At 35.3% G+C, this 115,343-nt stretch carries 111 protein-coding genes and 1 riboswitch (2 of these 112 cut by a window edge); of the genes, 50 read left to right on the forward strand and 61 right to left on the reverse strand.

What is annotated here, in order from left to right; genetic code table 11:
• Nucleotides 1-307: the end of a dihydrolipoyl dehydrogenase gene (gene lpdA / locus DRF65_RS10120; RefSeq protein WP_115970638.1), read on the forward strand. Its footprint begins 1,082 nt before the window's first position; 307 of the gene's 1,389 nt are visible here — the last part of the coding sequence; its start codon lies off the left edge, out of view; it ends in the stop codon at nt 305-307.
• A gap of 261 nt (nt 308-568) precedes the next feature.
• Nucleotides 569-1,369, forward strand: a complete 801-nt coding sequence (locus DRF65_RS10125; RefSeq protein WP_115970639.1) for a patatin-like phospholipase family protein — start codon at nt 569-571, stop codon at nt 1,367-1,369.
• A 99-nt stretch (nt 1,370-1,468) separates the two neighbouring features.
• Here the strand turns inward: DRF65_RS10125 and DRF65_RS10130 are convergent, their stop codons facing one another.
• The 6 genes from DRF65_RS10130 to DRF65_RS10155 form a co-directional block, all read right to left on the reverse strand.
• Nucleotides 1,469-1,957 carry a hypothetical protein gene (locus DRF65_RS10130; RefSeq protein ID WP_165852202.1) on the reverse strand — a complete coding sequence of 163 codons (489 nt, stop codon included), beginning with the start codon at nt 1,955-1,957 and terminating at the stop codon, nt 1,469-1,471.
• A gap of 251 nt (nt 1,958-2,208) precedes the next feature.
• Nucleotides 2,209-2,913 carry an ABC transporter ATP-binding protein gene (locus DRF65_RS10135; protein ID WP_115970641.1) on the reverse strand — a complete coding sequence of 235 codons (705 nt, stop codon included), beginning with the start codon at nt 2,911-2,913 and terminating at the stop codon, nt 2,209-2,211.
• 80 nt (nt 2,914-2,993) lie between these two features.
• Nucleotides 2,994-3,554 carry a hypothetical protein gene (locus tag DRF65_RS10140; RefSeq protein ID WP_115970642.1) on the reverse strand — a complete coding sequence of 187 codons (561 nt, stop codon included), beginning with the start codon at nt 3,552-3,554 and terminating at the stop codon, nt 2,994-2,996.
• A 303-nt stretch (nt 3,555-3,857) separates the two neighbouring features.
• A complete protein-coding gene (locus DRF65_RS10145) occupies nt 3,858-4,340 on the reverse strand; it encodes a nuclear transport factor 2 family protein (protein WP_115970643.1) in 483 nt (160 codons plus the stop codon).
• 103 nt (nt 4,341-4,443) lie between these two features.
• Entirely contained in the window at nt 4,444-5,142 is a 699-nt protein-coding gene (locus DRF65_RS10150; RefSeq protein WP_115970644.1) for a LytR/AlgR family response regulator transcription factor, read from the reverse strand.
• Nucleotides 5,135-6,196 (reverse strand): sensor histidine kinase, encoded by a 1,062-nt coding sequence (locus DRF65_RS10155; RefSeq protein ID WP_115970645.1) that lies wholly within the window; start codon nt 6,194-6,196, stop codon nt 5,135-5,137. The genes DRF65_RS10150 and DRF65_RS10155 overlap by 8 nt, the downstream gene beginning before the upstream one ends.
• Before the next feature lie 185 nt (nt 6,197-6,381).
• On the opposite strand from DRF65_RS10155, the gene DRF65_RS10160 reads away from it, so the two are divergent.
• Nucleotides 6,382-7,500, forward strand: coding sequence for an acyltransferase family protein (locus tag DRF65_RS10160; RefSeq protein WP_115970646.1), 1,119 nt, complete (start codon nt 6,382-6,384; stop codon nt 7,498-7,500).
• A 10-nt stretch (nt 7,501-7,510) separates the two neighbouring features.
• Here DRF65_RS10160 and DRF65_RS10165 read toward each other — a convergent pair whose 3' ends face one another.
• A complete protein-coding gene (locus DRF65_RS10165) occupies nt 7,511-7,720 on the reverse strand; it encodes a hypothetical protein (protein ID WP_115970647.1) in 210 nt (69 codons plus the stop codon).
• Between the two features lie 104 nt (nt 7,721-7,824).
• Here DRF65_RS10165 and DRF65_RS10170 point away from each other — a divergent pair, with 104 nt between their 5' ends.
• Nucleotides 7,825-8,973, forward strand: coding sequence for a hypothetical protein (locus tag DRF65_RS10170; protein WP_115970648.1), 1,149 nt, complete (start codon nt 7,825-7,827; stop codon nt 8,971-8,973).
• A gap of 159 nt (nt 8,974-9,132) precedes the next feature.
• Here the strand turns inward: DRF65_RS10170 and DRF65_RS10175 are convergent, their stop codons facing one another.
• Together DRF65_RS10175 and bla are read right to left on the reverse strand one after the other, a co-directional pair.
• The gene (locus DRF65_RS10175; protein WP_228438612.1) at nt 9,133-10,251 is read right to left on the reverse strand and encodes a serine hydrolase domain-containing protein; all 1,119 of its coding nucleotides are present in this window, start codon (nt 10,249-10,251) and stop codon (nt 9,133-9,135) included.
• A complete protein-coding gene (gene bla, locus DRF65_RS10180) occupies nt 10,175-11,074 on the reverse strand; it encodes a class A beta-lactamase (protein ID WP_115970650.1) in 900 nt (299 codons plus the stop codon). The genes DRF65_RS10175 and bla overlap by 77 nt, the downstream gene beginning before the upstream one ends.
• Before the next feature lie 286 nt (nt 11,075-11,360).
• Between bla and DRF65_RS10185 the strand changes: the two genes are divergently transcribed.
• Together DRF65_RS10185 and DRF65_RS10190 are read left to right on the forward strand one after the other, a co-directional pair.
• Nucleotides 11,361-11,765 (forward strand): DUF305 domain-containing protein, encoded by a 405-nt coding sequence (locus tag DRF65_RS10185; protein WP_228438613.1) that lies wholly within the window; start codon nt 11,361-11,363, stop codon nt 11,763-11,765.
• 251 nt (nt 11,766-12,016) lie between these two features.
• Nucleotides 12,017-12,565: a hypothetical protein gene (locus DRF65_RS10190; RefSeq protein ID WP_123947313.1), complete on the forward strand. Its 549-nt coding sequence runs from the start codon at nt 12,017-12,019 to the stop codon at nt 12,563-12,565.
• A 229-nt stretch (nt 12,566-12,794) separates the two neighbouring features.
• Here the strand turns inward: DRF65_RS10190 and DRF65_RS10195 are convergent, their stop codons facing one another.
• Together DRF65_RS10195 and DRF65_RS10200 are read right to left on the reverse strand one after the other, a co-directional pair.
• Nucleotides 12,795-14,258: a RagB/SusD family nutrient uptake outer membrane protein gene (locus DRF65_RS10195; protein ID WP_115970652.1), complete on the reverse strand. Its 1,464-nt coding sequence runs from the start codon at nt 14,256-14,258 to the stop codon at nt 12,795-12,797.
• Nucleotides 14,259-14,602: 344 nt separating this feature from the next.
• The gene (locus tag DRF65_RS10200; protein ID WP_228438615.1) at nt 14,603-17,221 is read right to left on the reverse strand and encodes a SusC/RagA family TonB-linked outer membrane protein; all 2,619 of its coding nucleotides are present in this window, start codon (nt 17,219-17,221) and stop codon (nt 14,603-14,605) included.
• An 842-nt stretch (nt 17,222-18,063) separates the two neighbouring features.
• Here DRF65_RS10200 and DRF65_RS10205 point away from each other — a divergent pair.
• Nucleotides 18,064-19,569: an amidohydrolase family protein gene (locus DRF65_RS10205; protein WP_228438617.1), complete on the forward strand. Its 1,506-nt coding sequence runs from the start codon at nt 18,064-18,066 to the stop codon at nt 19,567-19,569.
• Nucleotides 19,570-19,755: 186 nt separating this feature from the next.
• Here DRF65_RS10205 and DRF65_RS10210 read toward each other — a convergent pair whose 3' ends face one another.
• A complete protein-coding gene (locus DRF65_RS10210) occupies nt 19,756-21,318 on the reverse strand; it encodes a serine hydrolase (protein ID WP_115970653.1) in 1,563 nt (520 codons plus the stop codon).
• Between the two features lie 231 nt (nt 21,319-21,549).
• On the opposite strand from DRF65_RS10210, the gene DRF65_RS10215 reads away from it, so the two are divergent.
• The 3 genes from DRF65_RS10215 (at nt 21,550) to DRF65_RS10225 (ending at nt 24,179) form a co-directional block, all read left to right on the forward strand.
• Complete coding sequence (locus DRF65_RS10215; protein ID WP_115970654.1) at nt 21,550-21,945, forward strand: YybH family protein; 396 nt, start codon at nt 21,550-21,552, stop codon at nt 21,943-21,945.
• Between the two features lie 227 nt (nt 21,946-22,172).
• Nucleotides 22,173-23,108 (forward strand): NAD-dependent epimerase/dehydratase family protein, encoded by a 936-nt coding sequence (locus DRF65_RS10220; protein ID WP_115970655.1) that lies wholly within the window; start codon nt 22,173-22,175, stop codon nt 23,106-23,108.
• A gap of 159 nt (nt 23,109-23,267) precedes the next feature.
• Nucleotides 23,268-24,179: a helix-turn-helix domain-containing protein gene (locus tag DRF65_RS10225; protein WP_115970656.1), complete on the forward strand. Its 912-nt coding sequence runs from the start codon at nt 23,268-23,270 to the stop codon at nt 24,177-24,179.
• A 202-nt stretch (nt 24,180-24,381) separates the two neighbouring features.
• Here the strand turns inward: DRF65_RS10225 and DRF65_RS10230 are convergent, their stop codons facing one another.
• The 9 genes from DRF65_RS10230 to DRF65_RS10270 form a co-directional block, all read right to left on the reverse strand.
• Nucleotides 24,382-25,164 (reverse strand): enoyl-CoA hydratase/isomerase family protein, encoded by a 783-nt coding sequence (locus tag DRF65_RS10230; protein WP_115970657.1) that lies wholly within the window; start codon nt 25,162-25,164, stop codon nt 24,382-24,384.
• 44 nt (nt 25,165-25,208) lie between these two features.
• Nucleotides 25,209-26,111 (reverse strand): 3-hydroxyisobutyrate dehydrogenase, encoded by a 903-nt coding sequence (mmsB, locus tag DRF65_RS10235; RefSeq protein WP_115970658.1) that lies wholly within the window; start codon nt 26,109-26,111, stop codon nt 25,209-25,211.
• Between the two features lie 47 nt (nt 26,112-26,158).
• Nucleotides 26,159-27,247, reverse strand: a complete 1,089-nt coding sequence (locus DRF65_RS10240; RefSeq protein ID WP_115970659.1) for an enoyl-CoA hydratase/isomerase family protein — start codon at nt 27,245-27,247, stop codon at nt 26,159-26,161.
• An 18-nt stretch (nt 27,248-27,265) separates the two neighbouring features.
• A complete protein-coding gene (locus tag DRF65_RS10245) occupies nt 27,266-28,426 on the reverse strand; it encodes an acyl-CoA dehydrogenase family protein (RefSeq protein ID WP_115970660.1) in 1,161 nt (386 codons plus the stop codon).
• Nucleotides 28,427-28,515: 89 nt separating this feature from the next.
• Nucleotides 28,516-30,012, reverse strand: coding sequence for a CoA-acylating methylmalonate-semialdehyde dehydrogenase (locus DRF65_RS10250; protein WP_115970661.1), 1,497 nt, complete (start codon nt 30,010-30,012; stop codon nt 28,516-28,518).
• A gap of 70 nt (nt 30,013-30,082) precedes the next feature.
• Nucleotides 30,083-31,534 carry a bifunctional 2-methylcitrate dehydratase/aconitate hydratase gene (locus DRF65_RS10255; RefSeq protein ID WP_115970662.1) on the reverse strand — a complete coding sequence of 484 codons (1,452 nt, stop codon included), beginning with the start codon at nt 31,532-31,534 and terminating at the stop codon, nt 30,083-30,085.
• Between the two features lie 36 nt (nt 31,535-31,570).
• The gene (prpC, locus tag DRF65_RS10260; protein ID WP_115970663.1) at nt 31,571-32,725 is read right to left on the reverse strand and encodes a bifunctional 2-methylcitrate synthase/citrate synthase; all 1,155 of its coding nucleotides are present in this window, start codon (nt 32,723-32,725) and stop codon (nt 31,571-31,573) included.
• On the reverse strand, nt 32,712-33,620 hold the full coding sequence (gene prpB, locus DRF65_RS10265; RefSeq protein ID WP_115970664.1) for a methylisocitrate lyase: 909 nt from the start codon (nt 33,618-33,620) through the stop codon (nt 32,712-32,714). Before prpB ends, prpC begins: the two co-directional genes overlap by 14 nt.
• A 435-nt stretch (nt 33,621-34,055) precedes the next feature.
• A riboswitch (cobalamin riboswitch) is annotated at nt 34,056-34,250 on the reverse strand.
• 335 nt (nt 34,251-34,585) lie between these two features.
• Nucleotides 34,586-35,584: a helix-turn-helix transcriptional regulator gene (locus tag DRF65_RS10270; protein ID WP_115970665.1), complete on the reverse strand. Its 999-nt coding sequence runs from the start codon at nt 35,582-35,584 to the stop codon at nt 34,586-34,588.
• Nucleotides 35,585-35,756: 172 nt separating this feature from the next.
• Between DRF65_RS10270 and DRF65_RS10275 the strand changes: the two genes are divergently transcribed.
• The 4 genes from DRF65_RS10275 (at nt 35,757) to DRF65_RS10290 (ending at nt 38,228) form a co-directional block, all read left to right on the forward strand.
• On the forward strand, nt 35,757-36,413 hold the full coding sequence (locus tag DRF65_RS10275; RefSeq protein ID WP_115970666.1) for a VOC family protein: 657 nt from the start codon (nt 35,757-35,759) through the stop codon (nt 36,411-36,413).
• 52 nt (nt 36,414-36,465) lie between these two features.
• Nucleotides 36,466-37,191 carry a DUF6796 family protein gene (locus DRF65_RS10280; RefSeq protein ID WP_115970667.1) on the forward strand — a complete coding sequence of 242 codons (726 nt, stop codon included), beginning with the start codon at nt 36,466-36,468 and terminating at the stop codon, nt 37,189-37,191.
• Nucleotides 37,192-37,363: 172 nt separating this feature from the next.
• Nucleotides 37,364-37,858: a hypothetical protein gene (locus tag DRF65_RS10285; protein ID WP_123947314.1), complete on the forward strand. Its 495-nt coding sequence runs from the start codon at nt 37,364-37,366 to the stop codon at nt 37,856-37,858.
• A gap of 100 nt (nt 37,859-37,958) precedes the next feature.
• Nucleotides 37,959-38,228: a hypothetical protein gene (locus DRF65_RS10290; protein WP_115970669.1), complete on the forward strand. Its 270-nt coding sequence runs from the start codon at nt 37,959-37,961 to the stop codon at nt 38,226-38,228.
• Nucleotides 38,229-38,372: 144 nt separating this feature from the next.
• Here DRF65_RS10290 and DRF65_RS10295 read toward each other — a convergent pair whose 3' ends face one another.
• On the reverse strand, nt 38,373-38,903 hold the full coding sequence (locus DRF65_RS10295) for a RidA family protein (RefSeq protein ID WP_228438619.1): 531 nt from the start codon (nt 38,901-38,903) through the stop codon (nt 38,373-38,375).
• 267 nt (nt 38,904-39,170) lie between these two features.
• Between DRF65_RS10295 and DRF65_RS10300 the strand changes: the two genes are divergently transcribed.
• From DRF65_RS10300 to DRF65_RS10365, 14 genes are all read left to right on the forward strand, one after another.
• Nucleotides 39,171-39,638: a hypothetical protein gene (locus DRF65_RS10300; RefSeq protein WP_115970670.1), complete on the forward strand. Its 468-nt coding sequence runs from the start codon at nt 39,171-39,173 to the stop codon at nt 39,636-39,638.
• Between the two features lie 173 nt (nt 39,639-39,811).
• The gene (locus DRF65_RS10305) at nt 39,812-40,105 is read left to right on the forward strand and encodes a hypothetical protein (protein ID WP_123947315.1); all 294 of its coding nucleotides are present in this window, start codon (nt 39,812-39,814) and stop codon (nt 40,103-40,105) included.
• A 302-nt stretch (nt 40,106-40,407) separates the two neighbouring features.
• Nucleotides 40,408-41,061: an ankyrin repeat domain-containing protein gene (locus DRF65_RS10310; protein ID WP_115970672.1), complete on the forward strand. Its 654-nt coding sequence runs from the start codon at nt 40,408-40,410 to the stop codon at nt 41,059-41,061.
• Between the two features lie 63 nt (nt 41,062-41,124).
• Entirely contained in the window at nt 41,125-41,943 is an 819-nt protein-coding gene (locus DRF65_RS10315) for a hypothetical protein (RefSeq protein WP_115970673.1), read from the forward strand.
• Between the two features lie 126 nt (nt 41,944-42,069).
• Nucleotides 42,070-42,930, forward strand: coding sequence for a DUF4240 domain-containing protein (locus tag DRF65_RS10320; protein ID WP_115970674.1), 861 nt, complete (start codon nt 42,070-42,072; stop codon nt 42,928-42,930).
• Nucleotides 42,931-43,571: 641 nt separating this feature from the next.
• On the forward strand, nt 43,572-44,753 hold the full coding sequence (locus tag DRF65_RS10325) for a right-handed parallel beta-helix repeat-containing protein (RefSeq protein ID WP_123947316.1): 1,182 nt from the start codon (nt 43,572-43,574) through the stop codon (nt 44,751-44,753).
• Nucleotides 44,754-44,774: 21 nt separating this feature from the next.
• Nucleotides 44,775-49,547: an RCC1 domain-containing protein gene (locus DRF65_RS10330; RefSeq protein ID WP_115970676.1), complete on the forward strand. Its 4,773-nt coding sequence runs from the start codon at nt 44,775-44,777 to the stop codon at nt 49,545-49,547.
• 346 nt (nt 49,548-49,893) lie between these two features.
• Nucleotides 49,894-50,400, forward strand: a complete 507-nt coding sequence (locus DRF65_RS10335; protein ID WP_115970677.1) for a hypothetical protein — start codon at nt 49,894-49,896, stop codon at nt 50,398-50,400.
• A gap of 522 nt (nt 50,401-50,922) precedes the next feature.
• The gene (locus DRF65_RS10340; RefSeq protein WP_115970678.1) at nt 50,923-51,567 is read left to right on the forward strand and encodes a hypothetical protein; all 645 of its coding nucleotides are present in this window, start codon (nt 50,923-50,925) and stop codon (nt 51,565-51,567) included.
• Nucleotides 51,568-51,613: 46 nt separating this feature from the next.
• Nucleotides 51,614-51,871, forward strand: a complete 258-nt coding sequence (locus DRF65_RS10345; RefSeq protein ID WP_115970679.1) for a hypothetical protein — start codon at nt 51,614-51,616, stop codon at nt 51,869-51,871.
• 71 nt (nt 51,872-51,942) lie between these two features.
• The gene (locus DRF65_RS10350) at nt 51,943-52,476 is read left to right on the forward strand and encodes a hypothetical protein (RefSeq protein WP_115970680.1); all 534 of its coding nucleotides are present in this window, start codon (nt 51,943-51,945) and stop codon (nt 52,474-52,476) included.
• Nucleotides 52,477-52,542: 66 nt separating this feature from the next.
• On the forward strand, nt 52,543-52,890 hold the full coding sequence (locus DRF65_RS10355; protein WP_115970681.1) for a leucine-rich repeat domain-containing protein: 348 nt from the start codon (nt 52,543-52,545) through the stop codon (nt 52,888-52,890).
• A 191-nt stretch (nt 52,891-53,081) separates the two neighbouring features.
• A complete protein-coding gene (locus tag DRF65_RS10360) occupies nt 53,082-53,639 on the forward strand; it encodes a hypothetical protein (RefSeq protein ID WP_115970682.1) in 558 nt (185 codons plus the stop codon).
• Nucleotides 53,640-53,713: 74 nt separating this feature from the next.
• Nucleotides 53,714-54,271 (forward strand): hypothetical protein, encoded by a 558-nt coding sequence (locus tag DRF65_RS10365; protein WP_115970683.1) that lies wholly within the window; start codon nt 53,714-53,716, stop codon nt 54,269-54,271.
• 26 nt (nt 54,272-54,297) lie between these two features.
• Here the strand turns inward: DRF65_RS10365 and DRF65_RS10370 are convergent, their stop codons facing one another.
• From DRF65_RS10370 to DRF65_RS10425, 12 genes are all read right to left on the reverse strand, one after another.
• Nucleotides 54,298-54,585: a hypothetical protein gene (locus DRF65_RS10370; protein ID WP_115970684.1), complete on the reverse strand. Its 288-nt coding sequence runs from the start codon at nt 54,583-54,585 to the stop codon at nt 54,298-54,300.
• A gap of 104 nt (nt 54,586-54,689) precedes the next feature.
• Nucleotides 54,690-55,049, reverse strand: a complete 360-nt coding sequence (locus tag DRF65_RS10375) for a hypothetical protein (RefSeq protein WP_115970685.1) — start codon at nt 55,047-55,049, stop codon at nt 54,690-54,692.
• Between the two features lie 23 nt (nt 55,050-55,072).
• Nucleotides 55,073-55,606: a hypothetical protein gene (locus tag DRF65_RS10380; RefSeq protein WP_115970686.1), complete on the reverse strand. Its 534-nt coding sequence runs from the start codon at nt 55,604-55,606 to the stop codon at nt 55,073-55,075.
• 554 nt (nt 55,607-56,160) lie between these two features.
• The gene (locus DRF65_RS10385) at nt 56,161-56,598 is read right to left on the reverse strand and encodes a hypothetical protein (protein ID WP_123947317.1); all 438 of its coding nucleotides are present in this window, start codon (nt 56,596-56,598) and stop codon (nt 56,161-56,163) included.
• Between the two features lie 188 nt (nt 56,599-56,786).
• Nucleotides 56,787-57,428 (reverse strand): hypothetical protein, encoded by a 642-nt coding sequence (locus DRF65_RS10390; RefSeq protein ID WP_115970688.1) that lies wholly within the window; start codon nt 57,426-57,428, stop codon nt 56,787-56,789.
• Nucleotides 57,429-57,495: 67 nt separating this feature from the next.
• Nucleotides 57,496-57,972 carry a pentapeptide repeat-containing protein gene (locus DRF65_RS10395; RefSeq protein WP_115970689.1) on the reverse strand — a complete coding sequence of 159 codons (477 nt, stop codon included), beginning with the start codon at nt 57,970-57,972 and terminating at the stop codon, nt 57,496-57,498.
• 17 nt (nt 57,973-57,989) lie between these two features.
• Complete coding sequence (locus DRF65_RS10400; RefSeq protein ID WP_115970690.1) at nt 57,990-58,220, reverse strand: hypothetical protein; 231 nt, start codon at nt 58,218-58,220, stop codon at nt 57,990-57,992.
• Nucleotides 58,221-58,327: 107 nt separating this feature from the next.
• Entirely contained in the window at nt 58,328-58,888 is a 561-nt protein-coding gene (locus DRF65_RS10405; RefSeq protein ID WP_115970691.1) for a hypothetical protein, read from the reverse strand.
• Nucleotides 58,889-58,945: 57 nt separating this feature from the next.
• Entirely contained in the window at nt 58,946-59,356 is a 411-nt protein-coding gene (locus tag DRF65_RS10410) for an SMI1/KNR4 family protein (RefSeq protein ID WP_115970692.1), read from the reverse strand.
• Between the two features lie 27 nt (nt 59,357-59,383).
• Nucleotides 59,384-60,082: a hypothetical protein gene (locus DRF65_RS10415; protein WP_115970693.1), complete on the reverse strand. Its 699-nt coding sequence runs from the start codon at nt 60,080-60,082 to the stop codon at nt 59,384-59,386.
• A gap of 43 nt (nt 60,083-60,125) precedes the next feature.
• The gene (locus DRF65_RS10420) at nt 60,126-60,914 is read right to left on the reverse strand and encodes a hypothetical protein (RefSeq protein WP_115970694.1); all 789 of its coding nucleotides are present in this window, start codon (nt 60,912-60,914) and stop codon (nt 60,126-60,128) included.
• Between the two features lie 88 nt (nt 60,915-61,002).
• Nucleotides 61,003-61,239, reverse strand: a complete 237-nt coding sequence (locus tag DRF65_RS10425) for a hypothetical protein (protein ID WP_115970695.1) — start codon at nt 61,237-61,239, stop codon at nt 61,003-61,005.
• A 324-nt stretch (nt 61,240-61,563) separates the two neighbouring features.
• Between DRF65_RS10425 and DRF65_RS10430 the strand changes: the two genes are divergently transcribed.
• From DRF65_RS10430 to DRF65_RS10480, 12 genes are all read left to right on the forward strand, one after another.
• On the forward strand, nt 61,564-61,977 hold the full coding sequence (locus DRF65_RS10430) for a 5-fold beta-flower protein (RefSeq protein WP_115970696.1): 414 nt from the start codon (nt 61,564-61,566) through the stop codon (nt 61,975-61,977).
• Between the two features lie 81 nt (nt 61,978-62,058).
• Nucleotides 62,059-62,334, forward strand: a complete 276-nt coding sequence (locus DRF65_RS10435; protein WP_115970697.1) for a hypothetical protein — start codon at nt 62,059-62,061, stop codon at nt 62,332-62,334.
• Between the two features lie 68 nt (nt 62,335-62,402).
• A complete protein-coding gene (locus DRF65_RS10440) occupies nt 62,403-62,936 on the forward strand; it encodes a hypothetical protein (protein ID WP_115970698.1) in 534 nt (177 codons plus the stop codon).
• An 89-nt stretch (nt 62,937-63,025) separates the two neighbouring features.
• Complete coding sequence (locus DRF65_RS29105) at nt 63,026-63,160, forward strand: hypothetical protein (RefSeq protein ID WP_259080562.1); 135 nt, start codon at nt 63,026-63,028, stop codon at nt 63,158-63,160.
• A 121-nt stretch (nt 63,161-63,281) separates the two neighbouring features.
• Nucleotides 63,282-64,367, forward strand: a complete 1,086-nt coding sequence (locus DRF65_RS10445) for an alpha/beta fold hydrolase (protein WP_115970699.1) — start codon at nt 63,282-63,284, stop codon at nt 64,365-64,367.
• 289 nt (nt 64,368-64,656) lie between these two features.
• Entirely contained in the window at nt 64,657-65,412 is a 756-nt protein-coding gene (locus DRF65_RS10450; protein ID WP_115970700.1) for a LytR/AlgR family response regulator transcription factor, read from the forward strand.
• 2 nt (nt 65,413-65,414) lie between these two features.
• A complete protein-coding gene (locus DRF65_RS10455; protein WP_228438621.1) occupies nt 65,415-66,413 on the forward strand; it encodes a sensor histidine kinase in 999 nt (332 codons plus the stop codon).
• 197 nt (nt 66,414-66,610) lie between these two features.
• Nucleotides 66,611-67,225: a porin family protein gene (locus tag DRF65_RS10460; protein WP_115970701.1), complete on the forward strand. Its 615-nt coding sequence runs from the start codon at nt 66,611-66,613 to the stop codon at nt 67,223-67,225.
• Between the two features lie 108 nt (nt 67,226-67,333).
• The gene (locus DRF65_RS10465) at nt 67,334-68,443 is read left to right on the forward strand and encodes an alpha/beta hydrolase family protein (RefSeq protein ID WP_115970702.1); all 1,110 of its coding nucleotides are present in this window, start codon (nt 67,334-67,336) and stop codon (nt 68,441-68,443) included.
• Nucleotides 68,444-68,488: 45 nt separating this feature from the next.
• Nucleotides 68,489-69,475 (forward strand): D-cysteine desulfhydrase family protein, encoded by a 987-nt coding sequence (locus DRF65_RS10470; RefSeq protein WP_115970703.1) that lies wholly within the window; start codon nt 68,489-68,491, stop codon nt 69,473-69,475.
• 70 nt (nt 69,476-69,545) lie between these two features.
• Nucleotides 69,546-70,016, forward strand: coding sequence for a GNAT family N-acetyltransferase (locus tag DRF65_RS10475; protein ID WP_115970704.1), 471 nt, complete (start codon nt 69,546-69,548; stop codon nt 70,014-70,016).
• Between the two features lie 24 nt (nt 70,017-70,040).
• A complete protein-coding gene (locus DRF65_RS10480) occupies nt 70,041-70,685 on the forward strand; it encodes a hypothetical protein (protein WP_115970705.1) in 645 nt (214 codons plus the stop codon).
• Nucleotides 70,686-71,133: 448 nt separating this feature from the next.
• On the opposite strand, the gene DRF65_RS10485 is transcribed toward DRF65_RS10480, so the two are convergent.
• The 6 genes from DRF65_RS10485 to DRF65_RS10510 form a co-directional block, all read right to left on the reverse strand.
• Nucleotides 71,134-71,616, reverse strand: coding sequence for a hypothetical protein (locus tag DRF65_RS10485; protein WP_115970706.1), 483 nt, complete (start codon nt 71,614-71,616; stop codon nt 71,134-71,136).
• Between the two features lie 138 nt (nt 71,617-71,754).
• The gene (locus tag DRF65_RS10490) at nt 71,755-72,243 is read right to left on the reverse strand and encodes a GNAT family N-acetyltransferase (protein ID WP_115970707.1); all 489 of its coding nucleotides are present in this window, start codon (nt 72,241-72,243) and stop codon (nt 71,755-71,757) included.
• A 98-nt stretch (nt 72,244-72,341) separates the two neighbouring features.
• Complete coding sequence (locus tag DRF65_RS10495) at nt 72,342-72,794, reverse strand: GNAT family N-acetyltransferase (protein ID WP_115970708.1); 453 nt, start codon at nt 72,792-72,794, stop codon at nt 72,342-72,344.
• Between the two features lie 49 nt (nt 72,795-72,843).
• A complete protein-coding gene (locus DRF65_RS10500) occupies nt 72,844-73,908 on the reverse strand; it encodes a serine hydrolase domain-containing protein (protein ID WP_115970709.1) in 1,065 nt (354 codons plus the stop codon).
• A gap of 317 nt (nt 73,909-74,225) precedes the next feature.
• Complete coding sequence (locus DRF65_RS10505) at nt 74,226-74,924, reverse strand: LytR/AlgR family response regulator transcription factor (RefSeq protein WP_115970772.1); 699 nt, start codon at nt 74,922-74,924, stop codon at nt 74,226-74,228.
• Nucleotides 74,924-76,663 carry a histidine kinase gene (locus DRF65_RS10510; protein WP_228438623.1) on the reverse strand — a complete coding sequence of 580 codons (1,740 nt, stop codon included), beginning with the start codon at nt 76,661-76,663 and terminating at the stop codon, nt 74,924-74,926. Before DRF65_RS10510 ends, DRF65_RS10505 begins: the two co-directional genes overlap by 1 nt.
• A gap of 35 nt (nt 76,664-76,698) precedes the next feature.
• Between DRF65_RS10510 and DRF65_RS10515 the strand changes: the two genes are divergently transcribed.
• Entirely contained in the window at nt 76,699-79,074 is a 2,376-nt protein-coding gene (locus DRF65_RS10515; RefSeq protein WP_115970710.1) for an outer membrane beta-barrel family protein, read from the forward strand.
• 127 nt (nt 79,075-79,201) lie between these two features.
• Here DRF65_RS10515 and DRF65_RS10520 read toward each other — a convergent pair whose 3' ends face one another.
• The 11 genes from DRF65_RS10520 to DRF65_RS10570 form a co-directional block, all read right to left on the reverse strand.
• Complete coding sequence (locus tag DRF65_RS10520) at nt 79,202-80,188, reverse strand: hypothetical protein (protein WP_115970711.1); 987 nt, start codon at nt 80,186-80,188, stop codon at nt 79,202-79,204.
• Nucleotides 80,181-81,773: a hypothetical protein gene (locus DRF65_RS10525; RefSeq protein WP_115970712.1), complete on the reverse strand. Its 1,593-nt coding sequence runs from the start codon at nt 81,771-81,773 to the stop codon at nt 80,181-80,183. Before DRF65_RS10525 ends, DRF65_RS10520 begins: the two co-directional genes overlap by 8 nt.
• A gap of 1 nt (nt 81,774) precedes the next feature.
• On the reverse strand, nt 81,775-81,978 hold the full coding sequence (locus DRF65_RS10530; protein ID WP_115970713.1) for a hypothetical protein: 204 nt from the start codon (nt 81,976-81,978) through the stop codon (nt 81,775-81,777).
• Complete coding sequence (locus DRF65_RS10535) at nt 81,965-82,837, reverse strand: hypothetical protein (protein ID WP_115970714.1); 873 nt, start codon at nt 82,835-82,837, stop codon at nt 81,965-81,967. Before DRF65_RS10535 ends, DRF65_RS10530 begins: the two co-directional genes overlap by 14 nt.
• A 15-nt stretch (nt 82,838-82,852) precedes the next feature.
• Complete coding sequence (locus DRF65_RS10540; RefSeq protein WP_115970715.1) at nt 82,853-83,467, reverse strand: hypothetical protein; 615 nt, start codon at nt 83,465-83,467, stop codon at nt 82,853-82,855.
• Complete coding sequence (locus DRF65_RS10545) at nt 83,452-84,954, reverse strand: hypothetical protein (RefSeq protein WP_115970716.1); 1,503 nt, start codon at nt 84,952-84,954, stop codon at nt 83,452-83,454. The genes DRF65_RS10540 and DRF65_RS10545 overlap by 16 nt, the downstream gene beginning before the upstream one ends.
• 20 nt (nt 84,955-84,974) lie before the next feature.
• Entirely contained in the window at nt 84,975-85,550 is a 576-nt protein-coding gene (locus DRF65_RS10550; RefSeq protein ID WP_115970717.1) for a hypothetical protein, read from the reverse strand.
• Complete coding sequence (locus DRF65_RS10555) at nt 85,531-87,210, reverse strand: PAAR-like protein (RefSeq protein ID WP_115970718.1); 1,680 nt, start codon at nt 87,208-87,210, stop codon at nt 85,531-85,533. Before DRF65_RS10555 ends, DRF65_RS10550 begins: the two co-directional genes overlap by 20 nt.
• Nucleotides 87,211-87,302: 92 nt before the next feature.
• Nucleotides 87,303-89,186: a type VI secretion system Vgr family protein gene (locus tag DRF65_RS10560; RefSeq protein ID WP_115970719.1), complete on the reverse strand. Its 1,884-nt coding sequence runs from the start codon at nt 89,184-89,186 to the stop codon at nt 87,303-87,305.
• A 266-nt stretch (nt 89,187-89,452) separates the two neighbouring features.
• Entirely contained in the window at nt 89,453-90,319 is an 867-nt protein-coding gene (locus tag DRF65_RS10565) for a DUF4238 domain-containing protein (protein ID WP_115970720.1), read from the reverse strand.
• A 124-nt stretch (nt 90,320-90,443) separates the two neighbouring features.
• Nucleotides 90,444-91,559 carry a putative phage abortive infection protein gene (locus tag DRF65_RS10570; RefSeq protein WP_115970721.1) on the reverse strand — a complete coding sequence of 372 codons (1,116 nt, stop codon included), beginning with the start codon at nt 91,557-91,559 and terminating at the stop codon, nt 90,444-90,446.
• Between the two features lie 344 nt (nt 91,560-91,903).
• On the opposite strand from DRF65_RS10570, the gene DRF65_RS10575 reads away from it, so the two are divergent.
• Both DRF65_RS10575 and DRF65_RS10580 read left to right on the forward strand, forming a co-directional pair.
• The gene (locus DRF65_RS10575; RefSeq protein ID WP_317126184.1) at nt 91,904-92,320 is read left to right on the forward strand and encodes a transposase; all 417 of its coding nucleotides are present in this window, start codon (nt 91,904-91,906) and stop codon (nt 92,318-92,320) included.
• 487 nt (nt 92,321-92,807) lie between these two features.
• Complete coding sequence (locus DRF65_RS10580; RefSeq protein WP_115970722.1) at nt 92,808-93,959, forward strand: serine hydrolase domain-containing protein; 1,152 nt, start codon at nt 92,808-92,810, stop codon at nt 93,957-93,959.
• A gap of 211 nt (nt 93,960-94,170) precedes the next feature.
• Here the strand turns inward: DRF65_RS10580 and DRF65_RS10585 are convergent, their stop codons facing one another.
• The 7 genes from DRF65_RS10585 to DRF65_RS10620 all read right to left on the reverse strand — a co-directional run bounded on the left by DRF65_RS10585 (nt 94,171) and on the right by DRF65_RS10620 (nt 104,604).
• Nucleotides 94,171-94,650 (reverse strand): hypothetical protein, encoded by a 480-nt coding sequence (locus tag DRF65_RS10585; protein WP_115970723.1) that lies wholly within the window; start codon nt 94,648-94,650, stop codon nt 94,171-94,173.
• A 547-nt stretch (nt 94,651-95,197) separates the two neighbouring features.
• Nucleotides 95,198-97,594 (reverse strand): hypothetical protein, encoded by a 2,397-nt coding sequence (locus DRF65_RS10590; protein WP_123947318.1) that lies wholly within the window; start codon nt 97,592-97,594, stop codon nt 95,198-95,200.
• Nucleotides 97,595-97,729: 135 nt separating this feature from the next.
• Nucleotides 97,730-98,338: a hypothetical protein gene (locus DRF65_RS10595; protein WP_115970725.1), complete on the reverse strand. Its 609-nt coding sequence runs from the start codon at nt 98,336-98,338 to the stop codon at nt 97,730-97,732.
• 143 nt (nt 98,339-98,481) lie between these two features.
• Nucleotides 98,482-99,372, reverse strand: coding sequence for a hypothetical protein (locus DRF65_RS10600; protein WP_115970726.1), 891 nt, complete (start codon nt 99,370-99,372; stop codon nt 98,482-98,484).
• Nucleotides 99,373-99,556: 184 nt separating this feature from the next.
• Complete coding sequence (locus tag DRF65_RS10605; RefSeq protein WP_123947319.1) at nt 99,557-101,953, reverse strand: hypothetical protein; 2,397 nt, start codon at nt 101,951-101,953, stop codon at nt 99,557-99,559.
• 123 nt (nt 101,954-102,076) lie between these two features.
• A complete protein-coding gene (locus DRF65_RS10610; RefSeq protein ID WP_115970728.1) occupies nt 102,077-102,865 on the reverse strand; it encodes a PhzF family phenazine biosynthesis protein in 789 nt (262 codons plus the stop codon).
• A gap of 680 nt (nt 102,866-103,545) precedes the next feature.
• A complete protein-coding gene (locus DRF65_RS10620; RefSeq protein ID WP_115970730.1) occupies nt 103,546-104,604 on the reverse strand; it encodes a serine hydrolase domain-containing protein in 1,059 nt (352 codons plus the stop codon).
• 336 nt (nt 104,605-104,940) lie between these two features.
• Here DRF65_RS10620 and DRF65_RS10625 point away from each other — a divergent pair, with 336 nt between their 5' ends.
• The 7 genes from DRF65_RS10625 to DRF65_RS10655 all read left to right on the forward strand — a co-directional run bounded on the left by DRF65_RS10625 (nt 104,941) and on the right by DRF65_RS10655 (nt 112,719).
• A complete protein-coding gene (locus DRF65_RS10625) occupies nt 104,941-105,882 on the forward strand; it encodes an alpha/beta fold hydrolase (protein ID WP_115970731.1) in 942 nt (313 codons plus the stop codon).
• A 361-nt stretch (nt 105,883-106,243) separates the two neighbouring features.
• A complete protein-coding gene (locus DRF65_RS10630; RefSeq protein ID WP_115970732.1) occupies nt 106,244-107,398 on the forward strand; it encodes a helix-turn-helix domain-containing protein in 1,155 nt (384 codons plus the stop codon).
• Between the two features lie 138 nt (nt 107,399-107,536).
• Nucleotides 107,537-108,997, forward strand: a complete 1,461-nt coding sequence (locus DRF65_RS10635; protein WP_115970733.1) for a serine hydrolase domain-containing protein — start codon at nt 107,537-107,539, stop codon at nt 108,995-108,997.
• Between the two features lie 43 nt (nt 108,998-109,040).
• Nucleotides 109,041-109,739, forward strand: coding sequence for a hypothetical protein (locus DRF65_RS10640; protein WP_115970734.1), 699 nt, complete (start codon nt 109,041-109,043; stop codon nt 109,737-109,739).
• 6 nt (nt 109,740-109,745) lie between these two features.
• Nucleotides 109,746-110,459 carry a DUF1266 domain-containing protein gene (locus tag DRF65_RS10645; protein WP_115970735.1) on the forward strand — a complete coding sequence of 238 codons (714 nt, stop codon included), beginning with the start codon at nt 109,746-109,748 and terminating at the stop codon, nt 110,457-110,459.
• Nucleotides 110,460-110,519: 60 nt separating this feature from the next.
• Nucleotides 110,520-111,344, forward strand: coding sequence for a helix-turn-helix domain-containing protein (locus DRF65_RS10650; RefSeq protein ID WP_115970736.1), 825 nt, complete (start codon nt 110,520-110,522; stop codon nt 111,342-111,344).
• Nucleotides 111,345-111,420: 76 nt separating this feature from the next.
• A complete protein-coding gene (locus tag DRF65_RS10655; RefSeq protein WP_115970737.1) occupies nt 111,421-112,719 on the forward strand; it encodes a serine hydrolase in 1,299 nt (432 codons plus the stop codon).
• A gap of 414 nt (nt 112,720-113,133) precedes the next feature.
• Here DRF65_RS10655 and DRF65_RS10660 read toward each other — a convergent pair whose 3' ends face one another.
• The 3 genes from DRF65_RS10660 to DRF65_RS10670 form a co-directional block, all read right to left on the reverse strand.
• Complete coding sequence (locus tag DRF65_RS10660; RefSeq protein ID WP_115970738.1) at nt 113,134-114,552, reverse strand: serine hydrolase; 1,419 nt, start codon at nt 114,550-114,552, stop codon at nt 113,134-113,136.
• Nucleotides 114,549-114,836 carry a hypothetical protein gene (locus DRF65_RS10665; protein WP_115970739.1) on the reverse strand — a complete coding sequence of 96 codons (288 nt, stop codon included), beginning with the start codon at nt 114,834-114,836 and terminating at the stop codon, nt 114,549-114,551. Before DRF65_RS10665 ends, DRF65_RS10660 begins: the two co-directional genes overlap by 4 nt.
• Nucleotides 114,837-114,960: 124 nt before the next feature.
• A protein-coding gene (locus DRF65_RS10670) for a helix-turn-helix domain-containing protein (protein ID WP_115970740.1) crosses the window boundary here: on the reverse strand, nt 114,961-115,343 show its end. Its footprint extends 754 nt past the window's final position; the window shows 383 of its 1,137 coding nt (coding positions 755-1,137); its start codon lies beyond the right edge, outside the window; the stop codon is at nt 114,961-114,963.

A 115,343-nucleotide genomic window follows, 5' to 3' on the forward strand; every position in this document is an offset into this window, starting at 1 on the left:
GCAGGCTAAAGAAAAAGGATATGAAATCAAAGTAGGTAAATTCCCTCTTTCTGCAAGTGGTAAAGCTACTGCTAATGGAAATACAGACGGATTTATCAAAGTAATCTTTGATGCTAAATATGGTGAGTGGTTAGGATGTCATATGATTGGTGAAGGAGTAACTGATATGGTTGCTGAAGCTGTAGTAGCTAGAAAATTGGAAACTACAGGTCACGAGATCATCAAATCAATCCACCCGCACCCAACAGTTTCTGAAGCGATCATGGAAGCAGCAGCAGCAGCTTACGGAGAAGTGATCCACATTTAATTTGATATACAGAAATTTATATAAAGAAAGCTCAGAGTAATCTGAGCTTTTTTAATAATTAACGATGAAGAAAATAATTTTTATTAGCAATTTTTTGTTTTGCCTTCATTTTTTTTGTTAGGTTTTTAATTGCCTATATTTAGGAGTATCCAGATAATATCTTACTCACTATTTAATAGTTTTATGTTAAAATAATTTTAAAATAAGCATATTTATAAAAATTAACCTGATTATATCAACCTGTTTTCTTACATTTATTCAATGAATTTTGAGAAAGTAGGACTTGTTTTGTCAGGCGGCGGTACCAAAGGAATTGCGCATGCAGGAGTATTGAAATTCTTGAAAGAAAAAAATATAGAAACAGATATCCTTTCCTGCTGTAGTGCAGGGTCTATCGTAGGATGTCTTCATGCTATAGGAAAAACTCCGGAAGAAATTCTGGAATTTTTTAATTCCGTATATTTTTTCAACTGGAAACATTTTGCATTCAATCAGCCGGGATTGGTCTCCTCAGTTATTTTCAGAAATTATCTTAAACCCATTTTTCATGAGATGAAATTGGGTGATCTGGATATTGACGTGAAAATTGTGGCAACAGAACTGGTGGGCGGAACTCAGAAAATCTTTGATAAAGATTTTGAGATTGTAGATGCTATCATTGCTTCCTGTTCTATTCCTGGAATTACCACTCCATATATCATCGGGGATGAAATGTATTGTGATGGCGGAGTCCTGAACAATTTTCCGGCAGATATCATCAGAGACGATTGTGATAAACTGATCGGAGTTTTTGTTTCCCCACCCAATGAAGCTAAAATTAAAGACCTGAATTCAATCAAAGCCATTGTTTCCCGCTCTTATGATCTCCTTTCCTACAGGATCGAAAAGGTTAAATTTGATTACTGTGACTGGTTTATTTCTTCTCAGAAACTAGCAGCCTACGGAACTTTTGAACGTGGAAAAGATCGGTTAGAGCAGATTTTTGATATCGGATATCAAGCCGCTAAAGAAAGCTATGACGGCAGTCGTTTTCTGACAGAGCTGAAACAGGCCGGAACTTAGCATTACATAAAAAAAGGAAGCAGGAAGAAATAAACTTCAGACTTAAAAAACACCTGAATATCAGCCTTCTCCTTCCAGCTTCCTGTCCAAAAAATTATATTAATTCTTAACTATCTGTGCATCCTGACGTACGATTTCATTATCATTCGTATCATAGACTACCAGAGTATAAGGTGCTTTCTTGGCAGAATCGGTCAGGTAATTTCTCCAGACCTGATAACTGTGCCCTTGGTTATTAAAATTGAAATAATAATTGCCACCACTGCCATCAGGAATCAGTTCTCCGTCACTGATGATCATACTGGGTTTAGCTGTAATCTTTGCATTGGCGTTCCAGGATTGATACAGATAGTTACCATTAGGTTGCTTATCAATTCTGATCTTAAATTTTTTAGTCTTAATGATAACGGTTTTAGGCACCTGCTGAAAAGCAGTATGTGAAACTATTCTGTTTTTTGGAATATCCGGAGTTTCTTTAGCATAGACAAAAGAAAATTGAGCTAAAGAGAAAGCTCCTAATAAGAAGTACTTAATCATTTTGTAATGGTTATTGGTTAACTTCTCAAACACCATCAAATATAAAGCCATTGTTTTTTGATGAGGAGAGAATTTTTAAGTTGTTGACTGTACTTTTAGGAATTGTAAAACCACTTGTGTCCAAAATTTTATAACTCTTGAATCCACCTCTCCGGACCAGGTGAATATATCGTCTTTCTTATATTTTAGAATAATATAGTTTGGATTCCTATGGAATGACAAGTACAATATATACTTTATCATTCCGCAGAAATCTATATCTAATAAAAGTGTTTCTATGGTACTTTTCCGAATCGGTATCTTTATTTGGTAACAGCGGTATAGCTTGCGAAAGCCTCTTCCAGGCTGTCAAATTTCCCTTTAAACTCATCAATAGGACAATCCTGCAGAATATTCCCTTTATGGATAAGAATTACTCTGGAACAAAGCGCTTCTACCTCCTGCATGATATGTGTAGAGAGCAGAACGGTTTTCTGTTGCCCGATTTCCTTGATTACATTTCTTATTTCAAGAATCTGGTTAGGATCCAGTCCGTTGGTAGGTTCATCAAGAATTAATAGGTCAGGTTGGTGAATAATAGCCTGGGCTAATCCTACACGCTGTTTGTATCCTTTTGAAAGTTGGCTGATTCTTTTTGATTTTTCAGGAGTAATGCCTACCAGTTCGATGACTTCATCTACTTTAGATGCAGGAATTTTATGGATATTGGCAATAAACTGAAGGTATTCTTTTACATACATCTCCAGATAAAGCGGATTGTTTTCCGGGAGAAACCCTATTTTTTTCTTGCTTTCGATCTCATGTTCAGAAATGCTCAGTCCATTAAAAATAATCTGACCTTCATCAATCTTCAATGCGCCAACGATAGATTTCATCAGGGTTGATTTTCCGGCACCATTAGGCCCCAGAAGACCGATGATCTCGTTTTTATCAATAGATATGTTGATATTGTTTAAGGCAGTCTGTTCACCAAATTTTTTGGTTAAATTATTTATCTGAAGCGGCATAATTTTTAATGTCTTTCTGCAAAAATAAAATAAAAAAACTCATTCGATGGAATGAGTTTCGCAATATTTATAAATTATAATTATTTTTTTGCTTTTTTCTTTGCACCGGACGCCGGAGTTGTGCCGGAAGCTGTACTTGCTCCTCCTTTTTTCACCATATCCTGGTTAGTACCGGCAGGCTTATCATACATGGTATATTTACCGTTTGTTCTTCCGAATACTTTTTCAACCTGCTTCTGAGTTAAAAACTGTGATTTACCCACATACTTTCTGTTTTTGTTGATGTATTGGATAAACTGTACAGTGGGCTGGCCATAGTTTTTCTCATAATGAAGTTCGATGATATCGTTGGGAAGTTCCAATACGATATTTTCTTCAGGTGGAGAGATAAAGCCATCTAAAATCAGTTTATAAAGTCCTGAAACGTCTCCGTTCAGATTTTGGAATGAAAAAGCGCGGATTGTATTCAGGTTGCTGGTATTCAGATCCTGATAATTGACTGTAAACTTGTCTTCTTTTTTATATAAACCAACAGAGTTGTCTTTGCCGATTTCCACCAAACTTTCATTTTTCAACACTTTAATCTGAGAGAAAACTGAAATACCGAACATACATGTAATAAGTAGAATTATTTTTCTCATAGAATGAAATTTTAATGTTTTAGATATTGGTGCACATAAACTTACAAATAAAACGGCTAAAAAACAATTTTATTCGTTGAGACAAAAGTAATACTTTTTTTTAATATCCATACGGGATGATAGAAGAATGTTATGCATTTTGTGTTGATTTTATCCTGTTTTAATTTGTTGATTTTTAGTGTTTTAGATTGATTTTGAATGGGTGATCTATGAAACGTTAAAATTAATCAAGGAAGTCTTTTTTACTGTGGTAATTCATTGATATTTAGTGGGTAAATTAAGAGTGGGAAAAAAATAATCAATTTAATGCCCATAGCTTACAACTCTTGAAATTTTCCAGCCATCAGGAGTTTGCTTCCAGATATGAACGAATTTGAATGTTCCACAATTAATTAAGGACCCATTTTCCAAACGGCAGAACTGATGGGTTCCTGTTTGTATGGCTCCATAGTCTTTGATAGGATATACCTCCATAGATCCTGGAACTAAAACTCTTCGGGTATATGCATAGTTTTTGGCTACTCTATCGAAGTTATCAATAGTTTCCTCATAGTTTGCCAAACCGCCGACATCATGGAAAAACTCAAGATCTTTAGTGAAAAAAGTTTTTAGTTTTTCAATATTTCCTGAATTGGCTGCACTAAAAAGGATACTGTCTCTCTTCATTATGGTAGTATATAATTCCTGAGAGACCGGTGTGTAGCCCTTTGATTGTGAAAGAAAGCTTGTACATGGTAAACAGGATAATATGATTAAAAGTAACGGAACAAAGAATCTATGTTTCATATGGAGAGGTTTATAATTGAATATACTTCAAAAGCATATCATATCTATTTTCAGTTAAAGGTAATCAATTAATTCTTTGTGGGTTATGAAAAGATAGGTTTTTCTATTTATTAATGGAGCGTTTAGAAATAATTGTTATAAAAGTATCAAATTCAATTTTGTAACTTCTTCCTACAGGGACTTTATAGTCACCAAGATGCACTTCGTTATTGTTGAAAGCGGTAACGAATTCTGTATTGATAATGAAGGACCTGTGAATTCTTATAAACCCCTTGGATGCAAGAGTAGATTCCAGATCTGTGATCTTACTTTTTGAAATAAAATTTTCAGTTGTAGATAAAGTTACTTTGATATCATTTCCCTGGCTTTCAATATAAGCAATATCTGCAAGGGAAATTTTCCGATACATTCCTTCGGTTTTAAACAGGATGAAATCCTCTTTTGGAGGATTGACATGCCTCAGTACCCGTTCTACAGATCTGAAAAATCGCTCAAAAGTGATAGGTTTCAAAAGGTAATCTACGGCTTCCAGTTCAAATCCTTCAATTGCAAAATCTCTGTAAGCCGTTGTAAATACGGTTTTAGGCTTTTGAGAGAGTGATTTCAAAAAATCAATTCCATTGAAGTGAGGCATCTGAATATCCAGAAACATAAGGTCTACCGGCTGATTCTGAAGGAGTTTATAGGCTTCAAGAGCATTCCCTGCTTTTCCTGTCAGTTTCAGATGATCGATTTTGGAAATATGATTTTCCAGTAATGTGGCCGCCAATGGTTCGTCATCTACAATAATACAGTTAATCATAGTGTGATGGAGTGGTTATTTCAATGGTAAAAGTATTGTTTTCCTGTGAGATACGGAAGGTGAAATTTCCATGATAATAATGTTCCAGCTGTCTTTTAATGTTCTTAAGACCAATTCCTTTTTCATTAGGATCAGAAATCTTTCTAAAGGTATTTTCAACACTGAAAACAGAATGTTTTTCATTGGTTTCCAGATTTATCTTTATTTCTGTTTGATCTGAGCTTCCACTGGCTCCATGTTTAAAAGCATTTTCAACTAGGGTAAGGTATAACAATGGTGGAATAGCATTGGCAGAATTCAGTGTAATATTTCTGGTGATTTTTAATCTTTCATCATGATAACGAAGGCTCTCCAGGGCAATATAATCATCAATAATACTAAGTTCTTCTGCAACCGAAATCCATTTTTTCTGTCCTTTGTAAAGAATATAATCCAGGATATCAGAGAGCTGGCTGATAGATTGGGAGGTTTTTTCTGAATTACTGATAGAAAGCGAATAGATATTGTTCAGGGTGTTAAACAGAAAATGTGGATTAAGCTGAGATTTGAGTGATTTCAGTTCTAGTTCGGTCTTTTCTTTTTTCAGTTGAAGGGCATTTGCTTTTTCATCTTTATACCGCATAAAGAACATGATTGAAATAAAGATAAAAGCCCCACTGATAATCGGAAATGTATAATGGAACAAAAGATACCGGATATCGATAACAATGCTGATAAAACTGTCTTTAGCTTCGTTGGTAAAAAAGGGCTCTGCAAGGTAAACAATAAAGAGCCTGTTGATTACAGAAATAATATAAAGGCTTAGAATAAGGTACAAAGAAAATTCAACATATTTTTTCCGGTCATAAAAACGCCGGATCAGTCCATAATAAATAAAATTGGCTCCCAGTATCTGAAAGATCCAATGACAAAAATTATACATCACCAACTGCTTAAACATTTCACCGTTGTAATCGTCATAAGTTCTTGCTATTCCAAACAAAAACAAAGCGATCCAGAAAAATAGCTGGAAGTATATATTTTGCCGGTTGTAGCTGGTTGTTCCGATCCTCATGATCGTCAAAAATAAAAAAACTTAAGATACGTCTGGCAGAACTAATGTGAAATCTGATAAAATAAGGATAAACAATATCATTTAAAGGGCAGACAGCTTATTGTGTGATTGGTACCGGAATTCCGGGTTTCTGAATATACGGCTTAAACGTATTCCTGATTTTAACAAGATTTGCATTAAAAAATATGACAACAGAGCGTTCAGAAAGGCTTTACGGATTGGATCATCTGAGAGCATTGGCTATTGTACTGGTTTTACTCTTTCATTACCGGGCATTTAAGCATCCGGAATGGATTGACACTATTGGGAAATTTGGCTGGACCGGAGTTGATCTCTTCTTTGTATTAAGTGGTTTCCTGATCTCAGGACAACTGTTTAAAGAGATGGGAAATAAGGGGGTAATTTGTTTAAAAACATTTTATATGAAACGTTTTTTCAGGATTATTCCGGCTTATTTCTTTACTCTTTTTCTCTATTTTAGCATTCCTTTTTTCAGGGAGCGGGAGGCTTTGCCGCCTTTATGGAAGTTTGTGACGTTCACACAGAATTACGGACTGGATGTGATTGATCAGGGAACATTTTCCCATGCCTGGTCATTATGTATCGAAGAACAGTTTTACTTTATTCTTCCTCTGTTTCTTTTAATGATAATGCCTTCGAAGTTATTCAGATATTTTGCTGTTTTGATTGTATCTTTTATTATATTGTCTCTAATCCTCCGGCTTATCATCTGGAATGTTTCTATTGCCGGAATGGATCATAGTGCTCTGGAATTCTGGCGTTCATGGTATATGAAAATATATTATCCTACCTATACAAGATTGGATGGTCTCAGTATAGGCATACTTATCAGTTATCTAATGCAGTATTCATCCGGTTTTAAAAGAATGGTTCACCACAATGGAAACAAACTTTTTCTTGCAGGAGTACTGTTATTGGGTTTTACATTTTGGGTTTGTAATGAACAGGCTTCAGAAATTGCTTCTGTATTGGGGTTTACATTGGTAGCGATAAGCTATGGATTGATGGTTATGGCTGCTGTTTCAGAATCATCATTTCTTTCAGGATGGAGATCCGGTATCACTGCTGAACTGGCAGCTTTGTCGTATGCAGTCTATCTTTCCCATAAAGGAATTATTCATATGATTCAGGCTGTTTTTGAACGGTTCAACCTTGAAACTTCGGATACGGTATGCCTGATTGTTTGTTTGTCCGGATGTCTTATTGGAAGTTTGCTGTATAGGATTGTTATTGAAAAGCCTTTTGCTGATATTAAGCAAAGGATTTTAAAATCAGGAAAATAAAATGATGTATTTACTTTACAGGCTGCATAAGTCTTTCTGTTGCAGGTCTGGGATTTCTTCCTCTTTCAAACCCCTGAATAAAGAAACAGGCAATTAGAGAGAAGGTGATAATAAAGACCAGAACAGACCAGATTGTTTTTTGAAGCCTTGAAACATTTAATCTGGATATAAAGAAAATACCCAGCACAATGAATATAAAAACAAGTAATAATATTCCCATTTGTCCAGCTATATTTTGAAAAGATACAAAAAAGTAAATGAAAATATTTTTGCAGTTGAAATAAATTGATAGATTTAATACGCTAAAAGTTAACTTCTTACTCTATGAAAAAAATAATATCACTGCTGGGTATTCTGATGTTTATAATTTCCTGCAACGGGCAGGGAAAAGAATCCTATTGGAAAGGGCAGGAGGTCACGAAGGAAAGCAAAGAGCCGTTTCATGGAGTAACATTGGCGTATATGGAAATGATTGCAGAAATGCGGATTCATCTTTCTAAAAATAATGATTCTCTGGTTTTTACTTATCCTTATGAGAAAAAAATAAAGGTTTCTGAATTAAAATCTCTCACCGGATGCAGATTGAAAGACGATGGGAAATTATTAGACAGCGTATATGATGTAAGGGTAGAAGGAGATGAGCTGAAGATTAAATTTTATTATATCGGAACGGCTTCCAAAGATAACCGCTTCTCACTTAACCTTGTCAGAACGGATAAAGCAAGCTATATTAAAGAAACGGAAATCCTGAAGAATGAGAAAAAGAGGATGCTGGAGATGATAAAACCTGCTGATGTTTCCGGATTGGGAGTATCCATCAGTATTCCTGAATATTTCAAACCGGATATCAATATTAATCTGCTGAACCCTATTCAACTGGCGGAAGATTTGTGTCAGGTAAAAGGTATACAGACATTATCTTCTTCCGAATCATTTAAAGTAGGACAGGAAAAGTATAATTACCATCAATATGAATTAGTGAATGCGGATCAAGTGAGTCGAATAGCCGCTAGAATCGGGACGATTGATTTTCCGACGTTTAAATTAGTGACAAATCAGGATGGAAGCAGAACAGATGCCTGGATGGTTGGCAGAGAACGTTCAGATAAGAAAACAATTCAATCCATATTCAGATCTGTACAATCAAAATATCCTAATGCAGATATTATTGCGATAGGAGCTCCCGAAATAGCACAAACAAAAGATGATGTTGTAGGAATTGCCTCTACATTCGGAGTTACAATGACTAACAGTAACGAAATTATAAGAATTTTAATCAGTATTCCTGAAGAGCTTTATGGCATAAAACAGGAGGCCACAGGTTCAAAAGAGGTCGCAAAAGCATTTGAATATTATATAAGCCTGATCGGGACTGCAGAAATACAGGTTAAGGTGATTTCAAAAAAATTGAATGATTTATTAAATGCTAAAAATTTTTCAGGAGACAGGCCCTATTTTTTATCGGAAGAGTAAGTAAAGTTCTTAGAACTTCAACGGATAATTTCCTGTAGATTTTACAGATCTTTGAGCAACAGTAACTGCTCTGTTAGCTGGATCTGTGAGAGGAAAACAAAAAGCGGTTTTCATAAGAGAGACCGCTTTTTATAGATTCAGTATTATTGTGAAGCAGAACTATTTTGAAGTAATACTTTTCAGTACAGCATTCTTGATGGCAGCTTCCTGAAAACTCCAATGTTCACTGTTTCTGGGCATCTGATTTTCAAGAATGATCAGGCTCATATCTGTAGATGGGAAGTATACATTAAGACAGGTAAATCCATCTCCAAGGCCAGTCACAGCATAGTAATCGAGCCCGGCTTCCCTGATGAATCTGATATTATATCCAAATCCCATATTCTCTTTCCCAAAAACATTATGTTGAGATGATGTAGAAGGAGTCAGCATCAGCTTTTGAAATGTTGAGGAAAGCAGTTTTCCCTTGAACAATGCCTGATCCCATTTTGCAAGATCTTCTACGGTGGAAATAACTCCGGCCGCAGATACGATATCATCATTTAAAAAGGAATTTTCGACCTTTTCAAATTGGTTATTATCGCTTCTGTAGCCTGGAACCAATGCCTGGTTATTTTTACTGTTATATACAAATGTCTTCTTCATATTCAGCTTTTTGAAAAGAGAATCAGCCTGGTCTGTAAAGGTTTTACCAGTTGTGTTTTGAAGAATTTCACCCAAAAGAATATAAGAAAGGTTTCCGTATTTAAACTGTGAGCCCGCTTTAAAAGCTGTCGGTTTGTCAAGATCGGTAATCCCATGAGTATGATTCAGAAGATGATGAACTGTTATGGTATCTGCCCATGGCTGGGTAAGTGAAGGCAGATATTTTTTTATCGGAGTCTGAAGATCAAGTTTACCCTGTTCAGCAGCCTGTAAAATTAAAACAGCGGTAACCTGTTTTGAATTCGACATGATTTCAAACTGATCATCGGTTTTTAAAGCCACTTTTTTTTCAACATCTTTATATCCATTGGCTTTCAGATATTTTGTTTTTCCGTTTTGAGTAACCAAAACTGTTCCATTAAATGTAAGTGGAGTAGAAGCCGTTATGATACTGTCGATCTTTTTTGAATACGGAGTTACTTTTTGCGCTTTTACAGAAACAGGTTGTAATGTGAAGGCTGCAAAAATGAAAAGTAATTTCGTTTTGATCATAGGTTTATTTTTTGTTGTAGTGGTCATAAGCTGCTTTGGCAATAGCTGCAATAATGGCTTCTGAATTTTCAAATGTTTCATAAGTATCATGTACAAAAACAGTAATATAGATTCTTTTTTTATCTGAAAGTTCAATGATTCCAAAATCATTGATAGCCCCTGTCATCCCTGCTTTATTGGTAAATGAGGTTCCAGTGCGATGGGCTGTTTTAACCTCTTTTGGAAGATGGCCTTTAAGTCTTTTAGCCCCTGAAACATTACCCAGCATAGTGGTATACAGCCATTTTGTAAGTTCCTTATTCAATATTTTTCCGTTATAGAACTTGCCTAATAGCCTGATGGTCTCATTAGGAGTTGTTTTATTGATAAATTGAGAATCCCAATCTTTGTGCATGCCTTCTTCATCGTTTTTAATGATCACATCCTTACTATTAAGGAATCTTTCAACATACTCAGGCCCTCCAATCAGTCTGAGAAGGATATCTGTTAAATTATTATCACTTTGTGCAACCATCCATTTTATACACTCTTCTAAAGTAAGTTCCATGTTTCCCTCCGGATATTTTTCTTTAAAAGGACTATAGGTATCATCCAGAAGCTCTTCTTTCTTAATGTAAATTTTTTGCTGTAAGGAAAGGTCACCTTTTTCTACCTTATTAAGAATAGCTAAGGCAATATGAAACTTAAAGGTACTTAACATAGGGAACAGTTTGTTCCCGTTGATCTCGACGATCTCTTTTTTTGGAGAGTCTGTGGCTAAAACGGCCACTCCTACATCTGCCTTTTTATTGGTAATGATAGATTCAAGAGTTTTTTTTAATTGCAGATCGGATGTATTCTGTGAAAAAAGCGTTAGGCTTAAAAATACAAAGAATGGAGTAAGAATAATTTTCTTTGATTTCATTTATTCAAATGGTTATTAAATAGATTTTTGATCTCCAAATATATGAATTTCATTTATCCGTTTTTTGATCTGTGCAATATTTTTGATCAATAAGACTCATGATCTGTTTTCTTGGGCAAACAAACTATTTCTGTGTAATAAGAAATTGAACCAAAGGTATATTAAATATAAACTTTCATTCCTTCACACATAATTTTTAGGAATAATACCCGTTTAGCATTCATAAGCTTTATGATTGTAAGCATAAGATCAATTAAACAGATGTTTGTATTTTTATAATCAACATTTGAATGAATTACAGGATGTTCAGAAACACTCAATGTACGGGCGTTTTGTATTGATGGCTCTGGCCATGTTCATCACTATGTATCTGATGATGTTTGCGATGATAGACAACCTGCGGAACCTTATTCCAAATCTCAATAATGTATATATGACTTCATTATTGGTGTCTGTAATGCTGTTGATTGAGGTATGGATTATGAAAAAAATGTACACCAATTCCAAGCTCAACTGGTTTATTGTTATTATAGCACTTACAATTGGCTTTTTTTCGTGGATTTGGATCAGAAAACAGGTAAGTGTTGGAGCCGAGCAGTTTGTAAAAGGAATGATTCCCCACCATGCAGCCGTTCTGGGGAGCAAAGCTCACCAATCCGGAATTGATAAAGCTGCAAAAAAATATTCTTGAAACCCAGACAGAGGAAATAAGCTGATGAAACGTAAGCTTCAGGAACTGGAAAAAAGATAAATAAGAAGAAAAGATTAATTCTATTGGTCATCAAATTGTATGAATAGCATCATTTAAAATAAATGGTGCTATTTCTTTGATGAGAAGCTGTTGTAAATTTTGCAGCAGATTCATACTTTTTTTATAAATTGTCCATCACTGAAAAAGGAAAAATTAATGATCATTATAAACAGGCTGATAAACCATTTTCTATGAAACACAGAGTATTGCCAATTGCTTTTGGGCTGAATTCATTTTACCTGTCAGTTTTATATTTCCGGATGTTCTGGATTTCAGATAAAGTGAAAACAGAGTTGCTTTTGACTTATAAATATATGCTGTATTCAGTGTTTTTTGTTTTTCCTTTGTTCATTATTTCAACACTTATTCTTACAAAAGAGTTTAAAGCCGGGTTTTTTCTGAAACTTTTGGTTTGGCTGTTAGTGGCTGCTATGCCTGTTCTTTATTTTTGGTTCTTTGATTTAATGAAAGAGAAAGAACTGCTTTACGGATACCTGATTACGCTCGTGCAGTGTCTGGTTCAGTCCAAAACGGTAAAGGATGATGAGATGATCTCCAGGGTTGCCGGGGTTTTTTCTGCAAAGCTGATCCTTTGGTTTTTCATTTTACTGGTATCATTATCTTTTCATACGTTGTATTCCGATCTCCCGGCAAGTATGCTGGCAGGGGGAATCTATTATCTCTGTGTCGGAATTCTTGATATTCTGGTCGTCAGGTATAAATTTATTACAGAAAAGTAAATGAATAGTTTCTCTGTACAACGCATCAGCAGGTAATATCGTTTACAATTAAAAGCAACTATGAATTTCAATAAAAAGTTTGATAAAAAATGTTCTGCAAATCTGTCTTTTCTTTTGAGGAGATTTGATGATTCAAATAATTCTGAATATACAATAAAAAGGCACCGTCTAAAATAAACGATGCCTCACTTGAAATATATTAAAATTGTTTTTTGCTGTGTTCTGTCTGCTAGTTCTGTTTGATTTGTGGGTTATTATTAATCTCTTTATTCGGAATCTGGAATATGAATTTATCTGTTGTCAGGTTAAACCTTCCAAAGGTGTGGTTTGTTCCGGTGTATACTCTTTCCAACGGAGTATTTAATCTCTTCATATCAAACCATGCATATCCTTCGCCCCACAGTTCAATTTTTTTTTGCAGAATAATTTCATTGATCAATTCAGGTCCTGTTTTTGTGGAAAGGACATAGGCGTTATCTCTTTTGGATGCGATTTCGAACAAAACTTGTCTTGCTTCAGCTTCTCTGCCTTGTCTTGCCAGGGCTTCAGCTTCAATATAATACAATGAAGAAGCTCTGATGTAGATATAATCTCCTTCAAACATGCTAGGGTCTTTAAACTTCCAGCTTACATAGGCAGGATAATTTTTTGTTTTCCCGTTAAAGCTATATTTGGAAGGCTGGCTGCCGTTGAATACTTTTTTACGGTAATCTGTATCAGGAATCGCTTCATACAGACGCTTATCAATAAGCTTATAGATCTGAGCAGCTCCTGCATACCCTTCATTGGTATTATCAAACATAGAGAAGAAAGACGCATAATAGTTTCCGGTACTCATCGTAGAAATCGTATTATGGAATCCCCAGATTACCTCAGGATTACTGAGATTGGAAAATCCAGTCGTGGTATAATCGTTTTCTGTCATCAGGGCAATACCTTGCTTACTGTCTGCAGCATATTTTCCGGCTTTTGTATAATCTCCTGTTTGCAGGAATATATCAGCCGCGATGGCTTTAGCGGTTCTTTGATCGATCTGAGCTCTGGATGGGCGGGCAAAACTTTCCAAAAGAACAATAGATTCTTCAATGTCCTGACCAATCTGAGCATAGACTTCTGCTATCGTTGATCTTGAAAGTCCCTGGCTGGGATTATTAGTAGTAAGAACTAATGGAAGACCAAGGTCAGATGGATGGCTTTTAAAATCTTTAGCATAAAAGCGAATCAGATGAAAATAAGAATAAGCTCTTAGGGCAAGCAGCTGTCCTTTAATAGCTTTGTTCTTAGGGTTTGTATCATCTTTCAAGTCATTAAGAAGTTTATTGATAATGAATATTCTTGCATAAAAAGTGGTCCATACGATTTCTGAAGCCAAATTACTCGCATTGGTAGCTTCATAATTATAAAACATTCCCAAATGCTGATTTTTTGCCTGGATCACATCATTAGACATTAAATCGGCACCTGCCTTTATTCCCATAATACCGAAATCTGAATGAGACGAGATGTTTCCACCGGCACCATTACTGCGAAGATCAAGGTAAATTCCGCCAAGAATCTTTTCCGGCTTCGACTGATCATCATTCAGCTGCTCACCGGAAATATCACCCTCCGGTAATGTATTGAGATCATTAGCACAGCTGGTTGTGATAAGACCTACGGCTAAAGCTGATATAAAGTATTTTATTGCTTTCATAATTTCTTTTAAAATGTTAGTTTAAAACCAAGTGAAACACTGGATAGTAAAGAGTATTTATAGGCATCAGATACCCCTGTTAATGCAGCTCTCGGATCATATCCCTTTCTTTTGGACCATAAGTACAGGTTGTTTCCTGTAGCATAAATCTTTAATGCTGATAAACCAATCTGTTTTGTGAAAGTTTCAGATAGCTGATAGGATAAAGTCACATCCTGAAGACTGATATAATCGGATTTGATCAGATAAAGTGTAGAATTTTCATTCTGACTGGTCGAAGTAAGATCTACACGCGGTAAAGCAGCATTGGGATTTTCCGGAGTCCATGTCTTATCAAGATCCGTTTAATAATTGGAAGCATAAGCATCAGAGTGGAATAAACTTCTGTAGATGTTATCATACCCGTATCCGCCAAACTGATAAGCGAAATTAACAGAAAGATTGAGCCTTTTATAGGTAATATCTGTTCCAAATCCACCATATACTTTAGGGATAGCAGATTTTCCTGTGTTGTAATCACTGGCTTCCTTAAAATTATTGGTAACTGTTTTTACAACTTGCTGAGTGGCTGGGTCAATAGAATTTTTATACCATAATGCATCACCGTTTACAGGATTTACTCCTGCAAATTCTTTCAGGTAATAATTATATCGGTCGCCACCTTCAGTTAAGATAAACAATCCTGAAACCAGTCCTGTAGCTCTTTGTTCGGCAGGCAGTTTTGTAATCTTGTTTTTATAATGGGTAGCATTGGCATAGAAATTCCACTGAACGTCATCTGTACGGAGAATATCTACACTAATGTTAGCCTGAACTCCTTTGTTGTACATATCTCCGATATTTCCATATTTCACATAGGAACCAGAATTGGATATAGGCAGTGGAAGAGTATAGATCATATCCGATACCTTTCGTTCAAAATAATCCGCATTCAGATTCACTCTGTTACTGAACAAAGCAATTTCAAAACCGGCATTCAGGTTTTTGGATGTTTCCCATTTTAAGTCTCTGTTTCCTTGTTTCTTCAGAGAAAGTACAGGTTTTCCATCACCAAAATCATTGATTCCGTAGATGTCCTGATAAGCGTAGTAATCTCTTGTAGTGTTATTCAGAAGGATGTTGTCATTGCCCTGTTGTCCGTAAGAAGCTTTTAACTTCAAAGCATTAATGATGCTGTTGTCTTTAAGGAAATCTTCCTTGGCAACATTCCATGCAGCTCCTAATCCGTAAAATGTACCCCATCTGCTTTCCGGAGCGAAGACTGAAGAACCATCTCTACGAACATTCGCGTTAAAGAAATACTTATTGTCATAGTTGTACAGTAATCTTGAGAAATAACCTTCTACAGCATATTCATATCCGTTTCCTGACAGTTCTGTGATCTTTACGGCATTATCAAAAGACGATGAATCCGGTAATAAAAGCTGTTGTTTGGTTCCTGAAAATCCTTCGTTCTTCGTTTTATTCAGTTCATGACCAACAAGAATATTGAAGTTGTGTTTATCAAATTTCTTCTGGTAGGTAAGCAATTGCTGATGATTCAGCGTATAATTAAATATAGATTCATGAGAAATTGTTCCACCCACAGATGAAGACGTTCCCCCCAGTGTATTCCCGAACTGAAGGTTTTTTAAATTTTCAAGATAAGCCCCGAAATTGTAAGTGAAATCCAATCCTTTGATGATTTCATAATTTAACCCCAGATTGGCATTGGTGATATTACTGACCCTTTGAGATTTATCCTGTTGAAGATTTCCCACTGGATTCTCAAAAACAGCGTAGGATCTTGTAGAGCCATTAGGGCCCTGCCCGTCACCATAATCATATAAAGCATTTCCGTGGTTATCATAGAGCTGTTGGTAGTTATCGTTTCTAAGAAAAACCGGATAAAAAGGAGCTATATTTCTGGCAAACTGAAATGGATTGGAAAAACCTCCCGTTTCTCCGAAGTTCTGCTTGCTGTACGTATAAGAAAGCGCCGTTGTTAATTTCAACTTTGGAGTGATAGAGTAGTCCACATTGGATCTGACTCCGAATCTTTCAAAACCGGATGAAATAAGATATCCCTTATCATCCAGATAATTTAAAGAAGTATATGATTTTACCTGATCCCCACTGGCGTTAATCCCCACAGTAGCTTCTCTTCTGAGAGCAGGTTTAAAAAGTAGTTTTTTCCAATTATCCTGATAAAGTAGTTTAGCTTTAGAATTAAAAGAGCCGTCCTGTGCTATGAGTTCATTAAAGGGAACATTGTAAACATTATATCCCAGTCCGTTCAGAGCAGTGATTCCTGCTGCATGAGGAGTATTCCCGGAAGGAATAGCACCCGGTTGCAGTGATTTTGCAACTTCCCCGATTCTTCCTCTGTTATAGTAGGCAGTATAATATTCCTGTGGTGAAGTATATACTGAGTAATCCTCAATAGACCTGAAGTTAACCCCGGTTTTTACATCAATATCAACACTCAGTTTCTTGTTTTTTCCTCTTTTGGTATTCACTATGATGACTCCATTGGCTCCTCTTGAGCCATATAAAGCATTGGAAGAAGCATCTTCCAGAAAGGAAATACTCTCAATATCTGCTGAAGAAATACTGTTCAGGTCACCGCTGTAGGGAATCCCGTCCAATACAATTAAAGGATCACTGGATGCATTGATAGAACCAATTCCTCTCATTCTTATTGTAGGCTGGGAACCCGGCTGGCCTGAAGAAATTACCTGTACACCGGGAACTTTACCACCAATTCCCTGAAGAACGTTTCCGTTTTGAAGATTCCCCAGATCTTTTGCCTTTAATGACTGTACCGATCCTGTAATTTCTTCCTTTTTTTGCTTTCCGAAGGCAACTACCACCACCTCTTTGATGGAAGTCTCCTGCGAAAGACTGTCTTTTTTCTGTGCAAAGCCATATTCAGCGAATAAGAGTACGGCCAATACACCAAGTTTGCATTGTTTTTTTCTCATTATATTAATCTTAGGTTTAAAAAAATTGAATGTGTGTAGTACGCTTTATCTTCCGTTTAGGAAAAAAAGAGATCCCTGCCTCCCTTTTGTAAGGAGGTGTCAGAAAGAAAATGTTAAAATAGAGGAGGTGTACCCGGATTAAATCGGCTTTGAGCTTATCGGGCTTTAATTCCTACAATAATGTGCATATTTCTTCAGGAATTTATAGCATCATCATTTTACACATCATAGATTCAAAGCACATGCTCTTAGAAGTAATATTGTGCTGTGAAAGGCCTTTTCCTGTACAACCCTTATGTTGAACAGAAATTACAGCCATGATAGTGTATAGGTAAGAATTAAAGTCATTCTTATTCATGAGAATAGAGTTTTATTTTTTTTAACTGGGTCAAAATTATCTAATAATTCATAAAACTTTGTTAAAAGAAAGTATGAGAAAAATCATATTAGTCTACTAATTAAGTAGGGTAATTGAATAAATGATCTTGATTTGATCTTAATGTATTGAAAAACAGGTTGTTATTTTTATTTAAAAATATGAATGTCAAATCAAAAAAAAAATCATTTTAGCTGATGAATAATATTTAACACAAAAAGTCTATTGTTTTTGTAGACTTTTTGTGTATTTTACGCCCGATTTCTTTTCAGGGAGCTTTATCCCACTATCCACTCATACACCTCACGCCGGAGCAGAGAAGGATGATGAAGATGAAAAATATGTCGTTAAAAGATTGATCATTTGTTTTTTTTCAGATCGAAACTCTTTTACAAAAAAAAATAATTATATTTTTGAATACTGTATTGGCAAAGTCTTTTTTGTCATAATGCAGGTTACTATTATTATGAGAAAATACCTTACCTATATATTAATGTTGGGGTTTCCTCTGTTGGGAGCCCAAACTAAAGTGGCTGAAAAATCCACTTATCAGGAGAACTGGACATCGCTGGAGAGAGAAAATACAGCCATGGCCTTTGATGCCGATGTAAAATTATCTGATGCCGAGATTGCTTTAGACAAAAAATTATTCCAGATAAGAAAACAGTTTCTGAGTGAAACTGAAAAACAGCAGATTCCTTTATATAACCGTTCTTTTAATGAAATAAAGCCATTAATAGAATCCAGTAAGCTGTTTAAAATTATTCAGACAATGCCCAAAGGTGGCCTGCTGCATACACACAGTGGCGGTCTGGCTAATGCCGAATGGCTGATAGCAACGGCTAGAAAATATAAAGAATGCTATGTATATGATCAAAAAGACAGTGATAAATTTATTTTTGGGCAACTGGGCTTTTTTGAAAACGGAAAAGTTCCGGCAGGATTTGTCAGTCTTGATCAAAAGCTGAATTCAGATGCCGGTTTTGAAAAGAAACTGCATGAACTTCTCCTTTTGAAACGTGATAATCTTTGTTCCTATAACAATTATTGGATTGAATTTGAAAAGCGTTTCCAACGGATCAATCTGCTATTACCTTATCGCCCTTTCTTTAAGGAATATTATCTGAAAGGGTTTCAGGATTTGGCCAAAGATCATGTGCAGCATGTGGAGATCAGGTATGTTTTTGATGAACTTTATGATTTTGAGCATGGAAAATATCCATTGGAAAAATCTATTACAGATCTGCAGGATATTGTAAAGCAAATGCGTCAGTCAGATCCTCAGTTCAGTCTGAAACTGATTTATTCTAGCTTTAAGTTTTTAGATTCTGACAGCATAGAAAAACAGCTGGAAATTGCTTTTAAATTAAAGAAGCAATTCCCGGATATGATTTCCGGTTTTGATCTTGTGGCCGATGAAGCTGCCGGAAACAGCATCAATTCTTTCCAGAAAAACTGGACAAAAATAAATGAGATCACTAAAAAGTCAGGAGTGGAAATGCCATTGTTTCTTCATGCGGGGGAAAGCAATTCTGTTTTCAATAAAAATGTACTGGATATCACCTTGCTGAATAACCAAAGAATTGGTCATGGTCTGAACCTGATTTACTTTCCAAAATCAATGGATCTGATTAAAAAACAGAATAAACTGGTAGAAGTAAGCCCGATCAGTAACCAGGTCCTTGGATATGTGAGTGATATGAGAAATCACCCGGCAAGAGTTTTACTGAGCAATGGTGTACAATGTTCTATTAATAGCGATGATCCGGCTGTATATGGTTATGAAGGATTAAGCTATGATTTTTGGGTGGCCTATGTATATTGGGAATTGGATATGAAAGCTTTGAAGAAATTGGTTTTCAATTCAATTAATTATTCTTCTTTAAATAAAAATGAGAAAAAACAGGCAGTAGAATATCTGAATGCTCAATGGAATGATTTTGTTCAAAAAGCCAATGGAGAATTAAATTAATAGTCATTATGAGTGCAACTTATAGGGCTAAGCACTTTTATAATGAGGTGAATAGTACTGTTGTCAGTCTTTACAATAGATTTATATAAAAACTAAAGGTGAGTTTCTAAACTCACCTTATTTTGTACTGCAATGTTTTCGGATATTGCTTTTTAGAATGCAGATTTTCTTTATTATGAACTATAGTTAATTCTTAACCCTTTGTAAATTCAAATCCTGAAAGTCGAAACTAAAGTCTATATTAGGGGAGATTCCCTTCATTTTTATGCTTTGAGCTTTTCCTTCTTCATCTAAATTAAACATAGCAAAGGCATCACAGTTCATATCTTTATAATCCCATTTAATTGCAAAGGTATTTGCTTTATAAAAACTCATGGGCCCGTTTAGCTTTGGTGATCGATAAGATTTAAACCATAATTGATTTCCCTTTAAGAATATTTCTATTTTTCCAAACCATTTATCTTCATACAGTCCAATTAAATCCTCATTTTTTATTGTTGTATTTTTTGCTTTGCTTACTGTTTCCCAAACCTTTTTAGTGACCTCATCTCCAGATTCTTTTTGAGATTGAAAGTAGGCAGTATACTTATCTACCCATCCGTAATTGTTGAGGCCTAAATAGCTGTCAATAATGGTTTGACTCACTGAAGAGAAAACACCGGAGCCGCCATTTTCTGTATTGGTGAGAATAACAATACCCAAATTTAAGTCTGGAATCATGGTAACAATAGAAAGCATTCCGGGTAGCCCGCCGGTGTGAGAAACACTGAGGTTTCCTTTTATATCAGATAAATTCCAGCCTAAACCATATCCATTAAAATGTTGGTTATACCTTGGGTTAGGATTAATTTGATCAACAGTATGAATGGTCCACATTTCATTTTGCCTTTCCTTAGTGAAAAGCTGTTGGTCTAAACCAGAACCATACTTACCTTTGTTGAGCTGAACAAGCATCCATTTAGACATATCATCAACGTTGGAGATTATCCCTCCGGCAGCTCCATTAACCATCGCCCCATATAAAGATATTTTTTTTATAGCCCCGGATTCTGAGGAATGGGGAGAAGCCATTAAACTTATATCTTTTACCTGACTGATGGAACTGAAAGAATTTTGCATTTGCAGTGGTTCCATAATGCGCTTTTGAACAAAGGTTTCCCAATTCATCCCGCTTACTCTTGCAATAACTTCGCCTGCTATCAAATACAGTTGATTATCATAATTAAATTGGGTTCGGAAACCTGAAACAGGAGTAAAATACTGGAAAGACTTTATTACATCTTTAATAGTGAAGTCTGTACCATCAGGAAACATCATTAAGTCTCCGACTCCTAAACCAAGTCCACTACGGTGACACAATAAATCTTCTATAGTAAAATTTTCTGTCACATAGTCATTATACATCTTAAATTCAGGGATGTATTTTTTGACATTATCATCCCAGGAAAGTTTTCCCTCATCTACTAAAATAGATAATGCGGCAGTTGTAAAAGCCTTGCTATTGGAAGCAATTTCAAAGTTCGTATGTTCATCAATAGGTGATTTTGTATCTATTGATTTTACACCATAACCTTTTTTGTGAATTATCTTTCCATCCTTTACAATGGCTACAGCCGCTCCTGCAACATGGAACTTTTCCATTGCATTATCAACAAGAACATCTACTTCTTTGGAGGTTATTTGAGCGGATAAACTGCTGCTTGTAAATAGTATAGTAATGATGAATAGAGACAATTTTATTTTTGTCATAATTGATTATTTTATATCATGGTTTTATTGACCACTAAACCTCACGATTTGAGGCAGGTGAATATTAGCAGGACCAAATCTATTGATTAATAGGTTAATGGCAAAATATAAAACCAACTTTAAATTGTACATGTAAGCTAAATGAGAAAAGAGAGATAAAAGTGGATAGATGAAGTATTTCTTTTTCCAAATATTAAATATACTTTTGAAGAAAACTTATAATTATTGAAAATGGAAGATTTTAACAGAAAAACTCAAGCCGGAGCGGTTGCTTATTTTCGTCACTGTATAAAAAATGGAGATACAGCCGGTGCTTTGAGTTGCTTTCACTCTGAAGGAGTTTATATTGACCGTGATGGGAAAGAATTAAGAGGCCTTGAAGATATACAAGTGGCTATGGAAAATATATGCGGGCTAAAACTGAATATACAGGGAGAAACTCCACATATTACAGTGATTAATGACCTTGCGATGTGGCTCGATCGATGGGAGATGACAGGTCATACTCCTGATGGGCAACCCATAAAAATGACAGGTCATACTTCCTGTATTATGAAGAAGAGCGAAAAGGGTGATTGGCTTTGGCTCGTTGATAATCCCTTTGGTTCTGCAATTCTGAATTATTAGTTTTTTTGGCTTTGAAGATATTGAATCCGGCAGGCATCTACGATGCCTGCCGGATTTTACATTCTCCGGACTTGTATTATTTTTAAGTCAGAAATCTTATTCAAATTTCTGTAACAGAGATTCTGTTACAACTTCCCTTCATTGAGATACTCTGATCTTTTATGCTTTTCGGAACTTTGTCCTACCAAAACAACAGAATATAATATTAACCAGAAAAGTAAAACAATATGCAAACAATATTAGGAGCCAATGGACAGATTGGCGAAGAGCTGGCAAGAGAATTAAAAAGAAACTTTACTTCAGATATTCGGATTGTAAGCAGAAGCGCCCAAAAAGTAAATGATACTGATGAGGTGTTCTCTGCGGACTTATCTATCCGTGAGAAGGCTATTGAAGCGGTAAAAGGAAGTGAGATTGCTTATTTCACATTAGGTCTTCCAATAAGCTCAGACCTTTGGGAAAAACAATTTCCTTTAATTCTTCAAAATGTGATAGATGCCTGTAAGATCAACGGGACTAAGCTGGTATTCTTTGATAATACGTATATGTATCCGCAGGATGGTCGCGTTTTGAATGAAAATACAATATTTGCTCCGGTGGGAAGAAAAGGTAGAGTAAGACGGAAAATGGCAGAAATGATATTGAAAGAAATAGAATCCGGTGAGCTGGAAGCCGTCATCTGCCGTGCTCCGGAATTTTATGGCCCGGGAAAAACACAGAGTATTACGAATACATTGGTTTTTAATAATATCAAAGAAGGTAAAAAACTTAAAGTTCCATTGAGCACAAATAAGAAAAGGAGCCTTATCTGGACTCCGGATGCAAGCCGGGCAACTGCTTTAATTGGAAATACGCCTGATGCATTCGGGCAAACCTGGCATCTGCCGGTAGATAAAAGTCATCCAACCTATAAAGAATTTATACGGATTGCTTCCGGAATTTATGGTAAAGACCTGGAGTATTCAGCAATATCTAAATTCGTTTTTAAAATCGGGGCTTTATTCAATAAAAAAATAAAGGAATTATTGGAATTATTGCCAAGGTATGAACATGATAATATCTTTGATGATTCAAAGTTCAGAATACGATTTCCTCAATTTCAGGTAACCACTTATAAAGAAGGAATCAATCAGATTAAAAGTGGGCAGCTTTTAGGAAAATAATAAAATTGTAACTTAGTATGAGTTATCTTTTTAAACCACATAAGCGCATAGAAAATGCTGAAATATTAGTAGATCAAAAGTATTTTTATGAGATTTTTAGCGTCCTGTAAAGCCTAATATATCTATTTGGTTTAAAAAAATATAAATCAGAAATCAGTAATGAAAACACCCATAAAAGTTTCATCAATCAATGCCATGCATCAGGCTCTGGGATTGAAAAAGCCATCAAACCCACTGATCAGTGTATTCAGTTTTAATGATGTAAAGCTGAAGTCAGAGACTATTCTCAGTGCGGTAATAACTGATTTTTATGCTATAGCCCTTAAGAAAGACTGTGCAGGAGGAAAATTTAAATATGGCCAGCAGTATTATGACTTTGAAGAAGGGGTCATGTATTTTACCGCTCCACAGCAGGTGTTACAATTTGAAGATGTTCTTTTGAACGAAGTGGAGGGTTTTGTATTGGTGGTACATCCTGATTTTCTTCAAAGTTATTCTCTGGCATCAAAAATTAAAGACTATGGATTTTTTTCCTATACAGCCAATGAAGCCCTGTTTCTTTCTGAGAAAGAAGAAAAATCTATTATGGATATTATAGAGAATATGAGCCAGGAGATCGATGCCAATATGGATTCTTTCACACAGGATCTGCTGGTGTCAAACCTGGATCTACTTTTGAAATATTGTGACCGTTTTTATAACCGTCAATTTTTAACCCGTAAAAAGATAAATAATGACCTGCTTTCGAAGCTGGAAACGTTATTGGATGAGTATTTTAAGAATGATCAGCTGGTGGTAAATGGTATTCCCTCTGTTCATTTTGTGGCTGAAAAGCTAAATCTGAGCGCGAATTATCTGAGCGATATGCTTCGGGCACAGACAGGGCAGACTACCCAGCAGCATATTCAAAACCGATTGATCGAGAAGGCTAAAGAGCTGCTTTCTACAACAGAAATGTCTGTTTCGGAAATTGCTTACCAATTGGGATTTGAGCATCCGCAGTCCTTCCATCGCCTGTTTAAAAACCGAACTTCTTTTTCACCATTGGAGTTTAGGGCTTCTTTTAATTAAATTATTTGAACTGCAAAAGTTACAAAAGCTTTAATTTTAAACACTTTAGTTCATTTAAGAGAGTTATAGTAATGTCGCATAAAAGTACACTTTAGAAGAAAAAAGATGATTTTCAAAAGCTTAAGTGTACTTTATATAGGTGAAGATTTTAGTTTTAAATAATTTTAACATTTAACACTTTTGTGTCTTCTGTGGTTAATTATTACTTCCCTGTAAAATCAGGATTTCTTTTTTCTATAAATGCTCCGATTCCTTCATGATGATCCTGAGTGTCAAATAATTCACCAAATAAAACAGCTTCCTGCTTCAGACCATCTGTGATATGCAGCTCAAAACCTGTATTCAATGATTGTTTTGCTTTGGCTACTGCTACAGGACCTCTTAAGGCAATGGTTTCGGCTAATTTCTGAGCTTCATTCCATAATTCTTCCGGAGCAGTGACACGGTTTACAAAACCAAATTCTTTACAGGCTTCTGCAGAATAAAATTCTCCTGAAAATACCATTTCTCTGGCTTTGTATAACCCAATAGCTCTTGGAAGTCTTTGTGTTCCGCCAAAGCAAGGTAATAATCCCAATGTAACCTCCGGTAATCCGAGTTTTGCTTTCTCACTAGCCAGGATAATGTCACATGAAAGTGCCAGCTCACAACCACCACCTAATGCAAAACCATTCACAGCTGCTATCACAGCAAACGGTAATGTCTCAATAGCGTTAAATGCAGATTGTGCCATTCCTGAAAATTCTTCTGCTTCTCTTGGGGTCATTCCCTGCATGGCTTTAATATCTGCACCGGCTACAAAAGCCTTTTCACCGGAACCTGTGATGATTAAAACCCGGATGTCTTTATTCAATCTGATTTGATCTGCAAATGATTTCAGTTCCTGTAAGACTGTCGTGTTCAGGGAATTTAATGCTTTCGGACGGTTAACTGTCAGTGTTCCTATATGTCCATGTTGCTGGAATAATAATGTTTCGAAATTCATTGTATCTGGTTTTAGTTGATAGGAGAAATTTGCTTGAAGTGGAATTAGTTTCCATTCTCAGCTTTTAATTTCCCATTTAATAATTGGATAATGCTGGAAAAATCTATGGCTCCATTCCCGGATTCACTCCACATTCTGTATAAATTTAAAGCGGCGTTTCCCAGTGGAGTAGAGGTTTTTGTTTCCAATCCTGCTTCTGCTGCCAATCCTAAATCTTTGGTCATCAGATCTACAGCAAAACCTCCAGAATATTCTCTTGATGCCGGCGCATTTTCCAGGACTCCCGGATAAGGATTATATACTTCCAGTGACCAGTTTCTGCCGGAGCTTTTCTGCATGATTTCACTTAACGTTTTTGGGTCCAATCCATGGCGGGTTCCCAGATTAATAGCTTCAGAAGTTCCGATCATGTGAATGGCCAGCAACATATTATTACAGATCTTGGCAACCTGGCCGGCACCGGAATCCCCTGCATGGAATATGTTTTGGCCCATACATTTTAATATCGGTCTTGCCTTTTCATAATCTTCGGTTTTGCCGCCTACGATAAAGGTTAAAGTTCCGGCCTGGGCCCCGCTTGTTCCTCCGGAAACAGGTGCATCTATCATTTTACAGCCTTTTGAAGCCGCTAGCTGAGCCACGGCACGGGCGGTAACTGCATCAATGGTACTGCTGTCAATCAGTAATGTATTGGGTTTTAAATTACTGATAAACTCTTCAGAATATAATTCAGCAACATGCTTACCTGAAGGCAGCATTGAGATGACTACATCTGCATTTTTAGAAGCTTCTGAAGCGGAAACGGAAGTCTGCCCACCTGCGGAAACCAAAGCTCCCAAAGCTGTATCTGAAAGGTCAAATCCAGTAACGTTATGACCTTTTTTTATTAAATTGGCCGCCATAGGCCCGCCCATATTTCCTAATCCTATAAATGCTATATTTGGCATGATTGTTTTTTAAAAGGTTATAAAAATTGATTAATTGTAACTGGAGGTTAAAAATTTACTTTCCATTCTCCAATGATCCATTTAAAATAAGAGTCTATCCATTCTCCGGTAATATCATCAAGGGTTGCCGGATGCCACTTTGGAGAGTGATCCTTATCTACCAATAAAGCCCTTACTCCTTCAGCAAAATCAGGATGAACACAGCATTGGCAGGATAGATTAAGTTCAGACTGAAAAACTTCTTCCAGATTCAAATTTTTACCCTGCTGCAGCTGCCTGAAAATAATATGGGCAGAACTTGGTGAACCAACCTCAAAACTTTTAATTCCTGTATTGATCCAGTCATCTTTTTCAGGATAACTGATTAATATTTCCCTGAACTGTTCCAGAGTATCTGCTTTTTCAAATTGCTGTATAAATGTCTGATGAGTGGCTGCCTGAGATTCCGGAATGCACATGTCTTTAGATATACTTTCTAAAATGCGAGTAACGGTTTTATGAGGGTTTTCTTTCCAGTTAGCCTGTTCCAATGCATTCAGAATCATTTCTTTTGAAGAAGACGGTATATAATAATCTGCTAATCCCAGAAACTGACAGTCTGCTCCATCTAATCTTGCTCCGGTTAATCCCAGATAAATCCCATAGGCAGAAGGTGTTTTATTCAGAAACCAGGTTCCGCCTACATCAGGGTATAAACCAATGGTAATTTCAGGCATTGCCAGTTTGCTTTTTTCCGTAACGATACGGTGTGATGCTCCGGCCATAATACCAATACCACCACCCATCACAATGCCGTGTCCCCAAACGATAATAGGTTTAGGATAAGTATGAATGGTATAATCTACCTGATATTCCAAAGAAAAAAAATCAAAACAGTCCTGCGGGATTTGAGTAGGGTCTATTGCTTTTTGTGCAATAATAGCATCGTGTAATTGTCTCACATCACCCCCGGCACATAAGGCTTTTTCCCCTGCTCCCTGAAGAAATATACAGGCTATGTTTTCGGATGTTTTCCATTCTTCCAAAACAGCTGCTAATTCTCTGATCATAGGTAATGACAGAGCATTCAGTGTTTTCTCTGAATTCAGAGTAATAATTCCGGTTTTGTTTTTTATTTCTGTAAGTATTAAACTCATGATGTTGATTGTTTTGAATTAACGGATCTGTAAGGTAGCACCTTCTTCGAGAATTTTTCTTGAAATTACAAGTTTCATAATTTCATTGGTTCCTTCTACTACCTGATGTACTCTTGCGTCACGCATTAAACGTTCTACAGGAAAGTCCTGAGTGCAGCCATAGCCCCCCAGTATCTGTAACGCTTCATTACAGATATTGAAACACAAATCGGTGGCCAGTCGTTTAGCCATTGCACAGTAAGTGGTAGCATTCTGATCCTTGGAGTCCAGTTTGAAAGCGGCAAGATGTACCATTTGACGGGCTGCTACCAATTCTGTTGCCATATCTGCAATTTTAAACTGAAGAGACTGAAACTGTGCCAGTGATTTTCCAAACTGCTGTCTTTCGTGCATATAATGCTGAGCCTGATTGATAGATCCCTGTGCCGCTCCTACTGAGCAGGTTGCAATATTGATACGGCCGCCATCCAAACCTTTCAGAGCAATTTTAAATCCTTCTCCTAAGGTTCCTAAAAGGCATTTTTTATCTACTTCTACGTGATCCAGAAAGACAAAGCGGGTAGGCTGGGTATTCCAGCCCAGTTTTTTTTCCTTCTCCCCAAAGCTGATTCCCGGAGTTTGAGCCGGCACTACAAAAGCACTGATTCCTTTGGCTCCGGAGTTTTCTGTACGTGCCATTACAATAAGAATATCACTTTCACCAGCTCCTGAAATAAAAGCTTTTGTGCCATTAATAATATACTTATTTTCCTTCCTGACAGCGGTGGTCTTCAGCCCTGCAGCATCTGACCCGGAACCTGGCTCAGTAAGGCAATAGGATCCTAATAACATTCCTGATGCTAACTGAGGGCATAGTTCTTTTCTGATTTCATCGTTTCCAAATTCATCAATCATCCAGGAAACCATATTGTGTATGGTAATATAAGCAGTAGTGGAAGGGCAGGCTGCTGCCAGTTCTTCAAATATGATGGCAGCATCCAATCTGGATAAACCTAACCCTCCGGCAGCTTCACTTGTATATACGCCACAAAATCCCAATTCACCGGCTTTAGCTATGGCTTCTCGTGGGAATATTTTTTGAGCATCCCATTCTGAAGCGTAGGGAGCGAGTTCTTTTTCAGCAAACTTTCTTGCAGCATCCTGAAATGCCAATTGTTCTTCACTTAGGTTAAATTCCATAGTTTTTAAATTGAAAGTTGAGCATTAAGAATGGAAAGCCTGATCCCTGTAAATATGAATATATTCACTTTTTTCAGCCTTTCATTCAATTATTTTAAACTGATAGTCATATTTACATTTCCTCCGGGAACATCTTCTTCAAACCAACGGGCTGTAATTGTTTTTGTTTCGGTATAAAACTTTACGCCTTGTTTTCCGTAAGAATGCAGATCGCCAAAGAAAGATTTTCTCCATCCTGTAAAAGAGAAGAATGGTAATGGAACCGGAATAGGAAGATTGACCCCAATTTGTCCCACTTCAATTTCATGCTGGAATTTTCTGGCTGCAGCACCCGAGTTGGTGAAAATAGAAGTTCCGTTTCCGTAAGGATTGTTATTGATAATCTGAATTGCCTCATCCAGTGTTTCTGCTTTTAATAAAAGTAAAGCGGGGCCAAAGATTTCTTCCTTGTAAATATCCATCTCTACAGATACATTATTGAATAGAGTAGGCCCTACAAAATATCCGTTTTCATACCCGTCTACTTTACAATTACTTCCGTCTAGCAGCACTTCAGCTCCCTGATCATAGGCACTTTTGATTAATCTTAAAACTTTCTCTTTAGACTGTTTATTGATTAAAGGGCCAAATGCGGCAGATTCATCAGACCATACTCCAGGTTTGATGGTACTTAAAGCAGTTTTGATATCTTCCACCCAGTTTTGAGCTTCGCCCACTAAAACGGCAACACTGATGGCCATACAACGCTGGCCGGCTGCTCCACAAGATGCACCTACCAAATTATTGATCACTTGTCCCTTGTTGGCATCCGGCATAACAACCATGTGGTTCTTTGCTCCTCCGAATGCCTGAACTCTTTTCAGGTTATCTGTTCCTGTACGGTAAACATGTTCAGCAACCGGTACAGAACCTACAAATGAAATAGCTTTGATCTCAGGATGATTCAGGATATGATTCACCTGATCTTTGGAACCATGAATAATATTCAGAACTCCTTTTGGAAAGCCTGCTTCTAAGAATAGTTCGGCCATTTTCACAGAGGTCATCGGGGTCTGCTCAGATGGTTTTAAGATAAAGGTATTCCCACAGGCAATCGCCATTGGAAACATCCATAAAGGAATCATCGCAGGAAAGTTGAAGGGTGTAATTCCCGCACAAACTCCAAGAGGCTGAATATAGCTGTAGGTATCTACTCCACGGGCTACATTTTCTACAGTTTCTCCCATCATCAGGGTTGGAATATTGCAGGCATGTTCTACCACTTCAATACCACGCCATACATCGCCCATAGCATCAGCGAAGGTCTTTCCGTTTTCTTTGGATAGGATTTCGGCGATTTCTTTTTGATGTTCTTTTAAGAGGTGCTGGTATTTCAGAAATAATCTTGCTCTTTCCGGAGTGGCTACCTCTTTCCATGTTTTGAATGCTTCTGTGGCTGCTTCAATAGCCTGATCTATTTCAGACAATAGAGTTAAAGGGACTTCGGCGAGAATTTCCTGGGAAGCAGGATTTTCTACAGGAAGATGTTCATGCGCTTTACTTTCAATAAATGCTCCATTGATTAATATTTTTACTTTTTGTGACATAGTTTTGGGGTTGAAAGTTGAGAGGAAAAGCTGAAAGCAATTTTATGAATTACTTTCAGCCTGTATAAGGTTATATAATCAGTAAATCAACAAATTCATTGACATTAAGGTTGATCAGCGTTTCATAATCCAATGAATTTTCCAACACTGTTTTTTGTTGTTTTTCAGGGAAGATACGGGCTAAATTAATTTTGTATTTCTTAATCAGTTCCGGAATTCCTTCGTCTCTTCTTCGTTGGTGTCCGATAGGGTATTCTACTACAACTTCGTCAAGAATAGTTCCGTCATTCAGTTCTACAGTCATGGCATTTGCGATAGAACGTTTTTCCGGATCATGGTAATCTGCAGTAAACTGTATGTCTTCAATGCATTCGATTTTATCACGAAGAACATCAATTCTTGGATCTGAAGCGATATTATCTTCATAATCTGCCGCAGTTAATCTGCCGTAAATGAATGGTACAGCCACCATGTACTGAATACAGTGATCGCGGTCTGCCGGATTATTTAAAGGTCCTTTTTTATCAATGATACGGATGGCTGCTTCATGCGTACGTATGGTAACTTTTTTGATATCATCTGTAGTTTTTCCAAGGTCTTTCAGAGTGGTATGCAGAGTCATTGCCGCTTCTACAGCTGTTTGAGAGTGGAATTCTGCCGGAAATGAGATTTTAAACAGTACATTTTCCATGACATAAGAACCGTAGTCTCTCTGGAATTTGAATTCATTTCCTTTGAAAGAAACATCATAAAATCCCCAAGTTTTTGCAGTTAATACCGATGGATAGCCCATTTCTCCTGTTTTAGCAATCAGTGCTAAACGTACTGCTCTGGATGTTGCATCTCCTGCAGCCCAGGACTTATGGGAACCTGTATTGGGTGCATGACGGTATGTTCTTAAAGACTGCCCATCTACAAAAGCCAATGATACAGCATTGATGATCTCATCACGGGTTAAACCGATAAGCTTTCCGACAACAGCGGTAGAAGCCAGTTTTACCAATAATACGTGATCTAAACCTACTTTATTAAAAGAATTTTCCAATGCCATTACTCCCTGAATTTCATGGGCCATAATCATGGCTTCCAAAACCTGCTTCATTTTTAAAGGTGCTTTTCCTTCTGCAATATGGGTTCTTGATAACCAGTCTGCTGTGGCTAAAATTCCGCCGAGGTTGTCTGATGGATGTCCCCATTCTGCAGCCAGCCATGTATCATTGAAATCCAACCAACGGATAATGGCTCCAATATTGAACGCTGCCTGAACAGGATCCAGCTGAAACTGTGTCCCCGGAACTTTTGCCCCGTTTGGAACCACAGTTCCTTTTACTACAGGACCTAAAAGTTTTGTACATACAGGGTAAGTTAATGCTTCCAGTCCACATCCGATGGTGTCCAGAAGACAGTAATGGGCTGTTTTCCAGGCCAGATCATTTTTGATTTCATAGTTCAATACATAATCTGCAATATCTGTTAATACTTTATCCGGTTGGGGTCTTTCATTTGAAATGTGTGATGACATCTTTATTTTATAATTTAGTTATTAATTGTGATATGTTTATTTTCTGTCTTGTAGAGAGATGAATTCCTTATTTTCAGGACCTGTGTAGTTAGCACTTGGACGAATGATTTTTCCATCCTGTCTCTGTTCAATGATGTGAGCGCTCCATCCTGTAACTCTCGAGATGACGAAGAGTGGCGTAAACATCAGGGTAGGTACTCCCATTAAATGATAGGATACGGCTGAGAACCAATCCAGATTCGGAAACATTTTCTTTTCTTCCCACATGATGGTTTCCAGTCTTTCAGCGATATTGTAAAGCAGCATATCTCCGGCTTCCTCAGATAGTTCCTTAGCTACTTTTTTAATCACTACGTTTCTAGGATCTGAAATCGTGTAAACCGGATGTCCGAATCCGATGATCACTTCTTTGTTGACAATGCGCTGACGGATATCTGCTTCTGCTTCATCTGGCGAATTGTATCGGCTTTGGATTTCAAATGCCACTTCATTGGCACCACCATGTTTAGGACCTCTTAAAGCACCAATGGCTCCTGTAATAGCTGAATAAATATCTGAACCTGTTCCTGCGATCACACGGCTAGTGAATGTAGAAGCGTTAAATTCATGTTCGGCGTAAAGATTTAACGAGATCTGCATGGCTCTTACCCATGAATCAGAAGGTTTTTTTCCATGTAATAAATGAAGAAAATGGCCTCCAATCGTATCGTCATCTGTTTCTACATGAATCTCTTTTCCATTATGGGTATAGTGATACCAGTATAATAAACCCGAACTGAATGATGCCAGTAATTTATCTGCAATATCCCTCGCTCCGGCAATATTATGATCATCTTTTTCCGGTTGAATACTGCCAATAGCGGATACCATGGATCTCATTACATCCATCGGATGTGCCGCTGCCGGAATACTCTTTAAAATATTTCTTACAGAATGGGGTAACCCTCTTAAAGACTTTAATTTAGCTTTGTAATTTTTCAATTGAGCTCCGGTAGGCAGCTGACCATAGATCAAAAGGTAAGCTACTTCTTCAAACTCCGCTTTTTCAGCCAGATCCAGGATGTCATATCCTCTGTAGTGGAGGTCATTTCCACTTTTTCCTACGCTGCAAAGCGCTGTATTGCCTGCTGCTACTCCAGAAAGGGCAACGCTTTTCTTAGGCTTGAATGTTGGTTCGCTATTCGTTGACATTACTATTTTGTTTAAAAAGGTTATCTAATTTTTGCTCATAATCATGGTATCCAATGCTTTGATAGAGTTCTTCTCTGGTCTGCATAGTGTCTAATACATGGGCCTGGGTTCCGTCTTTGCGGATGTGTTCATACACATTCAGGGCCGCTTTATTGGCTGCACGGAAAGCTGAAAGAGGGTAAAGTATCAATCCTACGCCTGCATCTTTTAGTTCATCAACCGTATACATATCAATCATTCCAAATTCTGTGATGTTGGCCAATACAGGGATTCCCGCTGCATCAAAGAATTTTTGATAAAAACTTAGATCAGGAACTGCTTCGGCAAAAATAAAATCAGCACCGGCTTCCTTATAGGCAATGGCTCTTTCAAGAGTTTTTTCCAGCCCTTCATTGGCAAAAGCATCCGTTCTGGCTCCGATTACAAAACTTTCATCTGTACGGGCATCCGCGGCAGCTTTCAGGCGGTCTACCATTTCATCTTTGCTTACGAGTTCTTTTCCCGGACGATGGCCACAACGTTTTGCTCCTACCTGATCTTCGATATGTAAAGCTGCTGCACCTGCTTTAATCAATGACTTTACAGTTCGTGCAACATTGAATGCTGATGGACCAAATCCTGTATCCACATCTACCAATAAAGGCAAATCACAGACATTGGTAATTCTTTGAATATCAATCAGTACATCTTCCAGTGTGGTGATTCCCAAATCAGGAATTCCTAAAGATCCGGCAGCAACGCCGCCGCCTGAAAGATAAATGGCATTGAATCCGGCTTGTTTGGCCAATAATGCGTGGTTGGCATTGATGGCCCCGACAATCTGAAGAGGACTTTCTTTTTGCATAGCCTCCCGGAATTGAGCCCCGGGAGACTTCCAGTTTTCATTTTTAGTCATTGTAATATTTATGGTTTAGTTGAATTTTGTTTGTAGAAGAATAGCAATAATGCTTTAATTGCAGGGAAATAAAAAGAGAATCTTGGGCAGCACTTCGATGTGCTGCCAACAGACAGAAAGTCTGTGTGTTTTTTAGGAAACAGTCTTTCAGGATCTTGACAGATCTGTTGGGTGTGTAGGCATTATCGAAATGGGTTAGGTACATTTTTTACTTTTTACATGCATTAAACGCTATAAAAAGTTCCTGCAGACTTCACAATGCTTTGTGAGGAAGGAAAATTACGGAAAGGGGACACGGATGAGCGGTAGATTCATAGAAGAACCTGTTGTTCTGCTATTATCTATCTCAAAAAATAATACGAGTTGATAAACTATTTTATCATATCATTATCCATACCGTATCATACCTGACTATAAGCTTCAAACCGCGAAAGCATCGTCAATTCGAAATAGGCAGGTCTCCTGACTTGTAACAGTTTTTATCATCCTTCCCATATACCGGAGCATACAGTGGATATGAATTTGATAAAAACCTTTTTGTTGTTACTTACAGTTGCGCGACAGTTCGTGATTTGCACACGATTCCCTTTTAATACACAGCTAAGTGTTACCAATTTCGGTTGATAAAGAAGGTGTTAAGAACTCCTTGATGGTAAATATAGACATTTTATGAAAACGACAAAATATTTTATGCAAACAATAATTAATTGAATGTAATTTGTTGATAGCGTTTTGATTACGAAATGTGTCTTTTGGTTTTTTTAAAATAATATCTGGAATTTGTCCGGTTTTTTCATTGCCAAATTGTTAACAAATAAGATAGAATTTTAAATTGATTTAAATAAAAGGTGTGTTTTTGTAGTAACTTTTCATATTTAAAAACAGAAAGAAAATACTGAATAAGTTCAAAGCTTCAAAATTGGAGTTAATTTCTAAAATACTGCATTTAAAATATAAGAAAAAATTTAGCGGCTGATTCCGTTTCCGTACTTAAACTGGCTTGGAATGACGTTATATTTTCTCTTAAATGCTGCTGAAAAATGTCTGGAATTTTTATATCCAATCACCTCAGAAATTTCATTAATACTTAAATCACCTTCAATAAGCATTTTTTTTGCCTGTTCCATCTTTATGTCATTCCAGAAGCTGAATACTGTGGTTCCAAATAGTTCCTTAAATCCTTTTTTTAAAGTAAATTCATTGGTTCCTACCTGATGGGCAAGGTCTATTAATGAACAGTTTTCATTGAGATTATTGACAATAAAATCTCTCACCGCATAGATCTTATCTTCATCTTTTTTCAGAAGTGATGAGGGTGAAGAAGTAGTATTAAAAAGCTGTTCCAGTTGTAAAAGAAGAAGTTCAGCCACCTTGGCTTCAAGGTAGATTCTTTTAAAAATACCTTTTCTGTCGCAGTGAATGATGTCGTTCAGAACCTGGTACATTTCCAGGCTGATCCGGCAATGGTCCGGATTGATAAGACATGAATGCTGTTTCTCAATAGCATTTCTGAAAGTATTGAATAGTTCAGAGTCTTCAGGAAGGAATTTCTTAAAAAAATCCGGGGCTAAATTAACTTCCAGGATCTGCATTTCATGACCGTCGAATTCCATCTGGCCACTCATCTGATGGGCATAAATTATATTATGCTGATAACTTTCAAAACAAACTTTATTGTTGAAATTCTCTGAAAGAGCAGCGCTTTTTCCTTTTAACGAAAAATGCATTTCAACGCTATCAAAATCGGCCTCAAAGTATAGCAATACTTTATTTTGAAGAGAAACATTTCCAAAGCCAATATGAACATTCTCAAAGCAGATCTCATGATAAAAACCATTTCCATAAGGAGGTTTCAGATGGGTAATACACTCTCTGATTTCGCCATCGTTCTGGTAATAGGCATTGGGATATTTTTTTTCCACCAATGTTCCTCCAATTTTATCATCGTAGACCCGTAATGCCATTATTATTTTATTATGATTAGAATTCTCCTTTTTGCGGACTTTTTACTCCCTTTTGCGTACCTGTGTGCCCCAATTTTCATCTTAGTTTTGCACAAAGATAAATAATTATTTAGAATGATTCTTAATAATAAACTTAGTTTTATCTATTAAAATCAAATAAAAAATAATAGAAATGAAGAATAATGTACAACTAAGTCATGTATTGTATCGGGTGCAGGATTTACATATTGCGGTAAAAAAGCTACAGGATGCAGGCTTTATTGTTGAATATGGAGCATACCCTGATAAGGCTTATAATGCTTTGATATGGTTTGAGAAAGGCATCTTTATCGAAATTTACCATAATTCCGGACTTCCTGTTTATATAAAATGGATGATGAAGGTCTTTGGGTATCAATCGGTTTTAGAACGGATGAGGCAATGGGAAGATATAGAGGAAGGCTGGTGTGAATGGTCTCTGGAGTCTGCATTGGAAAACCTGAATTCAGAGAAACAGTTTTTCGAAAGTGAAAATACAGAGTTCAGGTTTCATAAGGCTAAAAGAAAAGATGGAGATGGAAATAAACTTAAATGGGAACTTCTGATGCCTGATGATATTGATTTTCCTTTTGTAATGTCTGCCTATGTTCCTAATCCCAGGCCCAAAGAAATTAATCATCCCAACGGGATTGTAGTAGTGAAAAATATTAAGGTAGGCACTGATCGTCTGAATACTCAGGTATTAAACCGGTTGCTCACCAATCAGGAAGGGTTAGAACTTATACAAGGGAAAGGGTTACAGACTGTAGAATTCATCAATTCTGATTTGAAAATTGAAAATATATTATAACCCCTGATTTCTTAGAATCAAAAATTATTAAAAATTATTTAAAGAACGAAATATGAACTACTCAAATAAAATAAACTGGTCTTTTGTTGCTGCAATAATGGTATCCATATGTTGGATTATCGGAGATATTTTTGTCGCAGGATTTGATCCTAATCCTGAAGATTATCCATTGTTTTCAAAGATTTATGCCGATCAGGTAAATGTAGGATTTGCAACTTTGATGTTGGAAGGTACCACCCCGGGACTGATGTTTGGGGCTTTGATCGGAGCGCTCACTGGACCTCTACTGCTTCCTGCAAGCTGGCTGGTTTTCCAGTTTTTTAAAGATACCAAAACCTGGTATTCGGTGGCTGTTTACTGGATTTTATTAGCAGGGGCTGTTTTGTCTCCTTTAGGCCACGCCGGATTCTTTTATGTGGGGGAAATCTATAAGGCAATCTATCATACCGATCCGGTGGCTCATCCATACCTTTTAGAAACGGGGCGAGAATTTATGAAAATGCTTAACATAGCCTGGGGAGCAGCCATTGGAGTATTAGCTATCGGATGGATTTCATTTGCGGTATGTATCCTTTTGAAGAAAACTTTGCTTCCAAGATGGATGGCTTTATTGACCCCATTTGTGCTGACCTTATTTATTATTCCAATAAAGGGAATGCTGCCACTGCCTTATTCAGGCTGGGTTGGGGGAGCGATATTCAATATTGCCTATCTGGTATTCTTCGGCTCATTATTGATCCTTTTCAGAAAGAAACTTAATAGAGAACTACAGAACTAATAGCTATCTATATATACTACACCACGAATTGGACACTTTTTAGGGCTCAATTTTTATGTATATGCCTTTATTTCTTGTCGTTCTGTATTTTTAATGATACTTTTAAAGAATGGTCTCATTGTTTAGTTTATTTTAATATGTATTAATCGTGAGATTACCAAATCAATATAACATGAAAAAGAAGATACCGTCAGTGATTAAAACGAAGTATTGTATTTTAGGCAAGCTGTTGATTATTATATTGTTGGTGTTTGTTTCCTGTAAAAAAAATAAGAGCAAAACAGATGACAATCCTATGGTACATACTGAAACCATTCAATCTGTAAAAATGATCTCTGCCGGTGGAGGACTGGGGTTTTCTTCCAGCACTTTAATTGATAAAGATTCCATTCATTACCGTCGTACGGTAGCAGCTAATGAAGCCGAAAATCTGATATACAGCCGAAAAGTTAAAGCTGAGGACTGGAAGAAACTGGTTGCTACCATTGATCAGAAGCTATTCGGGGCAGTAAAAGAAGGAAAAAGTGTACAGCCTGTAGACGGAATTGACACGAAAATTATCGTCACAACGAGTGCAGGCGATATTTCTAAAATGAATGCCTATGATGATCCTGCATGGAAAAGCATTCGTGATATTATAGACCATTATAACGAATTATATAGGTAATGTTCCTGAAAAATACAGTTGATGAAACAGAATATATTATATTTGATATTCTGACAATGAAAAACTGAAATGTCACTTTCTTTGCTTACAAAATATACATATGTCTACATCAAAATTAAGCCTGTTTGCTACCCTTACTCATATTATTTTATTAGTGATACTCATGAAGTATGATGAGGTATTGTTTACTCATGATTGGGAAAACCCTGTCATGTTCCTGATTGTTGGAGTTGTAATTTTAGCTTTGATACTAGCCATTGCATCAAGAAAAACGAAATTGGGAGCTGTATTGATGATCACTAATGGCATTTATACATTGATCTGTCTTTTTATGCTGTATTTTGCTTTGAGTTACACTTTTAAAGTATAAAATATATAAGCGGGCTGAAGATAAGTTTATAAATCAATCCCTGCTCTCCAAACTAAGGAGGCAGGGACTGCCGTTTTCTCAATGAAAAAAATTGACTACATGGTTTTAAATTCAAACAACTCCTAGGCCTGGTAAGACTATTATTTATAAAGGCATAAAAGCTATTGCATCCACTTCTATCATCATACCATCCAATGCTAATTTGGGAACAGGAATTAAAGTGCTGGCAGGAAACTTATTGTTTTTCCATACTTTATGCATTTCTTCAGTCCAGATTTTAAGTTTCTCCTGATCGTGATCAACAATGAGTATGGTGACTTTAAGGACATCGTCAGGCTTCAGATTATATTCTTTAAGCACTGTTTCCAGGTTTTTCAAAGCGAATTGAACTTGTTTCCTAAAATCTTCCGAGAGATGGTGATGTAGGCCTTCACCACCGCTTTGTCCTGATATAAATACATATTTTCCGTTCCCTACGCCGCTTGTTGCGTGTGAAAAAGCAAAAGGAGTAGGGTCAAATAGAGTTTCCGGATTTTTAGACTCGATGTTTGTCATATTTTTTTGTTTGTTGGTTGTATCATTGTTAGTTTGTAAACAGCTTGAAAATAACAATATAAAAATAAATGAAGCCAGAAGAAGCTTCCCTTTATAGATGATGTTTTTAGAATGAATCATGATTGGTAAGGTTTAAATTAATGAAGCAAAGGTAATCTCAATCATTTTTCAAAACGTTTAAATATGTTGAGAGAATTCAATAATATAATTCATAAGGTGATTAAAGATAAAGCAATAGAGACTATCGGTCATTTATACAGTTCTCCGGTGAGGCAGACGACAGTAAAGCCTGAAAATTTGTATAGATGATGCTTGAGTCAGCACGTTAAGTTCCGAATTTAGCCAAATTTACATGGGGAATTCCTAAATTGCCGGAATAAAACTAAAATGGCCATAGGGATAACACAAATAGATTTAAATAAATCTAAATCAGGATTTTATTACAATAATACACAGGCATTGATTGATCAATATTTGTTGGGAAATCATTCTTTAGAGACAGTTAGCGCATTAATAAAAGAACTTATAGACGACGAACTTCCATTTTTTGCAGAAGAGGAATTTCCTTATACAGAATTAACCAGATGCGATTATACTGTTATCTCTGAAGTTACTTTTAATAAACTGCAACATAATAAAATATTACCTTCTATGCTGAACTATTCTTCGGCTATGTATGTAAATTTTAAATATGAAAATAATGAATTCATACATCCGGAGGGAGAACAGAATTATTTACATTCAAATATGCCTGGTATGGTTTATTTCCAAAATAACATCGTTACATTTTTTATTCTTGATGAAGATGGCGATGCTTATTTTTCATACTCTTTGAACTCTCATGATGTAAAATAGAAAAACAATGATAGGTAAATGTGTAGACCCGGAAACCAGGCAGGATATGCGTGAAGCAGAATCTATTCCCTGTTTAATAAAATTATCTTAGACTACGATGATTACTTATTATATTTTTAAATGGTATCCGGATGATGGTCATGCCTTTCAAATAGGTTAAAAAATATAAATAAATGAGGACAGAAATTTTAAAATTAAATGGCATTTTTAATATGTCTTTTGATAAAACATTTTTCACTGGTGAGTCGGAAGATATTAATCATTTTATTATTGGTAAATCAAAATGGGATATTTTTATTAATGATGTTTATTTTGATACGATTGAATTTGAGAATGAAAATCAACCACTCATTAAATCTGGTGATATTGAAACCAAAAACAGATCTTTTTCTTATAATGGCATTTTTAATAAGGAATTATTAGATTTTAAAGATCAAAATATAATATTGAAATTAAAAGAGAATTAAAATATTTTAGGATGGAAATCTTTTATAAAGTAATCAAATGGCTTTTATTTTTTTAATGATAAATTAGCCCGCAACTTTAAGTATGGATCTGAAGCAGGTAACTCTGCGAAATTTTCATATTAAAAACAGAAACCAGAATCATGACAGACTTTATAAGGAAACTGGAAAAAGAATGTAAGACCCAAATTATCAATTCCAGGGAACATATCTGGGAAAACTATTATGATGTGGATAAAGATGGGAATATTAAAACATGATATTTAAAAGAGGTTAATTTAATAAGAATTAAAAAAACAAAAGCTATGGCAAATCATGATGAAATCATAAACATAATATTAAATAAAGATATTGAAGCTTTAAAAAAATGGATACATAATGGAGGTGATGCGAAAACCATCATTGAACACCCAGTTTCTAATGAGAGCCTTATCAATTATATCATAGATGAAATTGAAGACGAGGAATACGAAGGAGTCGAGGATGGAGAGAATACATATCTGCAGATGTTAGAATTTTTAATTGAAAATGGAGCTGACGTAAATTACTGTTATGAAGCATACAACGCTCCTGTTTTTCAGGCAATTTCTTTAAAAAGTCTAAAAGTACTGAAGTTGCTTTTGGAAAATGGAGCAAATGTACATCTTGTTGGGGAAGAGAGAGATACACCTTTAACAAGGGCTGCTTTAGATAACAATCTGGAGCTCATAAAATTAATATTGCCTTATTCAAATAATGATTTTATTAATCGATCGGGAACCTTTCATGCAAAAACACCTTTGGGATTGGCCTTTCATTATGGAAATTTAGAAATGATAGAACTACTGTTGCAATACAAAGCTGACCCTTTTGTAAATGATGGAGAAGGTTATTTAACCATTGAAAATATTCCGAAAGATATAGATGAGGACCTTAAAAAACAGATTTTTGATCTTATTGAGAAATATAAAGCAAAGTGAAAATATTGGAATTTTCAAACTAACTAAAGATAGACGAAAGGATAACCGCAGATACTATTTACGATGAGTGATCATAAAATAAATAATACAAGCGAGTATTGGAAAGAAATGGATTTTGATGTTTCTACTTATACTATAAATTGGGACACCGAAAAAGCCAAACGATATTTGGAAGAAAATGAGGCAGATTTTATATGTCAATATGTTCTGTTGGCTAATAAATATGGTATTTTATTGCCCCATAATATTAAAGTGAGCGATTGTCTTAGGGAAGATGTATTAAAGCTTATCAGAACAGACCAAACTATATATACTGAGGATTGGGCCGTTTTCAGAATTAATAAGCTTTATGCGCATAACAAAAAACTATTATATCATTCCCATATATACACTCAAAGAGATTCAATCATCCAATTAGAAGAAATTGTAAATGCAGATCTGTTAATAACCTATCATGATGTTGTATGTAACAATGACGATAGTACTTATGCAGAGCCGGTTACCTTATTATTCTTTAAAAATTATTTTTATATCACATTTGAGGCAGATACTTTTTTTGAAGTATTATCAAATAGAAACGCAAATTTCGGTGTAGATAATTCAGAAACAGCGTATTTAAATACCCCAAGATTCAATAGTTTTTTGAGAGATTTTATCATACTGTGTTTTGAGTATGGTGCCACCGATTTTGATTTTGAAAAGCTGGGATATGAAAATTTTTCCGAACAGGGAATCCTATTCGGAAATGAAGTAGTTTATTATGAAGATATCTATGATCTGTTACCAGAAGAGCATAAGTATAAAGCATTTGAGGAAATACAGGTTGTTTTGGATGAAACTCATTACAAGAGATATCTGGAAGATAAAAAAGAAACAAAATAAATCACTCTGCCTAAATCAGGAAGACCACAATATCATGAGGAAACTAAAGCGGCCTAAAATAGCCAGATTCTTTGTTTTTTTCGTAGTTTAACCTTTTAAATAGATCAATCACATTGTATATGCTTTATGAAAAGGAATTTTATCAATCAAAATGGAGTCTCTGATAAGTTTTGGAATATCGAATATTGGGGGAAAACACAGAAAATAGTGTTTGGAAAAACGGGAACCCAGGGCCGAGAAACCATTAAAGAATTTGAAGATGAAGTAGAGTGTACCAAAGAGTCTGAAAAACTGATTGGACAGAAAATCAAAAAAGGATACACCGAAATCCTTGAAAATGATAAAATCCCGCAGAAAACAGAACTTTCCGAAACTGAAAAAGCAGATATTTATTTCTGGGAAGCCATCGAAAAATCCAATAAATACAAAAAAGCCCACTGGAGCGAATATGATATAGATGAACATCTGGAGAATTTAACAGTCTATCTTTCCAGATTCGGAAAAGAAAGACTGATCCTTTTTGAAAAGACCCTTCAGGAAAAACTGAGTGAACTTTATACTGCTGAAATTGCTGAACTTTCCATCATCCTTGAATCTGATTTCAAAACTGAAAATGGAAACTATATTTTTGACGGATATCTTTCTGATGACGGATTCATTTATTTCCGTTGTTGGCTACTACTAAAAGGAAAAGAGTTTTTTCAAGATATTAAGCAAGATATACAGGCATTTGTCAGCGGGAAATATAGCTTTAATATTGGGGATTGTTGGGCAGAAGGGTTATTATATGTATCTGATGAGGCATATTCAGAAAACCATGACAATGAAGATGAATCAGAAATAAGAGACACCGTTGACGAGCTTTATCCGGAAAATCATTATGACAGCATGAATCGCAATATGAACCGTGAACCGAAGAATGGTGTTGATCTCCAAAAGATGTACCCGAAACTGGTAAAAGAAATAGGTGAATTAAGGAGTACATAAATTAGCTCTGAATCAATACAATCTAAACATAAAAAAGGGCAGGCATCTCAGATGTCTGCTCTTTTTTTATGTATATCTGCTACAACCAAAAACAGATCACTACAAAAACAGAAACAAACAGGACATAGGAAATCTTGATAAATAGCGGTTATGTTATATTCATAGTGAATTATTATTAATTTTTTCATTATCTATTTCATGATCCATAATAAAAATATACTTTTGCAGTCAACAACATAAAATTATTGTAAATGATAATGTTGTTTTCTGAAAAAACTAAAAACTAAACCTGAAAACTAATTATACCATGAATGAACTATACTACACTGTATTTATTTTTATCAATACATCAAACTAATTGTTTTCCAGTGATCTAAAGCAATATTGAATCCTCAGAGTTTCCCCAAAAGCAACAAGTCATATCAATGATTGGAGGAACCTTATGTCATTTATGATGTATTACTATTTACTCAACGAAAAAACTATCAAAATCAATGCTTATTCATTGATTAAAACTCTTATGCATTAATCTTTATGCTTAGCAAATGACAAACTGAAAATTGCTGGTGCTTTGCTCTAAAGAAATGTTAAAAAAACAAAGACTATAATTTAATATTAAACCAACTAATTTTTATACTATTATGACAAAAAAACTACTAATCATTGCCTTCGCAGGCTTATCAAGCACTATGGCTTTTGCAGCCGATTTATATGTTAGAAATGGCGGAACTGGTGGAGCTTATTCTACGGTAGGTGCAGCGATCACTGCAGCTTCAGATGGAGACAGAATCATCATTCAGCCCAAAACAAATGGAACGGCTTACGTAGAAAACCTGACCATCAACAAATCGTTAACCTTTGTTTCCGAGACGAATTATAACAAATATTTTATTCAGGGAACCATTACCATCAATCCGGCTGCAGGAAGAGTGATAACAATCAGCAATTTGACTTCAGGGAACTATACAATCAATGATGTAACGGTTAACGGACCATCATCTGGAGGAAGAACTACCCTCAATCTTTTAAACTGTGATTTGAATAATGTATATGCTCATCAATCCAATGTTACCACAAACATTTCAGGTTGTATTGTTGGGGGAATTCTTACCTTTTCCCATGGAATAGCTACAGCTAACAAAGCTCAATTTATTAGTGTCCGCTCTAACACCCAAGACACTTCTATAGCTTCATCGGATGTTGAGGTCTACGGAAATATCGTCGAGAATGTGTTAACCCATACACAATCTACTTATAATTTTAAATTTCACAATAATTTTTGCGCACGTATAGCTGTTCATGCTATTAAAACAGGAGGTTCTAATGAAATCATTAATAATACAATCTATGATACAAGTGCTGGTGATTTGGCTCCTTTTTATATCAGTTATAATAATAATACAATCACAGGAGATATTGCTATTATGAATAATGCTGTTTCTTTTGTGGTAGGCCAAACCAATGCCTGTATTCAAAACAACAGTAATAATATTAATGTAACAGCCAGTTACAATGTATTTACCAATCCATTTGTAACTCAGGGTAATATTACTCAAAATAACAATTCAGGATCTGTTAATATGAATTTTAACAATACAACCTATACTGTAACAGGTATGAATGTAAATGCAGGAAATCCTGATGTAAAATATACAGATTTAGACCTAACCAGGAATGATGCAGGACATTATGGAGGTTCTAACAGCTGGGCTAATTATTGGCCTGCAAATGTTGGTAATAAACCTCAGGTAAATTATTTGGCCACTCCAAGAACTATTTCAGGAGGTACTTTGAATATCAACGGATCAGGTTTTTCTAAATAATTACTAATGATATAACAAAATATGAAGAATTATATCTATAGTATAATCGCTTTGCTTATGGTCATACTGTGCCCGGCACAAGTATACGTAAGCCAGGCCGAATATTTTTGGGATACCGATCCGGGAACAGGAAACGGTACTCAGGTATTGGCTGCTGACGGGAGCTTCAACAGTGTTTTCGAACAACTGATCAAGACAGATATTGTTACGCCAGGTAACGGCTTGCATAAATTCTCTGTCCGTATAAAAGACAATACAGGTACTTGGGGACCCGTTTTTACCAATGTTATTAATGTTCAGCAACCTGTAATATCAAATATCATAGCGATTTCTCAGGCTGAGTATTTTTGGGACAATGATCCTGGAGCAGGAAACGGTACACTGGTATTAGCTGCAGATGGGAACTTCAATAGTGTTTTCGAACAACTAATCAAGACAGACATCGTTACACCAGGCAACGGATTACACAAGTTCTCTGTCCGTATCAAAGACAATGCTGGGGTTTGGGGACCTGTTTTTACCAATGTTATTAATGTTCAGCAACCTGTAACATCAAATATCATAGCTCTTTCTCAGGCTGAATATTTTTGGGACAATGATCCTGGAGCAGGAAACGGTACACCAGTATTAGCTGCTGATGGGAATTTTGACAGTACTTATGAGCAACTGATCAAAACAGGAATTACTTTGCCATCTAGTGGCCTGCATGTGTTTAATATCCGTATTAAAGACAATGCAGGTGTTTGGGGGCCTGCCTTTAAAAATGTTATTAATGTAGAAACTCCAATACCTACAGGTTGCTGGCAAAGTCTGAGTGCAGGAGGTGAGCATTCTGTAGGAATAAAAAGTGATGGAACACTATGGGCTTGGGGTAGTAATCAGTATGGACAATTGGGAGATGGAACTACAATTTCAACAAACGTTCCTGTTCAAATAGGAACTGCCAATAATTGGCTGAAAGTAGCTGCTGGAGGTTCTTATACCTTAGCGATCAAAGCAGATGGAACTTTATGGGTATGGGGTAAAAATGAGTATGGCCAATTAGGGGATGGAACTAAAATGAATAGATTTACTCCAACTCAAATAGGAACAGGAACAAACTGGCAAAGTGTTAGTGCTGGAGTTTATTCCTCAATTGCGATCAAAACAGATGGTACCCTTTGGGGCTGGGGACAGAATTATTACGGGCAGTTGGGAGATGGAACAATCTCAAATAAAACTGTACCTACACAAATAGGAACAGCAACGAATTGGCAAAGCATACAAACAGGTTTATCACATACTCTTGCCATTAAAACAAATGGCACGCTTTGGGCATGGGGATATAATACTACTGGCCAACTAGGTGATGGAACTACAACTGGCAAATATATACCCACACAAATTGGGGCAGATACGAATTGGCAAAGTATAGATGTTGGGAGTCTGCATTCTGTAGCACTTAAAACAGACGGTACCCTTTGGGCATGGGGCCAGAATGATTCTGGACAGGTAGGTGATGGGACCAATGTTTATAAAGATACTCCTACACAAATCGGAACGGCGTCCAACTGGCATAATATATCTGCTGGAGGTAATTTTACTTTTGCAAATAAAACAGATGGTACTCTTTGGAGTTGGGGATCAACTGCATATGGCGTATTAGGACAAAGTTCAGGATCTAAATCACCTGCACAGGTAGGTTCTTTGTCTGCTAGTAAATTGATTTCTGCAGGATCTTTCCATATTCTTGAGACAAATACAAGTGGTGCTTTAAGAGTTTGTGGGCGAAATGCTTCGGGAGAATTAGGAGACGGAACAATTGCTCATAAAAGTACCTTTACTTCTATTGAGTGTCCTTCAAACTGTGCTCCTCCAACACAATTTTCAACAACCAACATTACTTCTTCAGCGGCTACTATTAACTGGGTAGGATCAACGCCAGCTCCCAATGGAGGGTATTTGTATTTTTATAGTACGAATCCAATTGTTGGAGGTATAGATGGATCCACTACTTCTTCTTCGACGGTTAATTTATCTAATTTATTACCTAATACCACTTATTATTGGTGGGTGGCATCTCATTGCGGATCCAATAAAGGGAGTTGGATATCCGGAGGATCCTTTACCACACTTCCTGCAACCTCTACAGGATGCTGGAAAACAGTGGTAGCAGGAGATATTCATTCAATAGGCATCAAGACGGATGGAACATTGTGGACTTGGGGAGGTAACAATTCTGGACAGCTAGGAGATGGAACCAGAACCGATAGAGCTACTCCAAACCAAATTGGCGCAGACAAAGACTGGGCAATTATTGGTACTGGAGAAAACACAACATTCGCCATAAAATCAAACGGAACTCTTTGGGCTTGGGGAACAAATTCACAAGGTGAATTTGGTGATGGCACTAAAATTAGTAAAATTGTTCCAACGCAAATAGGAACTGAAACAGACTGGGTAAGTGTCACAGGTGGTTTTGTTCATACAGTAGCTTTAAAGTCTAACGGTACCCTTTGGGCCTGGGGGAATAATAGTGATGGTCAGCTGGGAGATGGAACTACCGTTCAAAAAATAATCCCAACACAAATTGGAACAGACAATAACTGGCAGAGTGTTGTTAGTGGACAGTATCATAATATTGCAATCAAAACAGATGGAACATTGTGGACTTGGGGACTTAATGATAAAAGCCAGCTGGGAGATGGAACTACTACCAATAGAAATACTCCGGTACAAATAGGTACTGCAACTGATTGGAAAAGTGCTGGCGGAGGATGGCGTCATACTGTTGCATTAAAAACAAATGGAACACTATGGGCATGGGGACTGAATGATAGTGGCCAATTGGGAGATGGAACTACTACCAGTAGAAATACTCCAATCCAAATAGGAACGGCTACTGATTGGAAGACTGTTACTGCAGACAAATCCGAATCCTCAGCGGGAATTAAAACAAATGGTACCTTCTGGGCATGGGGCGGTAATTATTATGGACAATTAGGTGATGGAACTAAAGTTGATAAATGGAGCCCAACTCAAATAGGAACAGGTACTGACAGAAAGATCATTTCAGCAAAGAGACTGAATCGACTTATTCTAAGTAATGATGGACTTTTATCAGCCTGTGGAGCCAATTTCTTTGGTCAGCTAGGAGATGGTACATTGATTGACAGGAAGATTTTTATTCCTGTTGCTTGTCCTATAACTTGCAACCCTCCAGGCCAATTGCAGTCTTCTAATATCACTTCTACAACAGCTACCCTTAGCTGGATGGGAGAAGGTCCTATTCCTAGTGGTGGCTATTCATATCTTTATAGTACAAACCCAGTTGTTGGGGGAATAGAGGGAAATACTTCTAATACGACAGCCAATCTAACCAATTTACTACCTAATACCACTTACTATTGGTGGGTGGCATCTAGTTGTGGATACAGCCAGGTTAATTGGATCCAGGGTGGTTCTTTTACTACACTTCCTACTTCTGCAACAGGCTGTTGGGAAAATGTAGTTACTGGTGGTTATCATTCAGTAGGGATCAAAACAGACGGAACGCTATGGGCATGGGGTAATAATAATTATGGACAGCTCGGAGATGGAACGACCACTAATAAAAATACTCCAATCCAAATCGGAGTTTCAAATGATTGGGCGAAAATATGGACAGGAAACTATTATTCAGTAGCAATTAAAGCAGACGGAACACTATGGACATGGGGAGACAACTACTATGGCCAATTAGGTGATGGAACGAATGTTAATAAAAATATTCCAACACAAGTAGGAACAGCTACAGATTGGGTAAATATTGCTGCAGGAGATGATTATGTACTTGCCATAAAATCAAATGGAACACTATGGGCATGGGGGTATAACTATTATGGCCAATTAGGTGATGGTACCCTTATAAAGAAAGACATACCTATCCAAATCGGAACAGAAAATGATTGGCAAATTGTTGCTACCGGTTCATCTCATTCTCTTGCTATTAAAACAAATGGAACATTATGGAGCTGGGGGAAAAATAATGAAGGAGAACTGGGAGATGGAACTAAAATCAATAAAAAGGCACCAATTCAGATAGGCACCGATACGAATTGGAAAAATGTTGAGGGTGGTCTTAGCCATACGGTAGCGGTAAAAACAGATGGTACTTTTTGGGCCTGGGGTAATAATATTTTTGGACAATTAGGAGATGGTACTGCAGCTTCGAAAATTACTCCAATACAAATTGGTACTGCAACAGATTGGAAGAGTATTAAAGCTAACCGTTACCATTCTTCAGTAGGAATCAAAACAAACGGAACACTATGGGCTTGGGGTAATAACCAGAATGGCCAATTAGGTGATGGAACTAAAGAGGATAGATGGGCTCCAACTCAGATAGGAACAGCTACCAATAGAAAAAATGTTTCAGCCAACATGTATAATAGGCTTGTAATAGATACCAATGGATTTTTATCAGGCTGTGGCCTTAATAACCATGGTCAGCTAGGAGATGGTACTAATATTCAAAAACCAATTTTTGTGCCTATTGGTTGTCCTACAAGTACTTTAGCCGTTCAGGAAGCTCCAACAAAAGCAGATCAGCTGAAAGTCTATCCTAACCCGGTACAGGATATCCTGACGGTCTCTTATGATCAGAAGATTCTTTTTGTAACGGTTTACAATGCTGCAGGACAGTTGATACTTACAAAAGCAATTAATGATACGAAAGGAACAATTGATGCTTCCGGATTCGTATCAGGAGTTTATTTAGTTAAGATAAATGCCGTAAATGACTTTGTAAAAACAGTAAAAGTTATCAAGCGATAGGCATTAAGCTTTAATGTAACAGCTAAGATTTCTTTACGTTTGAAATCTTTTAACATAGCGTCACTTATTTGTAAGTGGCGCTATTTTTATACATCCTGACATTTTTATAAATTGTATATTTAATTATTAAAAATCATAGAATGAACAAAATAGATACACTAAAGAAATACATCGAAAACAGAAAACTTTGAAGACCTGAATGCACTTAATAATCAACAGATCTTTTGGGTAGATTGGCGTGAAGAAGATGATGCCATTGTGAAATACTGCGAAAAGTGCCTTAATACAGGCGTTCTGAATGCTGAAATGACCTACAACGGAGGAAATATTATAAAATTATAATACGATGTTCAAAATAGAATTTAAAGTAACAAAAAAATTAGGTAAAATAGACATAGAAGATATTTCAGTAAGTGAAGCAATTTGGTCCATATACCCTAATGATGACGAAAATGTAATTATAACTTTTGGGAATTACCTTATTCATTTAGATAAAAGAGGAGATATAGCAGGTATGTACAATGACATTATACGTATGCTTAAATGTTTGAATGAAAATAATAGTGAATTTCTAACGAGTTTTTTAAGCAGTGGTTTTACCGTATATTGGAATTTCAAAAAAGAAGAAAATTCAATTACGATTACTCCTACATGGTTTTCTGCCGGACTGAAACATAGAGAAACAGATTTATTCGTAGAACATGTGAGAGAGGTTAATTTTCCGATAACCGTTACTACTGATGTCTTTATATCTGAGTGGCATAAATTTCTAAAAAATATAAAAGAAGATTTATTAAAAGTTGGGTATACTGAAGATTTAGAAAATTTTGAATATTTGAAAAATTTTGAATAATAAAAAAGCGAAACTTAAATTAGAGTTTTTGCTTTTTCTTTCAAAAAACTTATCATTTCAAAAATAGGTTACTCTTTTATTTTAAATTATATACCATGAAAAAAATAATCAATACTTTTGAATAAATCAAAATTAATAACCGATTAAAATTATTATATTTCATATGATGTCTGGGAGGACGTCAGTATTTTTACTGCTGAAAATCAATCTTCAGAATTTAAATGTGGAAGTTACCCATAGGGAGAGCAGACTATCATCATTCAATCAGACTGATTTTTTTACTTGAATGAATAGTCCTGAACAACCTTGATTGAATTACCAATACTTTCATACAGTATACTGCCTTTCAACGGTCTGAATTCCCTACCAGGCTTTATGAAGAAGACTGTGAGTTGGTTTTATCCTTCGTAGGAACCTCATTCAAGATACCTGGAGGTGAAAAATTTTAAATTGAGAGGATAACCTTCAATAAGCTGAAAGCGTAGAAAAAAACATTGAAATAATCAATGAAATTTTAATTAAATGAATAAAGAAATCCAGAAGCTGCTGTATTACTATAATGCAGAAGGAGAAGAAGGATATGACTTAAGAGAAGTACAGCTCCTTGAGAAAAAAGATCCTGAAAGGGTAGAAGAATTAAAATGGCTTCTTCATCATGATTATCAATATATTGCCTACCAGGCTATGCTTATTTTACTTGCGTGGCCTATACCGGAAGGATTTGAAACGCTTGACCGGTTCATCAATGAAAAATGGGCTGATAAAGAAGAGTTTGAGCCTCATAGACTTCATGGAGAAGATAATGTGTACGACGTAATTGCTGATGCATTGCATATTGCAACCTTAAATGGTAAAAGCGAGCAGGAATTATACCCTTACATCAGAAAATTTTTAAATAGTTATGGAGATCAATTCTTTGAATCTGATCTGAAAAACTTTTTGTTAAAGAAAAACTGCAGACCCCTTTTAAAAGAAATAGAAGAGGCTATACAAAACGCTTTACAAAATGAAAGGTATTATCAGGCCAGTCAGTTATTTCCGGTACTCGTTCATTATGACAGGAATACTTTCAATGAATATAAGGATGTTTTTATCTCTTTAATAAGCCTTGATAACCGGATTACATACAATATGGAAGAAGCAGGAAAAATAGGAAAAAAGGATTAAAATCACTTAAAATACCAACCTTCAAAAAAATAAATTTACTTAAAAGATGAATGAGAAAGATACCATAGAATCGGTTTTATTTTATCACTTTGAAAGAGATATTATAGACAATAAGGAAGATTACTCCTTAATAAGAGTGGTAACCTATAAAAATAAAGGCCAACAAGGCGAAGAATACTATAACGGAGAATGGCATTCTTACAAGGGTGCATATAGCTACTATCCGGATCCAACGCCGGGTGAGTTTATAGATGAAGCCAGAGCAAAGGAAATCATGAAGATTATCGATCAGGAAATAATTTGACCTGTACAATAATAACAGCAAAAGTTATTTTTTTGTGTAGTGATCATAGAGTATAAAAAAGAGATGGAAAAATGAGCAATTTTGATGAAACATTAATCCTGTTAAAAGAAAAAAAAGATCCTAAATCATTTATAATGGACTTTAATGAAAAATTAAAATCCATAGATGTTTTGTTGGAAAAAGATGAAGATGAAATAATAGTGTTTAACGATACCCGAAACGAGGAAGAAAAGGATTATGTAGAATTGGATGAATCAACAACGGATGAGCAGGTAGTGGATCTGATCTGTTCGTGGAAGGGGCTGGGACTGCTTTCGTATAGACATCCTGATTTTAGACTTCAAATAGGAATCAATTATTTGACATGGGATGATCAATATCTTCATGGTTTTGTGATTTCTTTTAGTGATAAAGATCTGGCATTTGATGGTACCGATAAGAAGACAGAACTTATATTGAAAATATCTCAATTGATAGAATATGAATACATTGTAGGAGATGTAGGTCATGCTTCTAGAAATTATATCAGTATGGAAGAAAATTTTAAAAAAATAAAAGAACATATAATGAATAATTCTTTTACCATTGACAGCAGAATCTGGTAATTCAGGGATACTATTTTTTTATCACACTCATTTGTATTACAGGGTGTCATTAAAGAATTTGAAACTATGAAGAAGCCTAAAAGCATTATAAAATTTGAAAAATTACACGGGATTAAATTGAAAGAAACAGAATATCTGATTGAAGTCATTAGCAATAGAAGATACTCAGATGTATATCTTTTGAATGAAGATCGGGAAGTGATTGGTTTGAACATCGCTAATCATTATCTAGGATCAATTCCAGATATGAATGACTTTCCAAAACTTGAAGTTCTGAATGTATCCAATAATGGAATTACAGAGATAAAAGGGCTGAAAAAACTAAAAAAATTAAAAAGACTTTATTTATCTAAAAATTATATTAGGGAAATAAAAGGAGTAAAGAAACTAAAGCAATTGACCAGTCTTTATTAAGCCAATAATAAAATCAAGAAGATAAAAGGATTGGAGAAACTGAAAAAGTTAACCCAGCTTGAACTGGAAGTGATACCAATTTCAGATGTTGAATAATTGGAAGATAAAACAAGCAGTCACAGAACTTTTAAATTCCATTGCCCTGCGAAAGCTTATTGAATAAAGTAAGTCAATAATAAATAACTACAACCATGTCACACTTTACAAAAGATACCATTCTTGTCATAGAAAAAATACTTACCAAAGATATTGTCAATATAGTAGATGAAGTGATGCTGGAAAATAATTTCACGCTCGCTCATAGTTCTTCTTTCTTTCATTTTGAAGATACAGACCCTGAGAGCGATGTTGACGACTCCAAAACAATACTAATAGAAACATTGGAAGAAGCTCTAAAAATGTTTGAAGAATTTAAAGGACATCCTACAGGAGGAAGTTATAGTTACAATATGCATTGGGGATACAATGAGCATGGACAAAAATTAGGCTATGAAATACTTGTGGCTTTTCTATCGTTTGATAATAAAAATATTGAAGCGGTTATTTTGTATGTGAGCGATGATATTTTTGAAAAGGCTTATGAGAAAGAGTTAAAAAAAGTGTTTGCAGAAATAAACAAACGGACTAAAGTGATTGCAGCTACACAAACCACAGATTATTACCAGGCAGATTATCATGAAATTGACATCATAGAAGAAATCCTTTCCGGAAATATTCCTGCAAAGTATGAGTATAAGTTTACAGAATAAATATTTTGCGGATAGGAAGTCTGTTCTTCGAAAGCTTTTAGAATAAAGTAAATTAATAATAAATCACGACAACCATGTCACACTTTACAACAAATACCATTCTTGTTATAGAAAAAACACTTACTAAAGATATTGTCAATATAGTAGATGAAGTGATGCGGGAAAACAATTTCACGCTCGCTTATGGCTATTCCAGATTTTACTTTGAAGATACAGATCCTGAGAGTGATTTTGATGACTCAAAAACTGTGGAAGCAGAAACATTGGAAGATGCCTTAAAAATATTAACGGAATTTAAAGGAAATCCTACAGGTGGAAGTTATGAATACGAAATGCATTGGGGATATGATGAAGATAAGCAAGAACTTGGTTATCTTATATCGGTAGATTTTCGATCTTTTGATAACAAAAATATAGAAGCCGTTATTTTTTATGTGAGGGAAAATGTTTTTGAAAAGGCTTATGAGAAAGAGTTAAAAAAAGTGTTTGCAGAAATAAACAAACGGACTAAAGTAATTGCAGCTACACAAACCACAGATTATTACCAGGCAGATTATCATGAAATTGACATCATAGAAGAAATCCTTTCCGGAAATATTCCTGGAAAGTATGAGTATAAGTTTACAGAATAGATGTTTTGCAGGCGGGAAGATTATAGTCAATAAACTTTCCGTACATTACCTTTTATGATAAGGTGATCATCATTTTTATTGAAATATAGTACCTCTCTTATGACCCATCGTTTGCTTTCAGTATTATTTACCTTCCCCAAATATTCATTAAAGATTTGTGATATAAAAAAAGTATTAAGAAAGCCCATTTTTTCTTTCATACTGATTGTAATATCATCCAAAATATCTTCATAGGAAGGATATACGGTGAGAGTTTCAAATAATTCCAATGCAAAATTTTCACCTGTAAGAAGGTGTCTTCTAATAAAACTCATCGTAAACGATCTGATGGGAATTCGTTTTCTGACTATTGATATATATCTGCATGTGACATATTTTTATGCAGGATTTCATCATTTTTTAGGTAATCCTTCTTTATTCATTTGTATTCTAATGTCTGATGATACCAGACTCCTTCTAAATACAGGATGTATCTTCCTGGCTGATATTCTCCATAGGAGAACAGGAATATCGCCCCATTGTTGTAAAAAAAACTAATTTCCAGTCCCTCTTCAGATAGGTACTTTTCATTAAAACTGTTGATCAGGTTAAAGTTACCTTCTTTAATAACGGCAAAAAAGGTTTCGTCATCTATTGATTTTTGTAATGCCCTTAGTGGATTATTGTAGAAATCAGTTAAAGTGATGATTTGATTTTTAATTTGAAAAACTTCTTTTAAACATTTTTCTTCATCACCATCAAATAATTTTTGTCGGGGTATTTCAGCTTTTTTAATCATCTTTTATCAGTTTACGAGTGGGATTATTGATTGTTTTCTTTTGGAATAGGATCTCCTGTTTTAGGATCAATGGTATACTTCTGATGAAAGCTTTCAATGGTTTCCGGTTTTCTGGTATAGGGATTTACCCCATATTTTATGATGTAGCTTGTGACAGTATCCGGTTCTCCCACATTACCCATAAAATGGGGTTTTGGATCTGCATTATATTGTGCAATCTGTCCTTTATGGTCTTCTAAGAGTAGATCATATATGGCTCCGTCTACTTCACCCTCTTCTTGATAGAGAATAATCTTTTTTAATAATTTGTCATCAAAGACTTCCGGTAAATTGTTGAAGTCTACATAAGGGAGTTTCAAATCCCGTTCTTTTCTATACGTTATGGCTTGTTCAGAGGCTTTAAAAGCGATATACTGTTCCTGCTGCTGTGGAGTAAGGATATTAAAAACTTCATCAAAAATAGAATTATTTAAATCCTCAATATTGAATAATAATTTTAATTTGAATTTAGGTAATTCATATTTATTATGGCTAAAATAGTGTATTGCGCAAATCATATTTTCAAATTAAGGAGTTATTGATTATTTCTCCCTGGAATAGGGGCTCCTGTTCTAGGATCAATGGTATACTTGCTATTTTTATCAGGCTGGAAGCAGCTGTTTCTGTATCTTTTTTTGTGCAGTAACACTCATTGTAGAGAACAGCATCAAAGCTGCTGCTATAATTGATTTTGAGTTTTTCATGGGTCTTTTTTGCAATGTTAGATAAATTTATGATATAAAAAGGAAATAAGGATAAAAGTTTTATAGAAAGAGCTTGTATAAAGTAAAAAATATATTTCTATATTTAACTTTTCCATCATAAACGCGAAATAAAACAGGTTGTTTTAAAACCTGCCGATTTTGATCAGGAATAAAAATACCTATAGAGCTTAGGCTGATTGGGTGGTGCATTATTAAGACAAAGACCATGACGAACCATGATGGAAATCTGAAAAAGGAGATTTTTGATCTTACAGAAGAATATAAATGTCATTGATGGATCAAGATCATTCACTGCAAAGTCTCCCGACTTTAGAAAGCAGAGAGGTTTTACTGATATGAGTCTGAAATCAGCTGATTTGATCTACGATACTCTTAGGAATATAATCAGTTGGATTTCCATATCTTCCATTCCATGTTTCATCAGGTAAATATGTTTCTGTTTCGATGTAGTCAAATGCACTGATGAATATTTTTTTATCAAAATCTATAAAAAATGTAATTGCAGAATATTCTTCTGTGAAATTTTCAATCATGCTTTTTACTTCTGGTATTGAAATCTGATCTTCAGAAATAGATATAAAAAACGGATCTATCTTATCATCGGTTATATTGAATGCTCCATTTCTGAAATTTTGACGGGAAATATCCTGTAATATGGAGGGGCTGTATTCTGCATAATTTAATATCCACCATGCAATAGGCATGAGATAGAATTGATATTCATCTTTGTGTTTGATGCAGCCTGGAATATAATTTTCATCCAGTCTTTGTTCTATACTTTTCATATCATTAAATTGATAACTGTTCAACTTTCTAATTTTCTTTACAAGGTTGTTTCTTTTAATAACTGCTGGGCAAAGTCTCTTGACTTTGAGCCAATACATAAAATAATTTTTTAAATGACTCCGAAGTCAGGAGACTTCGGAGAGCAGATGAGCAGATTCTCTTGCCAATGTTTTCACGAATAATGATATTATTTATTGCCTATAGTCTGAGTAAAAATAATATTCCCTTCTTCGTCTCTTTTTCTACTAATCTCATATAAGTCACGATCATCAAAATAAGGGAGTATTTTTTCTTTTATAAACCCAGGCACCTTCATGTATTTTTCCAAATCTTCAGTACGGGTTTTACTGATCGTTTCATACTCTCTATATTCTTCTAAATCATTTAATTCATGTATTTTTTCGGCTTCTTGTCGGTAGATTTCATATTCTTCTTCAGTAATAAAAAAGAGGGTGCTTTTATAAGTAAATTGAGCATCTGAATCAGATTGAGTTCTAACGTTTTTAACTTCCTTTTCTATTATTTTCACCGTTCCTGCCCATTGTTTATCTGGCAGAACAATATAAGATTGTTCATAAAGCAGACCTAAATATACGTCTTGGGCTGATTGCATTATACGATAATCTACATAAGGAGGCCATGATTCATGTATGTTTTCTATTTTAGGTAAGAACAGAATTTCTGGAAAATGAAGGCCTAAAGTTAATTTGAAGATACCATTCATTTTATACTGCCCAAAACTTTCAGTATAAAAATACAGATCATCCTGTTCGTTGGTACTATCTGAATAGTATATTATATAGTTGAATTCTTTTCTGTAGTTTTTCATGGTTTACTATTTAAAACTATCGTATTTAAAAGTTTGAAATGTTTCGTTGAGTGCAGTATTCCGCATTTTATTCAAATACCCAGGTTACATCTGTCTCAGTATTATCATTAATTACAGCATATGATTGGTCTGTGATTTCAAACTGAGTATTACTGATGGTATTTTCACTAAAAATGATACTATTAAAATTACATTCCTTAAATGTACAGTTGATGACGTGTGCACCAATGATTTCTGCACGGGCAAAAGAGCAGGATATAAAGACACAGGATGTAAAGGAAGTTTCATTTAAGTTAGATTTTGTAAAATCAACTTTTTGAAAGATGCAATCCTGAAATGAGGTTTGAACAAAATAGGCTGCATAAAGCAGTATATTATTAAATTCAACAAAGCTGTATTTAGACTTTACAGAGATCAGATTATTCAGATTAAGGTCATTCATGATCAGATCTTTGATTTCAGTCTCATTAAAATCAGGTAAATTACCAGATGGGTAATCATTTTTATTTTTCATCGTACTGTACAAATTGAACCTGTTTTCCATTTTCTGTATTATAATAATTATTCTGCAATCAACATCGACTGACCTTCAAATATAACAGTATCATGATTGATGCTGATGTTTTCTATATTTTTAAGTAAATATATTTCTTTATTACCGGGATTGTAGTCTTCTATAAATTCGTCTAATATGATAAATATAAAATATCCGCTTATAATCTGTATTTTTTTATCACTTTCCAGGTTCATAAACAGATCAAAATCCGGATAACTTTTCTCTCCTTCATACATAATTTTTATAGTTTGAAATTTAATTTTTTGTAACGATTTTTTTATTCCTCTTTATCCCATGGTTCGTAATGCCAAAGTCCTTCTAAAAAAAGCATATATCTTCCCGGCTAATATTCCCCATAGGAAAACAGGTAGATCAATTCATTTCTTATGAGATAATAAACTTCTAATCCTTCTTCAGATATATACTTTTCATTATAGTTGTTAATGAACGTAAATTTGCTTTCTTCAATTACCTTGTCAAAACTCTCCTCATCTATTTCTTTTTTTAATGCTCTTAATGGGTTGTTATAAAAATCTTTTATGCTGGTTTTTTTATAATCAATATCAAAAACTTTCTGTAAAGCTTTTTCTTCCTCTCCGTCAAATAATTCTTGTTTGGTATGATGAAAGTTGGCGATCTGTTTGCCATCATCAGGAGGAAAAGGATATGAGTCTAATGGTAAAAAAAATTCTCTTGCTTTGGCTAATTGATTCTGGATTCTCCCCAGTTCAAAAGTAAATTCAAAGATTAATTGAAACGGAGTCTCTTTAAAGTTTATGGTTACGAAAGGAGAACCATCCAGTATTTCATGAGTATGTTCAATATTGGTATTATTTTCTGTATTGAATTTGTATGTAAACTGTTCAACTGCCGATGGGGCATACATTATTTTTTTTGCTTTCATTTTAAATATTTTTACCTGCCTGCATTTATTTTTACATCCGGAAGCATTTGGTATTACTTATGGAAATAGATCAGGATAATCAACCAGGCCTTCTAAAAATTCTGTAAAAGAAGGAGCCAATAATGTTAATTCTGCTTCTGAGTAATAAATAAAGATATTCCCATATTCTTTTTCATCCAGCGACATTGCTAAATAACCCGTTTCTGTATAACCGATGCTAAGATATTTCGGAGGTAAATAGTCTTTTTGCTCAACAAGAGAAGTCCCATATTTAATAGATTTAAAACCGGACAGGAGTATACCCTCATCAGGCTCTCCAAAATAAAGATCATAGCTCAGTGGAGATCCACCATTATATTTCAACATATGTTCTTTATAATCCTGAGGTAAAGATATCCCGGTTTTTACCTCAAATTCATGTAATTCATCTGAGGTAATGAGCTTATTTTCTATTTCAAAATCAATCATATGCTGTATTTCTATGTTAAAATTCTTTTATGAATGCTGTGGAATAACAAAAGAACTGATTCCATTATTTTTATAAAACTCTTCAAGAAACTTTGTATATACTTTTAATTGTTCAGTACTTAAAACATTTGTTGTTTCTTTATTTTCTGCAATCGATATGGCCCAATAAGGTTGTTTATTGATAAACTGACGAATGTTTTTATACTGTCCACTGGCTGGTAAAGCATTTAGACGGGTGATAAGCATACTGTTAATCCAGTTATTTTCAAAGGGTTTTCCTAAAAAACCGGTGACCAGACTGCAGACAAATTCATAATATTTTGCTCTTAAAAACAGACTTTTACCACCTTTATTATCATTGAAAATATAAGTTTCCTCATGTATTCCTTCTATAATAAATGTAACAAGATCATTTGCTATACGATATTGAGTATGCCACTTACTATAATCCTCATTGGTTTTATTTTTTATTAAATGATGATGAGTCCCTCTGTTTTCGATGATGCAGATTGCCCAGTAAAAAGGCATTTCGCTTGTTATATAATAGACATCTTCGTGACTTTCAAGGGTATTTAATACATCCAGAAAACGAGTATGAAAATCATTATCGGGTAATGGTTCCTCAAAAAAGTCTGTAATTAAGTCAGATACGTATTTATAGTACTTCCCTCTGAGAAACTGACAGTCATTATCATATTCATCTTTGTATGCGTATATATCTTCCATTTATTTATGTTATTTTTTGCTGGTTCAAATTACTCTTGAAATGTCAGTGAAAGAACTTCATTTGCTCCTGAGAGTAGAAATTATCAGCAACATTGAATAGTTTTTCTGCTAAGGTTTTCATTCCGTTATTATTTTCAGAGGTACTGTGAATGTTTTTGTATAGAGATAATAATTCATGAAATGTAGGAATGTCTTCTTCTTCCATGAGACTTATTTTTTCCTGATTTATAAATTGAAAAACATCCCAAAAACTTTTCTTTAAAAGAGGGGTAACCGGGTATTTTTCAATAGGTGCTATCTTATTCACTAAAAATTGTTCCGGATGCTTCATAAGCCACGCACAATACAAATGATTCTCATTAAACAGTAGAGAAATATTTTCCGTTATTTGTAGCTCAGTACATTGATTTTGACTCTTTAAAAAAATATCTCCATATCCTAACAGGATATTGCTCGAGGGTACACAATACCTATACTCAAAAGGTTCCAGATCGAATGATGATGGTTGTACCAGTTTAGGAATGCCCACTATCTTTTTTGCATTCATTATCAGATCCAGCTTATGATCAGGTTCTTTTTCCTGTTCGCTGTAATCGAAGTAAATAGAGGTTAGCAAATGATCACTGGTATCAAATCTGAATGTATCATTGTTTTCTGTAAACAGCCAGCCTTTATCGCTTCCATAAGTAGTTAATATTTCATGATCCATTTCCTTAATACTGTTAGCGGTTGTCAGTACAATTTCCACATCATAGATTAGCATTCTGGGAATGGCAGATAATTGCTGGCCGGCAATAATTTCTATATCAACATGGTCTGTGAGCTTATACATCAGTTTATTTTTTTAGAAAGTGAACATTTCCTTCATTTTTCAAAGTCCCATAATTTTTGAGAATGGCTTTTCTGTGAATGATACCGTATTATCTCCATGAATTCATCTTATAATTTGAAAAATTGACTTTCATATCCTGTATTCTTTCTTCAAGGGCTTTGATACCGGTATGTAGATATTTTTCCCTTTCAGGCTCACTCAAGGTATAGGTAATATCAAATCCGGGGATTGGATTGGGGATTGGGACAGATAATTCAATGGTGTTGTTTTCCTCAAAAACATAATATTCCCATTCTTTTTTCTCTAATAGTTTTCTTTTATTCATGGATAAGGTTAAAAATCAGATACATTAGTTTTCTCATTTTCTACCAAACGAGGCTTCTGATGGAGAATGATTTGTTTCAAATATAATTAAATATTGTAATCAAAAAAACAAATTTCAAATACTGTATTTTTTGGTAATGAAATTTACGTTTTCTAATCCGAAGCTTCTGACTCGGGAGAATAGGGGATTTTAAACAAGAAATAGCAAACTGCTTGATATTTGTTTTTGATCTTTCGTACCTTTACTTTATAGAATCAGGTTAATAAGATAAACTTCTGATCGGTCAAATGATCTATAATTAATAACCAAATAAAATTTTAAACCATGAAAAAAATAATATTCATCTGCTCTCTTCTGTTTAGCCTTTCCATGGCAAGTGCACAAACCATTGAATCAGGAAGCCGCAGTACAACAGGTTATATCAAAAGTGATGGTACCATTGAAAACAGCAGCCGTTCCACAGTTGGATATATTAAAAGTGACGGTACTATTGAGAATAAAAACCGTTCAACAATCGGTTATATCAAAAGTGACGGAACTATAGAAAACAGCAGCCGTTCCACTATAGGCTATGTTAGAAAAGACGGGACAGTAGAAAACAGCAGCCGTTCCACGCTTGGTTATATTAAAGATGATGGAACAGTAGAAAACAGTAGCCGCAGTACTATTGGCTATGCTAAAGGCATTAAAAAAGAATGGGCGGCGGTAGTGTATTTCTTTTTTAAACTGAATGAATGACCAATGCCTGCAGAAAAAACAGTAAAGCCATTAATGACGGTCAATACCAGACAGTATAAAACAGATAAATTTATTTGAAAAATGAACGGGAAAGATACAATAGAAAGAGTTTTATTTTATTTCCTTGATATAGATACCTTCGATAATGAAAAAGATTATTCCTTGTTAAGAGCGGTAATGTATAAAGATAAAGCAAAGCCCGGAGAAGAATACTATGAAGGAGAAGCATACTATAATGGGGAATGGCATCCTTTTAAAGGCGCATTAAGTTATTATCCGGATCCAACACCGGGAGAATTTATTGATGAAGTCAGAGCAAAGGAAATCATGAAGATTATCGATCAGGAAATAATATGATCGGCTGGATTTATATTGGTTATCCTGTTTTGATGATAGGATAGAAAAGAAATAAAAGAGAGTGAAAAATGAGCAATTTTGATGAAACATTAGTCCTGTTAAAAGAAAAAAAAGATCCTAAATCATTTATAATAGACTTTAATGAAAAATTAAGGTCTGTAGATGTTTTGTTGGAAAAAGATGAAGATGAAATAATAGTGTTTAACGATACCCGACACGAAGAAGAAAAGGATTATGTAGAACTGGATGAATCAATGACAGAAGAGCAGGTAATAGATCTGATCTGTTCTTGGAAGGCTCTGGGACTGCTTTTGTATAGACATCCTGATTTTAGACTTCAAATAGGGATCAATTATTTGACATGGGATGATCAATCTCTTCATGGGTTTGAGATTTCTTTTAGTGATAAAGATCTGGCATTTGATGGTACTGACAGACAGAAAGAACTTATATTGAAAATATCCCAATTGATAGACTATGAATACATTGTAGGAGATGTTGGTCATGCTTCTAGAAATTATATCAGTATGGAAGAAAGTTTAGAAAAAATAAAAGAACATATAATGAGTAATTCTTTTACCATTGACAGCAGAACCTGGTAAATAAAAATACGAAGCCATCGACCTTTTCAAACTCCTTCGTCCTTCGAAAGCTTTTTTATAAAGAAAATCAATAATAATTAACGAAAACCATGTCACACTTTACAACAGATACCATTCTTGTCATAGAAAAAATACCTACCAAAGATATTGTCAATATAGTAGATGAAGTGATGCTGGAAAACAGTTTCACGCTCGCTTATGGTTATTCTAGATTTTACTCTTAAACTTTAAATGAGATAGGTGGTTAAAAAAAATAAATTAATTTTAGTCTGAATAGGTTATATTTGGTTGTTTATGGAGTTGATTAATTATAAATTCCCATAACATATCCAAAATTAGATAAAAATGAAAAATATTTTACTTTGTTTCACAGTGATTTTTTTTACAACGGTGAATTATTGCAAGGGACAAAAAAAAGGAACAGAAACCCAAATAGATACTGAGTTTTTTATACCGGTTGACCAATCGAAGCTTTATACACGTGTTCTGGGTAATTCAGAAAAGCCCATAATTATAGCATTACATGGCGGTCCTGGTGCTTTTTCTGTAGACCATGAGTTTTATAGAGATGTCTTTGAAAAAGATTATTTAGTGGTTTACTTTGATCAGAGAGGAGGAGGAAAATCTGATGAATTCAAAGACAAATCAATGCTTACAACAGATCAATTTGTAAAAGATTTAGATGATGTAGTAGATTATATAAAAGATAAATACCCCAACAAAAAAATAAATCTTTTGGGCACATCCTGGGGGGGAACCTATGGTTTTTTGTATTTACTAAAACATCAGGAAAAAATTAATTCATTTATTAGCAGTTCTGGATTTGTAGATAGTCCACAAAGAAACTTTGCCTTGATTTCACATGAACGTCAATTGGCCAATGAACTTCTAAAAACTACGACCGATTCTATAAAGAAAAAAAGATATTTAGAAATTCTGACAGAATTGGATGAGATTGAAACGAGTGGATTCAAAGATTTTTTTCAGAATATGAATAAGGTAAGATACGAATTTCCAAAAGATTTGGGCTTTGATGTATATTGGGCTAAACCGGAGTTGAAAGAAAAAAAAGCAAAATTACTAAGTGATCCTGCTTTTTTTGCCAGGGTAAAATATACTCCTGAACTCCTTCAAAAAGCCATGGAAAAGCTTGAATATGTCAACGAAGTTTTTATGAATACAGAATCTTACAACAATTTGAATATTGTAGATGAAATGGAAGTCATCAAAAAACCAGTACTTGTTATTCAGGGAGAATATGATTATGCTATTGGAGTTGAGCAGGGCAGAACGATTTATAAGGCGCTTAAAAATGTACCCAAGAAAGATAAAGAATTAGTATACCTAAAAAACGCTTCGCATAATACACCATTTGAAGCACCTGAGGTATATTATAATACACTGAAAACCTTTTTAAAAAAATACAATTAAAAAGCAAAAAAAATGTACTGAGCCCCTTTTAGAACGTAATTCTTGCTACGTCTATTATCTTTAAGAGTATAATAGACATAGTACTCCTGAAATACAGTTCTGTTATGATGGGTTTAAAATAAAACCTCCAAAGTCTAAGAGACTTCAGAGAATATTGCAGTGGTACTTGCCTGCTTTGATGTGCTTGATTGTGCTTATTCTACATTTCATCCCCTTAATTCTAAACTTAATCTGTATTTTGATTTTCTGAAGCCAACAATCCGTATTTTTACAATAAATGATGTAGAATATGAAATATCTGATCGTAGAAGATGAACATTTTGCATACCTGGAATTACAACGTATGATGGTAAGGCTGTGCCCCGATTATACGCTGACTGCCAGGACAGAATCCGTAGTAGATACCGTTCATTTTCTCAAAGATAATCAGGTGGATTTTATTCTGATGGATATTCGTCTGGCGGATGGAAACTGTTTTGAAATCTTCGAACAGCTGGAGGTTTCAGTACCGATTATTTTTACTACCGCTTATGATGAGTATGCTATCAGGGCTTTCAAATTAAACAGCATAGATTACCTTTTGAAGCCGGTTGAAGAAGCCGATTTATTGGCCGCATTGAAAAAACTGCAACGCCGGAACATTGAAAAAGAACAGACTTTTGATTATAAAAAAATAGAAGCGGCATTATTGGGACAATACAAAAAAAGTCGTTTTCTTATTCAGATCGGTGATAGCTATAGCCATATAGAGAGCAATGATATTGCCTTTTTTTACAGTGAGGAAAAAGTAGTCTTCCTACATACATTTTCCAACCGGAAATTGGTTATTGATTATACCTTAAACCAACTTGAAACCCAGTTAGACAAAAAAACATTTTTCCGGGTTTCACGAAATTGTGTTGCCAATATTACGTCTATTAAAAAAATCTCCAAATATTTCAACAGCCGGTTGAAACTTATATTCCAGCCGGATTGCCCGCATGAAGTTTTAGTCAGTCGTGAGCGGGTGCCGGATTTTCTTAAATGGGTAGACGGAGAGCATTGAAAATGATGAAAAAAATAGATAAAAAGCATAGTATTGCCTTTGTGCTGATCGTGACAATCCTGCTGGTTTGCTTCTACTATATGTTTCAGATACTGACCGGGAAGGAAAGAAACTTTTGGGATTTCTTTGTCATCAATTTACTTCCTTTTGTAGGGATTGCATTGATGGATTTTCTTATTATTAATATTATTTATAAGTATTTAAAAATAAGAAATATATATCTGCATGTTGCGCTGGACCTGTTTATTTCCTCATTGTTTTCTGTATTTGTAATTTTTCTGGTCAATCTTTCACTTTTAGGGATATCTGCATTTAAGAACAGCCCGGACATTATTAAATCCGGGATTTTTATTCTTCTCTGGAACAGTATTGTGGTATTGTTAATTGAAATCTTTTTTTACAATCAGCAACAAGTGGATGCTGAAAACAAAATTGCCATCATGGAAAAAGAAAAAATACAATATCAGTATGATACTTTGAAAGCCCAGATCAATCCTCATTTTTTATTTAACAGTCTGAATGTTTTGTCGTCTTTGGCTTACGAAGATGCAGAAAAAGCGAATCTATTTGCAAAAAAAATGTCAGGGGTGTACCGTTATTTATTACTGACCAATGAAAGACCATTGGTTACCCTTCAGGAAGAGTTGGCCTTTCTGGATTCATATATATTTTTAGAACAGATTCGGTTTGGAAACAATTTACGTGTGGAAGTGGTCAATAAAGCTGTATTGAACCGTAAAGTAATCCCTGTAAGTTTGCAGTTGTTGGTAGAAAATGCTGTAAAACATAATATTACGACGGCTGGTAGTCCTTTGACGATCCACATTGAAATAACTGAGGACAGAATTACAGTTTCCAATAACCTTCAGCTGAGAACTACTGCTGACCGTGGTGGAGTAGGACTGAAAAACCTGCAAAAACAATATGCCCTGTACAATAAAACCATTGAAGTCATAAAAACAGATACGGAATTTATCGTAAAACTTACGTTTTTGGATTAACAGTGGGTTGACTGCTTTTTATTCATAAGCATAAAGCTTATGCAATACATATTCTTTTGTGAAATTTTGATTCACTGAATAACACATTTCATCATATTGATTCTGAAGTTGATCGGAAAAAGCTTCATATAAGTGTTTCCAACCTGCAATTTTGCATCACAATAATTTCAGTTTATTCATCAAAATTTTTTTTCACAATGAAAAAGCAGGCAATTTTATCAATTTTTGCTACGGGAACACTTCTTATGGGTACAGTTTCAGTAAAGGCCCAGAAAAAAATGTCTTTAGGACTTAAAGGTGGAGTCAATTCAACCTTTTATAAATATGATTCAGAGAGTCAGTATTCAAAAAGCTCGCCGGAACTCGGAGGTTCTGTGGGAGGATTTCTCAAGTACGATTTTGGCAGCTGGTTTGCCCTTCAGTCTGATCTGATGCTGCATTACAGAAATTCTGAAATGGAAAATAAGTTCACTGCCGAGACATCCAAATTAGAATCCTATGATCTGGAACTTCCTGTTTATGGTATTTTTCAGTATAAGCTGGGAACAGGTAAATTGTTTTTCGGGATTGGACCTTATCTGGGATATGGAATAAACGCTAAAATGGATGATATGGATATGTACAGCAAGGATGCAGAAGGTAAATCATCATTGAAACAGCTTAATTATGGTGCTGCCGCTATGTTTGGCTATGATTTCGGACACTTTCAGATCAGTGCTTCCTATATATCACAATACGGAATAGGATCTATGAGTAGTATTTCTGCCTTAAAGCGCCAGTCTTTCGGATTGGAAATCGGATACAGCCTGTAAGTTTCATAAATCCAGTCATATTTGTAGGGAATAAAAGATATTATACTTGATTTCCTACAAATAGTTATTCATTTCATTGAGTACTTTTTAATCAAACAATTTAACAAAATGAAGAAAATCATTCTATCGCTGATAGCAATTTTGCTAGTTTCAACTTCAGCTTTTGCACAGGATATTCAACTCAACAGACCCCAGGAGCCTCTGAAACCCTATTCTTATTATTCAGAAGATATTACTTTTAAAAATAAACAGGCCAATATATATCTGGCCGGAACTTTAACGCTTCCCAGCAGGGAAGGGGTTTTCCCCGCTGTTATTTTAATAAGTGGGAGTGGACCTCAGAACAGGAATGAGGAGCTGGCAGGACATAAACCTTTTCTTGTATTGTCAGATTATCTTACCAAAAACGGATTTGCTGTTCTTCGGTATGATGACAGGGGAACAGCTCTGTCTCAAGGGGATTTCAAAAGGGCAACCTCTGTAGATTTAGCAACTGATGTGGAAAGTGCAGTTGCTTATTTAAAAACAAGAAAGGAAATCAATCCTGCAAAAATCGGGTTGATAGGACATAGTGAAGGAGGGCTGCTTGCTCCTCAGGTGGCTGTAAAATCAAGAGATGTTGCGTTTATTGTAATGCTTGGAGGCCCAGGAATTCCGGGAGACGAAATACTTTTAATCCAGCAAAGACTGATTGCAGAAGCATCCGGAACCAACGAAGAAGAAATAAAGGGGGCAGAGATGATCAATAGAAAAATATTTAATCTTGTTAAGAAATCCTCTGATATAGGGCAGTTAAAAAAAGACCTCAGAAGCAGCTTAAAAAAAATCTTAACTGAAAATCCGGATCTTAAAAGAGCTGGTGATACGACGGATGATGAATTCATCAACTTACAGATTGATACCTATGCGACTCCATGGATGCAGTATTTTATCAAATATAATCCTGTGTCCACATTGAAGAAAGTGAAAATTCCGGTTTTAGCCCTTAACGGTGAAAAAGATCTGCAGATCACTCCAAAGGAGAATTTAAAGGCCATAAAAAAAGCATTAGGAAAGGCTAAAAACAAACATGTAACGATAAAAGAATTACCGGGACTCAACCATTTGTTTCAGGAATCTGATACGGGAGCACCTCAGGAATACCAACGTATTGAGCAGACTTATTCACCAACTGTTTTGAAAGAAGTATCGGATTGGTTACATTTACAGATAAAGTAAAGGATAAAAAGAAATCATATATTAAAAACACCGAAAAATAAAAATATGAACAAAAATAAGATAGATTTAGGCTTTTTTCCAACACCATTTCAAAAGCTGGAAAACCTGTCAAAGTTGTATCCTGATTACAGTATTTATATAAAAAGAGATGATAACACCGGATTGGCTTCAGGTGGAAATAAAACCAGAAAATTAGAGTTCTTAATACAACAGGCATTGGAGGAAGGCTGTGATACCGTAATCACTGCGGGAGCACAGCAATCCAACCATTGCAGGCAGACAGCGGCAGCCTGTGCTAAAATGGGACTGCAATGTCATCTGCTTCTGGGCGGTGACCAGCCTGATACCTATGATGGAAATCTGCTGCTATCTTCATTGCTTGGAGCAGCCATACATTTTACAGGTAAAAACAGGAAAGGAGAAGACATAAAGCTTTTAAAAGAAAAACTGGAACGCCAGGGAAATAAATGCTTTATCATTCCCTATGGTGGCTCAAATTCCACAGGTGCATTAGGATTTGTACATGCCGTGGAGGAACTGAAACAGCAGCTTGCCGAAAAAGCTATGACAATAGACTATATCTTTTTTGCTTCAAGTTCTGGCGGAATGCAGGCTGGGCTTACTGCCGGAAAAGCTCTTTATGATATGAATGCAGAACTGATTCCAATCAGTATAGATAAAGACGAAACCAATGGAGTTTCTCTGGAAGAGGTTGTTTTTGGAATCGTTCAGGAATTAACATCAAAACTTAATATCAGCAAAAAGACTGAGTCATCAGAAATCGTTCTCAACAGGGATTATGACAGTGCGGGGTATGGTGTGTTAACAGCTAATGAAAGATATGCTATTGATGAACTTGCCAAAAATGAAGGAATTCTTTTAGATCCCGTTTACACTGGAAGAGCATTCTACGGAATGCTGGATTTTTTGAAAAATAAAAAACTGCCGGCGCAGTCTAATGTTTTATTCTGGCATACAGGTGGGCTGCCCGCTGTTTTTACATTTGCCAGCGAGCTGAGCAATACACTTTGATCAATATAGCAGACTTGCATATTTTATATAGATTTTTATCCGTATAAACCGGAAATGAAAAATAAAAGTAATGTCAATAACTTTAAGAGAAATTACTGCAGACAATTATTATGAAGTATGTCTGCTGACCACTAATAAAAGTGGAGTGCCCACGTTTGATGAGGAATTTTTGTGCAGCAATTCGGTATCTATTGCTGAATCAAAATATTATCCGCTGTTGAACCCGCAGGCTATATACAGCGACCAAACGTTGATTGGATTTGTGATGTCCGGACCTTATTTTAGGGATAACGGGAATTTTTGGGTTCTGAGATATATGATAGATCATCAATATCAGGGAAATGGATTTGGGAAAAAAGGATTTACTGCTTTTATAGAACAGGTAAAAAGAAATGGAAGTATAGAACGGATTTACATTGGGCTAGATCCTGACAATAAACGGGCAATATCCCTTTATACTTCTGTAGGCTTCGAATTTACAGGTGAACGAAAAGATGGTGAGGATGTATATATCCTGGAACTTATCAAGAATGCTTCATAAAACGTAATCAGTTGATTTATAAAAATGAATAAAGAACTCCATGAACTCCTTTATTACTATAATGAGGAAGGATACGAAGGATATGACTTGAGTGAAGTACAGCTGCTTGAAAAAAAGGATGTTGGCAGGATAGAAAAATTGAAGCTGCTTCTTCATAATGACAATCAATATATTGTGTATCAGGCCATGCTTATTTTACTCGCATGGTCTATACCCGAAGGATTTGAAATACTTGATCGGTTTATCAATGAAAAATGGGATGAAAAAGAAAATTTTGAACCCCACAGACTTTATCATGAAGATAACGTATACGATGTAATTACCAATGCATTGTACATTGCGACATTCAATGGAAAAAGCGAACAGGAATTATATCCTTATATCAAACAATTCTTGCATAACTATGGAAATAAGTTCTTTGAATCCAATCTAAAGGATTTTCTGTTGAAGAAAAACTGCAGACCTCTTTTAAAAGAAATAGAACAGGCAATGAAAAGCGCCTTACAAAATCAAAAATACTATCAGGCCAGTCAGCTGCTTCCTGTCATCGTTCATTATAATCAAAATGCATTTAGTGAATATGTGGATGTTTTTGGTCCTTTAATAAGTGAGGATAACAGAATTACATACAATATGGAAGAAGCTGGTAAGATGCAGCAGAAGAATTGAATATCGTCCGTAATTTTGAACAGCCTGCAATCAAAAATATAACCTTGTTTAAAGGGGGTATAAATATTACAGATCAATAATCAGTTGGCTGTAGTACGATTGGATAAACTTATACTTACAAGGTAAGATGAAAGGGAAAAAGATCCCAGATAATTTATAATGGACTTTAATGAAAATTAAAATCCATAGATATTGTGCTTGAAAAAAATGAATATCAAACAATAGTTTTTAGTGACAGCATAACCTGGAAAAACCATAGAATGCTGATCTATAAAACTGTCATCATCATTTTTATTGAAATACGCTACCTTTCTTATGAACTGGTGCCAATGAAATCTCCGAAATTATGGGATTTCGGAGAATAATTGAACTTGTAAGAGTATCAAATATCTTCTAAAAGAATTACTGTATAGGCTTACCTGGGTAAAGACTGATTTTTGGTCATTGATTATTTTTGTTTCAATGAAAAATTATCCATATAAACTGCCTGATGAATACCGTTCAGTAAAACCTTCAGTCCTAAATGGGTATCTTTTTTTATAGAAATATTGTATGTTTTTTTATCTCCCGTTATCTTTGAAGGTTTAGCGATTGAAACATACGATTTTGTGTCGGACGTATTGTCTACTGAGAAAATTTCCAGTGTGGTTTCTCCTCCATTATCCGAAAGATCCAGGGTAAGAATATAGTTTCCAGCTTTAATTTTTGGAGTCACTAAATACATATTTTCTCCCGGGTTGTTCATAGAATAAAAGATGATTTTTTTATCACTGGCATACAGCATTGCCTGTCCTGATTGGGCAGTCCAGCACTTGTTAATATCTTTCCAAGTATCAAAATTTTCGTTGATTGCGGTTTCTGTTTTACACTGTGCTTTTACTGTTAGAAGCCCTCCCATAGTTATTAGCCCTGCTAATACGATTCTTTTCATATGTTATTTTTATTTATTTTATGTAAAAATAAGCAAAAAAGATTACCCATGAAATATCGGGTCCAATAGAGTATAAGAAAATTTTAAAAAACGAAGAGAAGGAAGTTGGGGAAAGAATTGTAGAATCTCCATTTTGAATTAATGCTCAAGCCTGAAAATAAATTCTTCAATCTCTGCTTGTCTGGCATTGGCAAAGCCTTTATCAGTACCAATTCTGGTGAATCCGCAGTTTTCCAGAACCTTTTGTGAACCAAGGTTGTCAAAAGCAACACGTCCAAAAATTGGTCTGGCTGTTTCAATGGTGAGAAAATTTTTCAATGCTGTTGTGGCAATGCCCTTTCCCCAGAACTCTTTATCAATCCAATAGGTGAGTTCAGTATCGTCCTCCATGATAAATTTTGCAATACTTCCGGCGATAACAGAGTCAATCATAATAGTTTGGTTATTCACAGTGGGATCATTCAGTAACCGTGTATATTTAGCAAGATATGCTTCTTTATTGGTAGAATCCTGTGATGTAAATGCAGCGAGGTGCCTGGCTTCCTGATCAAGCTGAAACTGGAAAAGAATATCCAAATCAGCAACTGTTGTGGGTCTGAGTTCTATTTTATGGGTATGATCATCCATTTTGAGTGATTTGTTGATTAATTTTCAAATATAATTAAATATTGTAGTCAAAAATCAAGTTTATGGTGTGGGAATGACAGAATGATTAAGTAAATGTGCTAGGGAACAAGCACTTCCATGATCATGATGTATTTATCAATTCCTTTACTAAATCCATCCGGAACAATCTCTACCGTTTTGAATCCGTTCTTTTTATAAAACTCAGCGGTATGCTGTGAGGTTTCAATTTTGTAAGGCAGGGAAGGGAAGGTCTTTTTTAACAAATCAATCCGATATTGAGTGAGGGCTTTTCCTATTCTTTTTCCATGATAGTCGGCATGAACCATGCCCCAAGATAATCCAGCCACATTATTCTTTGTATCTAAAAAAAATCCACCACATGCTACTACCTGACCATCCATTTTAACTACGAAATAGTTCTCTTCAGTATATTGATCTAAAAAGTCTTCAAAGAAAGGTAATTCTTCAATAGCAAAAAACTTAGGTAAATTACTTTTGAAAATTTTGATACAGTCTTCTCTGAAAATTTTTGTGTAATTGATGATTTTCATAAGTATTGGTTGTGGGTTATCTTTGATGATTTAAATTGGAAAAGATTTATTACTCTTTACCTTTAATCTCCGGAAGTTTAATTTCTTTATTGTAAAGCAGATAGACTACATTTTTTATGAAATCCTCTTTTTTTATCCGTTCTCCGTTAGTTGCATAAGCAATGGATATATCTGACTCTTTATTATAGATGATAAGAGCGTGCGATCCTAAGGTATCTCCGCCATGCCCATAAAATATAAGATGATCAAAATCCCAGATAGCCATCCCTCTTCCCCAGTCTTCTTTTCCTAATACAGGTTCCATAAGCTTTAGAGTTTCTTTTTTTAAAATCTTGTTATGAAATAAGCTATTGATGAAAATATTCAGAACATAGGGAGTCGCAGAGATATCGCCTACCCCAATTACATTGAGGAAATCTATTTCTTCATTAAGAACTTTCCAGGAATCCTTTTCAAACCGGTAGGGCAGAAATACATTTTTTTGATCAGGCACGAAAGACGCCAGATTTTTTAGGTTCAGAGGTTTTATGATTTCAGAATAAAGTATTTCGTGAAAAGGTTTTTGATGTTTTTTTTCAAGAATTTTTGTCAGAAGATAGTATGCAGAATTTGAATATGCTACCTTTTCACCCGGTTCAAAGCTTTTCCCCTGTTGAATGATCAGATCCATAATTTCCCGGTCACTTGCTTTCCCAGTCACCCATACTTCACCCTCTTTTACCACATAACTTCCCAATCCGCTGGTATGCTCCAATAGATTTTTAATGACTATTGTATTGGAATTGGGGATTTCCGGATAAAATGCTGAAAGCTTATCGTTTAAATGGAGTTTATTTTCTTCAATCAATTTAAAAATTAAAACAGCGGTCATCATTTTGGTTACAGAACCCACCTGATATCTGGTGTTTTGATCATAAATTAGTTCAGGAATGTTTTTTTGCCCAAAATTTTTAGCATAGACTTCCTTCCCGTTTTTAAAAACCGACAGCCTTCCAACTCCCAGATTATTATTTTCAATATAACTAAAGTAATTATCCAATTTTTCAGTAGGAATGGTTTGTGAAAAAAAATAACCGGAAATAAGAAGAAGTAAGCATATCAATTGTTTTTTCATGAGTAATAGTTTTATTATGTGTCTATATAACAGTCTTGCCATTAAAGATATTACATCTTAGAATATATTGCAGTACATTGTGAAAAATCTTTGCGAAGAATATTTAGGAGACAAAATGTTGATCCCAGACAATGAACAGATACAACAGGAAGTTTATGTTTATTATTCATATTGAATAAATAATGTAAGGTCTGCGTAAAGAGGCTTTGGATAGCACCCTTGACAAGGATCAGGGATAGAAACTTCTGAGAACTGGTTTTTGCAGAGTAATAATTGTTGATTCAATATGGAATAGTTGATTATTAAGTTTTTTGAAATTATATAGTTTTATTTTTCAGTTCTTTATATTTTGATCTCCCTACAGGCAATACTTCACCTGTTTTAAGCAATACACTATAACGAGTTCCGGTATTCACGAGCATTTTTTCAACCTGCAGAAAGTTCACCAAATAGGACTTATGAATCCGCTCAAATTGATCAGGAAGAAGCTGGTCTAATAATTCAAGGGATTTATCATGCAGTTCAGTCCGCCCATTATAAAGATGCAGTTCAGTATATATTCCGGCACCTTTGATATAAATTACTTCTGCAATATTGATGAGGCGTACCTGTCCGGCCTTTTTTACAGCCAGGTATTTAATCTCTTCTTCAGCCTTTACAGCAGGACTTACAAACCGGGTCAAAGCCTTAAAAAATCTTTCCTGATCAAAAGGTTTTGGAACAAAATCCAGTACACCATATGCAAATGCAGTGATTGCTTTATCAATATTGGCTGAAACAATAATTGTATGAAAAGCTGCTGCTACCATATGTTCCAATATTTCAAACCCGTTATCTCCATTGAGATTAAGATCCAGCAACAGAAGATCAGGAGGCTGATTTGCCATTTGATCAAGACCTTTCTGCAAAGAATCACAAATTGTAATCTCAATAGATGTACTGGCAAAAAAATCAATTGTCATCCGTTCAATACGGCGGGCAATTCTTGCTTCGTCTTCTATAATCAGTATATTCATTATCTTAAAATATGAATTGTAGATATCCATCCATCTTCAGTAGCTACTGAGTTGAACGTCCAGTTCTGTCCGTAGCTTTCAGTGAGTCTTGCTCTTATATACTTAAAGCCATTTCCTCCGGATCGGTTGGTCATTACTTCCCGGTTTTTTGCAAATGTTTCAAAAGTATACTGATGAGTCTTCTCTTTTAAACAATAAGAAAGTATAAATTTTACGGTATTTCCAGGCAAAGGTTCACTGTGGGTTATTCCATTCTCCAGTAAGGTATGAATAATAGCTGGGGGAATCAGCTGTTTCTCATCTATCCCAATCTCTTCCCACTGATAATTAATTTCCTTGCGAAAACCCATTATTGATACATGCTGCCGGCAAAGTTCCAGCTCTTTTGTGATGGGAATCAGAGTTTGCTCGGAAATCTCGTTCATGATATCAAATTCTGCAGCCAATGCCTGTATGAAACGGGAACCTTCTTTAGGAGATTCTTCCACCCAATCCATCATAGAGGTTAGGGTATTTCTTAAAAAATGAGGTTGAATGTTTTTTTTAAGCAGTTCCAACTGTAGTCTTGAAGAAAGGAGTACTGCGTTCTGGTGTTCTGCTTCTATGACACTTGCACGAATGGAATGAAGGTAAAGCATGCTCAGTACAATGACTGTAAAACTGATGAACAAACCATAATCATAGACTACAAGCTTGCTAATCAAAGCACTGATCAAAAGCGCTGTCAAAGCAATAAAACCTCCTTTTTCTTTTTGAATAATCCCATTAAAAACCACAATGAAAGAAGCGATCAGCATTGCCAAACTGTACAGAAGGGCAGTTTGATCATAAGATTTATAATTGAGAATATAAAGCAATAAAAGTGCTATAAACAATAGTACCATCAGCCATTTTCCTTTTTTAAAATTAAACTGAATGATAAAGTATAAAGGAACCAGCAATGCATTGACAAAAGTGAGCCAGCCAATGATTTCAAGGCGTACATAGAAATCAGGGTATGGAATAAAAACATGAAACTTCAGATATTCCATAATCAGCAAAGCAAAAAAGAGAAGGCAAATAGAGGCAAAGATCAGGATATCCCATTGTCTGCGTTGGCTATTCATATAAAGGAAAAAATAATAGACTGCTGCAATGAGAAAAGCTCCGGCCATCAGATTCATATACGACATGGTTACCAAAGGCTTCGTTAGCAAGGTCGTATAGCTATTCATTTTGAAAGCTATAGATCGGTGTACATCCGGCAGAAACGACTGCGAACTGCGCAAAGCAACGGTGTGAAAACCGGGGGTGATGAGATGATCGGGAATCCTGTAATAACTGCTTTCAGTGCCCGGAACTTCAGGTTTTCCATTTTGGGGAAGTTGCCCGTTCCGACCAATCAGGACTCCATCCCAATACACTTCAAATGAGCCGAAGGATTGAATCTGAAGCCCCAGAGGTTTTAACTCTTCTTCCTCCTGATACATCTCAAGATGGGTCCTCGACCAAAATATCCTGTCTAAGGTATTTTCTCTGGCCTGAGACCAGTCTTTATCATCATAATTTTTAGCTGCCCATGCCATATTATCTCCTGTTTTATAAACAGGTATTGGCTCCTCAGTACTGATAACAGGGGTCGTCAGTAGACTGAGAAATGTCAATAGGAATAACAGGTTGTGCATGATGTAAATATACAAGCTAATTTTCAACAATGTATGGTCGTTCAGAAGCCCTTGGAGCTGTTCAGATGTTTTCACCAACTGGGAGCTTATCTGTCCTTTAATTTTACCTCATGAAATTATTAGTAACCCTCATCCTGATTCTGATCACCGTTCCCTATTCTTTTGCACAGAATGGCCAGATTAACGGTATTATTCATGAAAACCAAACCACCGCTCTACCTTACGTAACTGTCACATTAAAAGGGAATACAGAACCCCCTGTTGCTGTTGGGATTTCGGATAATAAAGGGCATTTTAAGCTGGAAAATATCCCTGTAGGGCATTACACAATCAGTTATCATCTGATCGGATTTCAGACGGTTACCCAATCTGTACAGGTAAAGCCTAATGAGAGTACCAATATTGGAACCGTAATTTTAGAACCTGATACAAAACTTTTGCAAGAAGTATCTGTAAAGGCGCAACGGTCATCAGTCAGCTTAAAAATCGACAAAAAGGTTTTTGAAGTGGGTAAAGACGTTCTTTCACAATCGGGAGCTGTCACCGATTTACTCAATATTGTTCCTTCCGTAAGTGTCAGTCCCAGTGGGACGATAAGTCTGCGTGGTAACAGCAGTGTATTGGTACTTATTGATGGACGACGTACGGGGTTAACCCAAAGCAATGCCCTGGAACAGCTTCCTGCCGATCAGGTAGAACGGGTAGAGGTGATTACCAATCCTTCTTCCAGGTTCGATGCGGCCGGTTCAGCTGGGATTATCAATATCATCCTTAAAAAGAATAAAAAAGCAGGTTTCAGTGGACAAATTCGTCTGGTTGGCGGTATTCCCAATGAAACTCGCATAAGTCCCAGTTTAAATTATAAATCCAATAAAGTTAACCTGTTTGCAACCTACGGGATCCGGCTGTCAGATTATGTTGGTCTATATACGATGCAGCAATCTACAGGACTTTCCGGTACACCAGTGTATCTGAACCAACGTCAGGATGAAGACCGGCACGATGATGCCAGACTTCTTTATCTTGGAGCTGATTTCCAGATTAATGATCATAATACCATTACTGCAGCTTTTTTGCGAAACTCAACTAATGATCATGACAAAACACAACTCAACTATCTGTACTCAGGGAAAAATGGAGGTATTGACAGCAGTTTAAGCCGAACTGGTGAATCATGGGAAAAACGAAGCTATAACCAGCTTGAATTTAATTATACCAAAACGTTCAGGAAGCCGGGTAAAAAACTAACGGTAGATATGCAGTACGATTTCTGGGACAGTGATAAAGTCTGGAACTTATCAACCGCAAAAAAACTACCGGTTACAATGAATCTACCCATGATCAGGACCAGTTCTTTCGGGAAAAGTAAAGATCTGATGATTAAAACAGATATGGTACAGCCAATAGACAGTACCTCTACACTGGAATTTGGTTTAAAAATGGAAGACCGAAGGGTTAACAGTGATTTTATTGCACAACAAGAGAATTCTGCAGGCTGGGAAGTCATCGATCAGATTGATAACCATCTTTTATATAAAGAGATGATTGGAAGTGCTTATATACAGTTTTCAGGGAAAACCGGAGCTTTTGGCTACCAGGGCGGTCTGCGTGGCGAGCTGACGAATATCGGTATTGAAGACCGTACAGGCAGTTACACTAATCAAAAAAATTATAACAAGTTGTTCCCAACGTTAAATATCAGCTACCGTTTTAATACCTCTGCCAATCTGCAAGCCAGCTACAGCAAACGTATCAACAGGCCAAGACTGGGGATGCTGTATCCATTTAATGAACTTACGGATCTTAGTACCCGCTATGTTGGTAATCCGGATCTTAACCCTTCTTATGCCAATGTTTTTGAACTTGCCTTCCTTAAAAACTGGAAAACACTTACTTTGAATCCTTCTCTTTATTATCAGCGAAATAATGGCGTCATCGAGGACTATACTTTCCGAGATGTCAAAGGTTTATTCATTACCATGCCGGTAAATATTGATAAAGAAACGCGTACTGGTTTTGAACTCTCTGTACTTTATAATCCTTTCAAATGGCTGCAGGCAAACGCAGAGCTCAATGTATTTCATTATAAAGAACAGGGAAGTTATCAAAATCAAAACTTCGACTATTCAGGGAATACCTTTACTACACGTGTAAGCTCTCAGGTAAAATTAAAGAGTAAACTTTCCTTTCAGGCTGTCTATAATTTCAGAGGAGCCAATGCTACAGCGCAGACCGGGTCAGATGCTGTGCATGGTATCGATTTTGGAGGCAGCAAGACTTTTATGAAAGATAAAGCAACCCTTACCCTTGATGTAAGTAACCTTTTTGGTCTCCGAAGGTTTAGCAACAGAACCATCGGATCAGATTATGAGATTAATCAAACCAGTATTCCTAATGCTGCCCGATATCGTCTGACATTAGTGTATCGGTTTAATCAGAAGGACAATCAGTCGGTGCGACAAGCTAAAAGCGGTAACAGAGATTAGCCTGAATGGGTATAGAATTATAAAAAAAGGCCTCCTTATCAAAGAGGTCTTTTCCATTTCCGGTATGTCATTATCGTGAATAAAAAAGCCTTTTAAATGCAGAAAATAAGGAGATTTTTCAATAGTGCTATTGGAATTCCTTTTTTTTCAGCACCCCATTTTGATACACTTCAGTATAAATCAATTTTCCTTTTTTCCTTGTATTAATGATGGGCTCTCCTGTTTCTTCATTATATTTTTGCAATAATTTATAGAACTTCCATGTTCCGAAAGGTAACCCATTTTTATATTCCGCTTCCAGATACGTGTAAGGATCTGTAAACTCGGGATATTTTTGTATATCTATAGAGCTGTTTGATTTGTATTCTGTCCATTTTCCTTGTTTGGTATGGTTTTTCACCATGCCCTGTTCATCTTCATTTTTATATAAACCATCTTTATCAAAGTATCGGGCAAATTTTCCGGAAGGCAGGATCTGGTATTTTTGCGCAGGTTTTAAGGTAAAAGGACTTTCACTGAATTCATAATCCTGTAGAGAAATAATATAATTTTTATCAATATTAAATAAGGTATGGCTGGCAAATCCCATTTCTCCTTCATGATGAAGATAGAGCCGCTTCATATCAATCGGCTTGTTGTTCTTCGTTGAAATTAAATATATTTTTTCAATAAAAGGTTCTGCGTAACGAACAGTATTATAAACTGCCATAAAGTACAGTGAATAATCTCCATAACACAGAAAATCAGAAGCAATCTTAATCCGGTCATGCTTTTCATTGACATTTTTATTGAATGGCAGGAAAACATCATATTCTTCAGGAAGCTGTACAAAATCTTTTTGGACTGCTGTTTCAAATCGTAATGCCTTAATTTCCTTTAGCTTATTCTCATTCTGTATGACAGACAGAACGGCATCAGCTGTTGTTTGTTTTGAAAGATCTGAATATCCAAAGGGCAGGCTTATACAATCCGCTTTATTGGTATTAAAGACAGGAGTTCCTTTATCTGTTGAACGGGCTTCTGTGCTGATAGTCTTATTTTCCGTTTGAGCCTTGGAATAACAGGAAAAAAGGAAAAATAAAACAGTGAAATAAGTGATATTAATTTTAGGCATAGATATCTGATATTGGGGTGAAACCGTGAACATGCAAGTGGTTATTATGTCTTGGAGTAGCGGTATGTGTGGTATGTGGTAACCGTGTAGTAATATCATCATCAGTACTGGCATTGGAGGTGTTGGAGAAATTCTCTGACCGGCCTGATTCAAATCCAAAATCATAAAGAATATTTCGAAGAATCACCTGATTTTCATAATCAAAATTGGCAGCACTAAGGATGGTATTCACTCCATTTTCCTGAGTCGTTAATAAATTCAGATCTCCTGCTTCTCCGTTCACGTGTTCTGCACTGGGATAACATGACGCGTCTGAGTAAGAAAACCCTTGAGATACGATGTAATGCGTGTGTCCCTCCTGTCTGAATTGTGCTAATGACCCTAAGAAACCTGCAAATGAATCCGGCTGAATACTCCTCCTTCTGGTATGCTGGAATCCATATCGGATGATAACCCCATTCTGATTATAATTAAATGCTTCAAAAATCTGTGGACCTACGCCATCATTTGCTAAAATATCCATATCCACCAAATCTACATTTCCAGGTTGATTGGCGTACCATTTATCGGTGGCTCCATCACCAAGAGTTCCATTAGTATACACCAATAACTGATGGGCATCAATCTGTTCACCGGCAGCTCTGTTTGCCGTGAAATCTATGGTCTGCGAAAGATCTCCTCTTTGGGCTAACGGTGGAACAGCATTCACTCTTCTTTTTCTGGTTACACTTACCTTAGGCCTTGAACAGATTCTGTGTTCATTATCATTTTGATCGTAATAAAAATAAATAATATCAGTAGAATGGTTATTCACAACTTTCTGGATCCTTCTCCTTCTTTCAGGATCTGGATTAACTACTGTTAAAGTATTGTACGTATTACTACCATGGTGAATGGTATATATATTTTTATTAACCACTCTGAATCTTCCGGTATCATCATTCAGGAAAATACCTGCTCCGTTGATTTCTTCCTGTCCATCTTTATAGGCACAGGGATTATTGTCTGTTCTCTCTACGGCCACTTCCAGATTGATGACACCCTCCGCCAGCCTTTCAGTCCACTCATCAAAAATAGCTCTTCCATCCGGTCTGAGTTGCAGCTTAATAATGGCTTTATTGATATGATCACTTTGTAAATTACCGTAATGAGTATGGCTGCCCTGATTGTTTTTAAGCGCATCAAAATTGCCTACCTTTACTGTAAACAGTCTCTGTGCTTCATACCGGTCAGGAGATACGAAACGCATGAGCTGTAATGTATCTGTATTATTTGTCAAAGTATTGGCAGAAGGTCTTATCACTGCATCAATACTCAGGTCTGTCATATTACTGGTCTCTATGACCAGATAGACCGTTTTCCCTAAGATAGAATCATAAGGAATCGCTTGGTTTTGTTGGTCCTGTTGTACATGGGCAGAATCAATTTTTGTAAAACTGACTCTTGTTCCATCGTCTGTTACCACTTTCTTGGCAAAATAAACATCAGTGATACGCTGTAATGAATTATCAGGAGTATCCGGAGCCAATGGACCATTTAAAACCTGCGTCTGCCCGGAATCTGTTATTGTAATACGTGTCGCCATTTTAAAATATTTCTTTTTTTAATACGGGAGTTTTTGATATTTCTTCACGGGGATTATCCGCAGTTTTATGTTCTTTAAAAGAGGTAAGGCTCAGACATCCAAATAATAAAAATATGCAACCGGTATAGTATAGCCCCTTGCTGAATTTTTCATCCAGCCGGGTTTCTATCTCTTCAACCCATCCTGTTTTTTTATAATTCCTCATGGCTTATTTCTTTTATATGATAGATGATTTTCTTTTGGTAGTTTTCACCCAGAGAAAATTCTATAGTAAGCTTATGTTCCAATACTTCTTTGGTAATAAAATCTAATAAGATCTGCCCTTTATATTTGTCCAGTTTCGGAAAATCTGTTTCACTGTGATAAACAATTTCCTTTCGCTGCATTTCTCCATAAAACATTTCCCAGTTTTTATCCGAAGGAATATTACCGGTATACTGTAACAGTAATAATTCATTATCATAACGAATAGCTTCAGTCTGTACACTTTCGTCTATATCTATTATGGTATTATCCATAAAATTACGGTAGCGTACGCTATGTCTTACCTGATCTTCCTTCTCATTGTATCTTCCATAAAACTGATGGAGGATCATTCCGAAATGATTATACTTTAAAAAATCTTTAGCCACCAGATCTTCATTCCGGTACAAAGTTTTTAAAAACTGATAAAAATCGTCTGCCTTTTTGCCAACATAAGATCGGGAAAGCTTTTCTACTATTTTTTCCACTTTATTCTGGAGAATAGGTAGATTCTGTATGCTTTTTAATCTGCCATATTCGTCTGTTATGAGCTTTACATCATTATTGATCTCTGCTATCCTGTCTAAAAAATCCTTTTCTGATGACGAGAGTTCTTTATCCCGGTGAACTCTGTCGAAAATTTCAATATGATATTCAAATCCTTCTGTTTCTAAACGCTTCAGCGTAACATGAAAAACTTTGTTGAGTTCACTTCTATGAGTTTCCCCATAGGCAGTGGTATATTCATTATAGGTGTAGCGGTAAAATTTCTTTCCTTCCTGAAGGTTTAATTTAACATGTATGGGAAACACTGCTTCCATTATTTTTCACTCTTGCTATTGCCAATTGAACTTGGTATTTGTTTTCTTCTTTTCTAAACACTCCTGTACACTGTATTTCGAAGGACACAGAAAGCAATTCTTATCTGAGTTTATAAAATAAGAATTCAGATTAATTTCCTGGCTTTGCAGCAATACATGATGGGTATCTTTTTCACATATTGAAGTAGCAGGATAATCCACATAGTCATCTTTGGCTATTTTATGATGATTAACAGCGGAACTCACTTTGCTTACCCCGGTAATAACAACATTATTTTTAATTTTTTTAATCTTAAAAACGTGCGAATCAGAAGTATTGAGACTATTGTATTTGATTGATAGGTCTTTGGCAGACTGATCCAATATAAGCTCATAATCTTCCTGAAAGATGTTCTTGCTATCAATATTATTTAAAGAAACAGGTACTCTGAAGGAAAACTCCCTGCCATCTATTTTCACCGTTCTCAAAGCATAACAGCTGTCACACTTTATATCACTTGTCTGATTTATAAATCCTACTTTTTTCCTGTTCTGCAAAACCGCAATATTGTCATTGCTTCCTGAAATACTCTGGCAGCTGTTCAGCGAATAAAAAAGGAGGAAAAACAGGTATATTATTTGTTTACGCATTCTGTATCGTATTTAAAAAATTCTTTAGTCCACTTGGTGTAATTTTTTCTTTCCGCTATATTGGTTTGACCTCCATTAATAGCTTGTGTTACTTTCTCAACATCTGAGTCCGCCAATCCATTATCCATCGCAGTAATAGTATCGGTTTTATGAATGGTGGAAAACCAGCCGGCAGAATTAAAGGCATGGAATAAATTTTCAGAAATGTTTTTGGCATAAGTCTTTAAATCTTCATAAAAAGCTTCATCCAGACCTTTTTCCCGTGCTTTTGGTCTGTTTGTTACGCATTCGCCAACACCCTCATAGCCGGATCTGAACTTTATATAAGTGTCATAATGTTTAGTACCATTCACATAATCATAATAGGCCAGATAATTATAGTCATGGGTTATCTGTTTCATTCCTCTTCCCTGGAAAGGAACACCGCCTTTATAATTGGCAGGAACAGAGTCCCGGCTTTCATAAGTATAGGTGAAACTGATGGTTTCTAAATACATCTGTCCCAGAAAATGAATTTTTCTTCTGCAGGTTTTAATGCTGAATTTCTTAAACATTGCATTCATTTCATCGGTAAACAGCTTTATCTTATCCCTGTTTTCAGAGATCTTTCCGCTGGTAATACCAATAGCCGTTATTTTTTCTTTGCCGCCATTAAAAAATGCATCTCTTTTCGACTTGTAATTCTGCTCATCTCTTAAATGGTAAATTAAATCGATCATTTCATCCACCGTGATATCTCTGTTACAGTAGCAAGGCGTTCCGGCAATTTCAAACCTTTCGCCATCTTTATTTAAAAACTCATGGGTTTCATCAGGAAATATAATCTTATCCTGGGTATCTTTTACTTCAGCTTTAAAATATAAAAAAGCATTTACATCCGCTCTTTTTGCAAATTTTTCTACCAATTTCTTTACATCCTGATCACTTTTAGGACGCAGCGTTATTTCTGTAGAATACTCCAGCTTTCCGTTGATTGGGAATTCAATCGTGGTTTTTTCCGTATCACCATCCAAAAATTTTACAGGATTATCATATACGTTTTCCGGATTGGTTAATTTATTTTCATGGATTTCCACAGAGAGCTTTCCACTGAATCCCTGGCATTCTGCGACCACCCAGACTTTCTTTTTAATAACGCTTTTATCAAGTTTTTCGAAATTAAAAACAGGTTGGCCATCCTTCGTTTCCTGTACTTCTTCTTCCCAGGTAATTTTTACCGATTCTTTGGCTTTTAATTTTACCGAATCTTCTTTATCAGCCTGTATGTTTCTTCTTCCTTTTTGTTCATACTTCTTTTTGACATCAGATACCAGCCCGCCGCTTTTTACAGGATACGTTTCTTCTTTGGGTACCCAGGTCATTTTAGGAACCTTCTTAGCAAAATATATTTTCACCACATGTACCTCATGATCTTTCTGGCTTTGCTTATCATAAGCTATTTGACGGGGATTTGCTGTATAACTGTCTTTTTCTTGTTCGTCACTCATATCATTACATTTTGAGCTGATTAGTAAAAATCCTTTGAGTTTTTATACTTTGTTTTCAGGTCTTTGATCACTTTCGACTTTAATTGGGAAGGCAAATCTTTTAAGGTGACATTCAGATCATCTTTGATTTTGCAGATATTGTCTTCTCCGCAATAGTATTTGATATGATGCAGATACTTTTTATGCTTATAAAACGTAATGTATGAGACCTGTGTGTCATTATCCATATTTCCGCAATAGGTAAAAGGGATTAAGACAGCCTGATGTTTATCTATTGTAAAATTGGAGATATTTCCTGTTTTTAAATTGATTAAACCGGATTGTGCATACGGATAATTGTAAGTTACATTATCTGTATAATGTTTATTTTGAACCGTTGCATTGATGAGGGTTACCGCACCGTCAAACCTGTTTTTTTCAGCATTACAGGGGTTTATGACTTTTACGGTCAGTTTATTGGACACCGTTCCGTCTTTAAAATTTTTACTGACCATCAATGAATCCTGATAATATACTTTCAAACTGTCATGCACAGACTTTTGCCCGAACACAGGAATGAAGAAAAATAATATCAGACTAGTAACTAAGCTTTTCATTTTTTGTATAATAAATAGGTAATTCATCATCTTCAGTCTTTTGAGTATATTCTGTAGGATACATGGATGAGGTTCTGTCTGAATAAGATCCTACACAAACTTTGTTTCCCTGATTTCCTCCGAGATAATATATGGTTTTGCCGTCACTGCTCTTTCCAACAGCCATACTTACGTGATGTTTATTGGATAAAACACATATTGAACCCAGCAAAGGTTTATTCCCTGCGATCAGTTTTCCCCATACCGGATCATCAAATTCTTCTTTTTCCAATCCTTTTTTATCGGTTGGATTTTTCTTAAACCCTTGTCTGTATCTGGTCTTTTCTTCACCGTATGAATAAGCTCCCGGATCTAATTGGGCAGAATATCCGCTCTTGTTCAGACACCAGCCTACAAAAGAGGCGCACCAGGAACTGTTACCCGTATCAGCACAGGCTTTGGGTTTATTTTGTCGGTTGATGGCGTGATATTCATCCACGATCTTGGAACAGTGGGTGGCTTCAGATATGCCAAGCTCCTGCTCTTCACGGGCTTTCACAATCCACGGCTGTTCAAAGTATTTGATTTTAAAATACTGACCGCCTTCATTTAAAAAAGTGTTTTTTAAACTGCCGCTTCCTTGTTTCCCCAGATATTCAACTTTGGGTTCATCAGAAGTTACTTCAATATAGACTGATGCTTCTTTATCAGGACTTGCAGCAATGAGTTTGGCTAAATTAAATGACAAATCATCAGCACGCTGATTGAGCATCAGCTTAACCACTGCTTTGTTTTTAAACTGACTTGCATTTTCTATCGTGGAGTCATTGGCCAGATTATCAACCTCTACTTCAAATTCAGTTTTTGCTTTTATGCCTGCATATTTTGAAGCATCTGTAATTTTTTCTATCTCTTTTAAGTCAATTAAACCTACCTCAGTATTGACGTCTGATAAGACTTTATTCTTACCACTTTTAACCTTAACTTTTATTTTCTTTCCTGTGAGTCCTTCAGTCTCAACGACTAAAGCAACCTGGTAACTCAATCCCCGTTCAGATATTTTTTCTGCAGTTATTTTATTGGTATCCACTTTCTTTTTAACTGTAACTTTCTTGCCCAGTTTTTTGTTGAATACTTCTTCTTCTTTTTCAACAGCAGCTCCTTTCTCAGTAGTCCATTTTACGAAATAAGCATCAAGGATTTTAGGTGCATTACTATTCTGAATTTCACTTTTTATACTTTCCGCTTTCGGAATTGGAGATGGAGAAGCAGAATTAAATTCAGGATCACAATTAATATAAGACTCTTTTACCAAAACGGTCTGTTCCTGTATATTAGTGGTTCCCGGATTTTGCCATGGCGTTAATTTGATAACGCTCATACAGGGTGGGGGAGACATTTTTCTTGCCGGCCATTTGGGATGTCCGCAGGTTCCTTTAAACTGAAGGTTAACCATATTGTTTCCATCACCTACTGTCGCAAATGGCTGATCCTGAAGGTTGATATCGTTGGAGGTCACTTTCAGCTCTCCCGGCCCCTGAGCATAAGGACACTTCAGCGTAGCTCCGTTCATTACCATTTCTCTTTTTTCGGTAGGAGAAGGTTCGCTGGATTTTTTCTGTTGTTCTGCTCTTTTTTCAGAAAGCTTTTGATCGTGTGCTGAAGTTTTCTGATCTTCCATGTGTTACTATTTTGGATTGGATTCAATGGTTGAGGTTGTCATCATGTTTTTGAGGGTGCCAATGAAAATTGACCTTCATTCCTCATATAGATTTAACCCTTACTTACTTTAACGTCTTTTCCGCCCTGGAATACAGCCAGTGAAGTTCCTCTCAGTTTTAAATCACCTTTTGAAGTCTGTATATCAGCTTCTCCGGAAATGCTTTTAAATTTACTGCCAGTACTTTCTGTCTGATCCTGTTTTACGGTAACAGTTTTATTTTCAGAGGTCTGAGTATATCTTTTTGTTATAGATTCGGTATGATCATTTCCTATGTTGAGAGTGCTGTCCTGTCCAATTTTGGTGGTCATATTCCTTCCCACAGAAATATGCATATCTTCTCCTGCCGTGAAAGTCATATTCTTCGGTGCGGTAACATTGATATTGCCCTGGCCATCCATAAAATAAGTGTTTCCACTTGGATCTTTAATGGTAACACTTCTATCAGCATCATTCATTAATACCTTAATACCGCTTCTGGTCTGTATAGATTTCAGGTGATTGTCAAGGCCTCCGCCCAAACCTACCTGCCCATGAAACATTCCTCCCATAGCAAATGGAAAATCGGGGTTATGGTATTCAAATCCTACCATGACCTGATCGCCAATTTCAGGAACGGCTACAAACCCTCTGTTTTGGGTAATTGCATCGGTTCCTCCTGCATCCGGGCTCATCATTCTGATAAAATGAGTGGTATCATTTAGCTGCCAGTCAAACCTTACCTGTATTCTTCCCTGATTCAATGGATCTACATTGGAGATCACAGTGGCTACCTGTGGTTCTGCTTTCGGCATTTCAAAATCAGATTTTGGCATAAAACCGGTTCCTTCAGCAATGGCTTCAAAGCTTCCTTTATAATATCCTCTTGCATCCACTTCATGGCTTACCTCTGTAACCATCAGTGTTGTAAAATGGGAAGTTTCATTGCTGTCGGTCTTTCTCATCGCCAAATCCGCTACACAACCAATATAAAGGAACGGCACAGTGGTCTTTCCCGAAACGGTAAAAACCTCTACCGCCTTACTTCCTCGTGCACTTTTCTGGGAATCATCCACATCAAGGAATACGTTGGGGTTGATAGGAGTCGGAGTTAATGAACGGGTGGTAAAAATAGTATCATTCAGCTCATACGCTTTGGAAGATAATTCTCCCAAATGGTTTATTCTGTCATCAGCACCTACCATTTTGGTATGTCTGCTGCTGTTATAACCGAAGTATTCAGGTTTGGTATGAACTGCTCTCAACTCAACGTTTACATCAATAACGTTACTACCATATACCAGTAGGATAGGTTTCTCAGAAGGAGGAAGCTTTCCGAAATGAAGAACTTCACCATCATAATAAAACTGCTCGCCATAGGCTTCTGCAATCCTTGTCAGGTAATTGTAATGCGTTTCGTTATATTGTGCGCTGTAACTGATATAGCTTTTGTTCTGGGTATCTACCCTAAAGTCAAATTTACTTGTTCCTAAAGTCTCTTTGATAATCCGGTCTGCAATAATATTGGTATTCACAGACTGGTTGCCGCCGAAGCTTTGGGTATGAGGAGCTGCATCCATCAGAATCGTAGGGCTCATTCCTTTTAGGATAATATTTCCCAGACTCATTTTTTCCTGACTGAAGGCTACTTTGGTAATGATGCCCACAAATGTTCTTTCAGGGGTTTCATTTTCGTAATCTTTATATCTAAAAACAATGGTGATTCTTTTTCCTAAAAACTTTTGGGCCTGCTGAAGGTTGTGGTTTTGTACCTCCCCTAAAGAGTCATGAGCCAATACCAGTTCAAAATCATGGTGCTTTCTTGCACTCTGCTGCAAACGAAAGTGTTTAAAGTGATTGATAGTCTTGCCCTCAACCACAATTTCCAGCTTTACCACCCGGTTGATCCCCGAAATGTGGTTTTCTGAAACTTTCTCAGAATTTGAGGTGTTTTTCATAATATTTAGTGCATTTTTTTAGCGGTCTTATGTCACCGAAGTTAGATAAAAAAAATAGTATGAAATGTAAATTTTCGTTAAATCTGAAAAATTGTAGTAAAACTACGATTGATTTATTTAAATGACTTTAAATTAGACGTTTGTAGAAAGTCTTAGGAATTGAGGAGTTCTGGTCTTGAAAGTAGGTTTTGGAGTATTGTTTTTGTTGGATTGAAATAGAATCTCCGAAGTCGGGAGACTTCGGAGAGCGGGTCTGTAAATATATTTTACAAATCTTTATTTGAATATATTCGAACAGTGAGATCTTCTAAATATTGTTTATTCTCGCAGGCTACAGTGTCATTTGCAAGTAATAAGTTGTGTTTGTTGATATAATACATTTGTTCTGAATTTAATTTTTTAATTCCAGATGTATTAATACCTTCAGGATGTTTTTCAGAATAAAAGTGGATATATATATTACTACTTAATGGTAAACTTATGTATGCAATTTCTTCTATGTCTGGGTTAAAATATGTATTAATTTTTTTTCGATGAGTTGCTGCTCCAAAATCTGGCAAAATAAAATAATCATCTTTATCTTCTGGCACTTCTATTATAAAATAAATTAATCCCATTTTTGAAATAATTTCATTACCAAGTAGTAAATAGTCATCTCCACCAAGATATTTAGAATCTCCTCTCTTATTAAAATAATCATAAAAGCTATTCTTTAAACCATCTACTGCATTATTCATTACTGGGCTCAATGCATTAAAGAAAATGTTTTCTAAGTTTATTTTATAAGTAGGGTTTCTAAAATTTGCAATTGCTCCATATCTAGCAAAATATATAATTGCTTTTTGTACTTCAGTATTTACTTTTTTATCAGTAATTAATCTTAATATATGACCATAATAGGATTCAAAATCATTTTCATAATATTGATTAAGTTGCTGTTCGATAGTTGTATAGTCATTTACTCCATTCTCATATTTTGTATTTAAGTCTTTCTCGCTAAAAATTCTTTTAGAAGATTTTTTTGTTTGAAATAATCTTGAAGACTTATTGTATAGATATATTTCATTTTGTCTATTGAAAAATTTCTTTATATGGACTTGTGAAATATAATGATGATTTCTTGGTATGCTCATAAACTTTTATTTTATGAAACTTATAAATTATTGACTATTTAAAAAAAAATCTCCGTTGGCAAAGTCTCCCGACTTTGGAGAGCATGGGATTTTAGAGGGAGCTGACTTATGTTTTATTTTTTGACTAACTATCTCCCCATTCGAACATAGGATCATTTTTAACAGATTGTAACTTTATATTTATTATTTCTTTTGCAAAATGTAATCTAGGATTTTGGATATGTCTTACTCTATCAATTGGTAAATTATGCAACATACGATATTTGGATAAAAATAGGTTTTCCTTTTTTTCCCAATCCTCCCCTATACCAGAAATGTAATTGTGGTATAATAGAAGTTGTTCATCATTTGACATTTGTGCCCGAAGAATTTTAAGATATTCTCTTGATTGCTTATAATTAAATAATCCTTCTTTTTCTTTTTTAACTACAAATTTTACGGTACTAAATAAATGTCTGTAATAATGAGCCAGTCTTGATTCATGACCTGTAAATGGAGCGTACTTAATATGCAGTTCAATTTTATTGGATTTATCAGGCCCTGTAGTAAACTCATTTTTTTCACCAAAGCTTTCCTTATGTTCTCTGCGTATTTCTTTTAATTGGTCTTTACATTTTTGTATAAATATTTCATATTTATCTTCTTTCACTAATTTTGAAAATGAACCAAAAAAGAACAATTTATATCCAATTTGTAAGACTTTATCTTCAGGCACTTGTAAAGTACTTCCAATAATTTTACAAAAAGATAAACATGCATTAAGCTCTTTAACCATTGAGACAAAAGTTTTTCTTCCATCAACAATACGCTCAATTTGTGTCTTCGTTATGGTTTCATTTAGATTGTCACAAGTGTCTCGAGTGGTTGACGTTAAATAACTATAACCTGTTATTTTCATTTCACTAATATTCTCTTTATGTAATTTTATCATTTCGAAGTACTGAGATTCGAATTGCTGTATTTTAAACTGTTCTTGTACCTGATTGTTCGCTCTTAATTGTGCCCAAAAGGCAATAAATGTTAGAAATCCTGCAATTAATGCTATAAAAGGCCCTGTAGTACCTCCAATAGTATCTCCAATTTGACCTGTTGTAGAGACATCAAAAGTTGTTGGATGGTTTATATATTTATAATATTGAAAAAGCATCCAATTTGATAAAACCGTTATAAAATAACCTATAGATAAGAATATTAGAAATGTAATTATTAGAGCCCATTTCGAGGCAAAAAAATTTTTCATGTATAATTTTTATGATTTATAGTTTTGAAATCGAATTTATGTAATTATGTTTTAATTTATATAATAATTCTGATAATTTGAGAAATAATTTTATATCTATTTAATGTAGGCTTATATCCCTCTCGCTGCCGCACGATTGCATCGTGTGGTTTTATCTCAACCATTTTCTCACAAAGTTTTTATCTTTATAAAAACATAATTGATGAGTCGTAATTACAAATTTCACAATCCTGAAGGATTATATTTCATAAGTTTTGCTGTCGTAGGCTGGCTGGATGTTTTTATTAGAAATGAATACAAGGAAATTCTTTTAGACAGTTTAAGATTTTGGCAAAAGATTAGGAATGGAAATACATTCATGGTGCATCATGTCAAGCCATGTACACTTAATTTTCAGAAATATAAATGGACAGAAACCAGAAACTCTGATTGGTGATAGATTTACAAGCAGAGCAATTGTGACAGCAATTAAGGAAAATCCTACAGAAAGCAGAAAAGAGTTTTTATTAGATTTCTTCCTTAAAGAAGCTTCAAAAACTTCAAATGTAACTCAATATCAATTTTGGAGACATGATAATAAGCCTATTGAGTTGTGGAGTAATAGGGTGATTAACCAGAAGATTAACTATATACATCAAAATCCTGTGGAAGCAGGTCTAGTTTTTCGCGCGGAAGATTATGGATACAGCAGTGCTGTAGATTATTCTGACGAAAAAGGACTTTTAGATGATATTGTTGTTTTCAGAATGTTTGACTTGTAATGCAGAAACCACACGATGCAATCGTGCAGTAGCAGCGAAAGACATTTTTTCCGAAACAAACAGATAAGCTTTGAGTAAATAAAATACTGTTGCCTTTGCGTGAAGAGGATTTGTTGGATATCCTTGTCAAGGTTTTAAACCTTGACAAGGATCAAGGATATTGCTTATTTTTCACTAACGCTTTTCCACAATATTCTGGCCTCTTGCTGTTACAGGATAAAATCGTGCGCTAACGCGGTATATCATTATGGAAAGTAGAGGCTGTAGCTCACTGAGAAAGCAGGAAAAGTACTAAAAGTGTAAAGTTTTTATTATTGACAATATTCTTTGTATTTTTAGTACACTAACAAATAGGAAGGAATAGTCAGAATTTGTATTGAAAAAATATTGGCTTTTTAATCTGAAAATGGAGTTTCCATAGGAAGAGAAGCAAATTTCAGACAATTATTCCTGAAGTTGTCCCTATTAAAAGGTCCTATTAAATAAAATGAGAAATAATATCATAAAATACATCGTCAGTTTTTCTTTTGTCTTATTTCTGATTTCCTGTTCAGGAACAAAGTCTATTGTTGGGACTGAAAAGGTGAAAGAAGATTCACTCTATACAGAAATTCAGCGAATTGGCTTAGAAGCAACCAGAAGTAACAATGTTCCTGGGGTAGCAATAGCTGTTATTCAAAATGGGAAAATAGTTTGGACTCAAAGCATAGGATTTGCTGATAAGGAAAACCAGAAACCAGTAACAACAGAAACAATCTTTAACGTGGGTTCCATTTCAAAAATGGTTTCTGCGTGGGGATTTATGCAATTGACAGAAAAAGGGCTTGTAAAACTGGATAATCCTGTTGACCAATATCTGACCCGTTGGAAATTGCCTGTTTCCCAATATGATATATCAAAAGTTACCCTTAGACGCATTCTCAGCCATACAGCTGGTCTTTCGGTACATGGTTACGGCGGTTCCGAACAAGGAACAAAACTGTTGAGTTTAGAAGAATCCCTTTTCGGAAAGACAAAAAGAAATGGAGAAAGTGTACGTTTAATAAGTGAGCCAGGAACCAAGTGGGAGTATTCAGGGGGTGGTTACACCCTCGCACAGTTAATGCTCGAAGAAAGAACTAAGGAGAAGTTTGCAGACTATATGAAAAAGAATGTTTTCAAACCTCTGGGATTGGACCATACTACCTATGAATGGACAGAAGATATGATGAAAAACTCTGCCACAGCTTATGATGCTTCGGGTAAGCCTATAAAGAATAGAATATTTACAGAACAGGCAGCAGCGGGATTACAAACAACAGTTTTGGACCTGGCCCGTTTCGCAGAACTGTCATTAAGTTACAAACAAAACCAGCTGCATAAAGTTTTGAGACCGGCAACTGTACAGATGATGGAGAAGCCTGTTGTACCATTTTCTGATCAGGGAAAGAGTGGTCTGGGGTATCGGTTTATGAATTATGAGGGATTTGAAACATTAGGACATACCGGAGAGAATGAGGGCTGGAGTGCTGCCCTTTTTATGCATTTGCCCACCAAGAGCAGTATTGTAGTTCTCTGTAATGGCTCAAACGGAGACCGTGTCTGGTTTCCTATCTATCAGAGATGGCTAAAAAGAATTAATAGTATTCATGTTCAGTGAGTGAAAATATAAAGCAAAGATTTATAACATCATTGTAATAGCATAAGAAAATAGGAAGGAACCAATTTCATTGATTCTTTCTAAGCGATTACGTAGCCATACTAATTCCTTTATCAGTAATGACGGAGTTCCAATACTTTTTAAATTATGATAGCCATGAAATATTAAAACATAAAATAATCTCCGTGATTAGTGGAAAAGTTAACTAAAATTAGCGCACAAGATACCAGATTGCAGCAGCAATTCCGGCATAAGCAGTAACGGTAATAATATCAGCTATAGGCTGTGAAAAGCGTTTTTCTGCAATTTTATCAGCATTGATCTGATTCTTATGGAATTTCAGTGTTTTTTTAGCGTTATGAACCGGGTGGGCCACCAGACTGTCGCTTTCCCATCGGTCAACAATTACTTTATAGCTTTTGCCATCAACATCAATTCTAACATTTTTATTAGGAGCAAGTTTCTCCTGAATACTGGCCGGCGCAGCTGGCTGTTGTTGCGAGGGCATGCTTTGGGCTTGAGGTTCAGCTATTGCACTTTTCGTTTGCATTAAAGCATTATTAGCAGGAGCCGAACTCTTTTTAGATTCTTGCTTATTGTCGGTAACAGGGGCTGCAGGTTTTTTTACCTGATAAGTATAGCAGCTTGTAAGAGAAAATAATATAATGATGAGATAAAGATTCTTTCGCATTAGCCAAATTTAAGAATTAAACGGAATATTTGGTATTTTCTTTTGAAAGATCCTGTTTTTTTGGAGAAGGGTAATCCTTTGTTTATATTTTTTAGAGCTTATATTACTTCTTTCGGTCTGTTATGATTGAATTCAATCTATCACTGGTTTGTGGCTCACTTGAATTGAAGGTAAGGATAGGGAGTTTGAAGATAATAACCCAGAAACCACTGTTAGTTATGATTAGTAAAATTAGCGTACAACTAAACTATCATAAAAAATAAATAGTTATTCTTTATCCCTTTATAGATTCCATCTTCTATCTTCCAGTCTCTTTATTTATCTCTAGATGATTTCATTATACAATTGCAATATTTTGCTATATTCGTGTCTATTTCACTGTTGAACAGTGAAATAGGGTGGGTGTCCGGTTTTATGAAAAAAAAAGAAGATACAATTATGTGGCAATATTATATGATTCGATATCATTACAAATTAACGAGGCTTAATTTAAAATACTAAAAAAGCCTTTCAAGAAAACTGAAAGGCTTTTTAATATGTAGAAATATTATTTAAAGATTTGCTGATCATACAGTAGATGGTCGTCTTCATCAAAGCTTATGATCAATACTTTATATTGTTTTGCACTGTCATTATTGAAAAATTTGATTCTTGGCGGAACATAATCGCTGTCAAATAAATTAGGATTCCAGTATAAGGTTTCACGGGTATCCTTTTCAATTTTTGCATTGTCATCTATCATTTCAATAAGGAATTCTGAAGGTTTATCATAGCCTTTTATCATAGATGAATTGTTCTTTTGAAGAGCTGGCTTTTCATTACTTTTAGATTGCATATTACCTCTCATCGTATAAATGGCTACTGCTTCACCTACTAACCCTGCTCCTTTAATAATCTTTACCATAGCAATATTGTTTACGGGAAGGGAGGAAATCATTGAAGCATCAGTAGGAACTTCATCCAAATATATTTTAGCCGGCTGGTTACGAATGTAAGGGACATTATTCCCGGAACTGTCTTTTTGAAATGTTAAACCGGCAGCTTTTCCCTGAAGCCAGTCAAATATATTAGTGAATCCTGCAACATATTGGTTTTCATTGACGAAGTCAAATATGGTAGCATTTATAGAACTGAACATCCCGCTGGAGAGTTGTTTGTCCAATTCTTGTTTTGGGTCTTTCTTTTTTCCTACTAATTTTACCTGTTCAATTTCTACTTCGGAATTCTCTATTTTTTTATTGTTTTTCTGGGTATTGATGGCTTTGGAAATTGTTGCTGGAAGAGTCTTCTTGTCTCCGCTTTTTACCAGTTTATATTTTGTACCCGGGAAATTTCCATTAAACTGTACAGGGTTTACCAGTGGTTCTATTGTAACGAATATATTATCAGCATTGGATTCTTTACTCTTATCAGCATTTGCAAATACTGAAACCTCCAAAGGTTCATCGTTGTTGATATTATTCAAATAGATATATCCGTTTTGATCCGTTTTAACGGGAGTGACAGTGGGTTGGTTTTTACCTAGCCTCAATACTAAAATCACAGTGCTGTTGATCATAAGAGCATTGTCTTTAATAGGCTTTACTCTGTAAGAAAGAAATTTCTGAGAATTGGTATTATGAACCGGTACATTTCCGCTAAGTACAGAATTCCAGTCAAATCTTTTCCAGTTTTCAGATATAAGCAGGGCATCCAACGCTTCACTATTGGCATTTTTAGAGAAATATTGTGCCGGGCTGTCTATCCTGGTTGTAAAATCTCCTGTTAACCAAAGTCCGCTCAGGATATTTTCCTCTTCAGGTTTATTGCTGCCGTCATCCTCACTTACTAAGACAGTATAGTTTTTAAAATAAGATTCCGGAGAAAGGTCAATACTGTTGAAAGATCTTGGGGTTTGTTTTATGCTCTGGCCTATAATTTCAGCCTTCTCAATCTTTAAATCATTGGGTTTTATAAAACAAAGTCTTTGGGCTACCAGGTTGTCCTGCTCATCAAAAATGGCTAATTGTAAAACTCCGTTAGCTCCGTTACTTATTTTGGTAGGAATAAGGCTTGATACTTCATTCGTTGATTGTTTAATCTGTGCTTTATATGCAAGATGGTTATTAATTGTTCCTACAATTTTATAATCCTGAAGCTTTTGTTTTAGGTTTACCCCTTTTAAAGCATATTTAATTCCTTCTTTAGAACTGTTGATTTCTAAATGGAGACCATTGTCTGAAACTGACGGAAGGTCTATTGTTTTACTTTTTCCTGCATTATCCTGAATAATAGCCTGGTATTTTTTTCCTGCAGCCGGAGTTATGGTAAAGGATGCAACGTTTTTGTCAAAAGATTTAAAGGTTGCTAAAGATACATTAGGACTTTGTGAATCTATTATTTTTCCGGTCCAGGTTTCCGGCAGAGAAGTATCGCTTGATAATCTTACGGCAAATTTCGTAGGCATCCCATTAATGAAAGTTCCACCTTCCGGAAAAGCTTTTGCAGACCAGTCAGAACTTTTAGAAACCACCAGTGATTCTGTGGAATTTGGATTGTAAACCGGAATCGTTTTAATAATCTGGTAATCCTCATTAAAACCGGTCATATAAGGCGTATAAGCTCTTACAAAGTACACCTGTTCAGGAAGGTCTTCTTTCAGTTGAAAATCCCCGCTGCCTTCACCATTGGTAAGAAGTACAGTTTTCCAGTCTATTAATTTTTTATCAGCATTGTAGAGTTCAACAAATAGAGTAGTGGATAATTCGGAACGGTTATACCCATCAAAGACAAAACTTTTGAACCACATTTTGTCGCCAGCTGCATATTGTAATTTATCGGTAAGTAAATATACTTTTTCGTGTTCGTAATTATCCTCAAGATTGGTTATTGCTTTTTCTAATTTAGTTTGTGCCAGTATAGGTTGCACCATTGAAATAAGCAATACGCAGAATATATTTTTCATAAAAGTCTTAGCGCATTTTAATTCAGTGCTAATTTAATCATTTAAAGACTTCAAAAATTGATATTGATCTCTTATTTCAGAAGAAAAGAACATAAAACTTCAAATTGAGTTTAAAAAAAGAGAAAACGTAAGATTCTAATACTGTTCCAGGTCAGAAAAACTTAAATCCTGTATTTTGGGCAAAGATTTGATTTTTAATTTCTTTTCCTTTTTGTTTAAGATTTTATCTGAACCTAATTCCTGGTCAAACTCTACTTTCGTTTGGGCTACTAAGTCGATTTCCGTTTCAGTAGTGGTGTTTTTGCCATCCCAGATGACCCGTGAAATTTTATTCAGTTCACAGTCATTCTGTTTACATTTGAATTCATAGCTGCTTTTCCGGTCATTAATATCTGTAAGCATTTTTAAATTACCTTCCTCAATGAAGAAGTCCGGGATCGGATTACCATTATGTTCTCCTTTTTTATAGGTCGGGTATTGGCTTTCAATGAGTTTTGTAGAAGAAACTATAAGTTGAAGCTTTTTATCTGGCTGAGAAAGGAATATCTGTACTCTCAATGGTCTGGTATTATCCTTTAGATCCATTTCTACCATCACTTTGTCTGTGCGTTTATCATGATTCATATCTCCCAGTTCTTTTTGTACCAGGAAAGTGAAACTACCTTTATCAGCCGTGTTTTGGGAATATACGTTCACCTTTGCTAAAAGAAGAAATAAGCCAATATACAGGGATAGGTTTTTCATAATTTATTTTCTAGTATGAATGTATCAAATTTTTCAATACAAACCTTATCGGCTTATCTTTCTTTTATAACATGATCAAGTACAGACTCCTTCTAACCATTTATTCACTATGCTTCTTCTCAGATGCTGGATGGTATGAATTCTTATACTTCTATTAACGTATTTAAACGCTTCCGTATCGCTTCCGGAAGTTTTTCCATATAGTCCTCATCCGCATATTCGCAGCCCTTTTCCTCATATCCCAAAGCGATTACCGAATCAATATCTGTATGTTGATTATCTTTCAGCAGGGATTCAAGCTTGCTGTAATCTTGTGTTTCTACCATGTTTTCCAGTTCAGGATATACTTCATGTTGACTGGAAAAATACAACCCCTTAGAGCGGCATTCTACCGAGAAAAATGTAGAAAGTGCATATTCCATATAAATAACAAAATCGCAGGCATGAGGTGCATCATATGAAGCGCTGTAATCATCACCAAAAGCTATTGATGGATTACCGTTGGACAAAGTTATGCAGGCGTCATAGTAAAAGTTGAAGCCGTCAAAATAATTAAATAATACTCCGCTTTTATCCAGATCCTCTGCCCATGTGGTGTATCGGGGATCTCCAGACAGGTCGAAATTGATTGGGTTTGCTAAGCCTTCTATTGGGAGGATGGATATCCAGCCCTCTTTAAAATCATCTTCATCTTTTGCTATCGGGAAGTTGCTTTTATAGCTTTCTTCTTTTTCTTCCTCCTGAAAAATAACGGAATGCCAGGATATATGCAGGCCATTGCTGATCTTGTAGAACTCCCTCAGGTATTCATTGAAGATAAATGGTTCTTGTGGAGCTTCGGTATCATGATTTTCGGTGACCTCTATTTGTTCTGCGTAAATTTTTGCCTCAGCTTCAGCGATCTGTTGTTCAGTTGCGCCGGGGGACTGAAGGAATTCGACACTCTTTACAAGATCATGGTTCTGTAATGCTTCAATCGTGTTTTTCAGTCTGCTGAAATAGCTTTCAGCCCATTCTTTGGGTTTGATGCTCATAAGTTTCTATGGTTTTAGTTATCATTTGAAATGCTGTAAAAGAAAGCAGATAATGCTGATCATTCTTTCATACGGCAGTAAAGGGTATTAATTCCTGCAAAGATATTGTTTAAATTGAGATATGAAAACGTAAATTTTGAATGTTAAATAGTGGTCTCTTAAAGTGAGTTGTACAGAAAATATATTATTTAAAAATATTGTTCTGATAAAGTAGGCGGTCATCTTCATCAAAGCTTATGATCGTTACTTTAAATTGTTTTGCCGTGTCATTATTGAAAAATTTGATTCTTGGCGGAGTATCATTGCTGCCCAATAAATTAGGATTCCAGTACAGGGTTTCACGGGTGTCTTTTTCAATTTTCACATTGTCATTAATCATTTCAACAGGGAATTCTGAAGGTTTGTCATAGCCTTTTACGATAGTAGAACTGATCTTTTGGTTCTTCTGATCCTGTTGAGTACTCTTAGAAGCCATACTGCCTCTCAGGGTGTAGATCAGTATAGAGTTATTAATCAATCCTGATTGTTTTATGACTTTTACCATAGCGATTTCGCTTACAGGAACGGACGTAATCATACCAGGCTCAACCTCTATTTCATCTAAATATAGCTTAGCCCTACCGCCACGGATATAGGGAACATTTTCTCCCACTTCATTTCTTTTAAACACAACACCGGCTACTCTCCCTTGCAGCCAGTCTAATATATCAAATGATCCTAAGATATGCTGCTCTTCGTTGACAAAGTCAAATATATTAGCATTCATGGTGTTGAACATTCCACTGGACAGTTGATTGTTTAGCTCCTTTGTAGGATATTTCTTTTTTCCGGTTAGTTTTACTTCATCAATCTGAAGATTATTATCCTGTTTTTTTTTGTTATTTTTCTGAGTGTTGATGGCTCTGGAAATAGAAACCGGAAGTTCCTTATTTTCAGTCTGAGTCACCAATTGATAAGCCGTGTTGGGAAGGGCACCATTAAACTTTGTGGGTTTAATCTGTGGTTCTACGGTGAAGGATAATTGATCAGCATTGGGTCTTTGATCTTTTTCAGGATTTAAAAATAATGAAACATTAAAGGGTTGATTGAAATTAATATTATCCAAATAAATATACCCGTTCTGATCTGTTTTTGATGCATTTATAATGGGTGGATTTTTACCTGATTTTAACGCTAAAGTTACCTCAGTGTTTTTTAACAGAGCATTATTCTTAAGAGGTTTTAGCTTATAGGAGAGGAATTGCTGTGCGTTGGTTCTAAGAGTGGGAACAGGCCCGCTGAGTATTGAATTCCAGTCAAATCTTTTCCAGGTTTCAGAAATTAACAGAGCATCTAAAGCTTCATTATTCGCGTTGTTAGAAAAATATTGTGCAGGACAGTCTATTTTCGAAGTGAAATCTCCTGTTAGCCAAAGTCTGCTTAGAATATTTTCTTCTTCGGGTTTATTGCTGTCATCATCACTTACTAAAACCATATAATTTTTAAAGTAAGGGTTCGGAGAAAGATCAATACTGTTGAGAGATCTGGAGGTTTGCCTGATGTTCTGGTCTGTGATTTCCGCTTTCTCAATACTTAAATTGTCGGATTTTATAAAGCAGAGCCTTTGGGCAATCAGTTTGTCCTGATCGTCAAAAATGGCTAATTGTAAAACGCCGTTCGTGCCATTGCTTATTTTATTAGGGATAAGGCTTGAAACCACATTAGTCAGCGGGTTGATATCAGCTTTGTAGGCAAGCTGGTTATTGATGGTTCCTACAATCTTATAATTTTGAAGCGGTTTGGGTAAGTTAATCCCTTTTAAGGTATATTTAATCCCTTCTTTAGCACTGTTAATTTCTACATGAAGTCCGCTGTCTGCAACTTGTGGAAGATCTATTGTATTGCTTTTTCCGGTATTGTCTTGAACGATAACCTGATATTTTTTACCTGAAGCCGGAGTTAAGGTAAAAGAGGCTACATTTTTATCAAAAGATTTAAATGTAGTGATGGGAATATTGGGATTTTGAGTATCTATAACTTTTCCAGTCCAGCTTTCCGGGAAAGAAGAACTTCCGGATATTCTTACTGCAAATTTTGTAGGAGTACCGTTAATGAAAGTTCCGCCTTCCGGAAAAGCTTTTGCAGACCATTCTGAGTTTTTGGAAATCTCTAATGATTTAGGGGAATTTGGATTGTAAACCGGAAGAGTTTTAACGATCTGAAAGTCCTCATTAAAGTTGGTCATGTAAGGGGTGTAAGCTCTTATAAAATAAACCTGCTCGGGAAGATCTTCTTTCAGCAGAAAATCACCGTTACCCTCACCATTGGTTAGAAGAATTGTTTTCCAGTCTATTAGTTTTTTATCAGCATCGTACAATTCTACAAATAGGGTAGTAGATAGTGTAGAACGGCTATAGCCTTCAAATACAAAGCTTTTAAACCATATTGGATCACCGGCTGCATATTGAGACTTGTCTGTCAGTAAGTACACTTTTTCCTGAACATAATTATTCTCAAGATTGGTTATTGCTTTTTCCAATTTAGTTTGTGCCAGTACGGAGGGTACCATTGCAATAAGCAATACACAGAATATATTTTTCATAAAAATTTTACATCATTTTAATTCAGTGTTAATTTAATCATTTAAAAGCTTTAAAAATTGATATCTAATTTTTCTTCTGAAGAAAATAAGCTGAAATTGTAAATTTCAGCTTATACAGACTGATCATCCTATTGATAGATGTCCCACAGAATAAGTTCTGGCTTTACCTGCGACGATCACTCTTTCATTTTTGTTTTCACAATAGAGTTCGCCTCCTCTTTCTGATAACTGGCGGGCGAAAAGGTTATCTTTTCCTAATCTTGATGCCCAGAACGGAATGAGCGAGCAGTGTGCAGAGCCGGTTACAGGATCTTCAAGAATTGATGACTGTGGTGTAAAATATCTTGAAACAAAATCACTGTCAGTACCAGCTGCAGTCACCACAACACCTCCCGGATCCAGATTGATAAGGTCAAAAACGGATCTTTCAACGGTAATCTTTTTGATATCTTCCTCAGAATTATATACCAACACATAGTCTCTTGATTTGAAGACCTCCTTAGGCTGTATATTGAGAGACCGGATGATATTATCCGGAAGAATGGATGGTTCAGGTATTCTTGACGGGAAATCCATATAATAAACACCATCTTTTACATCAACAGTTAATTCACCGCTTTTAGTTTCAAAAATAATTCTGCTATGCTGGTAGTTTAAGATAGAAACCAGGCAATGAGCCGTAGCAAGGGTAGCATGACCACATAAGTCCATCTCAATCTCAGGAGTAAACCATCTCAGGTGAACGGTATTGCCATTATCAATAAAGAAGGCTGTTTCTGCAACAGCATTTTCACGGGCTATTTTTAAAAGTATTTCATCTGGTAACCAGTTTTTCAATGGGACAACACACGCAGGGTTTCCCTGGAAAATCTCTTCTGTAAATGCATCTATCTGATATAATTCTAACTTCATGATTGAGAAAATTTAGGTTTGTAATAAAGTATGATAAAAATAATTTTTGTTTGACGTTGGTTTTTTATGATTGCTTCTGCTTTTTAAACGCAGAAAACCCATCTGACAATTCACTTTTTTCTTTTGTTTTTAAAGAGAAGAGGGATGACTATTCAATGTTTTCAAGGCTGGTGATTTGCCTTTTCAGTTCTTTTTTTTATCCAGGAAATAAAAACAATACCATCATTGGTTTTAATTTCGATCCGAAAATTTGTTCAAAGTATTTCTTACAGGTATATAGATCATCTATTTCATAAAAATACAAAAGTTTATAGAAATATTAGCTTTATCCACAAAAAAGCAGCAGACTGAAACGTTTCTACAGTGATGTCTTTTCCAAAATAGCAGTCCATGTTTTTATAAAAATCTGCCCTACCTTATTGTAAATCTTACATCTATATTTAGACAGACGTTCGTAAAAAGGGGTAGAAAATCTTCTTTAATACACGATAGAGATCAGTTCATTGATTATTAAATATAACAATAAGCGCCTATTTTCTGAATTGGCGCTTATTGCTGTTCATGCTATTGTTTGGGGAGATTACTGATTCCTAGACTGATTTCTTTTAGAATTCCATTGAATTTATCTGATGTGAAAATTATTTTTGAGATTAATAATCTTCATCGTTTCTTTTGTTGCCTTATTTCAGCACCTTTTCATAAATTTTATTCAGTAAATCCTGTCTCATTTTTGAATTTCTTTGATTTAAAAGAATGATGATTCCCCAATTTTTTGCTCTGTTGTAACATATGATGGAAGATTGTCCCATAGAATCGCCAGATTTCAGGTAAATCGTATTCTGATCATCAGTACTGATGTTGGTACCCAGTCCCATTTCTCTTTTTTCATCTTTATAGCAGATCTTTTCGGTCAGCAATGCTGCTTCATATATTGGGTTTCCTTTGGTTAGCACTGCTTTCAGATAGGAGATCATATCAGCAGCATTTGATTTTACCAATCCTGCAGATGCCGTAATATTCCATTTGAAGAATTCCTGAGTTCCGCCATTAGGATTATAACCTGTCGTTCTATTTTTTACATTGAACTCTGTTGTAAAGGTATTGGTCATTTGCAAAGGATCAATTATTCTTTCATGAATGATGGCATCATAAGTTTTACCATATACCTTTTCCAAAATCTGTCCCAGCAAAGTATACCCAACCGTAGAATAACGATATTTTCCATAGTCAAGAAGCTCTCCGCAATTGTTGATGATTTCCGTTAATGTTTTTTCAGTGACATTGCTCACAGGCTGTTGTGGGTTCAGTTCTATCAGCTTACCAAAATCTATGTCAGGTAACCCCGATTGATGAGAGGCCAGATCTGAAATCTTTATTTTGTTCTTAAGGTTTTTTTGCAGTACATATCCTTTAGGCAGATAGCTGTCGATATAATCATCCAGTTTTAGCTTTTTCTCGATAGCTGCCTGTGCAATTAAATTCGAGGTCAGGATTTTAGTAATAGAAGCAATTTCAAATACAGAATTTTTATTGATGTCAACAGGGCTTTCTTTGCTCAGTTTTCCGTAAGCCGTATAAAATTCATCATCATTATGAATGAAACCAACACTGATGGCTACATCCGGATTTTTTTGATAATTGTCCCCAATGATTGAATCTATCTTTTTGGAAATATCTTGTCCAAAAGAAAAACTGCTGATGAATAACAGTACTGCAAAGAAGGTGAATGAAGTTTTCATTGTATCGTTGTTTTAAGGTTAAAAATTATTTCGATACAAAAATGTGGAAGACATTAAAGCTGTGCGACCGAATGAAAGTATTCGGACTCATTTGTTCCGGGAAAATGGGTTCGAATAGATTAATACAGGAGTACGGGTAATTACAACGTTTTGTTTTGTAATGTGTTATGTTTTTAAGATAGTGCATTTTCTGTATGTTTTTTTTAATTGTACATTAAAGTATATTGGCACCTGAAAATTCATTAATATTGTTTAAAGTATTCAGAATGCACATCGTGTGTATTTCTTAGTTAACAGTAATTTTAAAGCCTGACCCTTATACCAAATCAAAAAAAGATGAAATCTATAATAATATCTGTATGTATTACCTTTTTTTCAATAACGTTAGTTTTTTCTCAGACTTCTGAAAGAAAATTTGTATCCGTTAACAATAAACAAATAGCATATAAAACTTTTGGACTTGATGAAAGAAAAGCTAATGAACCCGTAGTCATCTTTGAAAGTGGTCTCGGTTCAGGAGGTGGAGGCTATGGAAGTTTGTTTCCTTTCATTCAAAAAAGTTTTGCAGGGATAGTGTATGACAGAAATGGAATTGGAGAGTCAGAAATTGATACATCTATAAAAACAGATGAAGATGTGATCAAAAGACTTCACGATTTGCTGGCAGCTTTAAAAATAAGTCCGCCTTATCTATTGGCAGGACACTCTATAGGTGGGCCGTTTATACGTTTGTATGCTTCAATGTATCCCAATGAAACGTGCGGCCTGTTTTTCATAGATCCCACAGATTTTATGCTTACTAAAGACGAAGACAGTAAGGTGAAAATAAATACATCAAGCTCCACTGGCTATCAGGAATTATTTATGATAAACCTTAAAAATATTATAAATGATCCCTTAACATCGGAAGGTTTTCGAAATGAGGCAAAGAGAGAGCTGAATGAAAGTTCACCGGAATTCTTTAAAAAATATAAATCCTTACAACCTCTTAAAGACATCCCTGTAACCGTAATGATTTCATACAACAAGCATATTGAGCATTATGAAACTGAAATGAACGAAAAACTGAAATTAGGGATCAATTTAATTCCGTGGTGGAAGGAGTTGGATGAATTAAGAATAAACCATTACGCAGAGATGATAAAAAATAACAGTAATAGCCGGCTTATCTTGTTGCCGAGTTACAGTCATGGAATCCACCAGCAAGATCCCAAAATTGTAGCAGAAGCTTTAATTGATACATACAAAAAGTGTCACACTTCCTTAAAAAACAAGTAGAAAGAATTGTTTTGTATCAGATTTTGGAGATTATACTGCTTCAAAACCAATCAGTAATAGTTATGATGTTTTTCTGACTTTTGTGAAGGAGAATCGGATGAGTGAGACTGTTTTAAACGTAAAGTGTAAAACGGATAATCTCGATTTTAAAAGTGTTTTAAATTTATATTGTTGAAAATCATTAATTTGTAGCTTGTTCGCCTGTTAGGTAATCATTTAATATACTTTTGATGAAAAAAACTCAAACAAAAGTCAATCTAATTTTTATATTTGCACCTGTTGGATTCTTAACCTTAATAGGCTTTCGGAATTCCAGTGAAAATTTGAAAATAAAATAGCAATAAACAAATAAGAGTAAAGAATGGATAATATTAGTCTATTAATTGTTGTAAATATAATCTCTTTATTCATCTCGTTGTTTCTGGCATTTTTCCTGATTACCCTTAAAACAAAGTACAAAATAAGTAATTCTTTATTTGCTTTTTTTCTAATATTAAATGCAATAGATATTAGTGAGCCTTTGTTTAGCATGGTAACCGATGGTCCGTCCAACCTGGGAATGTTTAGGACCACTTTCGCTTTCCTGCAAATTCCTGTTTTTTATCTTTATGTAATATCAGTCTGTTACTCTGATTTTAAGATAAAACCAAAATATTTGCTGCATCTGCTCCCGTTTTTAATTGTTAATCTGGTTTTACTGCCCCGTTTTTATACTGTGGATGCAGCATCAAAAATGAGTTTTATTCAGAATCGTCAGAATATGATAGAGTTTCAGTTCATTCATATTTTAATACATCTGCAGATCGTTCTTTATATCATTGCAGTTTTTAGAATACTAAGAAAAACAAAGAAACTATATCTTGAAAACTACGCAGGAAAAAACATCAGTTCCTATAACTGGCTGTTCCAGTTTACCGTTGTACTGAGCATTTTATATGCGGTAGCTCTTTTAAAAAACATTTTTAAATTTTCTGACTATCAGCAGGTTTCTGAATTTATCAAGATCGGACTTTTCGTATCATCTCTTTTTATTTTCTGTTGGTATCTGTTCAAAGCGTTAAATAACCCTGATCTTTTTAGGAATATTGATTCAAAACTAAAACTTGTTTCTGAGCTCGTTTCAGAAGAAAAAAGCAGTAAGGAATCAATAGAAGATGAAAGAGAATATAATGAAGAGCTTTTGAAGCTAAAAAAATATATGGTTGAGAAAAGACCTTATCTAAACTCCTCGCTAACCATTCAGGATGTTTCCAGTGATATTGAAATTCCTGTCCGGGATTTATCTCTTTTAATCAATCATCAATTAGGACAGCATTTTTATGATTTCGTAAACGCCTATCGGATAGAAAGTGCTAAGGATATTTTAAAAGATACTTCAAAAAGTAAGGTAACTGTTTTAGAAATTCTATACGAAGTTGGTTTTAATTCAAAATCTTCCTTTAATACTGCTTTTAAAAAACACACGGGCAATACGCCGACTTCCTATCGCAAAAACCTGCAAGACAGTGTTTTGTAATTATTCGTACTCTTTTTTATAAAGATTCATACTTATTTTTTATACAAATCCGACCGATTACATTTACTCGGTCGCACAGCTTTAATGTCTTCCACATCTTTGTATCGAAATAATTTTTAACATAAAAAAATCGATACCATGAAAAGCTCCTTTTATTTACTAATTCTTATAGCGTTGCTTTCAAGCTGCCAAACAAGTAAAAAAGTTTTTTCGGAAAAAAGAGATTACAGCTTTCTTACTGATAGTTTAAATATTGAACCCCAATTAGAAAAGTATAAGCTTCCGGGATTTAGCCTTGTTGTTTTTGAAAATTATAAGATTGTATACTCAAGCCAGGTGGGAGTAAAATCAATGGATTCTAAAGAAAAGTTAGATGAAAACACGGCTTTTTCTACAGCATCTATTGCAAAACCAATCACCGCACTTCTTTGCCATATACTTGAAGAAAAAGGTTTAATTAATCTGAATGATCCAATAGATAAATACTTAAAGCGCTGGCATTTGCCAAAAAGTAAGTTTACTGAAAATAACAGCCCAACCTGGAAACAGTTTTTAAATCATACGGCCGGTACAAGTCAGGGTGGATTTGAAGATCATTACGAAGGAGAAACCATTCCAACGATCACGCAAAGCCTTTTGGGGCAGATTCCCAGATACGATAAGGAAATTGAATTTTTGTTCACACCGGGAACCAGCTTTGAATATAGCGGTGGTGGCTATGTAATCATCCAGATGGCATTAGAAGACACTTTGAATAAACCTATTGCAGAATTGGCACAAGAATATATCTTTTCCCCTCTTGGAATGAAAAATACCACAATGATTCAGCCTAACGAAAAAGGATTTCTAAAGAATGTAGCTTTTGTACATGATAAAGAAGGAAAAGTGATAAAAACAGGTCTACCCATCACGCCTCAGGTTGCCCCATCAGGGTTATGGTCTACTCCTACAGATTTAGCGAAGCTTTCCATTGAGATCCAAAATGCGTTACGCAATAAAAACAATAAGGTGATTTCTCATCAGGTAGCAAAAGAAGTAACAAAAGTGACTGCTTTGAAAAATGCGGTTGGAGGATGGAGCTATGGCTGGCAAAAATCTTTTGGATATAGTAATTATGACTGGTTCTCGTGTAATGGTTCCAATACTGGAGTTGGGGGCAATGTTTTGGCTTCTATGACAGATGGTAACGGGATGGTATATCTTGCCAATGGCGAAAAGCCGAATCGTTTTCCTGTCATGAATAATACCAGAACAAAGATTCTCACAGTAATGGATTGGAATAAAGCAACCCATGAAGATATTCAGGAACTTCCATTAAGTCTTAAAAAACAACTCATCGGAACCTATGACGATTTTCTGTATGGACAGGGAATGGAAACGAAAATTCTTGAAAAGAATAACCGCCTGTATGTAGAGTCTCCAATTTTGGAACATTTTAAAGGGAAAAATGAGTATGAGTTACTCTATCTGAAAAATGGAACCTTCAGAATTGTAGATTATCCGAACCTGTTAAAATTCGATTTCAGTAATGGAAAGGTAAACGCTGTCATCTTAACAAGAGATTCCCTGAAAACAGAAGTTAAGATGATTAAAAAATAAATTGAACAAATATTTAAAAAACAAAAACTTAAACCTAAAAAGTATGAACCCATTATTTTTAATTCCAGTCGTAGTAATAATTGCAGGTGTAGCTTTCATGATCATCATGAATAATAAACACAAAGCTGCAAAATCAGAAATTGATTTAGATTCTGAAAGAACTAAATATGACCAGTACAAAGAAGAGCTTCTCTCTCAGGATTTTTCAAAATTAAAACAGTGGATGGAAGGTAAGCCCATTGATGCTTTTACTTCTGCCTCTGTTCCCCAGTCAACAGCCAATAAAGTGCAGGATCTCGTAACCGACGGGATAAAAAATGTAGCATTATCCACGATTGGTGTAAAGCTTAGACGAATTGAAACCGATTGTTTTTGGGTGTTGAGCGGAAACGATATGCATTTTTTCAGCACCAATACCGTTGGCGAATTAGATGAACACATTGTATTTGATAATTTTAGAGTTGAAAAAGCAAGCCTTCAATATGGAGGTCTATTGAAATCACAACTGGGGGTTTATTCAAAATCATCAGAAGAATATTTACCAAAAACACATATTATCACCTTTGATATTGACGGAAGTTCATTATCTCTTGAAATTCACGATAGACTTAATTACAGAGTTGACCCGGAAGATATGCTTAATCTGAAAAAGCAATTGGAGACAAGAGTAAAATACCAGGTAGTTGGCGAAAAATTTGTAAAAATTTCACAGACTAAATTCCCTAACCTCAAAATGGCTTAATATAATATGGGAATTTTATCAAAATTTTTAAGCTCATTTAAAAGCATACGGTTAAATGATAAAAATACAGTAAATGGTTATTTGTTAGACCATTTGCTCATAGGTTCAATGTATGCCGAACAACAATCGGCATACCTGAATTCTTATGAAACAGGAGTGAACAGATCTGATATTATAAAGTTAATTGAAACATATTGGGGAATATCAGATCAAAATCAGGCGATAGAAACTCTTCAGAGTCTGCACGACAGAAATCAGGATGAAAACCTTGATATTGTATACAAAGCATTTGAAAATCCGGAAAACTATGTTGACATTTTAAGATCGAATCTATCAAATGAAGACGAAGCTTTTGAGTATTATCTGGACCATTTCAGAAAACTGAGAAAAGCAGTTCCAGAGTTGATTGAGCAGAAAATTATTACAGACTTTTCTCAGTTAAAAAAAATAAAAGATAGTGGTTGGAATTATGGAAGAAGTGTGTTTTTAGCGCGCTGCTGTTATGAACTGGGGTATATTTCTGAAAAAGAAATTATAGAATATTTGGCAAAATCCCACAGAGAATTGAAAAAATATTGCAGTACCTGGAAAGAATATACAATAAGTTATATTTTTGGAAGGGCAATTTGGGGTGGTGGTAACAATAATGGAATGGTACAGATTGCAGATGATTTATTGAACAACAACAGAAGCCCACTCAAAAATAAAATATACCTCTGATTAGGAAAAAAGATATTGGTTGATTGAGCTGGATTTACATACATTTAAAGGCTAAAAAGAATGACCATAAAAGTCTACAGACCCGAAAACCCCATACTGAAAAAGTATATTGAATGCTTTTATATTCTCGAGCAGACCTCTGAAGAATCCTCAGCTACTTATTTCACCTTTCCAAACATCTATACTATTGTTACTGCTAGTGAGAAAACAGAAACTCTGGCTACCAAAGACAAAATAATAACCAGATACTGCCTGTCCAATCCAATTGAAACAAATCTGGTAAGCAATTTTAATGAACCGGTATTGGTGAGCTATGAAGGCAAAATCAATGAAGTTACTACTTATTTCAAACCATTGGGGATTAACGCTTTTATACCCAATGATTTAAGAGATTATGCAGAAGGAAGCTTTCCCGATTTTAGTCCATATGAGGATTATAAAGAAACCATGGCGACCATTCTTTCGATAAAAAACCCGGATGAAAAAATCAGGGCAGTAGAATTGTATTGGATTTCAAAATTTCGTCCGTTTGAGGATAGCCTGTTGAAAGAGGTGTTGGATGAAATGTTCGATACCAAGAACATCAGTCAGTCTATGACGAAACTGTCTTATACAACGGGCCGGTCCCGAACAACAATAAACAAGCATTTTGAGAAGCATATTTGTAAAACGCCCTCCCAGTTTAAAAAGATTATCAGATTCAGGGCAGCTATTCAAAGTCAGCTTGACGAGAAAAATAGAATTGGGCTGCCTTATAGTATAGATTATTTTGATCAGTCACACATGATCAGGGATTTTAAAAAATTGACAGGTTTTACCCCAAAAGTTTTTTTTTCAAAAACAACAACCCTTGAAAAAGATCTCATAAAATGGATGTTTATTTAGTGAGGTTTACAAAAATACAATGATGCCGGTTTATTAAGTAGTAACATTGTGGTCTAATAATATCATTCAATAGTTTATGAAGCTAATCCTAATCATACTGTTATTTCCATTTTTTATTTTCGGACAGAAAAATGGGTCAGCTAGTCTTGCGGAATATATGCAGGCCCAGGTTGAAATAAATAATTTTAGTGGAACCGTTCTTGTGACGAAAGAGGGTAAAGTTTTACTCAAAAAAGCTTACGGTTTGGCAGACTACGAGTGGAATATTAAAAACACCATAGATACTAAATTTCAGTTGGCCTCAGTTACCAAACAATTTACCGCCACAGCGATACTTCTATTGATTGAGAAAAAGAAGCTGTCTCTTGATGATAAACTGAGTAAATTTCTGCCGGATTACCCCAAGGCTGATAGTGTTACCATCCATATGCTGTTATCGCATACCTCTGGCTTGGCTATGGGTTTTAAAGAAATAGCCTTAAGCTCGATGAATAAGGATTCTGCTTATGCCGAAATAAAGAAAATGCCTTATGAGTTCTCTCCCGGAACTAAAAGCGGATACAGTAATATCGGCTATTATCTATTGGCTAGGATCATTGAAAAAGTGTCAGGTGAGAAGTATGCTGTTTTCTTAAAGAAGAATATATTTGACAAAGCAGGGATGAATAATACGGGCGTCAGCAATAATGAGTCTATAGTTGAAAAGAAAGCAAAGGCTTACTATCACACAGAAAATGGACTTGTTCACAATCCTTATATCAACTGGGAAATTAATGTAGGGCATGATGGCGTTTATTCTACTGTTGAAGACCTGGCGTTATGGGATAAAGCTCTATATGGAACTGGTATTCTTTCCGCACAGATGAAAAAACTAATGTTTACGCCCTATGGTGATGAAAACTGGGGATATGGCTTCATTATCAATCCGTTTTACAATCACGGGCACCAGTTAATTGCTCATGACGGAGGTTTTTTTGGTACCATGACTTCCTTTAACCGATTTACGGATGATAAAATTTTTGTGACTGTACTTTCCAATAATGAATCATTTTCCTATATCATAAGTTATGGACTTTCTGCCATTGCATTGGGAAAAGAGGTTGAACTTCCTTACAAGCACCATCGAATTGAGATAAACACAAGCCTATATGATCAATATGTCGGTACATATGATACAATTACCATATTGAAAACTGACGGTAAACTTTATTTTAACAGTACAGAAATGGAACTCATTCCAGAGTCTAAAACCAAATTTTTTAGAGCGGATAATAATGACAGAACCATTGAATTTATTCCGGACAGTAAGGGCCTTTACAATTCTGTAATTCTAACAAAAGGCGGTATAAAAGAAGTAATAAAGAGGAGTAAATAGTCTCATAATGGTTGAGATTTAATAGACTACAACTAGTATTTATGGTAACGGCATACTTAAATCCATCAGTCATATAAAACAAACATTTTTTATCAGAGAATTTCTAGTCCCCATATGGTAGAGATTCAGAGACCGTGATATTTTGTTGTAGTGATTCTGGTCATAAAAATTATGAATCAATAAGTGTTAACCTGGTGATTATCATTGGTGTAAAATAAATATGCGCAAATTAGGACAATTTGCGCATATTGTTGTTTGTGACCAGGGTGAGTAAAACCTTTACCTTTTACCATCAATTGATGAAGAGCTGAACTGTCAAACTGAAGATCCGGAAGGTTTTTACGGCTACTACCTGGGAATGATTAGAAATAAATAATCCTGTAAGAATTACCATCCCAAATACTGAAAGTATAATTATTTTTTATTGGACAAAAAGGGGGTGATTTTCAAAATCATTTCCTTCGCATTCTTATTGGTTGAGTCCAGCTCTAATGATTTCTGATAATCGTCTTTTGATAATTGATATTCTTTTTTATTGAAATAGGCTTCGCCGCGGCTGTCGTAAGTGTTGGCTGATCCGGGAAACTCAGAAACATTAAGACTGAAAATTTTAATGGCAGAATCTACATTTCCACTCCTTAACAATTCATAGCCTAGTTTATTAAGCTCACCTGGATTCTCAAAGCTATATTCATTTTTAGAATTTTTTTTGAGTACATAGTATGTTTCTATAGCTTTATTTACATTGCCGAGAGATTCCTTTCTGATCTCCTGATAAATAGATTTTTTAGGAATTTCGTACTCTTTTCCCAACATTAAGTTATGAATAATATATCCCAGATCCCAAACTCTATTTAGATTATTGGACACCAGAATTATCGTAATATTATTTTTAAAATCGTTTAAAAAAATGGATTCAAATTTATAAGAAACTCCGTTATGTCTTTGCAATTCATCTTTTTCTAAGTATCTGCCAAGTGATCCACCTTCTTCAGGTGCATACGGGTTATTCAACAAAGTTTGAAGGGATGTTTTGGAGATTAATCGATTGGAATTCAGTGCTTCAATCCATTTGTAGAGATCATTGGTATCTACCCAAAGCCATCCGCTGATAAATTTCAGTTCCGGGCATCGGACACGGTCCATATCATAACAGGATGTTCGGTTTTTATAACCCAATTTTGGTTCAAATACAGAATTGGTCATTTTCAGTGGTTTAACTATATTTTGAATGACAAATTCCTCAAATGATATTCCGGTTACTTTTTCAATGATTCTTCTTTGCAAAAATACATTACCATTATCATATCTGTAACTGGTTCCCGGTTCAAAGAGCAGACTGTCATTACTTCTCAAAATATTCCATGCCTCCGCATCATTTTCGGGTTTTAATCGTTCGATTGGAGGGATACCACTGGCATAATTAATCAGATGTCTGATGGTCACTTTTTCAGACCATTTCGGTAAGCCCAAATTAAATTTGGAGACCTTATCATCAAGATTAAGAAGACCACGTTCAACTAAAATCATGATGGCAACAGCATTAAATTCCTTTGCAATGGAACCAATATTAAATATTGACTTATCATTTAGATTGGTTTGTCTTGTTTCATCAGTAAAACCAAATGATTTCTGATAGATGATTTTATGATTTTTAGCGACCAGGACATTTCCATTGAACAATCCTCTTTCATAGGATTTTGCCATTAAGGAATCAATTTTACTGGCGTAGACAGAATTTTTTTCCGTTTTAATATTTCTGGAATTACAGCTAAATATGATTAGCAAAACTAAAAAATAACTGATACTTCTTTCTGGATTAAGTGTTTTCATGTATGTTTAGTTTTGTTTGTTTTTTTAATATTTTTGATTTTGTGAAGCATTTCTTTTGCGTTCTGATTGGTAGGTTCCGGTTCTAATTTGCAATCTTTCACGACAGCAATACTTACCGCATTTATTTCGTGAAAATCCATTCGCTCTTTTAAGGTCGGTTTTTTGCTTTTGGTCTTGTTCCGGGAATTTAGACTATTTTCGAATGATTTGATTTTTTCGTTTACATTTTGTGCAAAAGTGGGGCGTGAAAAAATCAGGAAAAAGATAAGGCATGTTTTTTTCATTTTGAAAACTGTTGGGTTATCGTTTTATTTTAGATTTAATTATTTTCTGCAAATATGCCTTAAAGAACCTCAGGACGCGACCGATTAAAAAAAATCGAACTCATTTTTTGAAAATAATTTGATTTTACAAAGGCTGTTTTCTAAAATCTGTTGGAGTTTTTCCTGTATATTTTTTGAAAGAAGTATTAAACGAAGATTTAGAATTAAAACCAACCTGGTATAAGATTTCCAAAACAGTCAGTTCTTTTTGAGACGGATCTTTTAGGATTTGCATTGCCTTTTCAATTCGATATTCATTAACGAAATCGAAAAAGTGTTTATCCATATACAAATTAATCAAAGTAGATAAATCTTTAACGGACATTTTTACTTGCTCCGATAAGTCCTGAATAGTTAATGAGGAATCCAGATAGGGTTCTCTTTCAGTCATAAAGTTTTTTAAGAATTCAATTTGTTCATTTTTTTCCTCAACTATTAAAGGGCTGTTTTTTTGTTTTGGAACAACTT

The sequence above is a fragment of the Chryseobacterium pennae genome (assembly GCF_003385515.1).
Lineage (GTDB): Bacteria > Bacteroidota > Bacteroidia > Flavobacteriales > Weeksellaceae > Chryseobacterium > Chryseobacterium pennae.

Excerpts from the sequence above, each read along its gene's own strand:
- DRF65_RS29105 (WP_259080562.1), top strand. The coding sequence starts at position 63,026 with ATGTCACACTTTACAACAGATACCATTCTTGTCATAGAAAAAATACCT.
- DRF65_RS10285 (WP_123947314.1), top strand. The coding sequence starts at position 37,364 with ATGAAAAAGAAGATACCGTCAGTGATTAAAACGAAGTATTGTATTTTA.
- DRF65_RS10210 (WP_115970653.1), bottom strand. The coding sequence starts at position 21,318 with ATGACAAAAATAAAATTGTCTCTATTCATCATTACTATACTATTTACA.
- DRF65_RS10655 (WP_115970737.1), top strand. The coding sequence starts at position 111,421 with ATGAAGCTAATCCTAATCATACTGTTATTTCCATTTTTTATTTTCGGA.
- DRF65_RS10475 (WP_115970704.1), top strand. The coding sequence starts at position 69,546 with ATGTCAATAACTTTAAGAGAAATTACTGCAGACAATTATTATGAAGTA.
- DRF65_RS10190 (WP_123947313.1), top strand. The coding sequence starts at position 12,017 with ATGAAACACAGAGTATTGCCAATTGCTTTTGGGCTGAATTCATTTTAC.
- DRF65_RS10660 (WP_115970738.1), bottom strand. The coding sequence starts at position 114,552 with ATGAAAACACTTAATCCAGAAAGAAGTATCAGTTATTTTTTAGTTTTG.
- DRF65_RS10195 (WP_115970652.1), bottom strand. The coding sequence starts at position 14,258 with ATGAAAGCAATAAAATACTTTATATCAGCTTTAGCCGTAGGTCTTATC.
- DRF65_RS10455 (WP_228438621.1), top strand. The coding sequence starts at position 65,415 with ATGATGAAAAAAATAGATAAAAAGCATAGTATTGCCTTTGTGCTGATC.
- DRF65_RS10490 (WP_115970707.1), bottom strand. The coding sequence starts at position 72,243 with ATGGATGATCATACCCATAAAATAGAACTCAGACCCACAACAGTTGCT.
- DRF65_RS10170 (WP_115970648.1), top strand. The coding sequence starts at position 7,825 with ATGAAAAAAATAATATCACTGCTGGGTATTCTGATGTTTATAATTTCC.
- DRF65_RS10470 (WP_115970703.1), top strand. The coding sequence starts at position 68,489 with ATGAACAAAAATAAGATAGATTTAGGCTTTTTTCCAACACCATTTCAA.
- DRF65_RS10570 (WP_115970721.1), bottom strand. The coding sequence starts at position 91,559 with ATGAAAAATTTTTTTGCCTCGAAATGGGCTCTAATAATTACATTTCTA.
- DRF65_RS10630 (WP_115970732.1), top strand. The coding sequence starts at position 106,244 with ATGGATAATATTAGTCTATTAATTGTTGTAAATATAATCTCTTTATTC.
- DRF65_RS10350 (WP_115970680.1), top strand. The coding sequence starts at position 51,943 with ATGAGCAATTTTGATGAAACATTAATCCTGTTAAAAGAAAAAAAAGAT.
- DRF65_RS10300 (WP_115970670.1), top strand. The coding sequence starts at position 39,171 with ATGGCCATAGGGATAACACAAATAGATTTAAATAAATCTAAATCAGGA.
- DRF65_RS10330 (WP_115970676.1), top strand. The coding sequence starts at position 44,775 with ATGAAGAATTATATCTATAGTATAATCGCTTTGCTTATGGTCATACTG.
- DRF65_RS10355 (WP_115970681.1), top strand. The coding sequence starts at position 52,543 with ATGAAGAAGCCTAAAAGCATTATAAAATTTGAAAAATTACACGGGATT.
- DRF65_RS10315 (WP_115970673.1), top strand. The coding sequence starts at position 41,125 with ATGAGTGATCATAAAATAAATAATACAAGCGAGTATTGGAAAGAAATG.
- DRF65_RS10425 (WP_115970695.1), bottom strand. The coding sequence starts at position 61,239 with ATGAATAAAAGAAAACTATTAGAGAAAAAAGAATGGGAATATTATGTT.
- prpB (WP_115970664.1), bottom strand. The coding sequence starts at position 33,620 with ATGACTAAAAATGAAAACTGGAAGTCTCCCGGGGCTCAATTCCGGGAG.
- DRF65_RS10640 (WP_115970734.1), top strand. The coding sequence starts at position 109,041 with ATGAACCCATTATTTTTAATTCCAGTCGTAGTAATAATTGCAGGTGTA.
- DRF65_RS10410 (WP_115970692.1), bottom strand. The coding sequence starts at position 59,356 with ATGATTGATTTTGAAATAGAAAATAAGCTCATTACCTCAGATGAATTA.
- DRF65_RS10375 (WP_115970685.1), bottom strand. The coding sequence starts at position 55,049 with ATGATTAAAAAAGCTGAAATACCCCGACAAAAATTATTTGATGGTGAT.
- DRF65_RS10135 (WP_115970641.1), bottom strand. The coding sequence starts at position 2,913 with ATGCCGCTTCAGATAAATAATTTAACCAAAAAATTTGGTGAACAGACT.
- DRF65_RS10155 (WP_115970645.1), bottom strand. The coding sequence starts at position 6,196 with ATGAGGATCGGAACAACCAGCTACAACCGGCAAAATATATACTTCCAG.
- DRF65_RS10405 (WP_115970691.1), bottom strand. The coding sequence starts at position 58,888 with ATGAAAGCAAAAAAAATAATGTATGCCCCATCGGCAGTTGAACAGTTT.
- DRF65_RS10600 (WP_115970726.1), bottom strand. The coding sequence starts at position 99,372 with ATGAGCATCAAACCCAAAGAATGGGCTGAAAGCTATTTCAGCAGACTG.
- DRF65_RS10335 (WP_115970677.1), top strand. The coding sequence starts at position 49,894 with ATGTTCAAAATAGAATTTAAAGTAACAAAAAAATTAGGTAAAATAGAC.
- DRF65_RS10385 (WP_123947317.1), bottom strand. The coding sequence starts at position 56,598 with ATGAAAAGTATAGAACAAAGACTGGATGAAAATTATATTCCAGGCTGC.
- DRF65_RS10360 (WP_115970682.1), top strand. The coding sequence starts at position 53,082 with ATGTCACACTTTACAAAAGATACCATTCTTGTCATAGAAAAAATACTT.
- DRF65_RS10365 (WP_115970683.1), top strand. The coding sequence starts at position 53,714 with ATGTCACACTTTACAACAAATACCATTCTTGTTATAGAAAAAACACTT.
- DRF65_RS10240 (WP_115970659.1), bottom strand. The coding sequence starts at position 27,247 with ATGAGTTTAATACTTACAGAAATAAAAAACAAAACCGGAATTATTACT.
- DRF65_RS10165 (WP_115970647.1), bottom strand. The coding sequence starts at position 7,720 with ATGGGAATATTATTACTTGTTTTTATATTCATTGTGCTGGGTATTTTC.
- DRF65_RS10460 (WP_115970701.1), top strand. The coding sequence starts at position 66,611 with ATGAAAAAGCAGGCAATTTTATCAATTTTTGCTACGGGAACACTTCTT.
- DRF65_RS10535 (WP_115970714.1), bottom strand. The coding sequence starts at position 82,837 with ATGGAAGCAGTGTTTCCCATACATGTTAAATTAAACCTTCAGGAAGGA.
- DRF65_RS10270 (WP_115970665.1), bottom strand. The coding sequence starts at position 35,584 with ATGGCATTACGGGTCTACGATGATAAAATTGGAGGAACATTGGTGGAA.
- DRF65_RS10440 (WP_115970698.1), top strand. The coding sequence starts at position 62,403 with ATGAGCAATTTTGATGAAACATTAGTCCTGTTAAAAGAAAAAAAAGAT.
- DRF65_RS10465 (WP_115970702.1), top strand. The coding sequence starts at position 67,334 with ATGAAGAAAATCATTCTATCGCTGATAGCAATTTTGCTAGTTTCAACT.
- DRF65_RS10245 (WP_115970660.1), bottom strand. The coding sequence starts at position 28,426 with ATGGAATTTAACCTAAGTGAAGAACAATTGGCATTTCAGGATGCTGCA.
- DRF65_RS10380 (WP_115970686.1), bottom strand. The coding sequence starts at position 55,606 with ATGATTTGCGCAATACACTATTTTAGCCATAATAAATATGAATTACCT.
- DRF65_RS10605 (WP_123947319.1), bottom strand. The coding sequence starts at position 101,953 with ATGAAAAATATATTCTGTGTATTGCTTATTGCAATGGTACCCTCCGTA.
- DRF65_RS10400 (WP_115970690.1), bottom strand. The coding sequence starts at position 58,220 with ATGTATGAAGGAGAGAAAAGTTATCCGGATTTTGATCTGTTTATGAAC.
- DRF65_RS10665 (WP_115970739.1), bottom strand. The coding sequence starts at position 114,836 with ATGAAAAAAACATGCCTTATCTTTTTCCTGATTTTTTCACGCCCCACT.
- DRF65_RS10140 (WP_115970642.1), bottom strand. The coding sequence starts at position 3,554 with ATGAGAAAAATAATTCTACTTATTACATGTATGTTCGGTATTTCAGTT.
- DRF65_RS10585 (WP_115970723.1), bottom strand. The coding sequence starts at position 94,650 with ATGCGAAAGAATCTTTATCTCATCATTATATTATTTTCTCTTACAAGC.
- DRF65_RS10320 (WP_115970674.1), top strand. The coding sequence starts at position 42,070 with ATGAAAAGGAATTTTATCAATCAAAATGGAGTCTCTGATAAGTTTTGG.
- DRF65_RS10505 (WP_115970772.1), bottom strand. The coding sequence starts at position 74,924 with ATGAATATACTGATTATAGAAGACGAAGCAAGAATTGCCCGCCGTATT.
- DRF65_RS10650 (WP_115970736.1), top strand. The coding sequence starts at position 110,520 with ATGACCATAAAAGTCTACAGACCCGAAAACCCCATACTGAAAAAGTAT.
- DRF65_RS10205 (WP_228438617.1), top strand. The coding sequence starts at position 18,064 with ATGAGAAAATACCTTACCTATATATTAATGTTGGGGTTTCCTCTGTTG.
- DRF65_RS10550 (WP_115970717.1), bottom strand. The coding sequence starts at position 85,550 with ATGAAAAGCTTAGTTACTAGTCTGATATTATTTTTCTTCATTCCTGTG.
- DRF65_RS10575 (WP_317126184.1), top strand. The coding sequence starts at position 91,904 with ATGGAAATACATTCATGGTGCATCATGTCAAGCCATGTACACTTAATT.
- DRF65_RS10420 (WP_115970694.1), bottom strand. The coding sequence starts at position 60,914 with ATGTATAAGCTCACAGACCATGTTGATATAGAAATTATTGCCGGCCAG.
- DRF65_RS10525 (WP_115970712.1), bottom strand. The coding sequence starts at position 81,773 with ATGGCGACACGTATTACAATAACAGATTCCGGGCAGACGCAGGTTTTA.
- DRF65_RS10500 (WP_115970709.1), bottom strand. The coding sequence starts at position 73,908 with ATGAAAAAACAATTGATATGCTTACTTCTTCTTATTTCCGGTTATTTT.
- bla (WP_115970650.1), bottom strand. The coding sequence starts at position 11,074 with ATGAAATCAAAGAAAATTATTCTTACTCCATTCTTTGTATTTTTAAGC.
- DRF65_RS10415 (WP_115970693.1), bottom strand. The coding sequence starts at position 60,082 with ATGGAAGATATATACGCATACAAAGATGAATATGATAATGACTGTCAG.
- DRF65_RS10390 (WP_115970688.1), bottom strand. The coding sequence starts at position 57,428 with ATGAAAAACTACAGAAAAGAATTCAACTATATAATATACTATTCAGAT.
- DRF65_RS10590 (WP_123947318.1), bottom strand. The coding sequence starts at position 97,594 with ATGAAAAATATATTCTGCGTATTGCTTATTTCAATGGTGCAACCTATA.
- DRF65_RS10540 (WP_115970715.1), bottom strand. The coding sequence starts at position 83,467 with ATGCGTAAACAAATAATATACCTGTTTTTCCTCCTTTTTTATTCGCTG.
- DRF65_RS10310 (WP_115970672.1), top strand. The coding sequence starts at position 40,408 with ATGGCAAATCATGATGAAATCATAAACATAATATTAAATAAAGATATT.
- DRF65_RS10295 (WP_228438619.1), bottom strand. The coding sequence starts at position 38,903 with ATGATTCATTCTAAAAACATCATCTATAAAGGGAAGCTTCTTCTGGCT.
- DRF65_RS10580 (WP_115970722.1), top strand. The coding sequence starts at position 92,808 with ATGAGAAATAATATCATAAAATACATCGTCAGTTTTTCTTTTGTCTTA.
- DRF65_RS10520 (WP_115970711.1), bottom strand. The coding sequence starts at position 80,188 with ATGCCTAAAATTAATATCACTTATTTCACTGTTTTATTTTTCCTTTTT.
- DRF65_RS10145 (WP_115970643.1), bottom strand. The coding sequence starts at position 4,340 with ATGAAACATAGATTCTTTGTTCCGTTACTTTTAATCATATTATCCTGT.
- DRF65_RS10175 (WP_228438612.1), bottom strand. The coding sequence starts at position 10,251 with ATGAAACATTTGAAAATTCAGAAGCCATTATTGCAGCTATTGCCAAAG.
- DRF65_RS10430 (WP_115970696.1), top strand. The coding sequence starts at position 61,564 with ATGAAAAAAATAATATTCATCTGCTCTCTTCTGTTTAGCCTTTCCATG.
- DRF65_RS10495 (WP_115970708.1), bottom strand. The coding sequence starts at position 72,794 with ATGAAAATCATCAATTACACAAAAATTTTCAGAGAAGACTGTATCAAA.
- DRF65_RS10515 (WP_115970710.1), top strand. The coding sequence starts at position 76,699 with ATGAAATTATTAGTAACCCTCATCCTGATTCTGATCACCGTTCCCTAT.
- DRF65_RS10620 (WP_115970730.1), bottom strand. The coding sequence starts at position 104,604 with ATGAAAACTTCATTCACCTTCTTTGCAGTACTGTTATTCATCAGCAGT.
- DRF65_RS10595 (WP_115970725.1), bottom strand. The coding sequence starts at position 98,338 with ATGAAAAACCTATCCCTGTATATTGGCTTATTTCTTCTTTTAGCAAAG.
- DRF65_RS10200 (WP_228438615.1), bottom strand. The coding sequence starts at position 17,221 with ATGAGAAAAAAACAATGCAAACTTGGTGTATTGGCCGTACTCTTATTC.
- DRF65_RS10275 (WP_115970666.1), top strand. The coding sequence starts at position 35,757 with ATGAAGAATAATGTACAACTAAGTCATGTATTGTATCGGGTGCAGGAT.
- DRF65_RS10280 (WP_115970667.1), top strand. The coding sequence starts at position 36,466 with ATGAACTACTCAAATAAAATAAACTGGTCTTTTGTTGCTGCAATAATG.
- DRF65_RS10635 (WP_115970733.1), top strand. The coding sequence starts at position 107,537 with ATGAAAAGCTCCTTTTATTTACTAATTCTTATAGCGTTGCTTTCAAGC.
- DRF65_RS10220 (WP_115970655.1), top strand. The coding sequence starts at position 22,173 with ATGCAAACAATATTAGGAGCCAATGGACAGATTGGCGAAGAGCTGGCA.
- DRF65_RS10560 (WP_115970719.1), bottom strand. The coding sequence starts at position 89,186 with ATGAAAAACACCTCAAATTCTGAGAAAGTTTCAGAAAACCACATTTCG.
- DRF65_RS10435 (WP_115970697.1), top strand. The coding sequence starts at position 62,059 with ATGAACGGGAAAGATACAATAGAAAGAGTTTTATTTTATTTCCTTGAT.
- DRF65_RS10150 (WP_115970644.1), bottom strand. The coding sequence starts at position 5,142 with ATGATTAACTGTATTATTGTAGATGACGAACCATTGGCGGCCACATTA.
- mmsB (WP_115970658.1), bottom strand. The coding sequence starts at position 26,111 with ATGCCAAATATAGCATTTATAGGATTAGGAAATATGGGCGGGCCTATG.
- DRF65_RS10225 (WP_115970656.1), top strand. The coding sequence starts at position 23,268 with ATGAAAACACCCATAAAAGTTTCATCAATCAATGCCATGCATCAGGCT.
- DRF65_RS10545 (WP_115970716.1), bottom strand. The coding sequence starts at position 84,954 with ATGAGTGACGAACAAGAAAAAGACAGTTATACAGCAAATCCCCGTCAA.
- DRF65_RS10645 (WP_115970735.1), top strand. The coding sequence starts at position 109,746 with ATGGGAATTTTATCAAAATTTTTAAGCTCATTTAAAAGCATACGGTTA.
- DRF65_RS10555 (WP_115970718.1), bottom strand. The coding sequence starts at position 87,210 with ATGGAAGATCAGAAAACTTCAGCACACGATCAAAAGCTTTCTGAAAAA.
- DRF65_RS10445 (WP_115970699.1), top strand. The coding sequence starts at position 63,282 with ATGAAAAATATTTTACTTTGTTTCACAGTGATTTTTTTTACAACGGTG.
- DRF65_RS10565 (WP_115970720.1), bottom strand. The coding sequence starts at position 90,319 with ATGAGCATACCAAGAAATCATCATTATATTTCACAAGTCCATATAAAG.
- DRF65_RS10345 (WP_115970679.1), top strand. The coding sequence starts at position 51,614 with ATGAATGAGAAAGATACCATAGAATCGGTTTTATTTTATCACTTTGAA.
- DRF65_RS10255 (WP_115970662.1), bottom strand. The coding sequence starts at position 31,534 with ATGTCATCACACATTTCAAATGAAAGACCCCAACCGGATAAAGTATTA.
- DRF65_RS10250 (WP_115970661.1), bottom strand. The coding sequence starts at position 30,012 with ATGTCACAAAAAGTAAAAATATTAATCAATGGAGCATTTATTGAAAGT.
- DRF65_RS10395 (WP_115970689.1), bottom strand. The coding sequence starts at position 57,972 with ATGGAAAACAGGTTCAATTTGTACAGTACGATGAAAAATAAAAATGAT.
- DRF65_RS10325 (WP_123947316.1), top strand. The coding sequence starts at position 43,572 with ATGACAAAAAAACTACTAATCATTGCCTTCGCAGGCTTATCAAGCACT.
- prpC (WP_115970663.1), bottom strand. The coding sequence starts at position 32,725 with ATGTCAACGAATAGCGAACCAACATTCAAGCCTAAGAAAAGCGTTGCC.
- DRF65_RS10290 (WP_115970669.1), top strand. The coding sequence starts at position 37,959 with ATGTCTACATCAAAATTAAGCCTGTTTGCTACCCTTACTCATATTATT.
- DRF65_RS10480 (WP_115970705.1), top strand. The coding sequence starts at position 70,041 with ATGAATAAAGAACTCCATGAACTCCTTTATTACTATAATGAGGAAGGA.
- DRF65_RS10450 (WP_115970700.1), top strand. The coding sequence starts at position 64,657 with ATGAAATATCTGATCGTAGAAGATGAACATTTTGCATACCTGGAATTA.
- DRF65_RS10230 (WP_115970657.1), bottom strand. The coding sequence starts at position 25,164 with ATGAATTTCGAAACATTATTATTCCAGCAACATGGACATATAGGAACA.
- DRF65_RS10485 (WP_115970706.1), bottom strand. The coding sequence starts at position 71,616 with ATGAAAAGAATCGTATTAGCAGGGCTAATAACTATGGGAGGGCTTCTA.
- DRF65_RS10340 (WP_115970678.1), top strand. The coding sequence starts at position 50,923 with ATGAATAAAGAAATCCAGAAGCTGCTGTATTACTATAATGCAGAAGGA.
- DRF65_RS10610 (WP_115970728.1), bottom strand. The coding sequence starts at position 102,865 with ATGAAGTTAGAATTATATCAGATAGATGCATTTACAGAAGAGATTTTC.
- DRF65_RS10625 (WP_115970731.1), top strand. The coding sequence starts at position 104,941 with ATGAAATCTATAATAATATCTGTATGTATTACCTTTTTTTCAATAACG.
- DRF65_RS10215 (WP_115970654.1), top strand. The coding sequence starts at position 21,550 with ATGGAAGATTTTAACAGAAAAACTCAAGCCGGAGCGGTTGCTTATTTT.
- DRF65_RS10305 (WP_123947315.1), top strand. The coding sequence starts at position 39,812 with ATGAGGACAGAAATTTTAAAATTAAATGGCATTTTTAATATGTCTTTT.
- DRF65_RS10125 (WP_115970639.1), top strand. The coding sequence starts at position 569 with ATGAATTTTGAGAAAGTAGGACTTGTTTTGTCAGGCGGCGGTACCAAA.
- DRF65_RS10130 (WP_165852202.1), bottom strand. The coding sequence starts at position 1,957 with ATGGCTTTATATTTGATGGTGTTTGAGAAGTTAACCAATAACCATTAC.
- DRF65_RS10370 (WP_115970684.1), bottom strand. The coding sequence starts at position 54,585 with ATGAGTTTTATTAGAAGACACCTTCTTACAGGTGAAAATTTTGCATTG.
- DRF65_RS10530 (WP_115970713.1), bottom strand. The coding sequence starts at position 81,978 with ATGAGGAATTATAAAAAAACAGGATGGGTTGAAGAGATAGAAACCCGG.
- DRF65_RS10160 (WP_115970646.1), top strand. The coding sequence starts at position 6,382 with ATGACAACAGAGCGTTCAGAAAGGCTTTACGGATTGGATCATCTGAGA.